The following is a 113,516-nucleotide window of genomic DNA, read 5'->3' as shown; positions in this document are numbered from 1 at the left end:
CCGTGCCGAGCGGGCGCTGGTGCGCAGCCTCTTGGGCGAAGGGGAGTTTGTCGAAGTTTTTGTCGATGCACCGCTCGCCATCTGTGAAGAGCGCGACCCCAAGGGGCTCTATAAAAAGGCGCGAGCAGGGGAAATTACGAATTTTACCGGTATCGACTCCGCCTATGAGGCACCGGAACAGCCAGAAATTCATCTGCTGAATGCCGGTAAACCTGTGGATACGCTGGTGGAGGAGTTGCTGACCGCCCTGCGGCAGGGGAACTATCTGTAATTGGATCGGAAGAACGTATAACAAGCGCCCGGCAGCCTACCAGTTGGCTACCACGGGCGCTTATGGGCTGGCGACCACAACTATAAGCAAAAATTGGGTCATTATCAGAAAACCCATAAATCCAGCTTATAGTGGCACCGACGAGCCTTGAGTCACCCCAAGGCAGCCGATAGCAACCCCGCAAAGGGATCTTCCGATCCTTGCTTATATCGCGGCGGGGTTATTCGCGATTGTCTGAATATGCTGCGCTATTCGAACCTACGGGCTGGCCAAATATGTCGTCGATATGGTTGAGGATCATTTCGTGGTTGAGCATGAGGTCTGTCGCTTGGTACTAGCCGGTCAATGCTGGCGATCATACCTCAGAAGCCGCGTCACGTTTGGCTTATATGGGGCATGATTAAACGATAGCACTTAATTTAATTATTTTAAATCAAAACGTTTTGTCTACTCTTAAAGAAATCAGTCCTTTCCATTGCATATCTCGTAAAAAGTCAACTATATCATTTTTTAGTTGCATTTCGGGCGCATCATATAATGATGTAATTTCATTGAAAATATCTTTGACTTGACACTGCTTATTATTAATTAAAGTACTAAGCATGTCTTTGGCTGAATCATTGAAATAAGATAATTCAATGTTGTCACCCATAATAATAAGAAAGCCAGTGTCATTATCGTGACGAATTTTTCTAAAATGGGCGGAAATATATATTTCCGCCATCATATCATATACAGTTGTGTTAGGCACCGAGTAGTCCTTCTATAGGTTTTAGAGTGTTATTTTTCTGGCAATTATTAGGTTCAACACTCATCAATTTAGATGTCGCTACAGCCCCAACAGCAGCACCAGCTATGGCAGCTGCTGCCGTTGCTGCCGAAAAAAAAGCCAAGGGAGCAGCCATTAATGCAGGTGATGCCTTAAAGGTTGTCTGGGGTTTGATATATGATTTTTTTATTGTGTTCATTATGCAAATCCTTTTATGGTTAAGTGTGACGTACATGTTGATTTGAAATTATGATTTTTTTGTTGAGTATCAATTTTACCCACCATTCTTCCAACTGCAACTGAGGCGGCACCAACAGCTGCAGATACGGCACCAATAGCTAATACCGTAGGCAAACCAACTTTTCCAATATCAGCGAAAATAGTTGGTTTACTATAATATTTTTTCATTTTTTTACTCCTTCCTATTCATCCTAAATGATTGTGCTTTGAATTTTAAAATCTGGATCAAGATGATTGCGATGGTTAGGGTGATTACCATATTTATCGAGCTTCGATATGTAATCTTTTACCTGCTTGCTGTTCCAGCAACTAAGACCATTTTGTTTCCATATATCTTTGATACTGACCTCTTTGACATTGCCGATACAAAATGGCATTGTACAATCCATTCTGATATCACCATTTGGTCTAATAACAGCGGCAGAGTTTGGCATGGCTTGTTTTTTATAAATATCAGTTAAGTGTTCCGCGCTATTAAGAACCAGCATTCTTCCTGCATACTTTATTTGCATTTTTTCAACGATGTCGTAAATTTCATTTAAATAAGATTGATTGGTTGGGACTAAATTAGTGCTGCCGACAGCACGTCCGCTTGGCATTATCGCACCACAAACTATGGATGAAGCACCAAGTTGGTAAGAAAAGTCTATCATCATTTCTAGATCGTCAATGTTATCTGGTGTAATGGAGTGTGCGATTCGTAAAGGTAAACCAGCTCCAGAAAAAAGAAATGCAGCATCTACGGCTTTTTGCCAACTGCCAGTAACACCTCGGAATTCATCATGTTTATTTGCATGCAGATTGTCAATTGATACTTGGACCCAAAAATACTTATACTTCTTCAGTTTTTGTACAGTTGAATGACGAACTAACATGCCATTTGTTATCAAAATAAAAGCTGTGCCATCTGCATGTAAAATATCCATAAAATCAAAAAGATGGGAGCCAAGTAATAATGGCTCCCCACCAGATATAATTGCTTGGAAAATTCCACCATCAGTAACTATTTGATGGGCGAGATTATTCCAATCTTCAGGGGTCATCGAGTCTTTATAGTGATCAAGGCCAGAAGAGTTATAGCAATGTTTGCAGGTGAGATTGCATTTTGATGTGAGTTCAAATTGCAAGCCAATTGGATATTCAAAAGAGGTTGGATATGAGCCATTTGCTTGCCGAAACTTTATGTCGTTTATTTCATCAATCGCTTGCTGCTCTTGTTTTTGTTGTAGATGATGCATTTATTTTTTATCCTGAGTTTTAATTTCCATTATTTTATTGCATAGGTCTACTGATAGTCTGTGGTATTCTTGTGGTGAATATAGATCTTTAAACTCTCGATACAATTTTTTATAGTTACAGACATCAGGCCTAGCATCATATATTTCACATTTGTCATTTTTTAAATGGACGCAAATGCCATCACCTAGCTGAAGGTGTTGAAGTGATGGCACTAGATTTATATGTCGGCAACATTCGCCACATGCAACACATTTAAAATCAGGCAGAATGTTTTGTTCTAAATATTGATCCTCTTCATTATCACTCTGTGCATTCATATTTCCCTGCCTGCATCAAAAAATAAACATAATTACCAATTTAAAATTGGGGAAACCTGTCAATTTGACAGGGAAATTCGTGGAGTGTACCGCTAACAAATTATCTATTTCCTTAGACAAGGCTACCGCACCTGAATTACAGCCTCCAGTCTGCTGCTTTTTACCTGCGGTCTTGTTCTGGCCATAGCTCATGGCTGACTCCAGCGAGAGGTTGGCAAGCTGCTATGTTACCGAATGGGGCTGGGGAGAAAAGCGCAAGTGGGCGGTTTTCTGAGCAAGATCAATAAATTAATAAATAACTGGCGGCGATATAACCGCTCAACAGCGGCCCCCATCAGCGCAGGGGAAAATCGGACGGTGAAGCGAGAGTATCGCCCTCTTGCTGACGGGCATTAAAAAACCCTATGGGCCTGTGGGCCCATAGGGTTTTTCTGCGGTGATTGTTTGTGTTGTGGTTATCTGGCTTGGCGAACCGGCACGGCGCGGGTGGTGGCCACTTCGTAGCGGCTTTGGCTTGCCGGAGCCCCCTTCTGGAACTGGCGTACCAGCCGGTCGAGATCGCTCAACTGGTTTACCAGCTGGGTGATGCCGTGTACGGCGTGCTGGCTGCCGACGCTGGAGTCATCGGCCAGGGTCTTGATGCTGAGCACGTTGCGGTTGATCTCGGCGGTGACGTGGAACTGCTCCTGCACCGCCTGGGCAATCTGGCCGCTGCCGGAGGCGACCTGCTGCAGCATATCGTTGATCTGCTGGAGAATGGTGCCGGTTGCCGAGGCTTTTTGCTGGCAGCTCTCGGAGAGTTGGCAGCCCTTCTCCATCGCCTGTTCTGCATCCCCGGCGCTGGTTTGCAGCTCGGTGATCATCTTCTGGATCTCGCTGGTCGAGGATTGGGTCTTGATGGCGAGGGTGCGGATCTCGTCAGCCACTACCGAGAAGCCGCGACCCGCTTCGCCAGCCCGGGCCGCTTCGATGGCGGCGTTGAGGGCCAGCAGGTTGGTCTGGTTGGCGATGTTGTTGATCACATCGAGGATGCCATCGATATCGCGGCAGTGGCCGACCAGCGCACTGATCACGCTCTTGGAGGTGGTCAGCTCGCTGTTCATGCCCGCCACGGCGGCCACGGTTTCGGCCACGCTACTGTTGCCGCTCTTGAACAGCACGGCCGTTTCATCCAGCAGGCTGGAGGAGTCAGTCGAACTTTGTGACACCTCGCGAATGGACTCCGACATCTCGGTCACGGCGGTCGCTACCTGATTGGTCTCGGCCTGCTGCTGTTGCAGGTTGTCGGTGATGGACTCGGCGTTGCGCAGATCCCCTTCGGCGGCCTGCAGGATCTTGCTGCAAGTCTGCTGGGTGCGGGCCAGCACGGCGTTGAACTCTGCCTGATTCATCACCATCGAGAGTTCGATGGCGGCTATGTTGTCCACCTTGTTGGTGTAGAGCAGCTGCATCAGTGGGTTGTCAAAGCGGCTGCGGGCCATCTTGTTGAGCTTGCCGAGGCGGCGGGAGAGGGCATTCAGGGTGATGGCCGCTATCGCCAGCGGCAGGGCGACCAGCGCCAGTTGCCAGTTCATGTCGTGGTTGTAGCCCAGCGCAAACATGGCGAGCAGGCTCAGCAGCAGGCAGAGGTTGATGGTCAGGGTATGGGAGAAGGTGGGCAGCTTGAGCGCCAGCGGCAGCTTGTTGTTGCGAAGGTCGGCATAGACCTTCTCGGCCCGCTGTTTGATCTCCTCGCTCGGGGCGGTGCGCACCGACTGATACTCCACCACCCGGCCGTTGGCATCCTTGATGGGGGTGACAAAGGCGCTGACCCAGTAGTGATCGCCACTCTTGCAGCGATTTTTCACCGGTCCCATCCAGCTTTTGCCTTCGCGGATATGGTTCCACAGATCGGCAAAGGCCTGTTTCGGCATGTCAGGATGACGCACCAGATTGTGATGTTCCCCCACCAGTTCGTCGAGCGAGAAGCCTGCTATCTCGCAGAACTCCTCGTTGGCGTAGGTGATGCGGCTCTCCAGATCCGTGGTGGAAATCAGGCTCTGGTGGTCTGGATAGAGACGTTCTCTTTGGGTAACCGGTTGATTGATTCTCATGGCCTTGCTCCCGAGCTGTGATGGTTAAATTTTGATCTACATCAAGACATGTGCAAAGGGCGGGCCAGCTGGCAAAAGCTAATGATTGATGTGTTATTAGTGTCGTTTTGGCAGGAAAAGATCGTTGTTGTTTGCAATATGCAACGGAGCAGACGGGGTGTGCCTCTGCGGCATCTGCAATTTGCAACCTATTCTGGTTAAGCCCATGAGCTTGGAGTCAGCAGCTTGATGCGAAGGAGCCACGAACCGACGGGGCATCCACTGCCCCGCCAGAGATCAGGGGAGAGGGTCGGGAGCGGGTGAGGAGGGGGCGCTGACGAGCTGCATCACTTCAATCTGGATCCCCTGCACCAGCACGGTTTTCAGATCCTGCAGGTACTCCTCCAGCGGTGACTCTTGCAGCAGCTGGGCAAGCTCGTTGCCCACCGGGGTGAGGCGGTAGTAGAGCAGGGTGATGTTGTTCTGCTTGCACTGCAGCCGCCAGCGCTGGTTGCCAAACTCCAGCTCGACCCCATCGGCGGGCAGCGGGCCGGATTCCAGCTCCGCGCGATGCAGCAGCCCCAGCTCAAACAGTTGCAGCAGGGCGTTGTAGGGCAGTCGGTATTTGCCAAGGCCGAGCCGCGTTGCCTTGGCACGACTCAGCAGGGTGGCCCCCTTGTGCAGCCCCAGCAGCAGTCGCTGCTCGTCGCTGCCGGTGTAGTGGCAGGTCAGTGAACAGATGCGCTGAAACAGCTGGGCCTCGCGCTGGGTCATCTCTTTGAGGGTGGCGAGCGCTCGAATGGAGAAGCGGCCCGGCGTGGCGACTTCCAGCGCGAAGATCCGCCCCCACAGCTGCTGCATCGGCACCATGCTGATATCTTCCGCCAGTTGCAGAAAGCGGGTCAGCCAGTCGCTGTCCATCTCGCCGCCGGCCGCGGTCTCTTCGCAGTGGCGGGAGGCCATCACCATGATGGCTTCCAGATTGCGCTGGCGAGCGGCCTGATCCGCCAGATGGCGAAAGGTGGCGCGCTGTTCGAAGGTGCTGTCGGTATTGCGGGTGAGCATGCCGTCGATGCCGCGACTGCGGGCCAGACGCAGGGTCTGCTCCTGGCTGCTCAGGATCGAACTCTCTTTTTTCGGGGGGGGGAGGTCTGCCATGCTGACTCCATTCGCACAGGTTCTGGAGCTGAATGTTACTCCAACCGGGATGCCAAGATAACAAAGCGGCCTCCGTGGAGGCCGCTTTTTTTGCAACGGGAGGATTACTCCTCGTAAACGCTCACCTCGACCGCTTCCATCGAATAGGAGGCGGTGGCCATCTCGTGGCTGGAGCTGACCGTGCGCATCTTGCCCTTCACCCAGATGGCATCCCACAGATCATCCACCGGCGCACCCTTGGGGTAGCTCACATAGATCACCTGATTGGTGGGGGGCGGCGGCACGTGGATGCAGGCGCCGAAGTAGGGCACCAGCAGGAAGGCGGTGATCTTCTTGGCATCCCCTTCCAGCGGCACCACGAAGCCCGGAATGCGCACATCCTGGTTGTCCAGCTTCTTGTTTACCCCGCCCACCGGTTGCGGCACCGACATGGGATCTTCGTGATTGACCTGGGGTGGTGGCAGCAGTTTTTCCCCTTCCGGGATCAGCACATCCCAGTCGATGGTCTTGTAATCGGCGGCCATGGCGGGCAGTACCAGCAGGCTGGCGAGCAGCGCCACAATTTTCCACTTCATCATCTGTCCTTCTGTTTCAATTTTGGGCGTCTCGCTAGACGCGAATGCTCATGCCATCGCTCAGGCTGTAGCGGTAAGCGCGGGCGGCAGGGAGCAGGCCGATCACCATGCCTGCCAGCCAGACTACCCCCAGCAATTGCCACTCGTAGGTGCTCGGCAGCCCCAGACTCAGTTGCAGGCCATAGTGGCTGAGCAGCCAGGGCGAGGCAAGCCCCTGCCCCAGATAGAGCACGGCGACCCCGAGAGCAATGCCGACCGTGGTCAGCGCCATCGCTTCCAGCGCCAGCAGCAGGAACAGGTGGGCAGGGCCCGCGCCGAGGGAGCGCAAGATGGCGAGCTCCCGGCGCCGCTCGTTAAGCCCTGCCAGCAGGGTAGTCAGCATGCCGATCAGGCCCGCCACCACCACGAAACCGGCGATGACCGACAGCGCGGTTTCCGCCACGCTCATCAGGCTCCACAGCTCCTGCAGGGCGGCCCCCGGCAGGATCGCCATCAGCGGCTCTTTGGGATAGGTGTTGACGCTACGTTGCAGCTGGAACGCCAGGATCCGGTTGCTCAAGCCCACCATAAAGGCGGTGATGGTTTTCGGGGTGAGATCCTGCGCCAGCGCCTGCTCCGGCGTCACGTTCTTGCTGTGGCGGCCGGTATCCCAGCCCAGATGGATCGCCTCTATCCCCGCCAGCGGCACATGGATGGTGCGATCGATCGGGGTGCCGGTCGGCGCCAGAATACCCACCACCTTGAATGGCAGGTTGTCGTGCTGGCTGAACGAGGTGTTGCCAGCGCCGTGGGCGATGACGATGGATTGGTCGAGGTGATAGCCGAGCTTCTCGGCCACCTGAGCGCCGAGTACCGCTTCAAACGGCGTCTCGAAAGGCCGTCCTTCGCGCAGTTGCAGCGACTGCTGCTGACCGTACTTCAGGTGGGTGAAGTAGTCGCCATTGGTGCCGAGCACCCGAAATCCCTTGTGGGAGTCACCAAGGGAAAGCGGGATGGTCCAGGCGACGCCCGGTTTCTGCTTGATGGCCTGATAGGAGTCCCATCCCACGTTGTTGGTGGGGTTGCCGATGCGAAACACCGAGTAGAGCAGCAGGTTCACCTGGCCGGAGCGGGCGCCGACGATGAGATCGGTCCCCGAGACGGTGTTGGAGAAGCTTTCACGGGCCTGGGTGCGCACCCGCTCCACCCCGAGCAGCAGGGTGACGCTGATGGCGACGGCCAGCAGGGTGAGCCCGGCGGTGAGTCGGCGGGCCCAGAGACTTTGCAGGGCGAGTTTTAGCATGATGCCCTCCGGTTGAGCTGTTGCAGGTTTTCGACCCGCGGGAACAGGGGTTCGAGATAAGGGTCGTGACTGACGAAGATGAGGGTCGAGCCCTGCTTGTCGCACTCCTCGAACAACAGCTTGATAAAGGCGGCCCGGTTGTCGGTGTCGAGTGCCGAGGTGGGCTCGTCGGCGATCACCAGTGGCGGCGAGCCGATCAGCGCCCGCGCGGCGGCAACCCGCTGCTGCTGGCCGATGCTGAGGGCATGGACGGGGCGATGCAGTGCGTCATCCGGCAGTTGCAGCTCCGCCAGCAGACGGCGCGCCTCCTGCTCCGGACTCCCTTGCAGGCGAGCCCGTTTAGCGGGCGAAAAGGTGAGGGCAGCGGTCACGTTGTCCTGCACCGAGAGAAAGGGCAGCAGATTGAACTGCTGGAAGATATAACCCAGATTGGCCGCCCGGAAGTGGTCACGGGCACGGCCAGAGAGCCGGGCCAATGGTTGGCCCAGCACCTCCAGGGTGCCGTGGTTGGCGGTCTGGATCCCGGCCAGCAACCCGAGCAGGGTCGACTTGCCAGAGCCCGACGGGCCCTTGATAAAGACCCGCTCACCCTCGCGGATGGTGAGGGCGGGCAGATCGAGTACAGCGTCGCCACCTGGCCAGGTAAAGGCCAGATCGCGGATCTCAACCACGGCTTTTTTCATGGCGTTACCAGCTCAGCTTGTTGGCGGACGGGGTCAGCTCGCCAGCGGTCTGGCCGGTGGGCAGGATCCCCTGCACGCTCAGCTGCTCAAGGCTCGGATAGACGCTGAACAGGGTCGCCTCAAGGCCGGCCAGTTTGGCCGGGGTGGCGCAGGTGTAGGTGTACATGGCGCCCATATCGGCGTGACCCGCTTCGTCATGATTATGCTGGTCTTCATGTTTGTCGCTGGCAGCCTTGTCATGGTCATGGTCATGGTCATGGTCATGGTCGTGATCGTGCTCTTCTTTGGCTGCTTGCAGCTCCTGCTGGGTCAGTTTGCAGCCAGCCGCCGGGTCGAAGCGGAACAGGGCGTCAGGCTGCTGGAGGCGGGCGACCGCCTTGGCATACTGCGCCTTCTCTTCAGTGCTCTTGGCGGCGTGCTCGAAGCCCACCAAATCGGCAGCAGGGGCCTGCAGCTCGATCATCAGCTGATCGCCATCGACCACCAGATTGAGGTGGCCGTGGCCATGCTCGTGGGCGCCGTGGCTGTGGCTCTCGTGTTCGTCGTGATTGGCGTGTGCGCCAAAGGCCGCTGCGGCCAGCAACAGAGTAACTGCTTTCATCTTTAATCCTTTTTCAAAACAAATAGCGAAATTAAACAAAGGGATAGAGAAAAGCAGAGGCGGGCGGCGCACGGATGGCATAGCTGTGAAGCGTGGCGGTATCTGCCGAGCGTTGCATGATTGCAACTGCGGGCAGAACAGAGGTCGAACCGGGGAAACAATAGGGGGTAGCGGTGATGACTTGCTTGCCATCCAGATGGAGGGCGCAAACCAGGCAGTGATGGTCGTCGTGGCCGGGCAGGACGGATTCAAACTGGTGCCGGGCAAGGGCAGGCTGCAGCCATAACCAGCCCAGCAGCAAGATCCAGATTTTCAGCTTGATACGACCCATAGACCCTTATGGAAAGGGCGCCATCAGCGCCCTTTCTCTCTGACTTAGAGATGGGACTTGATGAGCCCCATCACGGTAGCAATGTTGTTGGCATCGAGCTGGCCATCTTTGGCAAACAGCACTTTGCCTTCTTTATCCAGCAGAATGATCGCCGAGCTTTCCGGCGTCAGATCCCAGGCGTTGCGCGCCATACCCTTGGCATCCAGCACCATGGCGGACCAGGGGAACTCTTTCTTGCTGTCCTCGGCACTGCTCTTCACGAAGCCGGAGGTGCCCCAGATGGCGTCATTGCTGTTGACTACGGTAACGGTCTGGTACTTGTCTTGCGGCAGTTTGGCGGCCTTGATTGCCTCGATCATCGGGGCGTTCAGCTCCTTGGCACTGGAGCGACCGGCAATATGCTGGATCAGGAATACCTTGCCGGTGAGCGAGGTGCTCTGCCACGGCTGGTAGCCGATATCTTTGCCATTCAGTACCAGCTCGCCTTTGTCGCTGACATTGACCAGCGGCACCGGGTTGCCATCCTTGAAGTTGTGAGCAAAGACCAGAGATGGCAGCAGCGCCAAAGTAAGTACGAGATGTTTCATCCTGATGACACTCCATTTGTTATGTTATAACGAGTTTCGGATTGAGGGAATGGGCGAGCTTCATCCTAAACTGATCGGATCTGTTTAAAAAGTGTTAAATAAGATCGCAATTCAGAAGCGTCGGCGCCCCGCCAGTCAGGGGGTTGGCTGGCAAGGGCGGCTAGGATGGCATGACATCGATAAAAATCAATGAATTGGCTGCTGGTCTGAGCTGTCTGTGTCAGTAGAGCGATTCGCTGATGAGGGGGATCTTGGCCATGGTCATCTGCTGGGCCAGCAGGGACGAGCCGGTCAGCAGCACATGGCGCTGATTGTTGATCACCACCACATCACCGGGTACGCCACTGTCTGCCGTAATGGCCAGCCAGGCAGGGGAGACGCTGCCGATGCTGATATCCGGATAGATGATGCTGAGCACATATTGCGGCGCCAGCTCCGCCAGCAGGCTGGCCATCAACAGCGCCTTCTCGTCGCTGTCGGCCTTGTTATCCTGCAACGCCTGCAGCGGCGGCGCGAAGTGATCCAGCTGCTCCGGCTGGGTGGGGATGGCGTTCAGCCACTCCTGCAGCAGGCTGACGCTGGTGGCGAGATCCTTGGCCGCAAATTGCTGAGCCAGCGGCTTGAGGTGCCCTTTGAAGTGGTAGAAGAGCTGGGAGTAATCGGGTCGCACGCAAGGCAGTTTGCGATTGGCCGGATGGACGCAGGGGATCACCCTCATCTGGTAGAAGGCATCCTCCTGATACTGCTGGTAGGCTTGCCAAAACAGCATCGACTCCATGCTGTCGTCCCGCAGGGTGAAGGCCTGCTCCAGATTACGAAATTTGGTAGCGGTCTCGGGGCTGCTCTGATTGATCAGGTTGATGCTGTTGTAGAGCCGCGGGCTGATGTAGGCGTAAAGGGTCTCCAGCGGATTGGTGAGAGAGGCCTTCAGCAGGCTCATCTCGTGGCGACTGGCGGCCATCACCTGATCGTCGGTGGTCAGCTGGAAGTGCTTGCGCTGGCCATCGGTGGATTGCCACTGCCAGCTCATGTTGATCTCGCTAGCGTTGCTTGTAGCACCAAGAGTGGTGCAGAGAGTGAGGCTGAGCAACAGCGCGGGGGTCAGCTTCATGGTGGTGCTTCCTGCCGTGGACGATAATTAACAACTAGGTGAGCCGGCACCACTTTGGTGATGTTTCGTTTTGTGATCTGGATAACAGATTGATGTGACTTTTAATTTAATTGTGAAATTAAGTCACTCTGGAGGGGTTATGAAGCCTTGGATCATAGTGTTGTTTGGGCTGCTCAGCCTGCCAGCCATGGCGGGTCAGGTGATCGTCAACAAGGGGATGTCCATTGCGGATACCTTTGCTCTGCGTGACCAGCTGGCGCGCGAACACGAATGGCAGGAGTGGCTGCGCTACCAGCAGGCCATCAAGTGGCTGGAGGTGTTGCCGGTCAACTGCGAGCTGATGAGCCAGCCGGGCGGTGGCTATCGCTGTGGCGGTGATTACTATCGTCCCTACCAGAAAGATGGTCGTGAAATATACATTCAGGGCAATCCTGCCGAAGATGCGACCGGTCAGCTGCCGCAAACACCGACAAAAAAGGCGCCATAAGGCGCCTTTTTTTACAAACCGAGTGACGCTTACTTGGCAGCGTAACGCTCGGCAGAGGTCTTGATCTCGGCTTCGGCAGCGGCCTTGTCACCCCAACCTTCCACCTTGACCCATTTGCCCGCTTCCAGCTCTTTGTAGCGCTCGAAGAAGTGCTGGATCTGGGCTTTCAGCAGTTCCGGCAGATCGTTCACATCCTGGATGTGGTCGTACTGCTTGGTCAGCTTGGAGTGCGGTACAGCAACGATCTTGGCATCTTCGCCAGATTCGTCGGTCATCTTCAGCACGCCAACCGGGCGGCAGCGAATGACGGAACCGGCCAGCAGCGGGTAGGGGGTCGGAACCAGTACGTCGACGGGGTCACCATCCAGAGAAAGGGTCGCGTTCACGTAGCCGTAGTTGCACGGATAGAACATCGGGGTAGACATGAAGCGATCGACGAAAATAGCACCGCTGTCCTTGTCGACTTCGTATTTGATCGGGTCGGCATTCTGCGGGATTTCGATGATGACATAGATATCGTCGGGCAGGCTCTTGCCGGCCGGTACCAGGTTCAGGCTCATGATAATTCCTTCGTTGTTAGTATCAGGTTTGCAGGCCGATATTATAGCGATGTGATGTTAAATGACCATATTTCAGCGGCTATCGCTAACAAAGAAGGGGGATGTTTCCTGTTTGCGGCGCTTTGATGTGTGCGGGATGCAACAAAACGGCTGTTTTGATGCCCTGCCGGTGAGCAAGGTCACCGGCAGGGCATGTGGAGTTGCGAGCAAAGAGGGTCAGAGCGAGTAGGGTAGTCTCGATTCGTTGACCAGTCGCGACAGGGCTGTCACTACATGGGGGTCAAACTGGGTGCCGGAGCGGGACTGGATATACTCCATGGTCTGCGTCAGCGTCCAGGGCTCCTTGTAGGGGCGCTTGCTGAGCAGGGCATCGAATACATCGACTACCGCCACAATCCTCGCCGACAGGGGGATCTGCTGACCAGCCAGCTGCTGCGGGTATCCTTTGCCATCGAAGTGCTCGTGGTGGCCCCGGGCGATTTCGGCGCCGAGAGAGAGGTAGCTGGTTCCCTCCACCATTTCGCCCGCCTTGTGCAGGATATTGGCGCCGATGCCGGCGTGCTGCTCCATGATGGCCCTCTCTTCCGGGTCGAAACGTCCGGGCTTGTGCAGGATATGATCCGGGGTGCCCACCTTGCCCACATCGTGCAGGATGGAGGCCATGCCGATCATCTCGACAAACTCTGGGGTCAGCTGCTCGGGATAGGCCGCCATCTGCTTCAATTCGGCCACGATGGCATCCGAGAGCTTCTGCACCCGCAAGACATGCTCGCCGGTATCGGAGTCGCGGAACTCCGCCAGCGCCGCCAGCGCCACCACGGTGGCCTCTTGGGCGCGCAGCAACTGGTTGTAGAGATAGAGGTTGTCGTAGGCTGCCGAGATGCGCTGGCAGAAGACATCCAGCAGGTCGCACTCGAGGGGATCGAGGGGCTGGGTCGGGGTAAAACTCAACACGAACTCGCGACCATTCTGGGCGGCGATATAGAGGGAGTCCTGCGGGTGTTCAAAGCGGTTGCAGCGCGCCGCCAGTGCCTTCAGGACCGAGTCATTGAGGGTGGGAAAGTCGGTGATCTTGCCATCATCCAGCAGAGTCTCGTAGTCGCCGGTGGCGGCGAGGATCTCCAGCCCCTGTTCGCCGGGACGGCGCTCGGCGCAGATAGCCCCTTCGGTGCCCACATCGAGAATGGCGCTGATCTGTTTCAGCACGCCGGAGGCAAACTCCTTGAGTGAATGAAGATGGTAGAGATCGCCCGCACCTTCCAGAATTTTGCCGAGCCCCTGCCGGCTCTTGTCGATGGCACTGAGGGTTTCGTATGAACGCAGGGATGCGATGACGGTGGTGTAAAGCTTTTGTACCGTCAGTTCGGTCTTGGTCTTGTAGTCATTGATGTCGTAATCGAGGATCACCCGCTGCTCGGGGGCCTGACCGGGCTGGCCGGTACGCAGCACGATCCGCACCAGCGAGTTGTGCATTTCGTTGCGGATCCGGTGCACCAGCCGCAGACCTGCGTCTTCTGTCTCCATCACCACATCGAGCAGGATCAGCGCAATCTTGGGATTGGCCTCCAGCATGCGGCCAGCTTCGGCGCCGCTGTAGGCATTGAGCAGTTCCAGCGGACGGGATTTGTAGTGAATGTTGGAGAGGGCCAGGCGGGTGGCATGATGGATATCCGGTTCATCATCCACGATCAGCACTTGCCATGGGTTGAGTGCCTTGGGGACCACGACCTCCTCATCATCGAGTTCGATGATGTCGTCGTCCAGCAAGATATTGTCCTTGTCTTGGGCACTGCTCATATCGGTTACGCCTCCGGCGCTCAATGAGTATGTGAACAGTATGCACGATCACATCCGCTCGGATCATCAGGATAAGCAGATATCGTGAGCTGGCTCCGCCTCTTTATCGCTACTCGAAAGGTTCCAGATACCCCTGGATCGACTTCTTCAACCAGGCCAACACCTTGCCGTGATAGGCGTTTTCCGCCAGATAGACCCCGTAATCCCGCCACTGCAGGCTGAACTTGTGTTTCAGGGTCAGCAGGGAGCCTTGTCGCAGCTGACTCTGGATCAGCGGCGAGGGGAGCACTGCCCAACCCAGCCCGTCCAGCACCGCATTGCGCATCAACTCAAAGCTGGAGAGGCCGATATGCTGGCCTCCCACAGGTAGCAGGCTTTTTACTGAAAATTCATCTACATACGAGAGGGTGACCTGGGTGTGATCGGTCAGATCCTGCTGTTTGACCCGCTTCAGTCCGGCCAGCGGATGGCTGGGTGCCACCACCATCAGGGTGCGGATCGGGTTGAGCACGTCGATATTGAGGCCGCTGCGCTCCTGATCTTCGGTAATGAGGCCAAAAGCGGCATCGACGAATCCCTCTTCCACCAGCGCCGGCAGTTCGGGTGGGGAGGCGAGCACCAGCGAGATACTGGTACCGGGAAACTGATTGTGCAGGCTGGCCAGCATCTCGCGCCACACCGGCTCGGGAATGGCGTCATCGCGGGCAACCCGCAGCGCCACTTCGGCCCCCGAGGCGTAATGTTTGCACTTCTGCTGCAGGCTATTGGCTGCCTGCAGCAGGCGAGTGCAATCATCAAGCACCAGCTCGCCGATCTCGGTCAGCCGACTCTGATTGGCGCCTCGTTCAAAAAGTTCGACGCCAAGCTCAACTTCCAGCGCCGCGATGGCGGTGCTGACGGCGCTGCGGCTTTTGCCGAGGCGACGGGCGGTGTTGGCAATAGAGCCGCTATTGGCTGACTCTACAAAGAGTTCTATTTGATATAGCTTCATGTGTTACAGGCTGTGGCGGAGTTTTTCACCATCACCTTAGCGTGCCGAACCAAGGCAAGGCAAACCTGTGGCGTCGGAATAATCGACGCTGAGCGATTGTCGCGAGTTGCTTCTCCCCATTTACCATCTCTCCCGTCGAAGCAACAAAGGCATCTTATATGTTATTAAGTCGTATGTTTCTGGCCCGGCTGTTTTTGACCGGCGCCATCGTGACCGAGGTCGCCGGTACCTCCAGCATGGCCATGATCCCCGAGCAGGGAGCTGGCTGGATGAACTACATCCCGATGTGGCTGTTGATCGGTTTCTCGTACTGGTTGCTGGCGAAAGCCGCCAAAACAATCTCCATTGGTATTGCGTTTGCGCTCTGGGAGGGGCTAGGGATCACCTTGATCACCATAGTGTCGGTCATGTTCCTTGGTTACGATGTGACCGTTCAGGAGCTGATTGGCCTGGCTCTCGCGATAGTGGGGATTGTTATGGTGACCATGGGGGAGACCCATGATGAGCCCGCAGACAAGTCAGTAGAAGCGGAGGCCACAGCATGAGTCCGTTTGTGATTGTACTGGGTGCCGCACTGATCGATATCGGCGCCAACATGGCCATCAACCGCTCCAAGGGTTTTCGTTACAAGGGGTGGGGCTTCCTGGGGATCATGCTGGTACTCGGCGCCTTTACCCTGCTCTCGGAAGCGGTAAGTGGAGGCCAGATTGACCTGGCTGTTGCCTACGCCACCTGGGGGGCTATCGGCATCGTCGGTACGGCGCTGGGCGGTTTGCTCTTCTTCGGTGAGCGGCTCAAGCCCATCGGCTGGGCTGGCATGATGGTGATGGCGCTGGCTGTCGTTATGCTGACAACCGCCTGATAACCTGAAGCAATAAGAAAAGCCGCCCGGTTTCGCCGGGCGGCTTTTTGTTTGGCCGACTGTTTGACCGACTCAGGCTCAGCGCGGCGCTTCGTAGAGCTCCAGCGGCAGGCCGTCGGGGTCGGCGAAGAAGGTAAAGCGCTTGCCGGTCAGCTCGTCCACCCGCACCGGCTCTGCCTCGACCCGATGGGCCAGCAGGTGGGCGATGACCCGATCAAGGTCGCTGACCCGAAAGGCGAGATGGCGCAGGCCGCACGCCTCGGGGCGGGAGGGGCGCTCGGGAGGCGAGGGGAAGCTGAACAGCTCCAGCTGGCTGCCGTCCGGCAGGGCCAGATCCAGTTTCCACGACTGGCGCGCCTCGCGCAGGGTCTCGGCGATGATGGGTAGCCCCAGCACCTCGTGGTAGAAGTGGCGCGAGCGTGGGTAATCGCTGGCGATGATGGCCACATGGTGGATGGCGTCAAACAGCGGAAAGGTCATGGTGTTTCCTTGTCAGCAGCATAGTGAACGGGCAGCCTGCGCTGCCCGTGTTGTTGATCTAGTTGAAGAAACCGCCGAACCAGTCATCCAGCGCACTGCGTGGCGATGGACTGCTGGCGCAACCGGCCGGGGAGCCCATGGTGGAGGCTTTGGCCGGTACCTGCAGGCTGCCAGGGCAGTCGCTGGTGACGCGGGTGCCGCTGGCGCGGGAGAAGTTGGCCCAGGTGACCCCTTCCGGCATCCTCAGCCCCAGACTGTTGACGCCGCGCTGGCTCATGTAGCCGCTAAAGAGCTGCAGAGCACCACTGGCACCGGTCAAGCCCGCCGGGGTGTTGTCGTCGCGACCGACCCAGATACTGACCAGCTCGTTGTTGTCCATCCCGGCAAACCAGGAGTCGCGCAGCTCGTTGGTGGTGCCTGTCTTGGCCGCCATGGTGGCGCCCGGGAACTTGGCACTGAGGGCGCGGGCCGTGCCCTGACTCACCGTCTTGGTCATGGCGAACAGGGTCAACCAGCTTGCTTGCTGGTCGGTGACCCGCTTGGCGGTCTGATCATGCTGATAGAGCAGGCTACCATCCCCGTTGACTACGGCGCGAATGGCCGACAGCGGCTGGGTTAGCCCCTGATTGGCGATGGGCAGATACATCTGGTTCACCTCCAGCGGGGAGAGGGCCACCGCCCCCAGCACCAGCGACGGATAGGGCTGGATCTCCTGCTGGACTCCCAGCTTGTGCAGGGTGTCGACTACCTTCTCCAGCCCCACCTGCAGACCCAGATTGACGGTCGGCACGTTGAGGGAGCTGGCCAATGCATCCATCAGCGGCACGCTCTGGCGGAACTTGCGATCATAGTTCTGCGGCGTCCAGACCTGACCATCCTGACCGCGAATACGGATCGGCTGATCTTTGAGCGGGGTCGCCAGGGTCAGGCCGTTGGAGAGACCGGTGAGGTAGACCGCCGGTTTCACCAGCGAGCCGATCTGGCGGCGGGCATCCAGCGCCCGGTTGAACCCGGCGTAGCGGGGATCGCGGCCACCCACCAGCGCGACCACTTCGCCCTTGTGCCAGTCGGAGACCACCATGGCCGCCTCCAGCTTCTTCTTGCCGCGCAGCTTTTCGATATCGGCGAGGCCCGATTCGACCGCTCGCTCGGCCGCGTGCTGGGCGATGGGGTCGAGGCTGGTGAAGATCTTCAGGCCAGACTGCTTGAGCAGATCGGCGCCGAAGCGGCTCTGGATCTCTCGCTTGAGCAGTCCCATAAAGGCCGGGGTACGGCCATAACTCATCTGGCCGCGGGCGATGATGCCCAGGGGCTGGCGGCTGGCCAGCTCATATTCGGCCTGGGTCAGGCTGCCGTGATCCATCAGCAGCTTCAGCACCAGATCACGGCGGGTCTTGGCCCGCTCCGGGAAGCGCCATGGGTCGTAATAGGAGGGGCCTTTCACCAGACCGACCAGCAGGGCGACCTGATCGATATCCAGCTCGTTGACCGGAATGCCGAAGTAGAAGTAGGAGGCGAGGCCGAAACCGTAGACCCCTTGCGAGAAGTTCTGCCCCAGATAGACCTCGTTGAGGTAGGACTCGAGGATCTCGTCCTTGCTGTAGCGATAGTCGATCAGCACCGCCATATAGGCTTCCTGCAGTTTTCGCCACAGGCTGCGCTCACGGGTCAGGAAGAAGTTCTTGGCCAGCTGCTGGGTGAGGGTACTGCCCCCCTGCACGGTACGACCCGCGATCAGGTTGGCGAACATGGCCCGCATGATGGCGACCGGCGAGACGCCGCCATGCTGGTAGAAGTCGCGATCTTCGGTGGTGAGCAGGGTCACCAGCAGGCTGTCGGGCACTTCGGCGATACGCACCAGCAGGCGATCTTCCCGATCCTCGGTATTGAGGCGATCGAGCAGCACCGGGTCCATCTGGGCGTAACCGAGCTGGCGCTGGTTCTCCAGCGACTGGATCCCCTCAAGGCGCGGGCCGTTGAAGGTGAGGCGCAGGCCACGGGCTCCATCGGCGCCATCATAGAACTCGAACGGACGGCGAATAAGCTCGATGCGGTTGCCATTGATGGTGTATTCACCCGGCGTGTGAGGCTGGCGCACCTGCTTGTAGCTCAGCATGTTGAGCTCGCGCAGCATCTGGTCCCGTGACAGGCGCTGGCTGGGGTAGAGCTCCAGCGGGCGGCTGTAGACCATCACCGGCAGCTGCCACTTCTCGCCATCGAAGCGCTCGCGCACCTTGGTATCGAGGTAGATGCCAAACACCACCATAAAGGCCGCCACCACCAGGGAGAGCTTGAAGCCAAGCCAGAACAGCTTGCGCCAGATGGTGCGTTTGGGCGCTGCCTTCTTGGGGGCACGCTTGCGTCGTTGGGTTGCCATAAATCCTCTTTGCTTTCCTTTCTACTTGTTATGTCGCATTCGCGAACGTTCGAGCGGGATTAACCCGCCGAACCTAGATGCCCATCTTCTTTTTGGTGACTTTGGTCGGCATCGCTTCCAGCGGATTATCCGGCCAGTAGTGGCGGGGATAGCGCCCCTTCATCTCTTTCTTCACCTGTTCGTAGGATCCTGCCCAGAAAGCGGCCAGATCGGCAGTGATCTGCAGCGGTCGCTGGGCGGGGGAGAGCAGCTCCACCACCAGCGGTACCCGGCCATCGGCCATGCAGGGGGTCGAACCTTGCCCGAACATCTCCTGAATGCGTACCGGGATCACCGGTGCCTGCCCCGGTTGATAGCGGATCCGCACCCGGCTGCCAGTGGGCGCCGCAAAGTGGCTCGGCAGTGCCTCGTCCAGCCGTTTGGGCAACGGCCAGGGCAGGGATTGGCGCAGGATGTCGCTCATATTGAGCCTCTTCAGCTGCTCCAGCCGGGTCATACCGCTCACCGCTGGCAGCAGCCACTGTTCCAGTGTGGCCAGCAGGCTGTCGTCATCCATAGCGGGCCACCCCTCATCGGGCAGCCAGTCGCGGGCGCAGCGCAGGCGGGCCAGCAGCCCTTCGCTGCTCTCGTCCCACGGCAGCACATGCAGCCCCTTGCGGCGAATGCCTTGCAGCAGGCAGCGCCCTTTCTGCTCGTCAGAGAGTTCGGTCAGCGGTCGCTGGCTCAGCACCAGCTCGCCGATCACCTGCTGGCGCTCGGCGCGCACCCGCTCTTCCCGCTCATCCCAGTCGAACCACTGCCGTTCGCTCACCAGTTCCGGCAGCAGGAGTACCAGCTCGTCCAGATCGACCGGTTCGGCGATAAAGATGCGGCTGCCGCGATCGTTCTGCCCCATCTCGATGGCGATAAGGGCGGCTTGCCCCTGACAGGGATGACCTTCTACCAGATCGCAGCTCACCCCACCACTGAGTTGATAGCGACTGCCACTACGCAGTTTGCCGATGCGATCCGGCCAGGCGAGGGCACAGAGTAGCCCCAGCCACTGACCCTGCGCATTGGCAGGGCGCACGCCAAGCCGCTCAAACCAGCGGGCCGCCCCCTGACGCAAGGCACTTTGACGGCGGTGGAACAGCACAGAGAGGCGATCCGATCCTCGCAGATCTTCTTCCTGCAACGCCACCAGATATGCGGCATCGGCGACAATCCCTGTCAGACCCTCGGACTCCAGCTCGCGGGCGCGCAGCAGCATGCGGGCGAGGCGAGGGTGGGTACCGAAGGCGGCCATGGCGCGGCCAGCGGCAGTGAGTTGTTGCTCACCCTCCGGCTTCATGGCGCCAAGGGCCACCAGCAACCGCTGGGCGCTGGCCACCGCGGCGGCGGGGGGCATATCGAGAAGCGGCAGATCTTCCACCTTTGCCCCCCACTGGGCGGCGTCCAGCAGCAGGCCGGTCAGCTCCTGAGTGAGGATGTCTGGCGGGCTCTGCTCGGCGAGCCGCTCCTGCACCTCGCTGCTCCAGAGCCGGTAGCAGACGCCGGGGCCGAGACGGCCAGCACGGCCTGCCCGCTGGGTGGCGGAGGATTTGGCTATCTGGCGGGTTTCCAGTCGGGTGACACCGCTTTTCAGATCATAGGAGGCCCGTCGTTCCAGCCCGCTGTCGATAACGACAGAGACCCCTTCGATGGTGAGGGAGGTCTCCGCCACATTGGTGGTGAGCACCAGCTTACGGCGGCCGGCAGGCGCCGGTTCGATGGCCGCTTGCTGCGCCGCCATGTCGAGGCGACCGTAGAGGGGGGCGAGGGTCACGTCGTCCGGCAGTTTGTCTGCCAACCATTGTGCCAGCCGCTCGATCTCACCCTGTCCGGGCAGAAAGACCAGCAGGCTGCCATCTTGCTCGGCCAGCGCTTCGAGCACCACTGCGCCGACCTGCGGCTCCAGCCACTGCTGGCGATTGGCGGGGTGGTAGTGATAGTCGATGGGAAAACCGCGCCCCTCGGAGCGAACCACAGGGGCATCCGGCAACAAGGTCTCGAGTGCCATGCCATCCAGGGTTGCGGACATCACCAGGAGCTTGAGATCATCGCGCAATCCCTGCTGGCTCTCGATGGTGAAGGCCAATGCGGTATCGGCGTGCAGGCTGCGTTCATGGAACTCATCGAAGATCACCAGCGAAACGCCATTCAGCTCAGGGTCTTGCTGCAACATCCGGGTCAGCACCCCTTCGGTGACGATCTCGAGCCGGGTCGCTGAGCTGGTGCGGCTCTCGCCACGCACCCGCAGGCCGATGCGCTCGCCCACCTTCTCCCCCAGCTGGCGCGCCAGAAAAGTGGCGATATTGCGCGCAGCCAGGCGCCTTGGTTCCAGCATGATGATGCGGCCGGGCAGCCGGTTCTGACGCACCAGCTCCAGCGGCAGCAGGGTCGATTTGCCCGCGCCTGGGGGCGCCTGCAGGATCACGCTGGTGTGGCTGTCGAGGGCGGCAAAGAGTTCGGGCAATACCGAAACGATGGGGAGCTGGGACAAAGCGATGAGCACCTTCTGTGGCAACCGGTAAAACGGCGCCTATTCTGCCACAGCCACCCGTGCCACCGTGAGTGGATGTGCGCAGATGGTCACTCGGGCGGGAGGCTGGCGAGACATGGCCGGATAGCTGCCATAGAATGGGCCCATCCAATGAGCGTGAAAAAGGCATTATCACCACATGGCCAAACTCTTCTTTGCCCTGCCCGTCAAGGAGCTCGCTCCCGAGCTCATCGCCTGGCGCGATCAGCTGCCCTGGCCCGGTCAGCCGGTGCCGCAAGCCAACCTTCATCTGACCCTCGCCTTTCTGGGGGAAGCGGACGAGTTGACCACCCGCCGCCTGATCGCCGCCGTGGAGCGTCAGCACTGTCCGCCGCTCTCCATCAGACTGGATGAGACCGGCTGGTTCAGCCGGGCCAAGGCAGCCTGGATTGGCCCGAAAGAGTGGCCCAACGAGCTGACCGTGCTGGCAAAGGCGCTGCGCCGCCACGGCGAGAAGTTGCGTCTTGGCAATGGCGAGCAGGGTTATCGCCCCCACGTCACTCTGTCGCGCAAGGCGGGTGAGGCGCCTGCCATCCTGCCTGCCCCAAATTTTCTGCTGCAAGCCGATGAGTTCTGCCTCTATCAATCCATCTCGACTCCGGACGGGGTGCGCTACGAGCCGCTTGCCTGCTGGCCGCTGCGCGCCCGGGTAAAAGAAGACGCGCGGAGGGCTAACCCGTGATTTTTGATCCCCCCCTGCAATCGGGCCAGCTGGTGGCCCGCTACAAGCGCTTTCTGACCGATGTGCAACTCGATAACGGTGAGGTCATCACTATCCACTGCGCCAATACCGGTGCCATGACCGGTTGTGCCGATCCGGGCACCCGGGTCTGGTACTCCACCTCCGATAGCCCCAAGCGCAAGCTGCCCAACAGCTGGGAGATCGCCGAGAGCCCGGCGGGCCACTTTATCTGCGTCAACACCGCGCGCGCCAACCAGATTGCCCGGGAGTTGATCGAGCAGGAGGCCATCGCTCCGCTGGCGGGTTACAGCCGGTTGCGCACCGAGGTGAAGTATGGCGAAGAGAACAGTCGCATCGATCTGTTGCTGGAAGATGACGAGAAGGGCAATTGTTACATCGAGGTAAAATCGGTCACCCTGCTCGACGAACGTGAAGATCCGGGTATGGGCTACTTCCCCGATGCGGTCACCGCCCGTGGTGCCAAGCATTTGCGCGAGTTGATGGCGATGAAAGCGGCGGGCCACAGGGCAGTGCTGCTCTTTATGGTGTTGCACTCCGGAATAAGCCGGATGCGCCCTGCAACCCATATAGATCCGCACTATAGTCTGCTAATTGAGCAGGCAATCGCGGCGGGGGTTGAAATTTTATGCTATCGGCCCCATGTTGGGGTGCAAGGCATGGTGGCTCAAGGGTTTATCCCGTTTGAATCTGGTCACCTGTTACCCGAGGGGAGTGCATAAATATTGGAGTGGGTAACATTATTGGTACGGCTCGTTTGCTTACCCGTTACCCTTCTGCTATAGATGTCGCCCTCAATTTATGGATGGCACGGGTAGCGTGCTGAATTAGGAGACAGGGCATGCCAACAGGCGAAAACAGGAAATCTCTGGGCCCCCTGGCCATTGCGGGTGTCGCGCCTTACCAGGAAAAGCCGGGTGAGGAGTACATGAATGACCAACAAAAGGCGCATTTTCGCAAGATCCTGGGTGCCTGGCGCAACCAACTGATGCAGGAAGTTGATCGTACCGTCGACCATATGAAAGACGAGGCTGCCAACTTCCCGGATCCCGTGGATCGTGCCGCGCAAGAAGAAGAGTTCGCTCTTGAACTGCGTACCCGCGACCGTGAACGCAAGCTGATCAAGAAGATCGAGAAGACCTTGCAGCTGCTTGAAGACGATGATTTCGGTTACTGCGAACACTGCGGTATCGAGATCGGTATCCGCCGTCTGGAAGCCCGTCCGACTGCCGACCTCTGTGTCGATTGCAAGACGCTGGCCGAGATCAAGGAAAAACAGATGGCCGGTTGATCCCGACCCTCTGGTATATGAAAAAGGGAGCTCGCGGGCTCCCTTTTTTATTGAGCTTTTGGCGGTCGCGCCCCAGAATGCAGCCTCAATGAATCGCTTACCCGAATAGTCATGCCAGTGAATTTCCCGTCCTCACCCCTTGTGCGCCCCTATGTCGGCCGCTTTGCCCCCTCACCCTCAGGCCCGCTTCATTTCGGTTCGCTGATCGCCGCCCTCGGCAGCTTTTTGCAGGCCAGAGCGCAGCAGGGACGCTGGTTGGTTCGCATCGAAGATATCGATCCGCCGCGGGAGATGGCGGGGGCAGCGCACCTGATCCTCAAAACCCTTGAAGCATATGGCCTCGAGTGGGATGGGGAGGTGATGTTCCAGAGCGCGCGCCACCGCCGTTATGACGAGATCATCGACCAGCTCTATCGGGCGGGGGATCTCTACTGGTGCCGTTGCACCCGGCGCGAAATCATGGCCGCAGGCGGTCTCTACAGCGGCCACTGCCGCACCCTCGGGCTTGCGGCCGAAGGTTGCGCGGCCCGGCTGCGCCAGCACCATCCGGTCTACCACTTCGACGATCGGTTGCAGGGCCATATCGCGGTCCCTGCAGCGCTCGCCGAGGAGGATTTCATTATCCGTCGCCGCGACGGGCTCTACGCCTACAACCTGGCAGTAGTGGTGGATGATATGGACAGCGGCATCACCGAGATAGTGCGCGGTGCCGATCTGCTGGAGCCCACGGTGCGCCAGATTGCCCTCTACCAGACCCTGGGTGCACCGGCGCCCGACTGGGTGCACCTGCCGCTGGCGGTGCTGGCAGATGGCAACAAGCTCTCCAAGCAGAACCATGCGCCGGCCCTGGCGCTCGATGAGGTGCGACCGGCCCTGTGGCAGGCGCTGCACTTCCTCGGCCAGTGCCCGCCCCTCGAGCTGATGGCAAGCCGGATCGACGAGATCATCGAATGGGGCATCGCCAACTGGCAGCTCGAACGGGTGCCAGCCAGCGAGAAAATCCCACTGGACCTTGAGTAAAAAGAGCCGGTTTTCGTGTAATAAGGCGTGAGCTGGGCGCTGATAGACCGCTATTTTCGCTGGCAGACGGTTTCATGCGGGATCAATTGTCAGCACGGTTTTTCATTTGGTCAGGCGTGAGCTATGTGCAGATAGACCGCTATTTTCGCTGGCAGACGGTTTCATGCGGGATCAATTGTCAGCACGGTTTTTCATTTGGTTAGGCGTGAGCTATGATAGGCCGCTATTTTTTGGCCTCCCGTCAATTTAGAAGTCATGAAGAGGTGTACCATTTTTTCCCAGATCGCAAACTTTTGCCGCAAGGTGCTCGGCAAGGAAGACGGCGAGCAGTCGGTGGAATCCCCCATTCCAGCCCGTGTCGCCGGTCAACGTCGTACCTTAAGCCGTGATCAGCACCCTATTTCGCGCAAAGAGATCAGCGAGAATGCACTCAAGGTGCTCTATCGCCTGAACAAAGGGGGCTATGAGGCCTACCTGGTCGGCGGCGGAGTCCGGGATCTGCTGCTCGGGAAGACGCCCAAGGATTTCGACATCGCAACCGATGCGACGCCGGAGCAGATCAAGGCACTGTTCAGCAACTGCCGCCTGATTGGCCGTCGTTTCCGCCTGGCCCACATTGTCTTTGGTCGTGACGTGATCGAAGTGGCCACCTTCCGGGGTCACCACCATCAGGTCAATACCAGCAAACATGTGTCGGCCCAGTCTGATGAAGGCATGCTGCTGCGCGACAACGTCTACGGCACCATCGAAGAGGATGCCGAGCGCCGCGACTTTACCGTCAACGCCCTCTACTACAGCGCCAAAGATTTCACCCTGCACGATTTCGAAGGGGGTCTGGAAGATCTGGCCGAGCGCAAGCTTGAGCTGATCGGTGATCCCGAGACCCGTTATCGTGAAGATCCGGTGCGGATGCTGCGCGCCGTGCGCTTCGCCGCCAAGCTGGATATGACCATCAGTCCGCGTACCGCTGCCCCCATCAAGGAGCTGGCGCCACTGCTGCAAGACATCCCGGCTGCCCGCCTGTTTGAGGAGACCCTCAAGCTGTTCCTGGCTGGCGACGGTCTGGCGACCTACAAACTGCTGCGCGAGTATGGCCTGTTCCAGCAGCTCTTCCCGCAAGTGGCTGCGCTGTTTACCCCGCACGGCAACTCGCCCTACGAGCAGTTTATCGAGCAGGCACTGATCGATACCGATACCCGGGTTCGTGAAGATAAACGCGTCACTCCCGCCTTCCTCTACGCCACCCTGCTGTGGGGCTGCGTCGAGGCCCGTGGTCGGGTGCTGGAGAACGAGAGCGGCCTGCCCTGGTATGACGCCTTCATGCTGGCGATCAACGAGGTGCTGGACAATCAGGTGCGGATCATCGCCGTTCCCCGCCGTTTCACCACAGATGTCCGCGACATCTGGGCACTGCAACAGCGGCTGACCCGTCGTCAGGGCAAACACCCCGAGCGCGCCATGGAGCATCCCAAGTTCCGCGCGGCGTTCGACTTCCTGTTGCTGCGCAACCGGGTCGAGCGCGGTCTCGGCGAGCTGGCCAGCTGGTGGGAGCGCTATGTCGCCTCCAATCCGGATGTGCGTCCGCAACTGCAGCGTGAAGCGACCCGTCGCCCGGCTAGCGGTGAGCGCGGTGAGGTCCGTAGCCACGATGGCGAGAAGCGCAGCAGCAACAGCCGCAACCGTCGTCGTCCCCGTCGCCGCAAACCGAAAGTGGCCGAGTGACAACAGACGTGATGACCGAGGTCTTCATCGCCATTGGTTCCAACCTGTCTGATCCGCTGGGTCAGGCTCGTCGCGCCGTTGCCGCGTTGGCAAGGTTGCCGGAATCTGTGCTGGTGGCGGCCTCGTCGTTTTACAGCAGCCGCCCCATGGGGCCTGCTGACCAACCGGACTACGTCAATGCCGTGGCCCGGCTCAATACCCGGCTCGCGCCCCTTGCGCTGCTGGATCAATTACAAAAAATCGAGCTGGAACAGGGACGTGTGCGCAAAGAGGAGCGGTGGGGACCCAGAACCCTGGATCTCGATCTGCTGCTCTATGGGGATCAGGTGATCAACCATGAGCGCCTGATCGTACCCCACTACGGCATGAAGGAGCGGGAGTTCGTGCTGCTGCCCCTTGCCGAAATTGCGCCTGCTCTGGTGCTGCCCTGCGGCACCCCGCTCGCCCGACTGGTTGCCCGCTGCCCGCACAATGATTTGGCCATCATTGCCCCGCGTGCAGACGTACAGGAGCCTCTATGAGCAAGATCACCACCGCCAGCCTGCTGAAGATGAAGCAGGAAGGTCAAAAGTTCACCGCCATCACCGCCTATGATGCCACCTTTGCCAAGCTGTTCGACGATGAGGGCGCCCACGTGCTGCTTATTGGCGATTCACTGGGCATGGTGCTGCAAGGGGGTCAGGATACCCTGGCGGTCAACATGGATGAGATGGTCTATCACACCCGCTGTGTGGCGCGCGGTGCCAGCAAGGCACTGGTGGTCGCCGACATGCCGTTCATGAGCTACGCCACCCCCGAGCAGACTTACCAGAACGCTGCCCGCCTGATGGCGGCCGGTGCCCGCATGGTGAAGATGGAAGGGGGCGACTGGCTGTGTGACTCCATCCGCCACCTCACCCGCAACGGGGTGCCGGTGTGCGGTCACCTCGGCCTCACTCCGCAATCCGTTCATGTCTTTGGCGGCTTCAAGGTGCAGGGGCGCGATGAGTTTCAAGCCCAGGAGATCTACCGTCAGGCCCTCGAACTGCAAGCGGCCGGTATCCAGCTGCTGGTGCTCGAGTGTGTGCCCACTGCGCTGGCCGAGCGCATCACCAAGGCGCTTCGCATCCCGGTGATCGGCATTGGTGCCGGCCCCGCGACCGACGGTCAGATTTTGGTGATGCACGATGCCTTTGGCGTCACCTCCGGCTATGTGCCCAAGTTCACCAAGAACTTTCTGGCCGAGACCGGCGATGTGCGTGCCGCCATCCGCCTCTATGTGCAGCAGGTGAGCGAGGGGAGCTTCCCCGGCCCGGAGCACTGCTTCAACTGATCCTGGCGGTTGCATGATGGGGGCTTCGGCCCCCGTCTCTGCTTGTCAGCCTCGCACAGTTAATCTGTATAGCTAATCCGTATCTTATTGATTCATCTAAAGGTGAACTGCTGATAGCCATGTTCGTGCCCCATCCCGCCCGAGCGCTATCTGTGGATGCAACCCGTCTCTCTTTTTGATTTATCGGAAGGTGAACTGCTGATGTTGGTCGTAAATAATCCCGTCGTTCTGCGTGAGCAGATCAGCCAATGGCGCCGTGAAGGGCGTGCCATCGCATTCGTGCCCACCATGGGCAACCTGCATCAGGGTCACCTGACGCTGGTGAAAGAGGCGCACAGCCACGCCGAGAAGGTGGTGGTCAGCATCTTCGTCAACCCGATGCAGTTCGACAAGGCCGAGGATCTCGCCAACTACCCGCGCACTCTGGAGCAGGATTGCGCTGCGCTGGAAGCGGCCGGGGTCGATATGGTATTCACCCCGACCCCGGAGATCATGTATCCGCAGGGGCTGGCGAGCCAGACCTTCGTCGAGGTGCCGGGTCTCTCCAATCTGCTGGAAGGGGCGCTGCGTCCGGGTCACTTCCGCGGGGTCAGTACCGTCGTCACCAAGCTGTTCAATCTGGTGCAGCCTGATGTGGCCTGCTTTGGCCAGAAGGATTACCAGCAGCTGGCGCTTATTCGCAAGATGGTGGCCGACATGGCGATGCCCATCGAGATCGTCGGCGTACCCACTGTGCGGGCCGAAGACGGGCTGGCACTCTCTTCCCGCAACGGCTACCTGACAGCTGCCGAGCGGGCCATCGCCCCCGAGCTGGCGCGCACCATGAACTGGATCGCCGAGCAGATCGAAGCGGGTGACCACCACCTGCCCTCCTTGGTGGCGCAGGCCAGCCAGCGTCTCGACAACGCCGGTTTTCGTACCGATGCCATCGACATCGTCGATGCCGCCACCCTCGAATCCGCCACTGACGAGAGCGCGCAGCTGGTGATCCTGATGGCCGCTTATCTTGGCAAGGCCCGCCTTATCGACAATCAAGTGGTCACGCTGCAGCAAGCCTGAGCCGGCCACAACCAGGAGGACTCCATGTCCAAGAAGGTTTACTGCATTGCCCAATTCCTGCCGAAACCCGGTCAGGAGCAAGCCCTGTTTCAGGTGCTGCAGGCGCTCGAGCCCAATACCCTGCGTGAGGATGGTTGCTTGCAATATCGGGTGACCCGCCACATCGCGAGCCCATTTGCCGAGGGGGAGAGCTTCCCCATCGTGTTCAACGAGATTTGGCAAGATATGGCGGCTTTCGAGGCGCACTGCCAGCGCGCGGAGATCAAGGCTTTCTTCGAGCGTTACTGCCTGGCGGAAGATGGTTTGGCCGCGAAGTGGAATGTCTGCGTCTATAGCGACGAACCCGAACAATACGACGCCCCCGTAAAGAAGTAATTCCCCCGATTGCCAGCGGACGCCCCCTCGGGCGTCCGCTGCTTTTTCACGCCTGCACACTCCTGTATTCCGGCGTTTTGTTCTGCGGCCCAGCCCGCATCTCCCTTCGTTTCTATCCACTTTTGGCCTGATGGCCGCTACAGGTATTCATGATGTTTGTCCTGATTGCATCGCTTGTTTTCTGTCTGCTCTGTTTTGCTCTCACCCGGTTGCCTACCGGTTTGCCGCTCTCGCGCAAGGTGCTTGCAGGTCTGCTGCTTGGCGCCCTGTTCGGGCTGGCGCTGCAACTGGGCTGGGGCGCCGATGATGCCGGCGTTCAGCAGACCCTGGAGTGGGTCAATATCGTCGGCGGCGGCTATGTCAGCCTGCTCAAGGTGGTGATGATGCCGCTGGTGTTCACCTCCATCCTCTCCGCCATCAACAAGCTGGAGCAGGCCCAGTCCCTCGGCAAGATCAGCGTCGTGCTGATCGGCTCCATGCTGACCCTGGTGATGATCGCCGGTCTGGTGGGAATGACAGTGACCCATCTGAGCGGTCTCACCGCAGCCGGGTTGCTGAGTCACGGCAGCGACACGGCCACCCTGCAACAGAGCATGAGCACCATCGATAGTGCCCAGACCCTGCCTGCCCTGCTGCTCTCGCTGGTGCCCAGCAACTTTGCCGCCGATATGGCGGGTAGCCGCGGTCTCTCGGTGATCGGCGTGGTGATCTTTACCGTGCTGGCGGGGGTTGCTCTGCTCCAGATGAAGGCGGAGCACCCGGAGGCCGGTGCTCGCGCCGCCGTGGCCATCGACACTCTGCAACTGTGGGTGATGAAGATGGTGCGGGTGGTGATTGCCCTCACCCCCTATGGCGTGATGGCGCTGATCGCCCGGGTGGTGGCCCACTATCCCCTGAGCGAGATCCTCAGCCTGCTCGGCTTTATTCTGGTCTGCTACGTCGCCATTCTGGCGATGTTTGCGGTGCACATGGTGATCCTGCTGCTGATCGGCCAGAACCCGCTGCACTATCTTCGGGAAGTGTGGGGCGTGCTCACCTTTGCCTTTATCTCCCGCAGCAGCGCCGCCTCCATTCCGCTCAGCATCGAGACCCAGCAGCGCCTTGGTGTGCCCTCCAATATCGCCAACTTCGCCGCCTCGTTCGGTGCCAACCTCGGCCAGAACGGCTGCGCCGGTATCTATCCGGCCATGATGGTGGCGATGATCGCCCCCATGCTCGGCATCAACCCCTTTGATCCCCTGTTCCTGCTCACCCTGCTGCCAGTGATTGCACTGGGCTCCATCGGGGTGGCTGGCGTCGGTGGTGGCGGCTCCTTCGCCGCGCTGATCGTGCTCTCCACCCTCAACTTCCCCATCGCGCTGGTGGGGGTGATGATCGCCATCGAGCCGCTGGTGGATATGGGCCGCACTGCTCTCAACGTCAACGGCTCCATCATGGCGGCGATGATCACCAAGCGGTTGCTGGGCAAGCAGCCGCTGGCCCAAGCGGAGCAACCGCAGGAGCAGGCCGCCAGCTAACCCTGAGTGCCACGTAATATGAAAGAAGCCCGCAGTTGCGGGCTTCTTTCATATCGGCTGTGTTGCCTTGTGGGCAGACGCGGTTACTCGGCAGAGACGGGGTAACCGGCCCCTTTCCAGGCGAAGATGCCGCCCGGCACCCGATAGACCTGCTGATAGCCCTGAGTCACCGCCCAGGCGGCGGCATTGTGGCTGCGGCCGCACTTGACGAAGCCGCAGTAGATCACCACAGGACGGGACTTGTCTTCACCCAACAGCGCCTGGAACTGCTCCGCCGTGCCGCTCCCCTCGACGATTTCGCTCCAGTTGTCGCCGGCCTTGGCCTCTTTCACGAAGACAAAGTTCTTGGCGCCCGGAATGTGCTCCTTCTTGTAGGAGTCCTCATAGGGCATGGTGTCGATGATCACCAACTCCTCGCCCTTGTCCATGCGGGTCTTCAGCTCGGCTACGGTCAGCAGCTGATAGCCCCCCTGCTGCGCCTCCTGTGCCAGTTGCACTGCCGACTGCTCCAGCTTCACCTCCTGCTCGAACTGGTTGTCGCCACAGCCACCGAGGGCAAAGCTGGCGGCGATCAGCGAGGCCAGCAGGGTGCGGGATCGCAATGTCATCATGTCACTACTCCTTTAGAACGGGAAAAACGGGGCGGGAAGTTCGCAGCAGGGCGCCCGCAAGCGTCAGTAGCAGCAGATCCCGCACAATGGCCTCCGGCAACGAGCCGAGATCAGCCCTGCCCAGACAGCCGCAAGAGATGTCGAGCCCGATGGCAACGCCATAGCCCAACACCGGAATAAACAGGGCGAGCAGCCCGATCACCAGCCACAGTCCCCAGCGCCGGTTGGCGATGACTGCCAGCCCTGCGCAGAGCTCAAGGGCAATCAGCCCCCAGGCCACCGGCGGGATCAGCGGCGGCCAGATCAGGCCAAAGGCGCCGATCTGCTCGATGAACAGGGCGGGGGATGTCAGCTTGAACCCGGCGGAGGCTAGGAAGAAGCCACCCAGCGCCAGATTGGCCAGCATGCGCAACAACGCAGGCATATTATACCTCTTTATAGATAGGGATGAATTCTAACAATTCCCGATTGAGCCGCAATGACTAAACCCATGCCGAACAAGATAAATCTCGATTTTGCGGGGCAGTGACCAGAATGGGGGCGCTAGACCCTGATGGTTGCGGTTGTGGAGGCGGGATGCTGTGGCTGTGTCGATTGCTCCCGGTCGTGCTGGTGGGTCAACAGTTCGGCAGCCAGCTCGATGGCCCGCTCGAGCAGTAGCAGCAGGCTGTCGACCGTCAGATGATCGAGCCACTCGCGGGTCCAGATCAGGGTCTCTCCCTGCTCGGTCTGATCCAGCAGAAACACTGGCTCGTCGCCAAGGTGGTTGAGCAGGGGCGTGTTGGGCATGGCGTGGCCCGGTAGCAGCAGATAGATCACCAGATGGCCCTCATCCTCTGCCAGCGTTAGCACCAGTTCGTCGTTGATGGCGAGGGTGGTGGCTGTCTGTCCGGCCACCGGAAGCGGAAGTCCAAGTTGTGTGTACAGGGCGGTGATGAGAGCGTGATACATGGCCAAACCTCGGGCAGGGGGAGAGTGACACCCTATGCGGCTGATCGGTGGCTGCTTATCACTTGTCGTCATTTTTTTAGCGTTTTTGGTCGGAGGGGCGAGTGGTTATGCCGAAATTGTGAGCTGACAGACATCTTTTACGGGTCAGTCCGAATCCTAAAAAAGCGGGACCATCGCTGACAGGGTGACAAGGGGGGTCGGCGTACGCTGAGGATCTTCTCTCTCATCAACGCAGGTTTCTTGCCATGAAAATTGCCTCCCCGGATATCGATGTAAGCCGTCATCAGCAGACAACCCCTGATGCTACACCTCCTGCTACTGCTCGCCTTGGCAACGCCAGACTACAGCTGCTGGATGCCGGTAACCGGGAGTTCGATAGGGGGATCCGCCGTGGTATTGGCCATCGGCAGAGCCCTGAACTCAAGGCAGTCAAGCAGGCGGTGCGGCACTACCAGGCCCAGCCAACGCCTTCACTGGCCGGGCTGGCGAAGATCGAACAGGCGCTGCAGTTCTGGATCGACTCGGGCAAGAACCGCTCCCGTCAGCAGGATCCCGTGTTGCAAAAACTGGTCGATGACATCGCTGTTCGCCGTCAGGCGTTGGCACAGGGTGGCAAGCCTCCCTCATTTCAGCTGGCGTGGGTCTGCAACGAACAGGGGAGGGTCAATCAGCCTATCGAGAGTAACCAGCAGATCCGCCAGTGGTGCAGCGAGTTGGCTCGCCTGCAACAGGAGGGGGCCAACGACCTGTTCAAGCAGGAGCTGCAAGGGGGACTAGACCTGATGTTCGGGGTGAGTGAGGGGATGATGGCGCGGCGGCTGGAGCGGGCGCCGACCCGTGAAGAGGTCGCAGCAAGCCACGAGTGGCAGCTGTTTTGCGGGACCTTGCGTCAGGCTCTGCCCGCACTGGGTGAGCTCAAGCCGCAAGCCACTGCCGAGGAGAATGGTCGCGATATCCTGTTGACCCACAGTCAGTTGCTGGAGCTCGGCCACCTCAAGGAGGTTCTGGATCTCAGCATTCAGCAGCAGGTGAGCAAGCAGGGGGAGATTGGCCTGCTCAGGACCGAGCTGCTGACCGCGCTGGTGGATGGACTGGATGAGCCCTGGCTTGAGCGCGAGGCGCAGGAGAAGGCGCTCTGGCAGGGAGAGGCCGCATCAGGAAAGTACTATCAGAGTGGTGTCCGGGCCGAGATCAAGAGCCCTCTCTCTGCTGCCAGCAAGGAGCTGAAACCGGGTGAGCCCGTGAGCCACAAGGCCTTTGGCGGGCTCGGGCTGGTCAGTGCCAGTGCGCTGGTGGAGGCTTTCGCCAAGATCGAGATTGGCAAGTGGGAGGGGCGTCGCGATACGCCGGTAGGAGAGTTTGCCGGCAAGGTGGCTCTGACCCAGGAGAACAAGGCGAGTGCCAAGGCCGAGCTGGTGATTGGCAAGGCGGAGGGCTCATTGGTGTTCAATCCGGTGAACAAGATCGTCAATGATACCGACGGATCGCGCTACACCCCGGGGCCCCATGACCTTAGTCTGCTGCGCATCGGGGCCAGTGCCGAGCTGGTGAGCCGGCTGGGGCTGTCGGTGGAGGGGAGCTGGACTATCGGCAACCTGCTTAACGCCAAGCTGGCAGGCTCTGCCGAGGTGGTCGCCAATGCCAAGCTGGAGGCCGGTGCTGCGGCTATCATGACCCCAAATGGGCCAGTGGTCAGCGTGACTGCCAACGCCTCGGCTTTTGCTGGTATGAAAGCTGAGGGGAGTGCCCAGCTCAATCTGCTCAAGAGCCAGTATGCGGATGCCTATAGCCTTTCGGCCAAGGTACGCGCCTCCGCCAATCTGGGTGTAGGTGCATCGGCCGGTGCCACTGCGGCTTTCGGGCCACAGGGAGCCAAGTTTCATACTACCCTTGGCGTGACACTGGGGGTGGGGTCAGATGTCGGTTGGGAGGGCGGAGTCAACGCCATGGCCACCAAGGCTTATGCACTGGAGCTGGCCGCTCGTGCGGTAAGCAACTTTGATCAGCGCAAAGGGGAGCAGCTAGATGGACTGGCGATGGTGGCAGGGAATGAAAACCGTCTCTTCGAACTGGCCCAGCGGGTCGATAACCGGATTGTCACTCTCGCCACCCAGTTGGAGGAACTGCAGCTGGCGGCCAGCGAGAACCGGATCCGGATGCAGGAGAGCCTGATCGATCCCGAGCTCGCTGCTGGTCGAACCGCCATGGCGCAGGCTATCGACGATGCCTTCGGTCAGGTGCGGGTCGATGAGCTGGGGGGCGTCACGGTTCCCGAACGGGCCGCCGAGCGCAACGAGAAGCTTGAGCTCACCGCCCGGCTGCTAAAGGATCACGCCATCCGGGTCTAGGTCATCCCGAGGTGGGCCGGACAATGAAAACGGGCACCGCGAGGTGCCCGTTTTGGCAATCAGTGGCGCAGGCCGGTGCCGCGGGAGATGAGCCACCAGGCGATACCGTAGAGGGCCACGATAAAGCCGATGATGATGAGGTAGGCGGTGCCGAGCGGCACATCGGAGATACCGAGGAAACCGTAACGGAACGCGTTCACCATGTAGATGATGGGGTTCACCTGGGAGACGCCCTGCCAGAAGGGGGGCAGCAGGCTGATGGAGTAGAACACCCCGCCCAGATAGGTGAGCGGCGTCAGCACGAAGGTGGGGATGATGCTGATGTCGTCGAAGGTCTTGGCAAACACCGCGTTGATAAGGCCACCCAGCGAGAAGAGGATGGCGGTCAGCAGCACGGTGAAGCAGACGCTGAACAGATGGTGGATCTGCAGCGGCACGAAGAACAGCGACACCAGGGTGACGATGAGGCCGACACAGAGGCCGCGGGCCACGCCACCGCCCACGTAACCGGCGATGATGACGTAGTTGGGCACCGGCGCGACCAGCATCTCTTCGATATTGCGCTGGAACTTGGCGCTGAAGAAGGAGGAGGCAACGTTGGAGTAGGAGTTGGTGATCACCGACATCATGATGAGGCCGGGCACGATGAACTCCATGTAGGTGAAGCCGCCCATGTCACCGATGCGTGAACCGATCAGGTTGCCGAAGATGACGAAGTAGAGGCTCATGGTGATGGCCGGTGGCACCAGGGTCTGGATCCAGATCCGGGTAAAGCGGCTCACCTCCTTGGCCAGAATGCTCTTGAAGGCGATGTAGTAGATGGCCAGATTCATGCTTTTCTCCCCTCTTCGACCAGATTGACGAACAGCTCTTCCAGCCGGTTGGCCTTGTTTCGCATGCTCACGACCTGCACCTGCTGGTTCGACAGCTGCTCGAACAGGCTGTTGAGTGACTGGCTCTTGTCGAGATCCACCTCAAGGGTGCGCTCATCCGGCATGCGGCCGTTGAACTCCGGCACCTCAGGTACGGCAGAACCTGACGCAAGGTCGAGCAGGAAGGTCTCGCGACCCAGCTTGCCCAGCAGATTCTTCATGCTGGTGTTCTCGATCAGACGACCTTTGTCGATGATGCCGATGTTGCGGCAGAGCATCTCGGCCTCTTCCAGATAGTGGGTGGTGAGAATAATGGTGACGCCCTGCTCGTTGAGATTCTTGAGGAAGGTCCACATGGAGCGGCGGATCTCGATATCGACCCCGGCGGTCGGTTCATCGAGGATCAGCAGCTTGGGCTCGTGCATCAGGGCGCGAGCGATCATCAGGCGACGCTTCATGCCGCCGGAGAGGGTGCGGGCAGGCATGTCGCGCTTCTCCCACAGATCGAGCTGGCGCAGGTACTTCTCGGCGCGGATCTTGGCTTCCGCCTTGGGCACGCCGTAGAAACCGGCCTGATGGGTGACAATCTGGATCACCTTCTCGAACTGGCTGAAGTTGAACTCCTGCGGCACCAGTCCGAGCTGGGCCTTGGCCTGTTCGAGATCGCTGTCGATGTCGTAGCCAAACACCTTCACCTTGCCGGCGCTCTTGTTCACCAGTGAGCTGATGACGCCGATGGTGGTGGACTTGCCCGCGCCGTTCGGGCCGAGCAGGGCGAAGAAATCCCCCTGCCTGACGGTAAGATCGATGCCTTTAAGGGCTTCGACGCCCCCCTGATAGGTCTTTTTCAGGCCGCTGATTTCCAGTGCGTTCATTGCAACCTCTGTGATGGTTGAATCCGGCTCGATACAGAAAAGGCGGCCAAGGCCGCCTGCACAGAGTAAAGGGCGCAAGGCCGCTTCACCCGTGATATTCCTGAACCTGGCTTACTCCTGGGGTACCACTTTGCCGATAAACGGCAGGTTGCGGTACTTCTGGGCGTAGTCGATGCCACAGCCGACCACGAATTCGTCCGGAATGGCGAAGCCAATCCAGTCGACCGGCACCTGCACTTCGCGGCGGGAGGGTTTGTCCAGCAGGGTGCAGATGGCCAGGGATTTCGGCTCGCGCAGGGAGAGGATCTCGCGCACCTTGTTGAGGGTGTAACCGGTGTCGATGATGTCTTCCACGATCACCACATCCTTGCCCTTGATATCGTCGTCCAGGTCTTTGAGGATGCGGACGTCACGGGTGCTGTGCATGCCGGAGCCGTAGCTGGAGGCGGTCATGAAGTCCAGGGTGATGGGCAGCTGGCACTGGCGGCAGAGGTCGGCCAGGAAGATGCAGGAACCGCGCAGCAGCGCAATCATCACGACTTCGTCAGAACCCTGATAGCGGGCGGTGATCTCTTCACCCAATTTGGCGATCCGGGCGGCTACTTCAGCCTCGGAGATCATCACCTCGACGGTGTGTTTCATCACTTACTCCCATAAGGCCAAAGGGGATTTGGCCGTTCATGAATATCAAAACCGATGATTCTACCACTCATGTTGAAGGGTGCTAGAGATACGTGGTGCTTTTATCGGCTTATTTTAATTGATAGAGTTAGCAGGCACTCAGGCATGATTAGTTAAAATACTATAAACACCATAATCAATAACTATTAGATGATAAAAACTATGGAACCACGCGCAGAAATAAGACGTCGTACCCGGCTGTCGCCGGAAGCTCGTCGCTCCCAATTGATGGAATGTGCCATCGAGGTGTTCTCCCGTCGCGGCATTGGCCGTGCAGGTCACGCCGAGATAGCCGAACAGGCCAAGGTCTCTGTGGCTACCGTCTTCAACTATTTCAACACCCGCGAGGAGTTGGTAGATGAGGTGCTGGCCGAGATCGAACGCTTTGTGAACCAAATGCTGTCGCAGGCATACGGTGACCAGGGCCCCATTTTCGACAAGATCCAGCGTCATGTACGCCTCTCTGTCGATGCCGCCTACGATCAACCGGATTATGCCGGTATCTGGCTGGAGTGGAGCTCATCGGTTCGGGAAGAGGTATGGCCCCGCTATACCCGGCTGCTCGATCAGTGCCTTGAGCTGATCGCCAGCGAGCTGCAAACCGCCATGGATGCAGGGGAGATCACCAGTGTGCTGTCGGCACAGGATCTGGCCCGCTCTCTGACCGGTTTTGGCTATGTGATGATGCAGATGATCAATCAACCTCAGCGCCCGGTGCGCCAAGAGGTGACTGATTTCCTGTTCAAGTACGTGACGGCGCCAATTCAGGCTCGCTAACACGGCTTAACGAAAATACGGCGTCACTCATTGAGTGGCGCCGTTTTTTTTATGGCCGGATGTGGCGGTCACCTCACTGGTGGCCATAGCCCCAGCGGTGGGTTAGCTCATGCTCGACACCCAGATGATCGAGGATGCGGGCGACCATAAAGTCCACCAGATCGGCGATGCTTTTCGGCTCATGATAGAAACCGGGGGCTGCGGGCATGATGGTCACCCCGAGCCGTGCCAGTTTCAGCATGTTCTCCAGATGGATCGCCGAGAAGGGGGTTTCGCGGGGCACCAGGATCAGTTGGCCGCGCTCCTTGATCACCACATCCGCTGCCCGCTCCAGCAGGTTGTCCGAGGTGCCGTTGGCAATGGCCGAGACGGTGCCCATTGAGCAGGGGCAGACCACCATCTGTTTGGGCGCGGCCGAACCGGAGGCCACCGGCGAGAACCACTCCTCCTTGCCGCAGGCGACAATCTGCCCCTCCTTGGCGCCATATTGGCGACAAAGATAGGCAGAGAGCTCTTTCGGCGAGCCGGGCCAATCCTGTTGCTGCTCGGTCTTGAGTACCACACGAGCCGCCGATGAGGCGAGCAGGTAGACCCGATAGTCCGCCTGCACCAGACACTGGAGCAGGCGCAGGGCGTAGGGGGCGCCGGAGGCGCCGGTCAGCGCCAGGGTGATCGCTTTGTTCATAGTTCGCCGTGGTAATCCTTGAGGCGGGCGATCAGCTTGTCATGAATGCCACCGAAGCCGCCGTTGCTCATGATCAGAATATGGTCGCCATCGCGGCTCTCGGCCACCAGCCGGTTGATCAGGGTCTCCAGATCGTTGAATACCTTGGCCGGACGGGTCATATGGGCCGTCACCTCGCCGAGATCCCAGCCGATGTTGGGCGGCTGGAAGAAGAACACCTCGTCGGCGCCATCGAAGCAGCCAGCCAGCTCCTCCTTGTGAACCCCCAGCTTCATGGTGTTGGAGCGTGGCTCCAGCACCGCCAGAATGCGGGCCTCGCCCACTTTGGCGCGCAGGCCGCCGAGGGTGGTCTCGATGGCGGTGGGGTGGTGGGCGAAGTCGTCATAGACGCTGATGCCCGCTACCTCACCCTTGAGCTCCATCCGCCGCTTGGGGGATTTGAATTGGCAGAGGGCGGCGATGCCATGCTCCACCATGACACCGGCGTGGCGGGCGGCAGCGATGGCCATCAGACCATTGTTGACGTTGTGTTCGCCGATGCACTCCCAGTGCACTTCGCCCTGTTTCTCGCCATCCAGCCACACCTCGAAGGCGGAGCCGTCATCGGCCAGCTTGACCGCTTTCCACTTGGCGTCGTCCTGACCCACCAGCTCCACTTCGCTCCAGCAGCCCATTTTGCGCACGGCGGTGAGGTTGTCATCGGCTTGCGGGAACAGCACCCGGCCGTTGCTCGGCACGGTGCGCATCAGGTGGTGGAACTGGCGCTGGATCGCGGCGAGATCCGGGAAGATGTCCGCGTGATCGAACTCCAGATTGTTCATCACCAGGGTGCGCGGATGGTAGTGGACGAACTTGGAGCGTTTGTCGAAGAAGGCGCAGTCATACTCGTCCGCTTCGATGACAAAGAAGGGGGCGGAGCCGAGACGGGCGGAGACCGGGAAGTTGCCCGGCACGCCGCCAATGAGGAAACCGGGCTCCAGCTTGGCGTACTCCAGCACCCAGGCCAACATGCTGGCGGTGGTGGTCTTGCCATGGGTGCCGGCGACGGCAAGCACCCAGCGATCTTGCAGCACGTGCTCCAGCAGCCACTGGGGGCCGGAGATGTAGGGCAGATTGCGGTCCAGCACATATTCAACACAGGGGTTGCCGCGGCTCATGGCGTTGCCAATCACCACCAGATCCGGCGCCGGATCGAGTTGGGAGGGATCATAGCCTTCGGTCAGTTCGATGCCCTGTTGCTCGAGCTGGGTACTCATGGGGGGATAGACATTGGCATCCGAACCGGTCACCCGGTAACCAAGCTGTTTTGCCAACACCGCCAGACCACCCATAAAGGTGCCGCAGATCCCGAGAATGTGAATATGCATACCGCTTCCTTTCGCAGTAAAGGGAAGTGCGCATTCTAGGGGGTGTTGCGGTGGTGGCACAAGCCGCACTCATGGTGAGAGGCCCACAGATGCAGCACTGGAGGCAGAAATCTTGGCGCTGTTGGGATATGCGAGATTGGAATGGGCTGGAAGGCTTTATTTGAGACTTGATATTGTGTCGCACTTTCTTACAATTCTTCGGTTTTGTGACGCACGCTACAGTTTTACGATATCGCCCTTTTCCAAAGGAGAGTCCCCATGGGCAAGTTCCTGCTTTGCTATCTGGTCGGTGGTCTGGTGGCCATCAGTTGGGCTGCGTTGCCCGCTCATGGTCCCTGGGATCAGTGGGACCTCGCGATTTTTCATACCGTTAACGGCTGGCTCGGGCAGTCGGCTCTGTGGGCCGATCTGGTGGCTATCACCAATAACCGGCTGTTCGATCTGGCGGTGCTGGCCTGTATGGGGCTGATCCTGGCCCGCTGTTTCTTTGCACGGGATCTGGCGGGCCGTCGCCAACTGGTAGCGATGGGCATACTGATGCTGCTAAGTGCACTGGTGATCAACCAGCTTGGTCACCGATTGCCGGTGGAGCGACCCAGCCCGACCCTGATGGTAGCTGATGCGCTGCGGGTGACCCAGATCAGCGCTATTCCGACCAAGGACTCTTCCGGTGACAGCTTCCCCGGCGATCACGCCCTGTTCCTGATGATCTTCGCCGGTTTTGCCCTGCGCTATCTGCCGCGCTGGGCGGGAGTCACCGCATTGCTGATGGTGCCGATCTTTTCCGCGCCGCGCATTCTGGCTGGTGCTCACTGGTTTACCGATGTCTACGTCGGCGCGCTGGGGCTGGCGACCCTCTGTCTGCCCTGGTTGCTGCTGACCCCGCTGGCGGATCGGCTGATAGACCGCATCGCCCCCCGATTGGCCCGTGTGCCGCTGCTGCGCAGTCAGACCCACTGATTGAACGTCGCAAAATAAAACGCCCCGACATGAAAATGTCGGGGCGTTTTGTTATCAACCCGCGAGAGATCAGCCTTGATAGCCGTTCGGGTTGTTGCTTTGCCAGCGCCAGGTATCGACCATCATCTGCTCCAGACCGCGCTCTGCCTGCCAGCCCAGCTCGGCACGGGCCAGTGTCGGCTCTGCCCAGCACTCGGCGATGTCGCCCGGGCGACGGGGTTTGATTTGGTAGGGAATGGGTCGGCCGCTGGCCGCTTCAAACGCCTTGACCATCTCCAGTACCGAGTAGCCCTGACCTGTGCCCAGGTTGTAGGTGAAGACGCCGGTGTCGCTCTTGATGCGCGCCAGTGCTTTCAGGTGGCCGATGGCGAGATCCACCACATGGATGTAGTCACGTACGCCGGTGCCATCCGGAGTCGGGTAGTCGTTGCCAAATACCCCCAGCTCCTTGAGCTTGCCGACACCCACCTGGCTGATATAGGGCAGCAGGTTGTTGGGGATGCCGTTGGGATCTTCACCAATCAGGCCGCTCTCATGGGCGCCGACCGGGTTGAAGTAGCGCAGCAACACGATAGCCCAGCGGGGATCGGATTTGGCGAGATCGCGCAGGATCTCCTCCACCATCAGCTTGGAGCGGCCGTAGGGGTTGGTGGCGCTGGTGGGGAAATCTTCCCGCAGCGGCACCGAGGCGGGATCGCCATAGACGGTGGCCGAGGAGCTGAATACCAACCGGAAAACGCCGGCCTTGGCCATCTCTTCGCACAGCACCAGAGTGCCGCTGATGTTGTTCTGGTAGTAGGTGAGCGGGATCTGGCTCGACTCTCCGACCGCCTTGAGGCCGGCGAAGTGAATGACCGATTCGATCTGGTGGTTGGCAAACAGCTGCTGCAGGCAAGCTCTGTCCAGCACATCCCCTTCGACGAAGGTGACCGGCTTGCCGGTGATCTGCTCGACCCGCTTGAGTGACTCCGGTGAGGAGTTGGATAGGTTGTCGAGGACCACGACCTGCTGCCCCGCGCCGAGCAGCTCAACCAGGGTGTGGGAGCCGATATAGCCAGCGCCCCCTGTGACCAGTATTGTCATTTTTTATCCCGTGTTCTGGTGAAACTGGGGCAGAGTCTAGCGCCCCAGTCTACTTGGGAAAAGCTTGGGATACTGATGACGCCTTCACCGCACCTGACAAAAGCCTGCACCACGCCTCAATAATCGAGACTGATATCCCCTTTCGCGGTGCAGGAGCAGGCCAGAGCAACGCCGCTCTCCAGATCCTGCGCACTCAGGGTCATCACGCTCTGGCGCTCGATGTCACCTGTGGTGGTGCAACGACAGCTGCCACATACCCCGGCGCGGCAAGCGGCCATTATGGTTTCGCCCGCCGCTTCCAGCGCCGCCAGCAGGGTCTGACCCGGCAGGATCTTCACCTTTTTGCCGCTCTTTTTCAGGGTCAGCCAGAAGTGGTCGCTGGTGGTGGCGGGCTCTGCGGAGGGAAGACCAAAGGACTCCTGATGCAGCTGCTCCGGCGGCAATCCCAGCTCCGTCAGCATGGTCCTGACCGCCGCCATATAGGGGGCCGGGCCACAGAGATACACATGGCGTTCGCGCAGATCTGTGGCCAGTTCGGCTAGCATGGCGGGGGTGAGTCGGCCCACCCAGGGATGAGCCGTTGGCGCCTCTTCCAGTATCAGGGCATGGCGTACACCGGGATGAGCTTCGGCCAATGCAGCCAAGTCATCTGCGAAGATCACATCTGCTGGCGAGCGGGCGCTATGGATAAAGCGGATGTCTGCGTCCGGCCGTTTGGCCAGTTCGTCCCGCAGCATGGCCCACATGGGGGTGATGCCGGAACCGGCGCTTAGCAGCAGTGGCCGTTCGCAAGGAAAGGCGGTCAGGTTGAAATCGCCGAACGGACCATCCACCCGGATCTTGTCTCCCACTTGCAAGGTCTGATGCAGATGGTGGGAGACCCGTCCCACATCCTTGATAGTCACTTGCCAGCAGGCATCCTGTGGGCTGGAGGAGAGGGTATAGGCGCGGCACTCCGGCTGGCCGTCAATCTCGGTATGCAGGGTGATGCACTGGCCAGCCAGTACGGGAGGGAGGCTGCCGGAAAGCGGCGCCAGCTGCCAGCTCACGACGTCGTGGGTGTTCTGTTGGCGGCCAATGCAGGTGAGCGTGAGAGAGGTCATCACAAGGCTCCTTAGGTTTTAAACGGTTCGAAAAACGTCTGGTGAAAAAGCCGGATCCAGAAAAAAGGCGAGCCGGGCGGCTCGCCAAACGCTTACAACATGAGGTGCCGATCAGGCCGCCAGGATCTCGGCCAAGTCAGCCTCGGCCGTGGTGGTCCCTTTCAGACCGAACTGCTCTTCCAGCACCTTGAGCAGAGCCGGGGTGAGGAAGGCGGGGGCGGTCGGGCCGGTACGAATGTCCTTCACCCCGAGGGAGAGCAGGGTGAGCAGAATAACGATGGCTTTTTGCTCGAACCAGGAGAGCACCAGCGTCAGCGGCAGATCGTTGACCCCGCACTCGAACGCCTCGGAGAGTGCCAGCGCCAACTGAATTGCGGAGTAGGCATCGTTGCACTGACCCACGTCCAGCAGACGCGGAATGCCGCCGATGTCGCCAAAGTCGAGCTTGTTGAACTTGTACTTGCCGCAGCCCAGGGTGAGCAGCAGGCTGTCGCGCGGCGCCGCATTGGCAAACTCGGTGAAGTAGGCGCGCTCGGCCTTATCGCCGTCACAGCCACCCACCAGGAAGAAGTGGCTGATCTCCCCGGCTTTGACCTTCTCAATCACTGCGGGCGCAGCCTGCATCAGGGCGTTGCGGGCAAAGCCGATGGTGATGAAGTGCTCGAGCTCGGTGTGCTTGAAGCCTTCCAGCGCTTGGGCCTTGGCGATCACGGCGGAGAAATCATCCCCCTCCAGATGGGTTACGCCCGGCCAGCCGACGATGGAGCGGGTAAAGATGCGATCCGAGTAGTTGCCCACATTCGGGTCGATGATGCAGTTGGAGGTCATCACTACGGCGCCCGGGAAGTTGGCAAACTCCTTCTGCTGGTTCTGCCAGGCGGAGCCGTAGTTACCCACCAGATGGGGGTACTGCTTGAAGAAGGGGTAGGCCAGCGCGGGCAGCATCTCGCCGTGGGTGTAGACATGAATGCCGGTTCCCTTGGTCTGCTCCAGAATGAGTTTGAGATCCATCATGTCGTGGCCGGAGACCAGAATGCACTTGCCGGGGATGGGGGTTACGCGTACCTGGGTCGGCTCCGGATGACCGAAGGCGAGGGTTTCACCCAGATCCAGCATCTCCATGATTTTGAAGTTGAGTTGACCGATCTCCATGGCGCAGTTGAACAGCCGACCCATTTCGCTCGGATCTGTGCTGAGCCAGCTCATGATGCGGTGGAATTCGGCGGTCACCTCGTCACTCTGCTGATCCAGCACCCGAGCGTGCTCCATGTAGGCGGCGGCGCCCTTGAGGCCGTAGAGGCAGAGCAGACGTAGCCCCATGATGTCTTCGTTTACCTCGTTCTTGCCCCGATTGGGGGCGGCTGGCGCGGCATGGGCAAGTTGTTCCAGCAGTTCGGCACCGGGTTCGAAGTAAGCGGACTGTGGCAAGTCGTTGACCTGCACTGCCATCCCGGCCAGCTGCTGGCGATAGGCGAGGGCCTGATTGACGTAGGCCACGATGCGATGAGTCGAAGTTGACGTTGGTGAGGGTGGCGAAGAAGGCCTTGGGCACGAAGGCATCGATCTCGCGGTCGATGATGCCCTGCTCGCGGGCGGCCAGCGCCCAGGCGCTGAGCCCCTGCAGGGTGTAGATCAGCACATCCTGCAGATCCGAGGTTTCCGCCGTCTTGCCGCACATACCTTGTGCGTAGGCACAGCCGTTGCCAGCCGGGGTACGAATTGTCTGTTCACATTGCACACAAAACATCATGTCTCTCCTAATTGGACATTTCAGTTGTCTGTTTTGTGGCGATTCTATTCCTCTCGCGAAAAACTTAATAGGCATTCAATTTGCCAATTAAGATTCCCTTGATGCAGATCAAAAACAAAAAAAGCCGCCCAAACAGGGCGGCAAGCGGGTGGATAAAAGGAGAGACAACTCAGGTTTGCAACAGAACATAACAATCAGACGGATTGGGCCGTGGTCTGGTCAGGAGCTTTCGGCCCGGTACTTACTCAAGCCGGCATACGTACGCTGTAGTCGGCTTGGTTCACTATCAGGCCAGATAAGCGCGCAGCATCCAGACCAGTTTTTCCTGCTGCTGCACATAGTCGGAGAGTATGGAGGCAGTGCCTTCATCACCGGCTTCGGCGGCCTGACCCAGAATACGGCGCTGGGCGACCAGCAGTTCGCGGAAGCTATCCAGCAGGGATTCGACACAGGCGCGGCCATCGTGCAGCCCTTTTTGCTCGGGGATGGCAGAGACTTTCAGGTAGTCACTGAAGCTGTGCATGGGCACCCCGTCCAGGGTCAGGATCCGCTCGGCCAGTGCATCGACTTTCAGCAGCAGGTCGTTGTAAATCTCTTCAAATTTCAGGTGCAGTTCGAAGAACTGGTTGCCACGGATATTCCAGTGGAAGCCGCGCACGTTCATGTAGAGGATCTGGTAGCTGGCAAGCAATTTGTTCAACTCGGCTGCCAGGGCTTGTGATTGAGCAGTATCAAGACCAATCGGGCTTTTCATCATTCACCTCCAGATTTGGAAATCGGTTTTAAATTCTCTTTCGGAACGCAGTCAGAATAACGCCTTGCAAAATGCAGGGACAATTGCTTGTGCCTAAATGTTTGATAGCTAACGGCTATCAAACAGTACGCAGCAACGGGGGCAATGGATGAGGATTAGGGGAAGTATTTTTCGAGTAGCGCCATCAGGATGGCCTGGCACTCGCGGTCCGGTTTGCTATCGACCTTGCTGGCGCGAAAGTGGAGCTGAAAGGCGCCCATGACGGCCCGGCTCTGCTCATCCCACTGGCCGGTTTGGGGCAGGCCGTAGCCATAGCGGGCCAGCTGTTGTTGCCACATGGCCGCATCCCAATCGGGCAAGGGACTGGCCAGTAACTCGGCCACCCGACCTTCATCGGGCCAGGCGCCGACCCCGTACGTCAGATAGAGCTGGCGCCAGGGGAAGTGGGGGCCGGGATCCTGCTTGCGCTCGGGGGCGACATCGCTGTGGCCCAGCACCTGGGTCGGCGGGATCCGGTAACGGGCGACCAGCTTCCGGCTGAGGGCACCGACGGCGGCAATCTGCTGCGGGGTATAGGGTTGCCAGCGGCGGGCATCGGGGGCCAGCGGCTCATCTTCTGCTGGATAGCCGAGGTTGACGATCTCGATGCCAAGGGAGCTGGCATTGAGCCCGGCATATTGGTGCCAACGGCTGCGTCCGGCATGCCAGGCGCGCGCGCTGTCCGGCACCAGCTGATAGACGGTGAGCGGTGTCTCGTGGCTGTCGCGGGGGATCAGGTAGTGTGCGCTCACCTTGTGCTCCGGCTCGGTCAGCAGGCGCAAGGAATTGGCATCATCTTCATCGGTGTAGTGGAGGATCAGAAAGGCGATCCGCTCGTTCTGGTTGGCGCTCTGATAACGGGTTGAGAGCTGATATTCGGACGGAGTACAACCACCCAGCAGCAGAACCAGTGGCAGAAAGAAGAGGGGAAGAAAACAGCGCCAGCGCCATCCCCCTGCTGCAGCCAGGCTGCTGAGCGTGGGAGGAGTGAGTCGCTGGCACATGTCGAAGGCCCTGTCTGGTCAGTCGCGCGGCTGGTTAGCCGCGGTATTTGGCCGTGAGACCGATCAGGAAGTTGCGCAGGATCTGATCCCCGCAATCCTGATAGTGCTTGTGATCCTTGGAGCGGAACAGGGCACTGAGCTCGGACTTGGAGAGGTTGAAGTCGGCGAGCTTGAGGGTGCCGAGCATATCCTCTTCCTTGAAGTTGAGACCGATGCGCAGCTTGCGCAGGATCATGTTGTTGTTGATCCGGTTCGGGATCACCTGGGGCGGTGCATCTTCCCGCACGCCGCGGCGGGCGATGATGAAACCGTCGAGGAACTGGCTCAGAGCCGAGTCGGGACAGGCGACATAGCCTGCCTCTTGCTCTTCACCTTCCGCCGCCTCTTTCATCAACCAGCTGTGCAGCTGGGCGTGAGTGACCGTCAGGTTGCCCTTGGCAAACATCTCGACCATCTGGTCGTTGCTGATGGTGAGGGCGTAGCGCAGACGGCGCAGAATATCGTTGTTGGTCATGCTGACTCCTGTGTAAACGGCGCAACTTTACCATCTGGCGGCCCTCGCGTCAGAAAAAGCGGGGGCCGATACAGTTCAGGTCAAGCTCATCAAGCCTTGCCGAGATAGCGGGGCGCCTCCTGGCGCACCAGTTCCAGCGCATCTTGCAGCTCCAGCAGCTCGGGTTCCAGCTCGCTGACCGGCACGCCGTCACGCAGCTGTTGCTCCAGCTGGGAGAGCAGCCGTTGCAGTCCCGGTACCCCGGAATAGGCACAGCCGCCGTTGAGGCGATGGAGCTGGGCCAGCACCTCGCTATCTTCAATTTCGCCAGCCAGCGCGCTATCCAGCACAGGTTCCACTTCGTCGAAACTGGCCAGCAGCATGGTCAGCATCTCTCTGGCGAGATGCTCTTTCCCTGCCGCCTGCCGCACCGCCAGTGCCCAGTCGATCTGTTGGGCACCATTATTCTGGTGGCGGCGATGGGCAAAGTCGGTGATGAGCTGGGCCAGCATGCTCTCGTCGATGGGCTTGGCCAGATAGTCGTCCATCCCCTGCCGGATCAGCCGTTCCCGTTCGCCGGGGATGGCGTGGGCGGTCACCGCCACGATCGGGGTGGTGGTGTTGAGGGACTGGTTGCGGATCGCCTGGGTGGCACTGATGCCATCCATGATCGGCATCTGGATATCCATGAAGATGATGTCGAACGGCTGGCTCTGGGCCTGCTTGACCGCCTCCTTGCCGTTTTTGCAGACCACCACCTGACTCACCATCTCCTTGAGCATGGCGGCGATCAGCTTGAGGTTGGCGGCGTTGTCATCCACCGCCAGCACCTTGATTGGCTGCAACTGGCGCGGCGCAGGCTGGGCGGGCAGCTTCTGGCGGCTCGATTCCGGCGAGAGCAGGGCGTGCAGCAGCTTGCGGTGGTTGACCGGTTTGGAGAGACAGTGCTGGGCGCCATGGGCCAGCATCGCTTCATAGAGCGCCGGCTCGTGACTGCTGAGTAGCACTATGGTGTTCTGCTGCTGGCCGTTCAGTCTGTCGAGACGGCCGATCACCTGCTGCGGCGTATGCAGGGTGCTGCTGCCGATGATCACCATCTCCTGCTCGCTCATCTCGGGCCAGGGATCATCGCTGGTCAGTGGGTGCACGTCGAGGTGCCACTCCGCCAACAGGGCGAGCAGGGAGGCTTGCGCGAAGGGATCCGGTTCCAGCAGCCAGAGCCGTTTGCCACGGATCCGATCCAGCGGCAGTTGATCGGTCTGGGGCAGGGGGGAGACCTCCACATCCAGACTGAAGGAGAAGATGGATCCCTTGCCGAGCTCCGATTCGAAGCGGATCTGGCCGCCCATCTGCTGCACCAGCTTCTGGGTAATGACGAGGCCCAGGCCCGTGCCGCCATAACGACGGGAGATGGAGGAGTCGGCCTGATTGAAGGCCTGGAACAGCTGATGTTGCTGCTCGAGATGCCGATGCCGGTATCGCGGATCTGGACGTTGAGCCTCACCTTGTGGTTGCCACTGCCGGTCTGCTCGATATGGACATCCACGTTACCCTGCTCGGTGAACTTGATGGCGTTGCCGGTGAGGTTGGTCAGCACCTGTTGCAGACGCATGGGGTCGCCGGTGAGGTAGTCCGGCACATCGGCATCCACCCGCAGGGAGAGCTCCAGCTGCTTGTCGTGGGCGCTGGGGCCGAGCAGGTGCATGGTCTCGTTGAGAGTGTCGCGCAGGCTGAACGGGATATGCTCCAGCTGCAGCTTGCCCGCTTCCAGCTTCGAGAAGTCGAGGATGTCGTTGATGATGCCAAGCAGGTTGCGGGCCGATTTCTCGATGGTCTGCATGTAGTCGGTCTGGCTCGGGGTCAGGCTGGTTTTCAGCAACTGGCGGGTAAAACCGATGACCCCGTTGAGCGGGGTACGCAATTCGTGGGACATGTTGGCCAGAAACTCCGACTTGACCCGCGCCGCCTCCTGCGCCCGTTTCTTGGCCATGTCGAGTTCGACGTTCTGGATCTCTATCTGCTCCAGGGTTTCGCGCAGGTCAGAGGTGGCCTGATCGATATTCTGCTGCATCTCTTCGTGATATTCGGAGAGCGCCTTGGCCATGGCGTTGATGCCGTTTTTCAGCATATCCAGCTCGCCGGTGAGCTGGCCGCTGACCCGGGTATCGAGCCGCCCCTCCCTGATCTTGTGCACCGCCTGCACCATGTTGGTGATGGGCTGGGTCACGCTCTTGACCAGACGGAAGCCAAACAGGGTACTGAAGGCGACCCCGATGAGCACCATGATCACCGCAAAGAAGGTGTCGCGGTACTGCAGCAGCATGGCCCTGTCGGTCGCCATCTGCATCGAGATGTAGCCGATCATCGGCGGCTCTACATCGCTGGGCAGCGGGAAGCCATCCAGACTGGTTTCAGCCTGGATCGGGGTGCGCAAAATGATGTCGTCCCCCTGAAACGTCACGCTGGTCAGATCCGGAATGGGCTCGCCATCGGGCAGCCTGAGCCGGGTGAAATCCCGGTGATAGTTCGAGGTGACGAACAGCTGGTTGTCTTGGGTGAAAACCGCGATGGACTTGATAAAGGGGGAGTTCTTGCGATGGGTCAGGCCAATCAGCCGCTTGAGGGATTCGCGACTGTGCTGTGTCATGCCATATTCACTGGCGATCGCCAGCGGTTCGATAATGTTGATCCCCTGATCAATGAGGTTGTTTTCCAGCTGCTGGTAGCGGTGGAAGGTGAAGTAACCGGCCATCAGGCCACCGATGATCAGGGTCGGCAGGATGGTGAAGGCGAGAACGCGTGCTCTCAGGCCATATTTGGTCATACGAACAGGCCACCAGTGAACAGGGTTGGCGATAGGGTTGATGGCAATACACGGGCTCTGTGGCCGTATTTGGTCATACTATTATTCTTGTGGGACAATACCCGGCAGCAGATTCCACAATCATGACATAGCCACCTATAGGCACCAAGTTTTATGGCCCAGTTTTTCAAGCCCCAAAAGAAGTCCACCCAGCTCCAACGCATTGAATTTACGATAGACACCCTCGATCACCACTGCGTCGGTATCGGTCGCCATCAGGGCAAGGCGATCTTCGTCGAAGGGGCGCTGCCCGGCGAGACCGTCAAGGCACGCATCACCGAAGAGAAAAAGCAGTATGGTCACGCCGCCTTGCAGCAGGTGGTGACCCCGGCGGCCAATCGTATCGCCCCCTTTTGCAGCCACTATCGCGAGTGCGGCGGTTGCAGTGCCCAGCACATGTCGGTTACCGATCAGCAAGCCGCCAAGGCGGCCGGACTGGTCAGCCTGTTCGAGCGGTTGGGCAACATCAAGGCGCCGGCGCTGGAGCCGGTACTGACCGGTGAAGATCGTGCCTACCGCCGGGTCTGTCGTCTGGCCATCAAATTTGACAAGAACGGTCGCTGCACCCGGGTCGGTTTCCGCCGCCGCAACAGCAACGATCTGGTGGAGATCGACAGTTGCCCTGTGCTGGCCGAACCGCTCTCTGCGCTGATTGCCCCGCTGCGTGAATGCCTCAATCGCCTCAAGAGCCAGCGCGAGCTGGGCCATGCGGAGCTTATCCAGGCCGAGCAGGGGATCATGATGCTGCTGCGCCACACCGGCCGCCCCAATGAGGCGGATCGCGCCCTTCTGGTGGAGTTTGCCAAAGCGCAGGGGATCGACCTCTATCTGCAGGCGGCCGATGATCGCATCGAAGCGCTGCAGCAACAATTTTCCCCATCCTACTCGCTGGATGGCCTGTCTCTTGCATTTGCTCCGGGTGACTTCATTCAGGTCAATGGCCCCATCAACCAGAGCATGGTTGAGCAGGCGCTGACATGGCTCGGGGCGAGCAAGGATGACAAGGTGCTCGATCTCTTCTGCGGTATCGGCAACTTCACCCTGCCGCTGGCCCGTCAGGCTCGCGAAGTGGTGGGTGTCGAAGGTGAACTGGCCATGGTGCAGCGGGCCGAAGAGAACGCTCGTCGCAACGGCATCACCAATGCCCGTTTCTACAAGGCCGACTTGAGCGATGACATCGTCGGCATGTCCTGGGCGCGGGAAGGGTTTGATCTGGTGCTGCTGGATCCGGCTCGTCCCGGCGCGCTGGAAGTGATGGGACACGTCGTGAAACTTTCACCCAAGCGGGTGGTCTACGTCTCCTGTAACCCGGTCACCCTGGCGCGGGACAGTCATGTACTGGTGAAAGGGGGTTACCGTCTGGTGCGCCTCGGCATGCTCGACATGTTCCCTCACACCGGTCATCTGGAGTCCATGGCGCTGTTTGAACGGGAGTAAATGACTCATCAGTTCGGCGATGCCGGATAGGTCATCCGGCATGTTCGTTACTCTTTGAGCAGGTGTGTATATGAAGTAATCCTGCTCATCAGTACGGCGATGCGGATATGTAATCTGGCATGTCTGCGGCTGTTTGAGCAGGTGTGTATATGAAGTAATCCTGCTCATCAGTACGGCGATGCGGATGTGTAATCTGGCATGTCTGCGGCTGTTTGAGCTGATGTGATTGGGGTAATCTAGACCCTCGTCGTTCGGCAGGGCCTGTTGGCGCGCTCTATTGTCTTTCTGGACAATATGTCTTGAAAAGTGCGCTGGATATCCCCATTTGAGGCAATCTCATGAGGGGAGAAAGTGACAGTTTTCGGCCCGATAATTTAAAGGATTGATACCATGGTTGCGGTTCGCGATATTCATTTGAAAGACAACTTCACCCTGGAAGAGTGGGTCAGCTCGCTCTCCTTGAGTGACAGTGAAAAGGATCAGCTGCGAACCGTCTACCAGTATTGTCTGACGCTCGGTGACGAGGCGCTGACCAGCAAGCTGCTGGTACGCGGCATCGAAATGGTGGGCATCCTGCAGATGCTCAGCATGGATATTGGCACCCTCAAAGCGGCCATTATCTACCCCTTCGTCGAAGCCGGTCTCATCAGCCAGGAGCGGATGGACGAGGACTTTGGCTCCAAGATCGCCAAGCTGGTGGAAGGGGTGCTGGAGATGGAGGCCATCCGCTCCCTGCAAACCCTCCATCGCAGCGAAACCTCGCCGGAGCAGGTCGACAACGTGCGTCGCATGTTACTTGCCATGGTCGAGGATGTGCGCGCCGTGGTGATCAAGCTGGCGGAGCGGATCGCCTGCCTGCGGGAAGCGAAGACGGCAGATGAAGAGACCCGGGTGCTGATGGCCCAGGAGATCACCAACATCTATGCGCCGCTCGCCAACCGTCTGGGCATCGGCCAGCTCAAGTGGGAGCTGGAAGATCTCGCCTTCCGTTACCTGCACCCGGATACCTACAAGCAGATCGCCAAGCAGCTCGACGAGAAGCGGCTCGACCGCGAGCGCTATATCCGCGAGTTTGTGCAATCCCTGCGTAATGGCCTGAAAGAGGCGGGAGTTGACGCCGAGGTGTACGGCCGCCCGAAACATATCTACAGCATCTGGCGCAAGATGCAGAAGAAGCACCTCGAGTTCAACGAGTTGTTCGACGTGCGCGCGGTGCGGGTAGTGACCAAGCGGCTGCAGGATTGCTATGCGGCGCTCGGTATCGTCCATACCCAGTTCCACCACATTCCCCGCGAGTTTGACGACTATGTCGCCAACCCCAAACCCAACGGCTACCAGTCAATTCACACCGTAGTGGTGGGGCCTGAGGGCAAGACGGTCGAGATCCAGATCCGTACCGACCAGATGCATCAGGATGCCGAGCTCGGCGTCGCGGCGCACTGGCGCTACAAGGAAGGGGCGCAGGCTGGCGGCAAGGCCAACACCTTCGAAGACAAGATCGAGTGGCTGCGCAAGCTGCTCGCCTGGCAGGAAGATCTCTCCGAGAGCGGCTCCCTGCTGGAAGATCTGCGCAGTCAGGTGTTCGAGGACCGGGTCTACGTCTTCACCCCGAAAGGGGATGTCATCGACCTGCCGGCAGGCGCCACCCCGCTCGATTTTGCCTATCACGTCCACAGCATGATCGGTCACCGCTGCATCGGCGCGAAGATTGACGGCCGCATCGTGCCGTTTACCTATGCGCTGCAGACCGGCGATCAGGTGGAGGTGATCACCCAGAAAGAGCCGAACCCGAGCCGCGACTGGATGAACCCCAACGCCGGCTTCCTGCGCTCCAGCCGGGCGCGGGCCAAGGTGGCGACCTGGTTCAGAAAACTGGATCGGGACAAGAATATCGTGGCCGGTCGCGAGCTGTTCGAGAAGGAGCTGGATCGCCATAACCTCAGCATGTCCAAGATCGACAAGGGCAACATGCTGCGCCGCTTCAATCTGGAGAGCACCGACGATCTGCTGGCTGGTATCGGCAGCGGCGATATCCGCATCAACCAGGTGCTCAACTATCTCGACACCTGTTACAACAAGCCGACGGCGGAAGAGGAAGATCGCCGCCTGCTGGAGAAGCTGGAGCAGAAGGCCAATGCGCCGATGCGCTACAAGCCCAAGGATCACATCGTGGTGGAAGGGGTCGGCAACCTGATGACCCATATTGCCCGCTGCTGCCAGCCCATTCCGGGGGACTCCATTCAGGGCTTTATCACCATGGGGCGCGGTGTATCTATTCACCGGGAAGATTGTGAGCAGCTCAAGGAGCTGTCACGGCGCAACCCGGAGCGGCTGATCGATGCGGTGTGGGGGGAGAACTACTCCGGCGGCTACGGCCTCACCATCCGGATCATCTCCAACGATCGCTCCGGCTTGCTGCGTGATATCACGACCGTGCTGGCCAACGAGAAGATCAATGTGATGGGGGTGCGCTCACGCTCCAACGTGCGCGAGCAGACCGCCGAGATCGACATGGAGCTGGAGATTTACAACATCAACGCCTTCAACCGGGCGTTGGCCAAGCTCAGTCAGCTTAACGACGTGATCAGCGCCAAGCGGCTTTGATATCGAACCGACCGGCCCCAGTGGCCGGTCTGCATTTCCGACCCTTTTTGAACGAATCGAAAGCGAATATCTCATGTCTCAACGTTACGATCTGCCTCAACTGCTCGACATCATGGCTCGTCTGCGTGATCCGCAAAACGGCTGCCCCTGGGATCTGAAACAGGACTTCCAGACCATAGTGCCGCATACCCTGGAAGAGGCCTACGAGGTGGCCGATGCCATCGAGACCGAAGATTGGCAGGGGCTGAAAGGGGAGTTGGGGGATCTGCTGTTTCAGGTGGTGTTCTACGCCCAGCTGGGTAAAGAGCGGGGCTTGTTCGACTTCGCCGATATCGTCGACACGGTGAGTGAAAAGCTCATTCGCCGTCATCCCCACGTTTTTTCCGATGCAGACCTTGCCAACGAGCAGGCGGTAAAAGCGAACTGGGAGGCGGAAAAAGCCAAAGAACGAGCGGCCCTCGACAAAGAGAGCGTGCTGGACGACATCCCGCTCTCGCTGCCTGCCCTGACCCGCGCCGCCAAGATCCAGAAACGCTGCGCCACCGTCGGTTTTGACTGGAAAACCTTGGGGCCTGTGGTGGACAAGATCCACGAAGAGATCGACGAGGTGATGGAAGAGGCATTGATGGCCGATGTGGACGAGGCGCGGGTGAGCGACGAGCTCGGCGACCTGCTGTTTGCCACCGTCAATCTGGTGCGTCATCTGGGCAAGGATCCGGAGCAGGTACTGCGAGGCGCCAACGCCAAGTTCGAACGTCGCTTTCGTCAGGTTGAGCAGATAATCGCCGCAGAAGGCTTGAAAATGACCGATTGCACCCTCGAAAAGCTCGATGCCGCCTGGGATAAGGCGAAGGAAACCGAGCAAAGTTGATTTGGCGCAAGATGGGGGGGCGGTGAGCCTGATAGATTTTTGCTCATTGTTTGGGAGAGGGGTTTTTGGTATACTGTTTCCCCGTCCTGCTTCATCCCCGAAGCACCCCTTAAAATTCCCTAAACTTCTTTCAGGTTCAGCATGACGACCAAATATATTTTTGTTACTGGTGGCGTTGTTTCATCCCCTCGGCAAAGGCATTGCCGCAGCTTCTCTGGCAGCCATTCTGGAAGCCCGTGGTCTGGATGTGACCATCATGAAACTGGACCCGTACATCAACGTGGATCCGGGCACCATGAGCCCGACCCAGCATGGTGAAGTGTTCGTAACCGAGGACGGGGCCGAAACCGATCTGGATTTGGGCCACTACGAGCGTTTCATCCGCACCAAGATGACCCGTCGCAACAACTTTACCACCGGCCGTATCTACGCCGACGTACTGCGTAAAGAGCGTCGTGGTGACTATCTGGGCGCCACCATTCAGGTTATTCCGCACATCACCAACGCCATCAAAGAGCGGGTGATTGCCGGTGCCGAAGGCCATCAGGTTGCCATCGTCGAAGTAGGCGGTACCGTAGGTGACATCGAGTCCCTGCCGTTCCTCGAAGCCATTCGTCAGCTGGCTGCCGAAGTGGGCCGCAACAACGCCATGTTCATGCACCTGACGCTGGTTCCTTACCTGGCTGCTGCCGGTGAAGTGAAGACCAAGCCGACCCAGCACTCCGTTAAAGAGCTGCTCTCCATCGGTATCCAGCCGGATGTGCTGATCTGCCGCTCCGACCGTGCCATTCCGGCCAATGAGCGCGCCAAAATTGCCCTGTTCTGCAACGTGCCCGAGCGCGCCGTCATCTCCATGAAAGACGTCGACTCCATCTACAAGATCCCGGCACTGCTGAAATCCCAGAACCTGGACTCCTACTTCACCGAGCGTTTCGGTCTGGAGTGCAAAGAGGCTGACTTGTCCGAGTGGGAACAGGTTATTTACGAAGAGGCCAACCCGACTGGTGAAGTGACCATCGGTATGGTCGGCAAATACGTCTCCCTGCCGGACGCTTACAAGTCCGTCAACGAGGCGCTCAAGCACGGTGGTCTCAAGACCCGTCACTCCGTCAATATCAAGTACATCGACTCTCAGGATATCGAGACCCGTGGCGCCGAGCTGCTGGAAGGTCTGGACGCGATCCTGGTGCCGGGTGGCTTCGGTGAGCGCGGTGTGGAAGGCAAAATCCTGGCTGCCCAGTATGCCCGCGAGAACAAGATCCCCTACCTGGGTATCTGCCTCGGCATGCAGGTTGCCATGATCGAATTCGCTCGCAACGTCGCGGGCATGGAAGGGGCTCACTCCTCCGAATTCAAGAAAGATTGCGCGTACCCGGTCGTCGGCCTCATCACCGAGTGGGTTGATGAAGAGGGCAATATCGAGACCCGTACCGAGAAGTCCGATCTGGGCGGTACCATGCGTCTGGGTTCCCAGCTCTGCCACCTGGTCGAAGATTCCAAGGTGCGTCAGATGTACGGCAGCCCGACCATTTACGAGCGTCACCGTCACCGTTACGAAGTCAACAACAAGCTGCTGCCGCAGATTGAAGCGGCAGGTCTGAAAGTGACCGGTCTCTCCGCCGACAAGAAGTTGGTGGAAATCATCGAGATCCCGGATCACCCCTGGTTCGTGGCTGCGCAGTTCCACCCGGAGTTCACCTCTACTCCCCGTGATGGCCACGCTCTGTTCGCCGGTTTTGTGAAGGCGGCAGGCGAGTATCAGAAGCGTAATTTGAAGTAATTGAAAATAAATGCGGTTGGGGCACTGTGCCACAGCCGCTTTTTTTGGCATATTTTTGTTGTTTTTTTACGAAACCTGAGGAAATACACATGTCCAAGATCGTTAAAGTGATCGGTCGTGAAATCATCGACTCCCGTGGTAACCCGACCGTTGAGGCCGAAGTTCACCTGGAAGGTGGTTTTGTTGGTATGGCAGCCGCTCCGTCTGGCGCGTCCACCGGTTCCCGCGAAGCGCTGGAACTGCGTGACGGCGACAAGAGCCGTTTCCTGGGTAAAGGCGTGTTGAAAGCCATCGAAGCTGTAAACGGCCCGATCGCTCAAGCTCTGCTGGGTAAAGATGCCAAGGACCAGGCCACTGTCGACCAGATCATGATCGACCTCGACGGTACCGAGAACAAATCCAAGTTCGGCGCCAACGCCATCCTGGCTGTTTCCCTGGCTAACGCCAAAGCTGCCGCTGCTGCCAAAGGCATGCCGCTGTACGCCCACATCGCCGAGCTGAACGGCACCCCGGGTGTTTACTCCATGCCGCTGCCGATGATGAACATCATCAACGGTGGTGAGCACGCCGACAACAACGTCGACATCCAGGAGTTCATGATCCAGCCGGTTGGCGCCAAGACCCTGAAAGAAGCCGTTCGCATGGGCGCAGAAGTGTTCCACAACCTGGCCAAAGTGCTGAAGTCCAAGGGCTACAACACTGCAGTTGGTGACGAAGGTGGTTTCGCTCCGAACCTGAAATCCAACGCCGAAGCGCTTGAAGTTATCGCTGAAGCCGTTGCCGCTGCCGGTTACAAACTGGGTACCGACATCACCCTGGCTATGGACTGCGCTGCTTCCGAGTTCTACGACGCAGAGAAGAAAGAGTACAACCTGAAAGGCGAAGGTCGTGTCTTCACCTCCAACGGTTTCTCCGACTTCCTGGCTGACCTGACCACCAAGTTCCCGATCGTCTCCATCGAAGATGGCCTGGACGAATCTGACTGGGAAGGTTTCGCCTACCAGACTGCTGAGCTGGGCAAGAAAATCCAGATCGTGGGTGACGACCTGTTCGTAACCAACACCAAGATCCTGAAGCGCGGTATCGACAACGGCATCGCCAACTCCATCCTGATCAAGTTCAACCAGATCGGTTCCCTGACCGAAACTCTGGCTGCCATCAAGATGGCCAAAGACGCTGGCTACACTGCCGTCATCTCCCACCGCTCCGGTGAGACCGAAGACGCGACCATCGCCGACCTGGCTGTTGGTACCGCTGCTGGCCAGATCAAGACCGGTTCCATGAGCCGTTCTGACCGTGTTGCCAAGTACAACCAGCTGATCCGTATCGAAGAAGCTCTGGGTGCCAAAGCTCCTTTCCGCGGTCTGAAAGAAGTTAAAAACCAGGCTTAATTTGCTGGTTTGCCAGCTTCGGCTGGAATAAAAAAAACCGGAACCCTTGGGTTCCGGTTTTTTTATGCCTGAGCCTTGCCACAACGCTCTGAGAGGCGAGGGTGTTGTGCCTCTGGTTTCGGGTCAGATAAAGGGGAGCATGCGCTGATAGCGCCCTGCATGCACCTTGAAGCCCAGCTTTTCAAACAGGGCGATAGAGCGGACGTTATCTGCATCGATATCTGCGGTGAAGCTGGTGACTCCCAGTGTGCTGGCGTGGGCGAACAGCAATCCCAGCGCTTCTGACATAAACCCTCTGCGCCAATAGGCCGCATTGAGCAGGCAACCTACCTCGCAGCTGTGGCCCGCCTCACTGAAACTGTGCAGGCCACAGGTGCCGATCACCTTGTTGCCCTCCCGCTCGACAATCGCCCACTCCAGCGACTCACCGGTTTGCTCCAGCCGCACTACGCTCGCCATCAACTGCGCCACCATGGCGGGAGAGGTAAAGCAGGGATCAGAGGCAAACTCCATGGTCAGTGGATTGCCATAAATCTCGAACAGATCGGCAGTATCGTGCGGGCCAATGGTACGCAGCACAATACGTCTGCCGGTTAAGTCAGGCTTCATTTATCTCCTTGGCGCGGGTGTTAGCCAGCAAAGATACAGGTGAAAAACGAGACTGCGTGAAAGTCGGTCTCTAAAGGCAATTGGTGCTATCACAAAATATTTGTATCGCGAGCGTCCGATTACGCTTCGCTAATCGAACCTACGGGCTTGAAGTCAGTCATTGTTAATACCTATGAAATATAGAAGGATGTGATGGAGTAATAAATTGACGTGTTTTCACAGTTTAATTTTTGTCGGTGTATAGAATCATTGTGAACCTATAAGTTAAGATCGAAATACTCCAATTTAAATGGATCGTCTTTAGATATCATGGCCTTTCGCATTTTTATTTTGGGTTCATGTGCGCCCTTTCTGTTGTTAATGGTGGATATTATGTTTTTGATAAGATTTAACTTTGCTTCAGGGAATTTACATCCTAAAGTAATGCTTAGTATTTCTGCATGTATTTTATTTCTATCTCGTTGAATGTGATTGCATTTCTCAAAATAAACTTTATCTCTTTTATAAGATATAAGTCTAATTTCTTTTTCATATGACCAATCTCTATTTTTAGTTAATAAATATTGGTTGAATAAATATTTACTCTGCTCTTTGTTTCTTTTATGCTCGTTTGTATATTCAACTTTACTAACACCAACTCCCTCCGGTAATTCATGTCCAAATTTATATTCAATCATAATGCCTTCATGGTTTTGAGTATAATGAGACCACATTAGCATAGAATTGTTGTTATCGGTGAATGAGCAGATTCTGTAATCACTGTCTATTAACTGATCTCCCCCTATGCCATCTAGGGTTGGAAGCTCAATAGGATCATTAAGATGATCTTTTGACGGAAAATAAAAATATTGATTAACTAGAGCATCGATTGTGTTTATATTGAACGGGTAGTATTTGTAAATAATGCGATGTCTACCACCTATAGACATATTCCATATAAACTCACTCACCAAACCTAAATTTAGTTTTTCTCTTAGTGAGCTGTATTCACCTTCAGGTATGGTTTGTTTTATTTTGTTCGCACATTTTAAATAATTGCCAATAATAACATAACTATATTCAGAGTGTTTTTTCATTAATTCTAATGCAGCTTTATAGTAATGATAAGCATCAGAATACTGATTTTGCCTTTCTAGGCAAACGCCAAGTAAATTATAAGTAGTTATCGTTGGCTCATATCTATCATGAAATTCATTTATCCTTTTAAAGGCGCTTTCATAATTTTCATTTTGTATCTCTAAACGGAAGATATTTATTCTTTCGTTTTTTGATAAACTATCGCTTTCTTTTTCTAATAGTTGTTTTAAATTGCTAGTGCTTTGCGTGTAATTCCAGTCCTCTTCTAGCTTATTATATTTTTGATACAGGTCATCATATAAAAAGTGAGCTGTCAACTCGGGGTCATCTAACAACTCCTGAGCACTTTGATATTCATGATTGAAATGAATGGGGGTCTCTAAGACTCTATGTTCAGCGAAGTATCCTTCTAGCGTATTTAAATGCATGGCTAGTAAAAACACCTTATAGAGGCCAGTGCTTTCAATATCAATAATATGTGAGCGATTTTTTATCTCTTGCAATATACCATTGTCAATATTCTCACCCAATAAAAATTTTGAAATAGCGAAGAGCGTCTTAGATTTAAGTTTATATGTGAAAGGTTCATCACTCTCTTGGTTAGTACAGTAAATTTTTATGACATCTGAATGGAGTTTTGCCTTAAATGCTATCTCCATTAATGATGACTTTAATATTGATTGTTCACTTTCTTTTACATCATCCAAATATTCTTTATATAGTTTTTCAGGCTCTTCGAGCAAAAATCTTGCTTTTTCATGTATTGAAATTTTTGATATTACGGTTTCTTTATCTATTTTATGTGCAGTGTAATATTTGCTGGCAATATTTAAGTGTACCTTGCTGAGGGAGTTTATTATATCTATGCCATTTTCAAAATCACCTAGATGAAAATATGCCAGTGCCAAGATTTGTTTACCATTATCATTTAGAGATACCCTATCATCTTGGGTTATTTGAAGAAGAAAAGACCAGTCATCTTTGCGTTGACGATCGGAGGGCATATAAGAAAGAGACAGATATGTATCATTCAGTTTTTTTGACACTAAGCCAAAATTATTGGCGTCATAATCTAGTTTCAGTGATTTAAAAAACGCATCGCTGTCATTGTTTAAATGATATAGACTCCACCAAGCATTAGTATTGTTTATATCATAATAAACTGCTCGTTGAAAATATGATTCGGATATATACTCATCTCCAATATTAGGATAGATATCTCTAGCTATCGTCCCTAGATACTCATATGCTTTACTTAGACTTCCATGTTTTTTAAGTATGTCATCCAGTGCTGTAGATGTATCAATGCCTTTTGCATCTAGTAAAAAATAGCGAAATCCATAATAATATTTGTTTTGCTCTAACAAAATAGGGCAATCTAATAAGGTAAGCTCTGAGAATTTTTTGTTTCTAATTGCATCGGCAATTTCTTTATGGTTCATGTTATGGTTCTATGGCGAGTGATAGAATAGTGTTAATTCAATCAGGGGAGTGATTTAAATGACTCTGACTTAATTAGCTGCCTAAATACAGACAATTTGTCGATTGCCAATTATTTAAGTCCTGAACAATCTGCAAAGTTTGTGTTTCCATACACCACCTTGATTTGCATGTTGTGGATGAGTCAGCGGCTTGCCGGTCAGTTTGTTTGGATCAAAAAGGGACCGGGCGAGATATGGCATGGCTACCGCCCCTGAATTTCAGCCTCCAGTCTGCTGCGTTTCACCAACGGGATGGGGTTGGCATGGCTCATGGGAGACTCTGACGAGGCAAGTGTTGCCAAATGGCAATATTAACCATGGCGCTGTGGAGAGAAAGCTCAATATTGAGATTTTCTGTGCAAGATCAATAAATTAATCAAATGTCGCCTACGATTGATGACGTGCCGAGATAGCGTGAACAACCATTCTTGAGCTAACCCCATAGAATATTCATGGTCATATCCGGCTTGAACCAGCATAAAACTCTTTGTTATTGTCCGCATTCCCCGCTGAAATAGCTTATTTATCTATAAATCAACAAGATAGCATTTTGCGGTGGCGTCGAGGGGGCATCTGCTATCGGGAAGGAGAGTTATGAAGTCGCAGTTCAAAGTGGCGCTGGCCATGTTGGCCCTGTTCGTCGTCCAAGGCTGCACAGCCCCGGATTCATCCACCAAGCGCAATGCACCCGGCCCGGTGCTGACAGTGCATTACGAAAATGCCCCCCTGATCCCCGTCACCATCGCCGGTGAGCAGTACCAGTTTTTGCTGGATACCGGGGCCAGTATCACCTTTATCGATCGTCGTCTGGCCAGCCGTTTCAAGGCGCTGACCTTAAGCGAATTGCCCAGGGCCTATCAGGCTGATTTTGCCACTGTGAGCAGCGTGTCGAGCCAACTGGGCAGCGAGCAGCTTGGCTTTGTTGAGCCGCAACCCTTCTCGCTGGGGTCGGTCACCATTGATGACAGCGAGCTGTGGGCAACTATTGATTTCGATCTTTTCTCCCAGTCTCTCGGCAGCCGTATCGATGGCATCCTCGGGATCGACACCATCCGCCGTTTCAACTGGGTGTTTGATCGCGACAGGCATCTGCTCACGGCTTCGCTGACGGCTCCGTCGGCAGCCACCTTCGAGCGTTGCATCGGCTATGAAGACAGCTACAACCGCTCCCCGGCAGTGTATCTGACCTACGGCGAGAGCAGCGTGCGCATGTATCTCGATACCGGGGCCGATCAGAGCTATGCCGATCATGCCTTTATCGACTTTATGGCCAGCCAGAAGGCGATCTCTGGCGAAGATGCGATGCCACGCAAAGGGGTGGACGCCAGCGGTATGGTGGAGGGGCGTGAACACATCCTCACCGGCCTGCACTTTGATGAGCGCCAGCTCGGTGAGCTGCGCGTGTCGGAAAACAGCAATGAGCAGTATGGTCTGGGGCTGGATTTTGTTAACCGCTTCAATCGCTTTGCGATCATGCCCGGGCGGATGATGCTCTGCTACGACGCCGACAGCCTGGCGCGCAAAGTGCCGCCAGTCCTGCGCAATATCGGGGTGCGTTTTGATGGCGAGCATCTGCAGGTCTACTACAGCGACGAACGGGATCTTGCCCCCTATGGTCTGGCCAACGGCGACATTCTGGAGCAGATCAACGGGGTGGCTTATCGTCCCCTCGAGATCGACAAGGTGCGTGAACTGCTCAGCACTAGCAAGCCGGAGTCGCTCAAGTTGCGGATTGTGCGGGAAGGAAAACCGCTGGATATCGCTATCTAGTCAAGGTGGGGGCGGCATGACGAGCCGCCCCTATTAGCCTCAGCCCTTGGTTGGATTTTCCATGCAGGTGAGGGTTGGCTGGCCGTAACGCTCCAACGTGGCGTCGTCCCCCTTGGTGAAGAAGGTGAGGTTTTGCCCTTCATAACGGGCGCCGCTGGCGCTGGGGGCTTCATAGGCGAGCACTTGTTGCTGCTTGTCGCCCTCGCTCAGGTTGATCACCGCGGCGGGCAGCTTGGCATCGTTATAGAAGTAGGTGGAGAGAGTGACGCTCTTGCCACACTGGTAGTTGACCGGAGCCGGCACCATCAGCTGGCCGCCGCTGATCTGCAGTTCGGTGATCCGCAGTAGGTAGTTATCCTCCACACACTGGCGCAGATCCTGCCCCTTCCAGCAGTCGTTGCGACCCTTGATCCAGCCGCGCTGCATGGCGCGCTCTGTCTTGAGCTGTTCGGGAGAGAGTGCAGCAATCGCCTTGGGGTAGAGGGCCGCCAGTTCGCTATCAAGGGCGGCCAGTCCGGCATCCTTGCAGATCAGGGTTTCGACCGACCCGGAGGCTTTGGTGCAGTCAAAGGAGGGGGTTGCGGCGCTGGCCAGCAGAGGGGCAAACAGCAGGGCGGCAAGCAAGGTCTTGTTCATCGATAGATTCCAGCAATGAGGGGGTATATCTGCCTACTACAGCACACTCTACAGGGCAATGCAGCAGGGGAGCCGAACGCACTTGCACTGCTGAATGGCTGCCAAACGGACAAACCCGACACTCTTGGCCGGAATGTCGGGTTTTTTGTGGCCGCGATAAAGGGGGAGGCGGGTTGCCCGGTCGATCAGGCCAGCGCCAGTTGCTGACTGCGGGCGCGCCACAGCCGCTCGTGGAAGAAGAACACCAGGGTATTGATGGCCGGTTCAATCATCGCCATCACGCCGCCGGTGAGCAGCTCGCCGCTCAGCAGGAAGGCCACCCCGAAGGCCACCGAAAAGTGGACCACCGCGAAGCTGCTGGTCTTGGCCTGCAGGCTGTGATTTGGCTTGAGCTTGTGCCAGCCAAGGTCATGAAAGTAGAAGGCGACCGTGTTGACGGCGGGCTCGATCAGGGCGATCAGGCTGGCGGTCAGCAGCTCACCGGTCAGCAGGTAGGCCACGGTAAAGGCAACACCGAAGTGCAGGATGGCAAAGCTGATGGTCTTTTTCATGATGGCGGCTCCCTCTGTTGATGATGAGAGTATCCACCGAAACGAGATTAAATGAAAACTATTCTCATCTATTGCCAAAATAGAGAGAACCTATCAACGGGCGAGTGGCCGGTGCGGTTCAGCGGTTGCCAATCGCAACCAAGGCGATAAAGTACAGGTTCTTCACACTTGCCCATGAAAAAGGATCTTTCATGAATATCAATGCCACCCTGCTTGGCCAGTTCATTGCGTTGCTGATGGTCATTGTCGGCCTCATCGCCTGGCGACTGGCGCGCCGCAAGAGCGAGCATCCGGCGCTGATCACTTTTATCTGCTCCCTACTCTGTCTGTTTCCGCCCTTTGGCCTGCTGGCCCTGTTGTTGGTTGCGCTGAAACAGGATCTGCCCGCCCGCTCATAGGGCGCGCTGGTTCAGGCTGCCGCACACACCAGCTGCACCAATAGAAAAAGCCCCGTGATGGGGCTTTTGCGTTTGAACTCGGTGAGCAGAAGACCTTGGACACCCATCTTTTGGGTTCGGGCTCTGCTACGCCTTGCTCAAAAAGGTGGGTGTCCCAGATTTGTTGTAAACACAAAACCCCACGATGGAATGAAAAATGCCAAGCGTTGGGAATCACTCTTAAATGCTTTGTTATATTTTTGTCTCTGCGGGCGATTTAAGTGCATCTAATTCTGCTTGAAGTTTTACAACCTCATCAGACAAGGTTGAGATTTCTTGCTGCTTATCCTTAATCGTTTCTGTGATTTTTTCTACGTTCATATAGAGTACTGGTTCTTGAGTCTTAGTAGAAAAATCCAACACCCCAGATGAAAGAACATATGAAAAAACAACAGCGCCAATGACTAAGTAATAAAACATTGCAACAAACTGAGCTAACCACTCCTTAAAATAGAAATCTCGAATTTTTTTGTATGTGGAAAGTTTTACTTTCTTACGCGCTTTATAGATTCTCTTAATAATACTTAAGCGTTCTTTAAGGCCTACCTGACGCCCCAAAATAGATGTGGAAATAGTTCTTGTTGCATGATTCATGTTCAACAAGAACAAGAAAGAACCGGTAGATAGCAATATTGAAACTAGAACATAAAATCCTGTTAAATCCTGCTCTCCGAAGGTCCCTTTTTTGGAGTAGAGGATACTGGCACCTAAGATAATTGCCGTTGAAATACCAACATTTCTAATATGGTCAAAGACTGGTTTGGGATCTTGACCTAAAAATTGACGTACAGTTGTAATAAAACTCAATTAAACCTCCTAACCTTACCCAAAATATAACGTTAGGTTAAGGGGCCGGCTTTAGCCGGTCCCAGTGAGCGCAGCGAACGAATTGAACCGCTTGTTAAATTTCAGTCCAGCACCGTAGGGTCGAAATTCCAGATATGATCACTGTTTCTGTTGCAGCGGACATAAGTTTTGTATCGATCTTTCGCTATTTGAATATCTGCCAACTTTAGTGTGCCATCACATTTAGGGCAGTTACCTCCGATTTTTGTTAAAAACACTTCCCCCTCTTTATTTGACTCAAAATTAAACCACTTGAGCCTTGAGAAGCGAGTTTTCCATAGCATAACTCCATTCATGAGAAGGAACATGCTGATGGCGGCGATAATTATAAACAGGAACTGCCAAGAGCTACCTAGTACGCTAAAGATAGAAGCAAAGCTTCCAATGAAGCCGATTAGGCCAGACACAATAAGCCAGGATGTTTTAACAGGGCTGCCTAAAATAGTGGCTGGCTTTACATATATTCGGTCAATATAGGCTTTATCTTCCGGCTTCTCTCCTTCGTATACGTCACCTACATGGAGCGTACTGTTTGAGAAATTATTACTTCCTGCAATATTAACGCTGCCATCTCCTGATGCTGAGCTTTTAGAAGCCAAAGATTTGCCGCATTTCCCACAAAAGTTATCTTCATGAGATGCTTCCTTACCACAGTTTGTACAATGCACAGCCTCTCCTTTGAAATTTAACGCCGCCACCAGCGGCAAAAAGTTGATGGCGCTTTTGTTGCGCCGTTTGCAAAAAAAGTGACAGCGAGTTTTTGTCCGGCCTGTGTGGCCTTGTTAGGCGAGTTACTTGGTGAACTGCACATCAGCTAACTCACCTGTTAATGTGTTTACTTGGCACAGATACCCAGCAAAGTTGTTTGCTGCGATACAGTCTTTTATCGAGCTAACCGTGCGATTGAAGTTGGTATAGCCGTCGTTGTTTTGATTGGTTGGATTGCCAGCAACCCAAAGTTCTTTACCATCTTCATCGATACACACCAAATTTCTTGCTGGCGCATCCATCGGAAATTCCATGTAGTCATAGATTACAAAGATTCTTCCGCCTGACGCTTCAGCATCAAGTATCGTGTAAGGCAATGATATCTTTGCCTTCTCGATACTTATTTCTTTACCGTTAAACTCGATCATCTTGTGCGCCTAACGCTTGAGTTAAGCCGCGCCGCGAAACGGCGTCGGCTTGAACGAATTGTTAGACCGCAACTCGCATAGTTTATCTCTCTTCATAATTCGACCATGATTTGCCGAAATCTGCGAGATCACTGGCGCTTGAAACGACCGTTAGATAGCTCCCCTTTTCGTGCCGCTTGAGTCGTGTGAGCCCCGTGTAAATCAATGCAAGAGCCTGATTGTCAATCTTTCCCCCTATGAATAGAACGATTGCGCGGGACTCCCAACCCTTGAAGCTATGCAACGTTGTTGCTTTAACTCTAGCGTCCCCCATGTAGAACCCCATCTTCTTCCGGCGCGATTCCTTTTTGTCGGGACTGTATGTATGAACTGCGTTAACGCCATTTGATTCGAGAGCACTTACCACAGCGGCACCCATACTTTGAGTGCCTGTTAAGAATGTGATATCTGTAATGGCCAAAATGTCTTCTTTGGCTCTGGGAGCCATTTTAAGAATCTCTTCTGTGCAGACCTGTACGTCATTTCCAGAAGAAATTTGCACCCATCGTAGTTGGCACGGATATAGATCAAGCTCGCCTTGAATGCCGTTTGGTAGGTCAACAGTGTCCCTGGGCAAATAATTGCTAGCAAAGGTTCTTGCGGTTTCCATTGCTGTAGGTGGGAGTCTGTAGCACGTCTGAAGCTCTGCCCATCTACCACCAGGAAATCCCGCGCCAGTCATAGCTTCGTCCGTCCAGGATCGAGCAGTCCCATAGATGTCCTGCGTCGCGTCAGCGACAAGCAGCATTTCTCCGCCTGCTCTACACACTTTTCTTAATACATTCCACCAAGTGGGAAGAAAATCCTGCCCCTCGTCTACAAGCACGGCATCATATCGTTGTATAACGTTTTCATCGTCGCTATCTATGCAACTGGCGACGAGCGCAGGAAGTTGCGTGCTTAGAACATGCCCTTGTTGCCCTTCGCCGCCCTTCCAAAGATCGCGATATTCGTCCTCGTGGTCGGACTCTTCACAGACCCGCTTACACCAAGCGTGGAAGTTCAACCAGGTTATTCCTTGTCTTGTCCTCCCATGAGCATTGGGCCACCTCACCGCTACATCCATCAGGTAGTGAAGCAAAGTAATATTGAAGGTTACAACGAGAACTTCCTTGCCTTCGCCAAGCAATTGTGCCGCTCTGGCGGCAAGAATTAGAGATTTCCCAGAACCTGCCGGGCCTTTGATTCGTCTGTAGCCGGATTGGGTGCGCGAGGTTACATAACCTCTTTGTGCTGCGTCCAACTCGATTGGCTTTCGTTGAGTGGAAGAGTAATCCGGCTCAATAAGCCAATTTCTCATGTCGTTAGCTTGATCTTCTGTCATGAACTTTGAAGAAGATCGTCGACTTTCTGGAAATACCAGATCAAGTCTTGCTCCTGAAATCGCTTCAGCGCCAGAGACCGGGTTGTATTGAGGCCAATCGAGCATGCCTCTATAAGCAAGGCAGGGTTGCAGCAATATATCTATTTGCCCCTGCCTTGCAAATGGGAATATCACGCCCGCAGTGATGGTGGCGAAACCCGCTTGTCCATTCAACCTTGGGCAGTAAAGATTGTGGATTTCTTGTTTGTATCTAAATATTTTCTCGATGGGGTTTTGGCTTTGAATTGAGAATGACTTATTTCCGTCGCTTGCACATAGTTTGGGAGCCTTTCCTTCTCTCTTTTCAGTCCAGTACCGCATTGCATCAAGGTCCCAGTCTTTAACTTCAAATACAGCAATTCCAACATCTGGATTTAGAAGAACGAAGTCTGGCCTCAGGCCATTCAGGTGTGGCTGGATGTATATTTCCCATTCGGGCGCCAATCTCTCGTTGAATAGATCGAACACGAGCCGTTCGCCCGCGGTCAGTGGCTGACGAAGCTTCTCCAATTGGTCAATCGGTGGTGATACGAATCGCTCCACGTTCTCGTGAACTCCTGCCTTGCGGTCTAATAGTGATTAGATGGAAGGCGGTATTAATCCGTTAGCGGAGCATTCCATATAACTCCGTAACATTTCCACTGCCGCCAAGTAAAAACAACCATTAAATCATAATGTTACCCGTTTGCTTCTTATGCTGAGCGTATTCGCTTGACTTCCTCTTTTTGCGCCACCGTTACTACTGTGTGAAAAATCAGTGCTCAGCGCACTCTTGGCAAGCACCGCCAAAGCACGCCTGCGTGAGCGGGTCATAAATCAGCATAAGACTGTCACCATGTTGACTGGGCAGTCGTGGGCAACGTTCGCTTATCCATTCCATCCGGCATGGCTACCGCCCCTGAATTACAGCCTCCAGTCTGCTGCGTTTAACCAACGGGATGGGGTTGGCATGGCTCATGGGGTGACTCCTACGAGGCTTTGTTGCCAATTGGCTATAGTACTGGCCTATTGGCCAAGGGAAAGAGGTATGCGGGGAATTCCTGAGTCAGATCAATTAATTAATCAATAACTGCTGGTCTGGTGTGCAGAGGGGATGCGTGGCCGCCGTGGCCACCATTGGTGAGGAAAACAGTTAGTGGATAAAAGCGCTGGCAGGTAAAAAACAAGAAGCCCCTGAACGGGGCTTCTCTTTGCTGGCCATGTCGCCACTGTGAACGGCTTGGGTGAGCTACTTGCTGGCGCGTTGGCCGGGCGCCGGAGCGAGCTGGTGCGGGTCTACTCTGCGGCCTTGTTGAGCCACTCCACCTTGTACTGGGCACCGGTGCCCTGTGCCAGCTTGGCACAGAGTGGTTTGAGGAAGGCTTCAATCTGCTCGTCCAGCATCCAGGGCGGGCTGATGATCAGCATACCTGAGCCGTTCATGCCCCAGTCGGCAGTCTGACCGGCCACTTCCAGCTCGGCCACCAGGACGTTGCCGAAGTTCTCGCGCTTGATGGCGCGCAGCATGTCGCGGGATTTGTCCGCCTCTTGCCCGAGGATCGGATACCAGAGGGCGTAGATGCCGGTCGCCCAGCGTTTCTGCGCCTTTTTCAGGGTGTCTACCACGGCGAAGTAATCTTCCTTGAGCTCATAGGGCGGGTCGATCAGCACCAGCCCGCGGCGCGGGGTCGGTGGCAGCAGGGCGATCAGCCCCTCGAAGCCGTCACGGTGGTGCACGGCGACGCGGGGGTCATATCCCATGTTGGCGCGCAGGTCTTCGACCTCGTTGTTGTGCAGCTCCATCAGCGCCAGCTTGTCCTGCTCGCGGGTGAGGCGGCGGGAGAGCTCCGGCGAGCCGGGGTAGTAGTACAGCTCACCGTTCTGATTCATCTCCTCGATAACACAGAGATAGGGGGCCATGGCAGACCACTGGGCCCGCTCGTCCCACAGGCGGCCGATGCCGTCGGCATACTCGGCCTTCTTCTGGGACCAGTCGCCGCGCAGGTCGTAGAGACCGCCACCGGCATGGGTGTCCAGCACGATGAAGGGTTTCTCCTTCTTCTTGAGGGACTCGATGATCAGGGCCTGAACGGCGTGTTTCAGCACGTCGGCATGGTTGCCGGCGTGAAAGGCGTGGCGGTAGCTCAGCATATTAGATCTCTGAGGGGGCCCTGCTGGGCACCCAGTAACGATAGATAGTTCAACAAATTGCGGCTGTTGCCGCGAAACAGGGAGAGGCTGCGCAGGGTCTGCAACAGGACGCCCTGTTGCAGCCGCTCCAGCTCCAGTTCGTGGGCCAGCATCGACTGATACTGCTGCTCGTCGAGTCGCGTCTTGGCGCTCTGGCGCAGGGCGCGCCACGGGGTCAGCACCGCTTCGGTTTGTACCAGCGCCGGTTGCAGGTCGGTGAGATCGACCACGATGCCGAGCTGATCGAGCCGGTGCAGCAGCAGCGCCAGATTGACGTTGCCCCCCTGCTCCTGCACGGTGAGCCAATCCTGGCTGCGTTCACCATAGACTTTGCCGCTCCAGTGCCAGAAGCCGATCGGCGTCGGCAATTCGTGGACCGCGACCCGCTCGCTGGCTATCAGCTGTTCGTCACGCAAAGAAGGCTTGCTCCATGGTTTCCAGCTCTTCGGAGAGGCTCATCCACTCCAGCTCCACCTCTTCCAGCTGCTCCTTGAGGGGGCCCTGGGATTTGAGCAGCTCGGAGAGCTTGGTTTTAGCGCTCTCTTCGTAGATAGCTGGGTCGGCCAGTTGGCTCTCGATGTCGCCAAGCTTGCCTTGCAGTTTCTCCATGCTCGCTTCGAGCTTTTCCAGCTTCTGGCGCAGGGGACGGGTTTGCTGGCGGAACTCCGCCTCGCGCCGCTTCTGATCCTTGCGCGCTACCGCCGAGTTGGCAGAGATGGGGCCATCGGCCGGTTTGGCGTTGGCCTCTTTCTCCTGCTCGCCGAGCCACTTGTGGTAGTCGTCCAGATCGCCGTCGAACGGCTCGACCCGGCCACCGTGCACCAGATAGAAGTCATCTGTGGTGGTACGCAGCAGGTGACGGTCGTGGGAGACCACTACCATGGCCCCTTCGAAGCCTTGCAGCGCCATGGTGAGGGCGTGGCGCATCTCCAGGTCCAGGTGGTTGGTCGGTTCATCCAGCAGCAGGAGGTTCGGCTTTTGCCAGGTGATCAGCGCCAGTACCAGCCGTGCTTTTTCGCCACCGGAGAAGGGGGCTACCTTGTCGAGCGCCTTGTCACCATGAAAACCGAAGCTGCCCAGATAGTTGCGCAGCTCCTGCTCGGTCTTGTCCGGCGCGAGGCGGGCCAGATGATCGAGCGGGGAATCATCGAGACGCAGGGTCTCCAGCTGATGCTGGGCGAAGTAACCGATGCTCACCCCGGCGCTCACTTCGAGCTTGCCGGAGAGCGGCGGGTTGGAGCCGGACAGCATCTTGATAAAGGTGGACTTGCCGGCGCCGTTACGACCGAGCAGACCGATGCGCGAACCCGGTACCAGATTGAGTTTGATCTTCTCCAGGATCACCTTGTCGCCGTAACCGGCACTGAGGTTCTCCATGGCGATCAGCGGGGTCGGCAGGGCAGACGGCTCGCGAAACTCGAAGCTGAATTCGGAGTCTGCGTGGGCGGGCAGGATCTTCTCCATCCGCTCCATCGCTTTCAGGCGGCTCTGGGCCTGACGGGCTTTGGAGGCCTTGTAGCGGAAGCGGTCCACATACGCCTGCATGTGGGACATCTCCCGCTGTTGCTTCTCGTACATCGACTGCTGCTGGGCCAGATGTTCGGCGCGCTGCAGTTCGAAGTCGGAGTAGCCGCCGGTGTATTCGTTGAGCTTGCCGTTCTCGATATGGATGATGCGGCTGATGACCGAATCGAGGAAATCACGGTCGTGAGAGATGAGCACCAACGTGCCCTGATAGCCCTTGAGCCACTTCTCCAGCCAGATGACGGCGTCGAGATCCAGGTGGTTGGTCGGTTCATCGAGCAGCAGCAGATCGGAGCGGCAGAGCAGCGCCTGAGCGAGGTTGAGGCGCATGCGCCAGCCACCGGAGAAGCTGCGCACCGGCGAGCTCAGCTGCTCGTCGCTGAAACCGAGGCCGTGCAGCAGCTCGGCGGCGCGGGCGCGAATGCTGTAGGCGCCGATGGTATCGAGGCGACCGTGCAGCTCGGCTACCAGCAACCCATTGTCATCCTGTTCGGCCTGCACCAGCTGGGCTTCCAGCGAGCGGAACTCCTTGTCGCCGTCGATCACGTACTCGAGCGCGGAGCAGTCGAGCGCCGGGGTCTCCTGCGCGACGCCTGCAATCTGCCAGCCAGCGGGCAGGCTGAAGGTGCCGCTGTCGATGGCCAGCTCGCCCCGTACCAGTGCAAAAAAGGTGGACTTGCCACAGCCGTTTTTGCCCACCAGACCCACTTTGTGGCCGGGGTGAATGGTGGCGGAGGCGTTGTCCAGCAGCTTGCGGCCGCCGCGGATCAGTTCGATTTGACTGGCAACTATCATGGGTGGGATCTGCTTGCTCAAAATGGAGGAGAAAAACTGGCGCGGATCTTACGTGAAATGACGCTGATTTGCACTGTAGCGGAGGGCTGGCCACTGGCTGGCGCTGCAAAAACATGCCATAACAGAGAAACCAGTTTGGTTACGGGAGGTTAGCATGCATATCAGGGATATTATGACGACCCGGGTCGCCACCGTTTCAATGGATGATCGACTCAGTGTCATCAAGGATATCTTCGAGCAGGCACACTTTCGCCACCTGCTGGTGCTGGAAGAGGAGGAGCTGGTGGGGGTCATCTCGGATCGGGATCTGTTCCGCGCCATCAGCCCCTATCTCGACTCCGAAGCCGAGATGAGCCGCGATACCGAAACCCTCAACAAGCGGGCCCACCAGATCATGAGCCGCCACCCCGTTACCATCGCTCCCCATCTCACCGTGCGCGACGGCGTCAAGCTGATGCTGGAGGAGGGGGTCTCCTGCCTGCCGGTGCTGGAGAATGGCGCCCTGGTCGGCATCATCAGCTGGAAAGATTTTCTCAAGGCTGCGCTGGAGAGTGACGCGCTGGTTTGAGCCAACGCTTATCGCCACTAGCTGATAGAGAACAAATAGAGAGAGGGGAGCCAAGGCTCCCCTCTCTCTATATTGGCTTTGCCGACAATGCCGGTTTGCAAGCCGCCAGCATCATCATGGCTCGGGCTGCCCTGCGACAAGGCAGGAGGGGCCGCTGCCGGAGAGGTGCGGCTGAAGATGGGTGCGGATCTCCTGCAGGGTGCGCTGGTACTGCTGGGCATGTTGATCGAGAAACGCGGGGCTGTGCTTGAGGCGCCGCTCCAGGGTATCGACCAGCAGCGCCACCCTGGGGGCGGCCATACCCGCTGGCCAACTGTGTTGCAGCAGCTCCAGCAGTTGCCAGGCATCGCCCGGCAGAGCGGGGAACTCCTCCAGCAGTTGCAAGCCCGCTTGCAGGGCTGTCTGATACTGGCTGGCCTGCATCGCCTTGTGGCGTAGCTGGCGCAGTTCGTTCAGCCGTTGTTCTCTCGCCGTCAGACGCAGGCCCAGCTCGGCCACCAGATGGTGGAACAGCTGGCGGGTGAGCGGGTGGGGCGCAACCCTGACGCGGTATTGGGTCAGCTGGGTCAGGTAGCGCTGGGCGTGGTGCGGCAAACCGCAGAACTGGCTGACAGCAAAGCCGAGCAGCAGGGTGAGGTGGTTGTCGCTCCCCTCATCCGGCTGGTGGTGGGCAATCAGGATCAGCGCCTCGTCGAAGCGGTAATCCAGCCCCAGCATCAGCGCCTGCAGCAGCTCATATTCGTGGGGGTGCAGGTGGACGGTGCGTTTGAGGTGCTCCCACTCCTGTTGCAGGGAGCGGATCCGGTTGCTGGACGGGGCGTGCCACAGCACCGCCAGACTGGCATTGAGCATGAAGCTGTCGATGGCGAGCCGGACGCGCTGCTCGCCGAAGTGGCGCAGGGTCAGGCTGTTGGCCTGCTCCAACACCTTCTCCTCATCCTGCAGCACCAGCCCGAGCAACATCGCCAGCTGATGCCAGCGCGGCTGATGGGGGCGGATCTGCAGCAGCTCTCCCATGGTCTCCCATGCCGCCAGCCAGTGATGCTGATGCAGCTGGCTGGCGAGTTGCAGCTCCAGCCGGGTGGCCATCGAGACGCTGGCCTGATGGCGCTGCAAGTCGGTCCGGGCGCTCTGCAATTTGCCGAGCCCCAGCATGGCGTAGAAGAGCCCGGCCCTTGGCCAGCTCGCCTGATATTCGTTGGCACAGAGGGCATAATGCTGGGCGGCAGTGATCCGCTCGGCTGATTGCAGCAGCAGATAGCCCTTGAGTCGATCCAGCCAGGGGGTCAGCGAGCGATTCTCCCGTTGAAACAGCAAGTCTTCACAGAGGGCGGTAGCCAGTTGCCATTCCCGCAGCAAAATGGGGGCGGCCAGCGTGCGGGTCAGGTTGCTTAACTTCACCAGCTGGCCGAGCACCGCGGTGAGCTGTTGGCTCATGAAGGGGAGGGGCAGATAGAGGGAGAAGTAGAGATCCGAGGGGAGAAACTCCTGCTCGCTCTGATCGGCATCGAGCAGCAGCAATACGCAACCGGGTTGCAGCAGGCCGAGATAGTGCGCTTCGTGCAGCAGCCGGGCTCCGTCAAGATCCTGCTGCTTGTCCTGCTGACAGATGATGGCGTCGAAGGCGTGCTGTTGCAGCAGGGCCAGCAGGCCGCTGCGCTCGTGGTTTGGATGGCTGTGGTAGTGGATCCGGTCGGCGGGCACCCCCTGTTCGGTCAGTTCCCGGGTGATGGCGCTACGGAGCAGGGGATCCTCTTCGAGCAGCAGTATCGTCATGCACGTACTTCCTGTGAACAAACCATTAGGTTGATTATGGTAGACCCAAGAGGAACATAGGCACAGCACTCGCTGAGTGAAAAGCTGACAGTAGCCAGCAGGGTGCTGGAGGGCGCACTATGGGCTGTTATTTCAATCGGTTATGCCACCTCTCAGGGCGGCAACCTGTTATTGCCGAGGGCGGGTCTGCGTCCCGAAGGGGCAGTCGCTCTGGCGGATCAGCCGCGACCCCTTGCCCTGTTCCCCCAGCCAGTTTAATTCCAGCTTGCCGAGGCGGCCCAGATGACGCAGCTCGAACTCGTAGCGCTGGCAGAGGTTGTCCTGGGGCAGGCTCGCCATCCCCGCTGGCAGTCGGTATTGATAGCGAAGGAGTGGCCCATCTTCCAGCTTGCTGGCCACCGGCACCAGCCCCTCTGGGGTGGGCTGCGGCGCCCCGAGTGCGCGGCGCAAACTGAGCGGTGCATCGATCGCCTTTTGATAGTGCAGGCCGTTCATCGCCGCCAGCTCCTCTTCCAGTCGTTGCAACTCCCCTTCTAGTCCACTGAGCGCGGCCCCCAGCTGTTGGTGGGTCGTTGACGATGCGCAGCCACCCAGCAACAGGGTGGCAAGCAGCAGGGCGGCTCTGATGGGGGGCACGGCATCTCCTTGGCTATGACGATGAAGCGTGAAGGTCAGGTCGGCTGGCCCTGACTATAGCAGGGGATTGCTGGGGGGCGTCCCCTGCAGCAGTTGGGCCAGACGGGCCAGCCCTTCGCCGACCCGGGCGTCGGTGGCGGGTTGGCTCAGGCTCAGGCGCACCCCCTGCGGAGCGGCAAACTGACCGGCGGCGAAGTGTTCCCCGCTCGCCACGCCAACGTCAAGGGCGTCGGCGGCGGCAGCAAACTGCTGGCTGCGCCAGGGCTCAGGCAGCGGCAGCCAGGCGTGCATGCTGCCCGGCTGCCAGCGGGCGGCAGGCAGCAGGTGGCGCAGCAGTTCGCCACGGCGTTTGAGGATCTCCCGCTGCTGCTCGACCAGCGGCATGATCTGGCGCTGACTGACCATTTTGCAGGCGAGCTCGATCAGCAGCGGGCTCACCATCCAGCTCGACAGCCGCATGGTCTGGGCGAAGGCGCTGCGCAGGGCGCGGGGCGTAAGCACGAAGCCGACCCGCAGGCCGCCGCAGGCGATCTTGGCCAGACTGCCCAGATAGATGACCCGCTCCGGCGCCAGATTGACCAGAGGGATCACAGGTTGCTGGGGCAGCAGGCCGTTGACGTCATCCTCGATGATCAGCAGATCGTGGCGACGGGCGATGGCGACGATGGCCTCCCGCCGCGCCAGACTCATGATGGCGGTGGTGGGGTTTTGCAGGGTCGGGGTGAGGTAGAGCAGCTTGGCCCGGCGGGTGCGGCAGGCGGCGTCCAGCGCCTCGGGCAGCAGCCCCTCCTCGTCCATCGCCAGTCCCACCACCTGATTCTTCAGCTGACGGGCATTGCCCAGCATACCGGGGTAGCTCAGCCCCTCGCACAGGATGGTCTCCCCCACGCAGCCGGTCGCCAGCAGCGCCAGCATGATGCCGTGCTGGGCGCCGTGGCTGAACAGCAGGCGATCCTCACTGCAGGCCACCCCTTGCTCCGCCAGCCAGTTGACGAACTGCTGGCGCTGATCCGGTCGTCCCGCCTCCTTGTCGTAGCCGAGCAGGGCGTTGAGATCCCCGTCCGCCACTTCCCCCAGCATGGGGCGAATGATGGCCGCCCGATCCAGCTGCACCGGCAGGTTCTGCCACAGCTCGATGCGGTGCCCCTCCTCCTGGCGGATCACCCACTCATTGGCGGGATCCGTGTTCGCTCCCTTGACCCAGGTGCCGTGGCCCACCCGGGCGGCCAGCAGGCCGCGCCGCTCCGCCTCGCTGTAGGCGCGGGTGACGGTGCCGACGGTGACACCCAGACGATCCGCCAGGGATCGGTGGGTAGGCAATCGGGTCTGCAGTGGCAGCTCGCCATTCGCGATCCCCTGTTCGATCGCTTTGACCAGCTTGAGGTAGAGGGGGCCATCGAAGGCCGTAAGGTCGGGCGTCCAGATTGTCATGGTGACAATAAATCCATTGATCAAAATTTGTTGTCAATATAGCGTGAATTTCAACCTGATAACAACTAAATAGCACACATTGTATCGATACAATGTGGCGAGCAAGGAGTCACAATATGACGATGGAGTGGTATGTCACCCTGTTCGGTTTTGCCGTACTCACCTGCGGTACGCCGGGGCCCAACAACCTGATGCTGACGGCTTCCGGTGCCAACTTCGGGGTGCGTCGCACCCTGCCACATCTGCTCGGGGTAGGGTTGGGGCAGCCGGTGTTGCAACTGGTGCTGGCGCTGGGGCTCTATCCCCTGTTCGAGCGCTGGCCCTTATTACGCCTCGGTTTGCAGATCTTCGGCAGCCTCTATCTGTTGTGGCTGGCGTGGCGTATCGCGGTGGCCGGGGCGCCGGGGGATCCGGCCCGGAGGGCCCGTCCGCTGACCATGCTGGAGGGGCTGGGCTTTCAGTTCCTCAATCCCAAGGCGTGGATGATGGGGATCTCTGCCATCAGTCTGTTCAGCCTGCCCGGCGCCAGTTACTGGCCGAGTCAGCTGGCGGTGATGGTCATGTTTGTGCTGGTGGCCCTGCCGGTCTGCTTTGTCTGGGTACTGTTCGGCCATCAGCTGAGCAACTGGATCAGCTCGGATCGGGGCTGGCGGCGACTCAACGGTTCTCTCGGTCTGCTGACGGCGCTCTGCGTGGTGATGCTCTGGTATTGAGCCGTGCTGCGCTGATGGGGGAGGTGGCCGAGAAAGAGGCATTTCTGACTTGTCGCCACGGGGTTGGCTCTGCATATTAGAAGGCTTTCCCCATAACGGGGGCGTTGTATCGACAAGAGGTTGAGATGGATCTGAACTGGTTACTGCCCCTGGCGGGGTTTGCCCTGGTTACCTGCGGCACGCCGGGGCCCAACAATATGTTGCTCACCAGCGCCGGGGCGGCGCAGGGGTTTCGCCGCACGATTCCTCTGCTGGTGGGGGTGGTGGGGGGGATCAATCTGATGATCCTCGCTACCGCGCTGGGGCTTGGCGTGGTGTTCGAGAAGGTGCCGCTGCTGCACGACGGCCTCAAGCTTATCGGTTCGGCCTATCTGCTCTGGCTGGCGTGGAAGGTGGCGACCGCCAGCGGCCCGGCCGAGGGCAACCGTCCGCTCATTCCCGCTCATCAGGGGGCCATGCTGCAACTGCTCAATCCCAAGGCGTGGATGATGGCGCTCTCCGCCATCAGCGGTTTCACTCTGGGGGGGGAGGCTTACTGGCCCTCTGCGCTCTGGGTGTTGGTGATCTTCTTTATTACCGGCCTCTACACCGGGGCGTTCTGGGTGTTGTTTGGTGCCCAGGTGCGGCAAATCATTCGCACCGCCCGGGGGTGGCGGCGTTTCAATCTCGGCATGGGGCTGGCGACGGCCGCCTGTGTCGGGATGATCTGGATTTAGCCCGGGGTTGACTCGGGCCTTTACCGGCTGTCTTGTTGGCCCTGCGGGGCCTTTTTTATCTCGTCCGCGTGGCCTTGCCTGCAAGGTGGCGTGGTTCTGCCCTCCCTTGGGATGAAAGGAGTTCCTATGAAATGTATCGGTCTGCTGGGTGGCATGAGCTGGGAGTCCACCGTCAGTTACTATCAGGCGCTCAATCGCGGGGTGCGGGCACAGCTCGGTGGCTTGCACTCGGCGCGGGTGCTGCTCAATAGCGTCGACTTTGCCGGTATCGAGCGGCTGCAGCATGCCGGTGACTGGCCCGCTACCGCCCGCCTGCTGGCGGCGGAGGCGCGCAAGTTGCAGAATGGCGGCGCCGATTTCTTGCTGATCGGCACCAATACCATGCACAAGGTGGCCCCCGAGATTGAGGCGGCCATCGATATTCCGCTGCTCCATATCGCCGATGCCACCGCGGCCAAATTGCGGGCGGACGGGATAACCCAGGTCGGCCTGCTCGGCACCCGCTTCACCATGGAGCAGGAGTTCTACAAAGGGCGCTTGCAGGAGCGCTTCGGGTTGGCGGTGCTGGTACCCGATGAGGCCGGGCGGGAGCGGGTACACAGGATCATCTATGACGAGCTCTGTCTGGGGGAGATCCGCGAATCATCGCGGGCCGAGTATCTGGCCATTATCGAGGGGCTGGCGGCCGCGGGTGCCGAGGCGGTGATCCTTGGCTGCACCGAGATTGCCCTGCTGGTGGGGGATGCCCGGGCGGCGGTGCCGCTCTACGACACCACCGCCATCCATGCCGAAGCGGCGGTCGCGCTGGCACTGGCATCCGATTAATAAACTGGTCAGATCTCACTATTCATGCTTGTCTCATACCCCTTGCCATAAAAGCGTGTAAAATTGCGCCCTGAATTTTCCCCGGCCAACGCGGGTTGGCTGCGGTTTCCTAGCATGCAAGGCTGACATTGTGACTGAAGTAGATAGATTCGCGGATATTCGCCCCTACCGCGATGAAGAAGTGCCGGCAGCCATCGAACGGCTGATCCAGGATGATGAATTTATCGGCGCCATCGCCAAGTATCGTTTCGGTTCTCTGATGAGCTGGCTGGGTTGGGCCATCCGCCCGATGATCCGCCTGTTCCTGCGCCGCAAATGGTCAAAAGTGACCACTGTGCATCAGGTCCAGATGGGGGTCACACGGTACATGTCCCGCATGATCGCCACCTCCACCAAGGGGGTGACCTTCTCCGGGATCGAGCATCTGAAGAAAGAGCAGGGCTATCTGTTTGTCTCCAACCACAGAGACATCGCTATGGATCCGGCGTTCGTCAACTGGGGGCTGCACACCCACGGTTTCGATACCGTGCGCATCGCCATCGGTGACAACCTGCTGCGCAAACCCTGTGCCACCGAGCTGATGAAACTCAACAAGAGCTTTATCGTCAAACGCTCCGCCAAGGGGCCGCGAGAGATGATGAAGGCGCTCGGCGAGCTGTCTGCCTATATCGGCAACTCGGTTCACGAAGGTCACTCCATCTGGATCGCCCAGAAGGAAGGACGCGCCAAGAATGGCGATGACAAGACAGATCCCGCCATCCTCAAGATGTTCTACGTCGACGGCAAGAAGCAGAAGATCGACTTCGTCGAGTACATGCGCAGCCTCAATATCGTGCCGGTCAGCATCAGCTACGAGCTGGATCCGACCGACAAGGCGAAGGCGCGCGAGCTCTACGAGAAGTCGGTCAACGGCAGCTATGAGAAGGGCGAGTTCGAGGATATCGAGAGTATCGTCGCCGGTATCGTCGGCATGAAGGGGCGGGTACACGTCTCCTTCGGCGCGCCGATCACCGAGGGCTTCAGCGATCCGGACGAACTGGCCGCGCTGATCGACAAGGCGATCTGGAGCAGCTACCACCTGTTCCCCAGCAACTATCTGGCGGCCGATGTCTCCGGCAAGGCCAACACCATCGAGCAGGCGGCCTTCCTGACCCGTCAGTCAGAGGTGCCGGAAGAGCACAAGGCGATCTGGCGAGCCATGTACGCCAAACCGGTGGAAAACGCCAAAAAGGCTTGAATGAAACCGGTATCTAAACGGTTTTGCGAAAAAAACGGGCGCTGATGCGCCCGTTTTTGCGTCTGGTCAAAGTCGAGGGGAAAAGGGTGGTGAATAATATGGTTTCAGCTGGTACGATCACTATGAAAATGGGATTATGTCTCTTGGCAAGGTGCTGACGAGTGTGTAACAGTGCCCATATAGCTGAACATGAGCAAAAGCTCTAAACCGGTTTGCACGGATTGCAGACGGCATTATTGAAGGACCTGTCACAGGTCCTTTTTCATTGGCTGGCAAAGATGCCGCCCAGATATACCTAACAGGAAACAGACGCCATGATCACCGGTAGCCTGAACACCCTGCAGCGGACGCCGCTGCCCGCCCCGCTGGCCCGCATCATGGCCGAGGTGGTGAAGAGCGTGGCTCACTGGGGTGACGCTCCGCTCGGCAAGAGCGAGATCGATGGCCTCAATCTGTTCTGTCTGGTGAGCGAAGATCTGACCGAGCCAGCCGCGGATCGCCGTGGCGAATTCCATCAGCAGTATCTCGATATCCAGTTGCTGCTGCGCGGTGAAGAGTGGATAGGTGTGGGCCCCCACGACTACGTGAGCGACGGCGCCGACCATCCCCATCCCGACCTCTGGTTTGTCGATGACGAGCAGACCAGCTATCTGGCGCTGCAACCGGGCGATTTCGCCATCTTCTGGCCGGGCGAACTGCACCGCCCGCTCTGTACCTTCAACCAGCCCGCCAAGGTGAAGAAGCTGGTGGTCAAGGTACACAAGGATCTGCTGGCTATCGCCTGAGCACTCCCATTGAGGCGAGCCCTGTGCTGCTGATGCATTGAGGCTTGCAAGCATTGAAACCAGTGATACGCACCACAAGTTGCGATCGCTCTTTCAAGAGCAAGAATTGAAAAATTGGACGCACCCTCCTGCGACCATAAGCCCCCGGCAGGGGAATCCCATCCTCTTTTGGATGACACGACACTGTCGGCATAAAGCCGAAGCACAGGAAGATGTAGAAAATGAGCAAGTTGGTATTGATCCTTAACTGCGGTAGCTCTTCCCTGAAATTTGCCGTAATGGACGCCGAAACAGGTGAGGACATGCTGTCCGGCCTGGCCGAATGCTTCAATCTGGATGATGCACGTATCAAATGGAAACTCCACGGGGTCAAGGGCGAAGCCATGCTGGGAGCGGGTGCCGCTCACCAGGAGGCCCTCGACCATATCGTGGGTCACATCCTGCCGCAGGATCCGACTCTTGCCGAGCAACTGGTGGCCATCGGTCACCGAATCGTACACGGTGGCGAGCAGTTCTCTCGCTCCGTGCGTATCGATGACGGCGTGATCGCCGGTATCGAAGCCGCCATTCCGTTCGCCCCGCTGCACAACCCGGCCCACCTCATCGGTATTCGCGCCGCGCTGAAAGTGTTCCCGCAGCTGTCCGAGAAGAACGTGGCCGTCTTCGACACCGCGTTCCACCAGACCCTGCCGCAAGAGGCCTACCTCTATGCGCTGCCGCACAAGCTCTACCGCGAACACGGCATCCGTCGTTACGGTGCCCACGGTACTTCTCACCGCTACATCGCGGAAGAAGCGGCGAAAGAGCTGGGCAAGCCGTTGAATGAGCTGAACATCATTAACTGCCACCTGGGTAACGGTGCCTCTGTCTGCGCCATCAAGAACGGCGAATCCGTTGACACCTCCATGGGTCTGACTCCGCTGGAAGGTCTGGCGATGGGTACCCGCTCCGGTGATATCGATCCGGCCGTGGTCTTCTTCATGCACGACCAGCTTGGTTACAGCGTGGAGCAGATCAACCACACCCTGACCCGTGAGTCCGGTCTGCTGGGGATGACCGAAGCGAGCAGCGACTGCCGCTACGTCACCACCAACTACGCCACCGACGCCGGTGCCAAGCGTGCGCTGGATGTCTTCACCTACCGTGTGGCCAAGTATGTCGGCGCCTATGCCGCTGCGATGGACGGTCGTCTGGACGCCGTGGTCTTCACCGGCGGTATCGGTGAGAACGCCGCCATGGTGCGCGAGATGGTGCTGAACCGTCTGGCCCTGTTCGGCTTCAAGGTGGACAAAGAGGCCAACAACGCCGCGGTACTGGGTGGTGAAGGTCGCATCACCACCGCCGGCAGCCGTTGTGCCATGGTGATCCCGACCAACGAAGAGCTGGTCATCGCTCGCGATGCCCTGAGCCTGGTCTGCTAAGCCAGCCTCGCTTTGCAACAACGCCCGGCCTGTGCCGGGCGTTGTCATTTCTGGCGTTCACCGATTTGACATGGGGGAGGGGAGCGGTACCCTGACCACCACTGTTTTTGCAGCCAGCGGGCTGCCCGGTTCGGGAGAGAGCAATGAAAGAGGCGTTTTTTAACTGGTTGTCGGGCCTTGGGGTGGAAGTGACCAGCCTGATGGCGCTGGTGATCGCGCTGGGCTTTATCGTCATCACCTCGTTGCTGCTGCACATGGCGCTGCACCGGGTGCTGCTGGTCCGGCTGGTGGGGATCCTCGGCAAGGCCAAGCAGGTGTGGCTGCCGCCCCAGTTGCAACAGCGTCTCTTCAACCGGCTCGCCTTCGTTTTGCAGGGGGCCGTGCTACTCGGTCAGGCGGAGATCTGGCTGCCTCGTCAATCGGACAGCCTCAAGCTTATCGAGATGGTTGCCCAGCTCTGGATTTTGCTGTTCCTGCTGCTGGCCTTCTTTGCCCTGCTCGACTGCCTGTTGTCGGTGAGCCGTTACACCCGCCTTGGTCGGGATTTGCCCCTGCGCGGCATCTTCCAGGGGGCCAAGCTGGTAGGCAGCATTCTGGTGGGCATCCTGATGATCGCCCTGCTGCTCGGCAAGTCGCCGTTGTTCCTGTTCAGCGGTCTGGGTGCCATGACCGCAGTGCTGATGCTGGTATTCAAGGACCCCATCCTCGGGCTGGTGGCGGGGATCCAGCTCTCCGCCAACCGGATGCTGAGCGTTGGTGACTGGTTGCAGATGGACAAGTACGGCGCCGATGGCGAGGTGACCGATATTGGCCTCACCACGGTCAAGGTGTCGAACTGGGACAAGACCATCACCACCATTCCCACCTATGCCCTGATCTCCGACTCTTTCAAGAACTGGCAGGGGATGACCGAGTCCGGTGGCCGCCGCATCAAGCGCAGCGTCAATATCGACATGACCAGTGTGCGCTTTCTGACGGCCGATGAGCAGTTGCAGCTCAAGCAGGCGCAACTGTTGGCTCCCTATCTGAGCCGCAAGGAGCAGGAGCTGAGTGCCTACAACCAGCAGCTGAGCTATGCCCTGAGCTGCCCCATCAACGGTCGTCACCTCACCAACCTCGGTACCCTGCGCGCCTATCTGGATGCCTACCTGCGCGCCCACCCCGGCATTCGCAAGGACATGACCCTGATGGTGCGCCAGCTGGCACCCACGTCAGACGGTCTGCCGCTGGAAATTTACTGCTTTACCGCGACTACCGCATGGGCTGATTACGAAGGGATCCAGGCCGATATTTTCGACCATATCTTCGCCATCATTGAGCAATTTCATCTGCGGTTGCATCAATCTCCCACAGGTTACGATATGCGTGCCTGGCAACGGGGATAAACAGGGAAATGGGGCGGGTCGAGGACGTGGAAAAAACAGCATATTAATCATCGACCCGTCGCCACTTGTCAGTTGAAATTTGCCGTGCAGAGGAGAAAAATGGCGGCCTTCTCTTCGCGCCCCTGATCCCCTCTTGATCAGCTGCCAGCCCAGAGACGTCACTTCAAGTCATCATCATGGGAAAGTTATGAAGCTCCTTCGCAATAGTGTGGCAACACTCTGCTACAGCCTGCTGCTGACCGCTGCGCCGGTTTTCGCTGTTGAATATGCTCTGCCTGCGGCCAACAGCCGTCTGGTAGGGGAAAATCTGGAATATGTGGTTCCGGCCGAAGAGAACGGCCAGCCGCTGGAGGCCATTGCGGCCAAATTCCAGCTGGGGCTCACCAACATGACCGAAGCCAACCCCGATGCGGATCCCCTGCTGGTACAGACCGGCGAGAAGCTGGTGATCCCCCAGCAACTGATCCTGCCGGATGCACCCCGTGAAGGGATCGTGCTGAACGTGGCCGAGATGCGCCTCTACTACTACCCCAAGGGTAAAAAAGTGGTGGAAGTGCTGCCCATCGGCATCGGCCAGCTAGGTACCGACACCCCGGAAAACTGGGTGACCAGCGTGCAGCGCAAGAAAGCGGGCCCGACCTGGACCCCGACCGCCAAGATGCATGCCGAGTATGCCGCCCGTGGCGAGAGCCTGCCTGCGGTATGGCCGGCCGGTCCGGACAACCCCATGGGTCTGTTTGCCCTCTACATCGGCAAGATGTACGCCATCCACGGTACCAACGCCAACTTCGGCATCGGCCTGCGGGTGAGCCACGGTTGCGTGCGTCTGCGCAACGACGACATCGCCTACCTGTTCAAGCAGGTACCGGTCGGTACTCGCGTCCAGTTCGTCAACCAGCCGATCAAGGCCTCTCTCGAGCCCAACGGTGTCCGCTATCTGGAAGTGCATCAGCCGCTGTCGCGCAGCGAAGAGGAGTTCAACTCCAAGCTGCCGGCACCGCTGCCGATGACTCCGGCGGTGACCCGCTTCATTGCCCACGCCGACAGCGACTCCCAACTGGTGAAGCAGGCGCTGGAGCAGCGCAACGGCATGCCGATGGCGATCAACCGCTAACGGCAAATCCCCGTCATGACAAAGGGCGAACAGCATGCTGTTCGCCCTTTGTGTTTCTGCTGTGCTGACTCAGCTTCGTAGCAGATTTGCCTGCAGCTCGCTACCGAGCTGGTCGAGCAGCTGATAGCGCGCCTTGTAGCTGGCCCGTTTGCGGGAGGGGATCTCCTCCAGCGTCTTGCGGGGCACTTCCAGCGGCAGGCTCATCCAGAGTTCATCCTGCACGCAGCCCTGATGCTCCTGCCACAAACCGTCGAGATCGAACTTGACCCGATCGGCAGTGCGCTTGCTGCTCTGATAGACGTGGCTTTGGGTGCGGATCCCGAGCAGGCTCTTGCACGCCAGCCCCCGGGCCAGCTCGGCGGCCATATAGACCAGCAGGGACATGGGGCGCAGCCCGCCGCACGCCTTGGTGACCAGCTTGATCTCCTCGCTCTGCCCCTTGCCGCCCTGCAGCGAGCAGATCTCGAGGGTCGGGCTGGGCGCGGGGCGCAGATTGAGGGCCATGTAATAGAGCGCCGCGTCACCCAGCTTGAGGGTCAGGCTCATCTCCCCCTCTTTGCCCATGTGGGTTTGGTAATCCAGTTGCAGGGTCAGGGGGGTCGTCAGCTTGTCGCTCTGCCACTGGGCCAGCAGCAGGCCGCGCCCGCTGTAGATTGCCAGTTGTTGCGCCTTGGGCAGCTGACGTGCCAGCTGCTGGTAGTGGCCGCTGATAAGCCCGGCTCGCAGGCGCTTGCGGAGCCCCTTGTGGCGATAGGGGTGGATCGGCTTTTCCAGAATATCGGGAAAGCGGCTGATCGCCTGCGCCAGCAGCGGTTGCTCCTGCTGCTGGCGATAGAGGGCGCGGGCGCCGGGATTGAGCCAGAGACGCCCCACATACTTGGCCCGTCGGATGAGATGACCCGACTCCTCCACCGGGTGAAGGCGGCGGGCGAGGGTTCGCAGGTGTGACAGATGAGATGACATGGTGCCGACCTCTGACTGGTGTGATGAGACAGGGCGGGGAGTGTAGGAGCGGGGCGCTGGCTTGTAAAAAAATGGATAGTAACAAAATGTGAAAACATAACGCTCAGTAGCGGCTGGCGCTGCGAGATGACCATCACGGCAACGGCAGGAAATCTGGCGCCATCCTCTTGATGCGGCAGATGATTTGATGCGCAAAGGTTTTTATTGTGTTTTGTGTTTGTTAAAAGTGGTTGAGCTGGCGCGAACGGCTGATTAAGCTAGGCCGGTTTTTTAGGGATGAGCCCGTCACCAGAGCGGGCAGAAAATGACACAAAACGGAGTTTTGCATGACAGCTAGCACACCCATGTTAATCACCTTCCTGGTGTATATCCTCGGAATGGTGTTGATCGGCTTCGTCGCCTATCGCGCCACCCGCAACTTTGATGACTACATTCTGGGCGGTCGCCGAATGGGAAGCTGGGTTACCGCTCTCTCTGCCGGCGCCTCCGACATGAGCGGCTGGCTGCTGATGGGCCTGCCCGGCGCCGTCTTCGTCAGCGGCATCTCCGAGAGCTGGATCGCCATCGGTCTGGTCATCGGCGCCTACCTCAACTGGCGCTGGGTAGCGGGTCGCCTGCGGGTACATACCGAGAAGAACCGCAATGCCCTAACCCTGCCGGACTACTTCACCTACCGCTTTGAAGATCACAGCAAGGTGCTGCGCATCCTCTCGGCGCTGGTGATCCTGCTGTTCTTCACCATCTATTGCGCCTCCGGCGTGGTGGCCGGTGCCCGTCTCTTTGAGAGCACCTTCGGCATGGATTACAACACCGCCCTCTGGGTCGGTGCCGCCGCCACCATCACCTACACCTTCTTTGGCGGCTTCCTGGCGGTGAGCTGGACCGACACGGTGCAGGCAACCCTGATGATCTTCGCCCTGATCCTGACCCCGGTCTTCGTCATCATCGCCGTTGGCGGGGTGGACAGCGCCATGATCGAGGTGGCCGCCAAGAGCGCTACCAACCTCGACATGTTCAAGAATCTGGATGTGATCGCTATTGTCTCGCTGATGGCCTGGGGCCTTGGTTACTTCGGTCAGCCACACATTCTGGCCCGCTTCATGGCAGCCGACTCCCACCACTCCATGGCCAATGCTCGCCGCATCAGCATGACATGGATGGTGTTCTGCCTCGCAGGCGCGGTGGCCATCGGTTTCTTCGGGCTGGCCTACTTCGCCCGCTTCCCGGAAGTGGCGGCTGGAGTGACCGGCAACCCGGAACGGGTCTTTATCGAGCTCTCCAAGATCCTGTTCAACCCCTGGATCGCCGGTGTGCTGCTCTCCGCTATTCTGGCGGCGGTAATGAGCACTCTAAGTTGTCAATTACTGGTCTGCTCCAGCGCCATTACCGAGGATCTCTACAAGCCCTTCCTGCGCAAGAACGCCTCCCAGCGTGAGCTGGTGTGGGTGGGGCGCCTGATGGTGCTGCTGATCGCGGTGATTGCCATCGCCGTTGCCATGAATCCGGAAAACCGGGTGCTGGGGCTGGTGAGCTACGCTTGGGCCGGTTTCGGTGCCGCCTTTGGTCCCGTGGTGCTGCTCTCCGTGCTGTGGCCGCGGATGACCCGCAACGGCGCGCTGGCGGGCATGCTGGTCGGTGCCATCACCGTCATCGTCTGGAAGCAGTTCGGCTGGCTGGGGCTGTATGAGATCATCCCGGGCTTCCTGTTTGCGCTGCTGGCCATCGTGGTGGGCAGTCTGCTGGGCGAAGCGCCCTCAAAAGCGATGCTGGAGCGTTTCCGCGATGCCGAGGAGGAGTACAACACTCCGGCCGAGAGCGCGGGAGAACCGGTCGTGGTGAACTGATCCCCCTTACCGCTTTCTGATTGAGAGCCCCGTCACCGGACAAGGAGCGCCCTGGTTGGCCATCCTTGCACCGGTTTGGCGGGGCTTTGTGCTATCTGATTCACTCTTGGGTACTTTTTTATGTTCGGCCGGTGGCTCCCGGGTGCTCGCTTTCTTTTGTCTTGGCACCGAATATGGGACACTAGGCCGCCTGAAGGAGACCTAGTGCATGCGGCTATTCACCCTGATCCTGATCCTCCTGCTGGGGGGACTGCAATATGACCTCTGGCTGGGGAAGAACGGGCTATCCGATTATCAGAACCTGTCGGAGGCCATCTCGCAGCAACAGCGGGACAACCAGACTCTCAAGGATCGTAACGACCTCATTTACCGCGAGATAGATGATCTCACCTCTGGCCTCGAGGCCATCGAGGAGTTGTCGCGCAACGATCTGGGTTACATCAAGCAGGGGGAGACCTTCTACCGGATCATCCCCAAAGAGAAAGACAAAGAGACAGCGCCGGACGATGAGCCCTACGATGACTGATGCCAGCCGGGTATCCGGCCTGACGGCGATCGTCCCTGCCGCCGGTATCGGCAGCCGGATGGGGGCCGATTGCCCCAAGCAGTACCTGCAACTGGCGGGTAAAACCATTCTCGAACATACCCTGGAGCGGCTGCTCTCCCACCCGGCCATCGCCCAGGTGATCGTGGCGCTGGCGCCCCATGACCGCTGGTTCGAGGCCCTGCCCGTGGCGGCCGACCCGCGCATTGTGCGGGTAGAGGGAGGCGCCGAGCGCGCCTTTTCCGTCCTCAATGGCCTCCATGTGGCGCAAGGGGAGTGGGTGCTGGTGCACGATGCGGCCCGCCCTTGCCTGACTCACGGCGATCTCGATGCGCTGATTGCCGCGGCCATGAACTGCGGCGGCGCCATTCTCGGCAGTCGGGTGCGCGATACCATGAAACGCTCCGATGGGGAGGGCAATATCATCGCCACCGTCGAGCGCGAGCAGCTCTGGCATGCCCTGACGCCGCAGATGTTCCCGACCCGAGTCCTGAAGCGGGCGCTGGAAGAGGGGCTATTGCTGGGCGCCACCATCACCGACGAGGCCTCCGCCATGGAGCGGGCCGGATTCGCGGTGCGCATGGTGGAGGGGCGCGCCGACAATATCAAAGTGACCCGGCCGGAAGATTTGTCGCTGGCGGGGCTGTTTTTAAGCCAGCAGTCATAAGCCCCTCAGTCAGAACAGACCGTTCAGAGCAGAGTGTCTCGAACAAACAGGCCCGAACAAGGAGTTAGCATGATCCGGATTGGACATGGTGTGGACGTACACAAAATTGATGGGGTTGGTTTCAGCATGTTGGGAGGTTGCCGCTGATGATGCGCATTGGTCATGGTTTTGATGTTCATAAATTTGGTGGTGTTGGTCCCTGCATGCTGGGTGGCGTGCCGGTTCCCTACGAGCAGGGGCTGGTTGCCCACTCCGACGGCGATGTGGTGCTGCACGCGGTAAGCGATGCCCTGCTGGGGGCCATCGGTGCCGGTGACATCGGTCGCCACTTCCCCGATACCGCTGCCGAGTTCAAGGGGATCGACAGTCGCATTCTGCTGCGTGATGTCTTGGCCCGGGTACAGAAGGCGGGGTATGCCATCGGCAACCTGGATGTGACCATCATAGCCCAGGCCCCCAAATGGCCCCCCATATCGACGCCATGTGCGCCGTGCTGGCCGCCGATCTGCAATGTGATTTGAACCGGGTGAACGTCAAGGCGACCACCACCGAACAGCTTGGGTTTACGGGGCGCAAGGAAGGGATCGCCACCGAAGCCGTCGTCCTACTGGTGAAACAATAATGCTGGAACAACTTGCCTATCTGCACGGGGCGCCCACCGCCCGCGGTATCCTCAAGGCCGAGGCCGCCGACTTCGTGGTCAATGAAGATCTCGGCTTCGAGCCCTGCGGGGAAGGGGAGCATATCTTCGTCCGGGTGCGCAAAACCGGCGAAAACACCGCCTGGGTAGCGGGTCTGCTGGCCGACGCGGCCGGGGTCAACCGCAATGCGGTGACCTGGGCGGGCCTGAAGGATCGTCACGCGGTGACCGAGCAGTGGTTTGGCATTCACCTGCCAGGCAAGGCCGAGCCGGATTTGTCGGTCATCGAGAGCGACAGCATCCAGATCCTGCAAGCCAGGCGTCACAACCGCAAATTGCGGGTTGGCTACCTCAAGGGCAACCACTTCACCCTGCGTCTCACCGGTCTGGAACAGGCCGACGGGCTGGAAGCGCGCCTGCAGGCCATCGCCACTCAGGGCGTGCCCAATTACTATGGTGAGCAGCGTTTTGGCCGCGATGGCAACAACCTGGAAGCGGCCAAGGCGATGTTTGCCGGCAAGCGGATCAAGGATCGCAACAAGCGTTCCCTCTACCTCTCTGCCGCCCGCAGCATGCTGTTCAACGCCATTGTCAGCGCCCGTATCGAGCAGGGGCTGGCTCATCAGCTGCTGGCCGGTGATTGCGTGATGCTCAAGGGCAGCCACTCCATCTTCAGCGAAGAGAGCGTGACCCCCGAGCTGGAAGCGCGTCTCGCCTCCGGCGATGTGCAGCTCACCGCCCCCCAGTGGGGCCGTGGCCGCCTGGCCAGTCAGGGCGCCGCTGCCGAGTTCGAACAGGCTGTGTTGGCTCCTTACAGCGATTGGTGTGACGGGCTGGAGAAGGCCGGGCTGGATCAGGACCGCCGCCCGCTGCTGCTCAAGCCGGAGCAGATGAGCTGGCAGCTGGACGGCGAGGCGCTGACCCTCTCCTTCTTCCTGCCGGCGGGCGCGTTTGCCACCAGCGTGGTGCGCGAGTTAATGCAGGCCGAAGAGGCCGATCACGGTTTCAGGAATCAGACCGATGCGAATTCTGGTCAGTAATGATGATGGTGTGCATGCCGAGGGTATTCGTGCCCTCAGCGAGGCGCTGTGCGCCTGTGGTGAGGTCATTGTGGTGGCGCCGGACCGCAACCGCAGCGGCGCGAGTCACTCCCTGACGCTGGAAGTACCGCTGCGGGTTACCCGCATCGCAGAAAACGGCTTTAATGGGTGCGAGAGCTATGCGGTGAAGGGGACGCCGACCGACTGCGTGCATCTGGCGGTCAACGAGCTGGTGCGCCCTGAACCCGACATGGTGGTGGCCGGCATCAACCACGGCGCCAACCTGGGGGATGATGTCATCTACTCGGGGACGGTCGCCGCGGCCACCGAGGGGCGCCATCTTGGCTACCCCTCCATCGCCATCTCGCTGGTAGGCAAGACCCACTTCGCCACGGCGGCCCACTATGCGGCCCTGCTGGTGAAGGGGCTGATGAAACACCCCCTGCCTGCCGATCAGATCCTCAACGTCAACGTGCCGGACTTGCCCCTCGAGCAGATCAAGGGGATCAAGACCACCCGCCTTGGCAATCGCCACCGGGCGGAGTCGGTGATCTGCACCGAGGATCCCCGTGGCCAGCCCATCTACTGGATCGGCCCCCCCGGCAGCCAGCAGGATGCCGGTGAAGGCACCGATTTTGCTGCCATCGAGCAGGGCTATGTCTCGATTACCCCCCTGACCATCGATATGACTGCCTATGACAGTCTCGCCGGTCTGGGGGCCTGGTTAGATCTGCAGGGATGAGGGTGGTGTGATAGTACAGCGCCTGTTAAATCAGCTCATTGCGCAGGATATTCGCGATTTTCGCGTGCTGGCGACCATCGCGAAAGTGCCGCGCCAGCTGTTCGTGGACGAGGCCATGGCGCACAAGGCGTGGGACAACACCGCCCTGCCCATTGGCCACGGCCAGACCATTTCGCAGCCCTATATGGTGGCGCGAATGACCGAGCTGCTGATGCAAAATGATCCGGCCCACGTGCTGGAGATTGGCACTGGCTCCGGTTACCAGACGGCGATCCTCGCCCATCTGGTGGAGCATGTTTATACCGTGGAGCGGATCAAGTCGCTGCAGTTCCAGGCCCGACGCCGACTGCGCCAGCTCGATCTGCACAATGTCTCGGCCAAGCACGGCAACGGCTGGCTGGGGTGGCCCAACAAGGGGCCTTATGACGCCATTCTGGTGACGGCCGCGGCGAGCGAGATCCCGACGGCGCTCACCGATCAGCTGGCCGAAGGGGGCCGACTGGTGTTGCCCGTGGGTGACAGCCAGCAAACCCTGCAACTGATCGAACGATCCGGATCCCAGCTGACCAGCCGTATTCTGGAGCCGGTACGTTTTGTTCCCCTGATTGACGGAGATGTTGAGTGAAGTTGTTTTCCCGTTTGTACGTACTGGTGATGCAGTGGGCTCGCCACAAGCATGCCCCCTGGTATCTCTCCATCACCGCTTTCATCGAGTCGGTATTCTGGCCGATCCCGGTGGATGTGATGCTGGCGCCGATGGCGCTCGCCAAGCCCCACAAGGCGTGGCACTACGCCACGCTGGCTACCCTCTTCTCTGTGTTGGGCGCCCTGTTTGGCTATGCCCTTGGCTATGCGCTGTGGGATCCGGTCGTGCTGCCACTGGTGGAGTCTGTGGGCTATCAGGACAAGATCGAGATTGCTCGCAACTGGTTTGAGCAGTGGGGGATCTGGGTCATTTTCATTGCCAGCTTCACCCCTATCCCCTACAAGGTGTTTACCGTGACGGCAGGGTTGTTGCAAATGGCTCTGCTGCCCTTCATCATCACCTCCCTCATCGGTCGTGGCATGCGCTTTTTCCTGGTTGCGGGCCTGATGCGCTGGGGTGGCGAGAAGATGGAACGCAAACTGATGCACTACGTAGATGTGCTCGGTTGGCTCTGTATTGGTCTGGCCGTGGTGGCCTATTTCTGGTTTAGTCGTTAAGGATCCATTATGCGTTCGCGTATTTGGCAAGGAAGCAGTGTCGTGGTGTTGTCATGGCTGCTGCTTGCCTGCTCCTCCAGTAAAAATGCAGCTCCGGTAGATGGTGTTGATGAGGGGCAGTTTGTCTCGACCATTCCGGCTCGCCAAAGCGGTGCCCAGGTCAGCGCCCCCATTCAGGGCGGCAGCTATGTGGTGAAGCGGGGCGATACCCTCTACTCTATCGCCTTCAACTCCGGCAACGACGTGCCGTCGCTGGCCAGCCTCAACAACATCAGCCCGCCCTACAACATCTATCCGGGGCAGCGTCTGCGACTCGATGGCTCCAGCGCCAGTGTTGGCAGCAGCCGCAGTGCCGGTACCTATGAGGTGCGCCGCGGCGATACCCTGAGCAGCATCGGCCGTCAGTTCGGCATGACGCCGCAGGCGCTGGCCCAGAGCAACAACCTGAGCGCCCCCTATGCGCTGCAACCGGGTCAGGTGCTCAATGTCCAGACCGCAGGCGGCGGTTCGACCCAGATGGTGGCTGCGACTCGTCCGGCAACCGTAACGCCGGTGGCCGTGAGCCGTCCCAGCAGCGGTCCGCGTCCGTTGGCCGAGCCGAGTGGATCTGGTCAGACCACGCCATTCATCTCTCAGAAATCCGTTGCTCCGGCAGCACCGAAGGAATACGCTCAGTCCAAAGAACAAAAAATAAACAACTCCCAGTCGAGACTTGCTTGGCACTGGCCCGCAAAAGGCCGGATTGTCGAGGGGTTCTCTGTTGCAGAACAGGGTAACAAGGGGATCGACATAGCCGGCCAGAAGGGGCAACCCGTCTACGCCGCCAGCAGCGGTAAAGTGGTATACGCTGGCAGTGCTTTAAGGGGGTACGGCAAGCTGATTATCCTCAAGCATGATGATGACTATCTCTCCGCTTACGCACACAACGACGAGTTGCGGGTGAAGGAAGGGGACAGCGTCAAGGGGGGCTCGGTCATTGCCAACATGGGTAGCACGGACGCGCCGGATGTGCGATTGCATTTCGAGATCCGGTACAGAGGCAAGTCGATCAATCCGATGAGCTATTTGCCAAAGCGTTAACCCCAGAGAGACCGTCTTACTCTGGTAACGTCAGGGAGACACACCATGAGCCAAGAACAACTGGTAATGCAGGATGCAGAGTTAGAGTTTGACGCTGAACCCGAATCTCACGAAGTAGAAGAGTTGCAGGAGGTAGCTGCCGAGGCGGACGAGACTATCTCCGATGAGTTGCTGGCACCGGAACTGAACAAGGTGATGGATGCCACGCAACTCTATCTGGGGGAGATAGGTTTCTCCCCGCTGCTCACTGCCGAAGAGGAAGTCTACTACGCCCGTCGTGCCTTGCGCGGTGACAAAGCCGCCCGCAAGCGCATGATCGAGTCCAACCTGCGACTGGTGGTGAAAATCGCCCGTCGTTACAACAACCGCGGCCTTGTGCTGCTGGATCTTATCGAAGAGGGCAACCTCGGTCTTATCCGCGCGGTCGAGAAGTTCGACCCCGAGCGGGGCTTCCGTTTCTCTACCTATGCTACCTGGTGGATCCGCCAGACCATAGAGCGGGCCATCATGAACCAGACCCGCACTATCCGTCTGCCCATTCATGTGGTCAAAGAGTTAAACGTTTACCTGCGCACCGCGCGCGAACTCTCTCACCGTCTCGATCATGAACCGACCGCCGAGGATATCGCCTTCGCGCTGGATCGTTCGGTGGATGATGTGAACCGCATGCTCAAGCTCAACGAGAAGATCACCTCGGTGGACACCCCGATTGGTGGCGATCGCGACAAGGCGCTGCTGGATGTGCTCTCCGACGAGCGCGGCATGGGGCCGGAGCTGGAGTCACAGGAAGATGATATGCGCAGCAGCATTGTCCACTGGCTTGAGGAGCTCAATCCCAAGCAGCGGGAAGTGCTGGCCCGTCGTTTCGGTCTGCTGGGCTATGAGCCTGCCACCCTCGAGGATGTGGGGGCCGAGATTGGCCTGACCCGCGAGCGGGTACGCCAGATCCAGGTGGAGGGGCTGCGCCGTCTGCGGGAGATCCTGCTGAGCCAGGGGCTCTCCATCGAGGCGCTATTTCGTACCAATTAAGCATCCGCACCAATTAAGCCCGCACCAACGGAATGCGGCATCAGCCAGATAGCACGAGGGGAGCAACTGCTCCCCTCGTTTTTTATTGCCTGTCGTCTGGCGATGGCTTCGTGGTTATACCAGCTCGGCCAGCATGGTGTCGGCGTAGGGAACCAGCGCTTCGCCCTTCTTCACCTTGGTGAGGTAGTCCGGGTTGGCGATAAGCGGACGGCCGATGGCCACCAGATCGAAGCGGTTGGCCTCGATGGCCGCAGCGGCGCGCTCGGCGTCGTAGTTGCCCACGCCGACCAGATTGCCCTTGTAGTGGGCGCGCAGATAGTCGGAGGCGCGGCCACCCAGATAATCGAAGGTGAGGTTGTCATCGAAGATGCCGAGGTGGATATAGGCCAGCGGGCGATCGTTCAGCTTGCCCAGCAGATAGTCGAACACGGCGCGATCTTCCGGGCTGCCCGCCAGATGGACATAGGCACCCGGGGAGAGACGAATACCAACCCGATCACCGCCGATGCGGGCGCTGATGGCATCGACCACTTCCAGCGCGAAGCGGCTCATCTTTTCCGGGCTGCCACCGTAGTTGTCGGTGCGCAGGTTGGTGGAGTGGTGCAGGAACTGGTCGATCAGGTAGCCGTTGGCACCGTGGATCTCCACCCCGTCAAAGCCTGCCTCGATGGCGTTGGCTGCGGCTTGGGCGTAATCCAGCACCAGCTGGGCGATTTCCGCCTCGGTCAGGGCGCGCGGCACCTGATAGGTGAGCTCGCGCATGCGGGGTACTGTGCCCTCGTGCGCCACGGCAGAGGGGGCCAACACTTCAGCCTGATGGAAGAAGGGGTGGGAGAGGCGACCGACGTGCCACAGCTGGGCGAAGATCTTGCCACCCTTGGCGTGCACGGCGCTGGTCACTTTCTTCCAGCCATCGATCTGAGCCTGGGTGAAGAGGCCCGGGGTATTGGGGTAGCCCTGCGCGTCGGGGCGGATGATGACGGCCTCTGAAACAATCAGGCCGATATCGGCGCGGCGGCCGTAATAGGCTGCCATCTGCTCGGTCGGCACCAGACCTGGGCCTGCCATGCAGCGGGTGAGCGGGGCCATCATGAAACGGTTGGCCAGGGTCAGAGTGTCATTGAGTCGATACGGCTGAAACAGGGTATTCATGATAGGTTGTCCTGAACTGGTTATTCTTGAACGTGCATTCAAGACGTTTTTTGCGTCGGGCGCAAGCTTTTTTTGAATGCACGTTCAAGAAGGTTGGCCCGAGCGGGCGGCTGGGGTAAACTTGCCGCCCTTTCCAGCCACTCTTTATCGGCGGGCCCTGTTGCCCCTTGCCGGTGAACCATTTCCCACGGGAGGAACCATGCGCATAGCCGAGTTTGATCGGGACGAGGTACTGCGAAATGCCATGGAAGCGTTTCGCGCCAAGGGATATGCCAAAACCACCATGCAGGAGCTGGTGGCAGCCACCGGCCTGCACCCGGGCAGCATTTACGGCGCCTTTGGCAACAAGCGCGGCCTGCTGCTGGCGGCGGTGGATCACTATGTCGAGGGTAAACGCACCCTGCGCCGCTCCCTGCTCGACAACCCGAGCCCGCTGGCGGGCCTTGCGGCCTATCTCGATCGGATTGTGGGGGAGGCGCTTTGCGGCTCCTGTCTGGTGACTCGCACCATGATGGAGCTGAGCGAGCAGGATGAGGAGCTGACCCAGCGGGTCAAGGGGATCTACGGCGAGCTGGAGCAGGAGCTGGCGGATCTGCTGGCACAGGCGCAACAGCGTGGTGAACTGGCGCCGGATCGGGATATTCGCACCCTGACAGCTCTGCTGCTGATCAACCTGCAGGGGCTTATCACCTTCGCCCAGTGCCGCCCCGATCGCCCCCTGCTCGACGACGTGGTCGCCCAGCTGATGCGGGCCCTGCGGGCATAACGCGATACCGCAGAAACAACAGTGGCTCCCTCGGGAGCCACTGTTGTTTTCGGGAAGTGCATTCCGCCTTACCTCGGCCCCACCAGCTCTTTCATCAAATCTTTCAGCCATACCAGTGCAGGCTGCTGCGCGTGAACAGGGTGCCAGACGCAGTTGAGGTGATAATCCGGCACGTCTTCGGGCAGCGGCAGGCTTTTCAGCGGCCAGTGGGTAGCGAGCAGCTCGGCCACCATGCTGGGCAGCACCAGCAGGTGATCGCTCTGGCTGACAATGGCGGCGGCGGACATATAACTCTGGCTGTTGACCGAGATGGTGCGGCTAAAGCCCTGACTCTTCAGATAGCGGTCGAGGCTCGCCTCCGAGGTGCCCAGCGGCGAGTGGAACACATGGGGCATGGCGATAAGCTGCTGCAGGGTGATGCGCTCCTGCCACTGGGAGGGATCATCCTCGGCACCGGCGGGGGCCGATTTGGCAATCGGCAGATCGGCGCGCACCAGCCCGGCCAGCGGTTCGGTGAGCCAGGTCTCCTTGCCGAGATACCCCGGCACCTGCATGTACTCGTCAAACCCCAGCACCAGATCGATCTCGCCGCTCGCCAGCTCGGCTTCGGGCAGGGTGTCGCGCAGGATGCGGATCTCGATGGTGACCCCCGGCGCCAGCCGTCTGAGGCGCTGGATCAGCGGCGGGATCAGCACGCACTCCACGTAATCTGTGGTGCAGAGTACGAAGCGCCGCTTCGACTGGCTCGGCTCGAACTCTTCTTCCTCGGTGAGCTGCTGCTCCAGCAGCCGCAGCGCCTGCTGCACCCCGAGGTGCAGCCGCTGGGCGCGCGGGGTCGGCAGCATCCCCTGCGGGGTGCGTACCAAAAGCGGGTCGCCGAGAAAGGTGCGCAGCCGGTTAAGGGAATGGCTCATGGCGGGCTGGCTGATAAAGAGCGCCTCGGCGGCGCGGGTAACGCTGCCCTGCGTCATCAGGGCGTCAAAAGCGAGCAGCAGATTGAGGTCGAGCTGGTGCAGTTTCATGGGGGGGATTATTCGCCGTGTTTATGGGACAATCCATCCTATTCATTTGATGGATGGGGGCGCAACTTCTTACACTGCGACCCACTCTTATTTTTCTGGGTTCCCGCGCCGCATCGGGCGTAAACGGGGGCCTCAATCCATGCAAGGAGCCTTGCGATGAGCATCAAGACCATTAACTCCACGCCGGCCGCCGACGGCTTCACCATGCCCGCCGAGTGGGCGCACCAGCAGGCCGTCTGGATGATCTGGCCGTTTCGCCCGGATAACTGGCGCGTAGCCGGTCGCTTCGCGCAAGAGACCTTCGCCAAGGTGGCCGATGCCATCGGTGGCGCCACCCCGGTCTTTATGGGTGTGCCAGCCCAGTTTATGGAGCAGGCCCGCGCCATCATGCCCGCCCACGTCACTCTGGTTGAAATGAACAGCGATGACTGCTGGGCCCGCGATACCGGCCCCACCATCGTTACCAACGCTGCCGGCGAGTGCCGTGGGGTGGATTGGGGCTTCAACGCCTGGGGCGGTCACAAGGGCGGTCTCTACTACCCGTGGAATCAGGATGAAGAGGTCGCTGCCCAGATGCTGGCCCAGCACGGCATGGCTCGTTACGATGCGCCGCTGATTCTGGAAGGGGGCTCTATCCACGTCGATGGCGAAGGCTCCTGCCTGACCACCGCCGAGTGCCTGCTCAACGAAAACCGCAACCCGCACCTGACCAAAGAGCAGATCGAAGCTCACCTGCGCGACTATCTGGGCGTCACCAGCTTTATCTGGCTGGACGAAGGCGTCTACATGGACGAAACCGACGGCCACATCGACAACATGTGCTGCTTCGTGCGTCCGGGTGAAGTGGCCCTGCACTGGACTGATGACCAGAACGATCCTCAGTACGCCCGCTCCGTGGCCGCCCTCAAGGTGCTGGAAGCGGCGGTCGATGCCAAGGGTCGCAAGCTGAAAGTGTGGAAGCTGCCCCAGCCGGGCCCGCTGTTCTGCACTGAAGAGGAGTCTGCCGGTGTCGAGAGCGGCAGCGGTGTGCCGCGCGAGGCAGAAGGTCGTCTGGCCGGTTCCTATGTGAACTTCCTTATCACCAACGATCGCATCGTCTACCCGCTGCTGGATGCTGCCACCGATGGCGAAGCCCAGCGCATTCTGGAAGAGATCTTCCCCGACCACACCGTGATCGGCGTACCGGCCCGCGAGATCCTGCTGGGCGGTGGCAATATCCACTGCATTACCCAGCAGATCCCCTCCGGCAAATAAGAACCGGATGACGATCCTGCTGCGAAGCCGTGATCAAGGCTCATGTGCTGCTCGGAATCCTCATGTATTCACATACACTCCGGTTCCTGCGCTGCTCTTCACCTTGCTGACGACCTCTCGCGACGGGTCGTAAACCGGCTTACGCCAGCTGAGGTTGGTATTCAAAACCCCACTCAGTGGGGTTTTATCTCTTGATGGTGTGATGGTCGCAGGCGCTGATGCGGCGATCATCATGACAAACAGTCACCCTTTTACAGGAGATCAAAATGATCGAAGTGACCGAGGTTTCCATTGCCGAGCTGCGTGCCGCGCTCGAATCAGGCCGCACTACTGCGGTCGAACTGGTCAAGGCCTATCTGGCCCGTATCGAGGCCTACAACGGCCCCGAGACTGCCACCAAACTCAACGCCGTGGTGGTCGCCAATCCCGATGCGCTGAAAGAGGCGCAAGATTCTGATGCCCGCCGCGCTCGTGGCGAGACTCTGGGGCCGCTCGACGGCATCCCCTACACCGCCAAAGACAGCTATCTGGTCAAGGGGCTGACCGCTGCCTCCGGCAGCCCGGCCTTCAAGGGTCTGGTGGCCCAGCGCGATGCCTTTACCGTTGAGCGGCTGCGCGCCGCCGGTGCCATCTGCCTTGGCAAAACCAATATGCCGCCGATGGCCAATGGCGGTATGCAGCGCGGCGTCTATGGCCGTGCCGAGAGCCCCTACAACGCCGACTACCTGACCGCGCCGTTTGCTTCCGGCTCCTCCAACGGTGCCGGTACCGCCACCGCCGCCAGCTTCTCCGCCTTCGGTCTGGCCGAAGAGACCTGGTCGAGCGGCCGTGGCCCGGCCTCCAACAACGGCCTGTGCGCCTACACCCCGTCCCGTGGCGTCATCTCGGTGCGCGGCAACTGGCCGCTGACTCCGACCATGGATGTGGTGGTGCCCTATGCCCGCACCATGGCCGATCTGCTGGAAGTGCTAGACGTAGTGGTGGCTGACGATGCCGACACCCGTGGCGATCTGTGGCGCATGCAGCCCTGGGTGCAACTGCCCAAGGCCTCCGAAGTGCGTCCGGCTTCCTATCTGGAGCTGGCTGCCAAGGCCGATGCCCTCAAGGGTAAGCGCCTCGGCGTGCCGCGCATGTTTATCAACAAGGATGAACTGGCCGGCACCAGCGAAAACCCCGGTATCGGCGGCCCGACCGGTCAGCGCATCCATACCCGCGAGACCGTGATCGCCCTCTGGGAAGAGGCGCGCAAGGCGCTGGAAGCCGCTGGCGCCGAAGTCATCGAAGTGGACTTCCCGCTGGTCTCCAACTGCGAAGGGGACCGACCCGGCGCGCCGACCGTGTTCAATCGCGGTATCGTGAGCCCGGAGTTTCTCAACGACGAGCTGTGGGAGCTCTCCGGCTGGGCGTTCGACGACTTCCTGCGCGCCAACGGCGATCCCAAGTTGAATAAATTGGCCGATGTCGATGGCCCGAAGATCTTCCCCCACGATCCGGGCACCTTGCCGAACCGCGAGGGCGATCTGGCGGCGGGCATGGACGAGTACGTCAATATGGCCAAGCGCGGACTGAAATCCTGGGACGAGATCGCCACAGTGCCGGATGGCCTGCGTGGTCTGGAGAAGACCCGCAAGCTGGATCTGGAAGACTGGATGGACGGGCTCAAGCTCGACGCCGTGCTGTTCCCCACCGTCGCGGACGTCGCCCCGGCTGATGCGGATGTGAATCCGGCCTCTGCCGATATCGCCTGGAGCAACGGCATCTGGGTTGCCAACGGCAACCTCGCTATTCGCCACCTCGGCGTACCGACCGTCACCGTCCCTATGGGGGTGATGGCCGATATCGGTATGCCGGTGGGCCTGACCTTCGCCGGTCGTGCCTATGACGACAACAACCTGCTGCGCTTTGCCTCGGCCTTCGAGTCCACCGGCAGCAAGCGTATGGTGCCGCCACGCACGCCGCCGTTGGCTTGAGCGTCGCCGCTGGCCTGATAGTTGTTAGATCAGGCACAAAGAGAGAGGGAGGCATCATGCCTCCCTCTTTTTCGTCCATGTTCTGGCTTTGGCCATCACACCCGGATGTTCTGGCCCGCACCCATTTCGCTTTTTGTCACAGGCGGGGTCAGCCCCTCTTGGGACAAGCTGGCCTCCCACTCGTGGGCCTTCTCCAGTAGATCGGCGAGGCTCTCCCTGATCTGCTGCGGACGATAGTTCCCCAACGCGAGCTGGGAGAAAAACGATACCCGCTCGGTGCCCGGATAGATGCCGACCCCGTAGCCATGGCGCAAGGGGGCGAGGGCATGCTCGCCAAAGCGCAGGAACAATTCGCGCGACAGGCGCTCGGGAAGATCGCTCGCCGTGGTCACCGAGAGCACCAGTGCCATCTCGTCGGGTTGAGCCACGATATTGACCACAAAGGGGGTGCTCGCTTCCCCTGCTGCTCGCTGGATCTCGAACGTGCAGACGCCGTTTTCATCGAAGGCCAGCGGTTCGACCGACAGCTCGGCCACGATTTTCTGATAGATATCCAACACAACACTCCAGTCCGGTTGCCCGGTCGTCTTCGAAGGGGTATGGCAAGATCACAAAGAGACGGCCCGCCACCGAGCGGGCCGGGCCGTCATCCATATTCATGGCAAGGGTTACACCTTGATATTGAGTGCTCGGCCCTCTTCCAGCTCGAACATCCGGACATCGCTCACCGGATTGTCGTTAAAGCGCACGCTTTTCTTCATCTTGGCGGCGACGTACTCCCCGTCCGATGAGCCAGTGTGCTCTTCGACCAGCGGTGAGGTTTCGTTGGCGCGGGTGTTTGCCTCGGTCAGGGCGTTCAGCTCGGCGTTGGCTCTTTGCTCAAACAGCTGGACGAAGCTGCGATTGAACTCGGCATTGACCTTGGCGTTGAACGCCTCCGATTCATGGCCCAGCGTATTCAACGCCGAACTGAGTGCCTCACCCGAGAGTGATTCGTGCAGGGCGATCGTCCGCTCGATCACCCGACTGCTCAGCATGCTGAAGATGGCATCTTTACCGTTGATAAAGCTGGAGAAGTGCTGCTGGACAAAGCTCAGGGAGTCCTTATCCAGCGTCTCCAGACCGAGGCGCTTCTTGTTGGCATCTGTGATATCGGCCATGGTCGCTGTCTTGGGGTCGCTACCCGGCTTCAGATATTGGGCCTCGTTCTTAAACTCGCTGATGGGCTGGTTAAAGGCTTGCTGTACAAGCTTCTTGATCTGGCCCAATTCGGTCAGTTGCCGCTGCACCTCGGACTGAATTTGAGTGGCCCGGGTGGTGAGCGCACTCTCCCCCTTGGTGGCGGCTCGGCTAAAGAAATCGACCACCGCATTTTTGATGCGGCCCAGCGTGCTTAAATGGGCCAGGTCCCGTTGTACGGAGACATCCCCACTCTTGCCGATATGAATGGTGTACTCCTTGCCTTCACCCAGATGAAGGGCAAGCTTCTGATTGCTGCCGGGATTGACGTTGGCGAGCTGCAGGCTGTCGATAGCCTTCAACATCACCGGGGTAGCTCCATGAATAGCCATGACCTTGGTTCCTTATCTCACTAACAAGCGATACATCTGGCCTGCATCATACCCGTCAGTGAAAACGCCGTTTATTAGCCATGGTTGCACTATTTTAGTTTGGGGCGTGTCTGTACTGGTCGTGGGTGAGAGGGGAACAGTTTGCTGTGTTGCCTCGGCGTTGAGTTCACCGGCAGCACGCGAAGGGTGCCACCGCGGACGCCGCCGTTGGGGTGAATGCTGTTATGAGTTAAATATCTCGGGTTCATTCTCAGATAATGAATAACCACCAGCACGATGCGGGTGGTTTTCTTATTGCTATCTAGTGAACGGCTTAGCTGATTATTTATTTTTCAAACTAATACTTACATCTACGTTACAAAGTGGGTGTGACAGGTCTGGTTGAAATTTATACTTATTGATAATTTTAATTGGTATCTGTATGAGAACGATATGGGTTGTGTTAGCCTTAGAAAATTAAAGTTTTTATATAGAGGTAATCATGGAGCAAGGATTAATCACATTTTTCGATGTGTCTCAATGTGGCTTTTATCGACAGAGGAAAGAGAAAGCTCAAGAATTAATAGAAGGATCTCTTGCTGATACGTTGTCACTGGTGACAAAGTGGTTAGAAGGACGGGAGGTAGAGCAAACAATCCCGTGGGATGTAGAAACTCATCCATATCGTACCAAAGTATATTGTAAATCTATGGAATATGATCCTGTAACGGGGGATTATCTATTTATTTTTTGGAAAAAGTTTGGCAAAGATGATGGGAACATTAATGGGGTTATTGGAGATTCAAAGGTCGGCGATGGAGTCACTGATTCACACATTGTAAAAGCTAGTGTTGGCGGTAAAAAATTAATATTGGGTCAGCCAATGTATTATTGGTTCATGCCTTCGCTTAATTTGCTCGCATCAATTAAGTTCCCTCATTCATTATCTGATACGGATGATGTTGTTAAATTTATAAAAAACTGCATTGATTTACGAGTTAGTCACCCTAGGAAAAAGACTACAGAAAGCGCAATTCCAAATATTAAGGCAGGCCGTGAAATAATTACTAAACATGTATCGTATACATCACATGATGGTTCTTTTTCTTTGGTCTTTAAATTAAAGGCTGATATGAAGGAATTATCAATTGGAGATGCAACATTGGCTGAGCTTGCTAAAAATATATCACACCTTGTTGTTAGGGAAACCATTTCAACTACTAAGAAAGTAGAAAGAAATGTGGTGTTTGAAATGTGGGATAAAGTAACTGGAAATAATGAAAGGGTATCCAGAAGTAAGCAGGTTGAGATTATATCAGAAGAGTCTCTTACTGTTTCTGAATTAAAGGGCATTCTGGAAACCTATGCTGAGGAACATGATCCTCGGAGTAAGTGGGACAATGTTGGGTTTAAAACGGATGGTAGAGATGCGCCGACAAAGTGGTTTGATCGATATGTTGAAAGGAAAAAAGTTCTGATCAAGAAAAATGAAAAAATTAATGAAAGTTACTTTCCAGCTAAAGTAATTCTTGGTTCACTATTAAAAGAACGTAAGTCATTAATTAGTTTTACTGAAAAAAATAATGAAAATGTAGTAGATGAATACAAGGTAACAGTGGTGGCTTGATATGCTGAGAGTTTTCAGGACACAAATTATCTATTTAATTGCGGGTATACTAGTCGCATACAGCTGTTTTGAGTATGTGTCATATTCAGGTATATCATCAGTTATGTCGGTTCTTCAGAATATATCCGCTGCAATATTTACTATTGCAGGTATATGGATCGCTTATATTTACCCAGAGGCAATCACATCATTTACTAATCCTTCAAAGGTTTCCTTGTTAAAAGGGACGGAAAGTACCAGAAGAATTGAGTCATTAGTTATTATAATTTTTACTTCGGCATCAGTTCTTGTTTGTTCTTTATTTTACAGTCTTTTATATGCGCTCTATTCAAATCATCCGTTTTTTGTTGGCTATATACCTGAGATTAAATTTTTAAATGTTTGGTTGTTAGTATTTCTGTGTATGAATCAAATAAAAGCGATGTTGTCCGTGATGGTAAATAACATTAAGTTTGTTGAGCGATTACATCGGCTAAAAACAGAAAAAGAAGTTGATGATGATTTATAAGCGCTGTAGGTTAGAATAGCGAAGCATATTTTGACGATCGCGAAAGGAAGGGGGCGAGGAGCCGCTGATGTTCAGGGTTTTCTGCTTCTCTTGCTAACAGGATATTCGCGGTAAACGGACGATTACGCTGCGCTAATCGACCCTACATTATGTGGCTTATTGTTACCTCCCCCCTCATCCCCAGCCCTTCTCCCGCAAGGGGAGAAGGGGGCAAATATGCTCCGCTGATTGTGCGTTGGCTCTGTGGTGCGGGTGAATATGAGTGGCTTGGAATTGGCACGGGCCATCCCCTCTCCCTCGGGAGAGGGCTAGGGTGAGGGGCTGCTATCTGTGTTGTCGTTTCGTTTTGAGCCTTTACCTCTCTCCACTTCCCGTACCGTCGATCGCCATATTGGTCGTGGCTCGTCGCCGATTCCCCCCTGATTTTTCTGCATTCCCCCTGACTTCACCCAGACTTCACACAACCTCATTTTCCCCTCACAAATCCCCCGTATCTTCTGCCCACTGCTTAAAAGGCCCGGCTTGCCACAGGGGTGGCGAGGGGGCGGTTGGTTCGAGGGAACAAGATGATGAAAGGTTGGATAAAGTGCGGATTGGCCGGGGCCGTGGTGCTGATGGCGAGTTTCTGGGGCGGCAGCGTGCGGGCGGCGGGGATCTCCCTTAAGCAGGTGAGCGGCCCTGTTTACGTGGTTGAAGATAACTACTACGTAAAGGAAAACTCCATGGTCTATTTCGGGGCCAAAGGGGTGACGGTGGTGGGGGCGACCTGGACGCCGGATACCGCACGCGAGTTGCACAAGCTGATCAAACGGGTCAGCAGCAAGCCGGTGCTGGAGGTGATCAACACCAACTACCACACCGATCGGGCGGGCGGTAACGCCTACTGGAAGTCCATCGGGGCCAAGGTGGTGGCGACCCGCCAGACCCGGGATCTGATGAAGAGCGACTGGGCCGAGATTGTCGCCTTTACCCGCAAGGGGCTGCCGGAGTACCCGGATCTGCCGCTGGTGCTGCCAAACGTGGTGCACGATGGCGACTTCACTCTGCAAGAGGGCAAGGTGCGCGCCTTCTACGCGGGCCCGGCCCACACGCCGGACGGCATCTTTGTCTACTTCCCCGACGAGCAGGTGCTCTATGGCAACTGCATCCTCAAGGAGAAGCTGGGCAACCTGAGCTTTGCCAATGTGAAGGAGTATCCGCAGACCATCGAGCGGCTGAAAGCGATGAAGCTGCCGATCAAGACGGTGATCGGCGGTCACGACTCGCCGCTGCACGGCCCCGAGCTGATTGATCACTACGAGGAGCTGATCAAGGCAGCACCGCAGTCATAACGGCTGCGTGGCAGAGAGCCTGCAAGCCGAGCCATCGCTGCAATCAGCAGCCATAACGGCACTCCACAAAAGGCCCGCTTTCAGGAAATAAGCGGGGGTTTTGCTGTTGCGGCTTTTTTGGTGGCTGTGAGTGCGCCGAGATTAAGGCTGTTCAAGGGGGGTGGGCTTTCATAAGATGGCCCTCTCTCTTTTCCCTGAAAGTTATCCATTTTCGTTATGCAATACGCCTCTCTCGCGCGCCTCAAGCAGGCCTTTATCACCGGGATGTGGGCCTCGCTGGTCAGCATCGTTATCGGCTTCGCCTTCAAGGTGTGGCTGGCGCAGTGGGTCGCCAAGGGAGAGCTGGCGCTGTTCAACAGCGTGGTGGATTTGATCTCCCTCTCTTTTATCCTGATGACAGGTTTTCGCTCCTCCATGGTGGTGAGCTACTCCCAGACCAAAAACGATCGGGACATCATCAATATCTTTCGCTACTTCCTCATCGGCATCGTGCTGCTCACCTGGGGGACGGTGATCCCCTATATCAAGCACGGGCTCCATATCCGGGTGGAGTATCTGCAACTGGTGGGGGTTATCTTCGGGCTGGGGCTCAAGGTCTATTTCACCAATTTGGTGGCCATGTACCGGATGTATCAGCTCTCCAACCGGGTCACCTGGCTGGAGCCGCTGGCCAACGGCCTGCTGTTTATGGCCTGCTACTTCGGGCTCGGGATGGATGCGCTCCCTTCGCTCTTCTACGGGCTGACCTTCTCGTCACTCGCCATCGCCGGTTATATGTATGTTTCGCGCCGCCGGGCCATCGCCACCAAGCCGCTGGCCAAGGTAGCGCTCGGCCCCGAGATGGTGAGCTATGTGAAGAAGAGCTTTACCGCCTCGCTGGAGGCGGGGGCCAGCATTCTGATGATTTACATCACTGTGCTGCTCACCATCCGTCACTTCAGTATCGACGAGCTGGGGGATTTTCAGGTGGTGGTGCGCCCCATCTTTACCTATATGACCACCTTGTTTGTCTTCCCCATCTACCGCTTTGTGCTGCCAGAGCTGGCGGTCAATCTGCGCAACGGCGATCACCGCCAGATAAGGTTGATCCGCCGCTGGATCTTCCGCCTCTCCGCCATCGTCAGTCTGGCCTTCTTTGGCTTGATGTTGCTGGCGGGCAAGCCGCTGGTGCTGTTGTTCTTCCCCGCCGACTACGTGGGGGCGGTGCCGGTGCTGTTCCACTTCTCCATCTTCTTTATCTTTATGATGCTCAACGGCTATCAGCTCGCCTATATCAAGGCTCACGGCCACTTTACCCAGAGCCTGCTGATCCGGCTGGCGGGCATAGTGGCGCTGGTTGCCGCCTACTATCTGGTGGCCGAATTCTCTGCCAATGTGGTGGCGATTATCGTGGCGCTGGGGCTTGGCTATATGGTGATGTTTATTCTCTCGACCCTGGCGGAGCGGCAGATCTTGCGATCCCTGCCACTGGTACTGGCGACCCGTTAGGGTGTCGCCAAGCGCAGGCTTCTGTCAGATAACAAAAAACGCCCGTGCGGGCGTTTTTTTATTGGCGGCGCAGGGCAGGCTTAACGCTTGCCCTTGCCACCCTTGTTGCCTGCGAGCGCCTGCTTTCTGGCGCGCTGCTTCTGGGCCGCCTTGCTGTTGCGGCGCGGCTCGGGCTCGAAGCGGGTGAGATCCGGCTCAAAACCGGGAAACCACTGCTGGGGCAAGCGGGTGTCGAGCACCGCTTCCACCTTCTCCAACAGCGGTGCATCTTCCGGGCTGAACAGGGTAATGGCGAGCCCCTTGTTGCCGGCGCGGCCGGTGCGCCCGATACGGTGGACGTAATCCTCCGCCACAAACGGGAACTCGAGGTTAATCACATAGTTGAGATCCGTAATATCGAGGCCGCGGGCCGCCACGTCGGTGGCGACCAGCGCCTGCAGGGTGCCGGCGCGAAACTCCAGCAGCACTTTTTCACGTGCGCTTTGCGACAGATCGCCGTGGAAGGCCAGCGCATTGATGCCCGATTTGCCGAGCTGCTGGGCCAGCTTGTCCGCCCCCTGACGGGTGCGGCTGAAGATAAGCGCCGGTGCCCACCCTTTCACTTTCAGCATATGTTCGACCAGCGCCAGCTTGCGATCGCTGTCCACCGTGTAGACCCGCTGCTCCACCTCGGCCGCCGTGGTGTTACGCGGTGCCACTTCAATCAGCTCGGGGTCGCGCAGCAACACCTTGCAGAGGGCAAACAGGTTGTCGTCGCAGGTGGCGGAGAAGAGCAGGGTCTGGCGATCCACCGGGATCTGTTTGAGCAGCGCCTTGATCTCGTCCATAAAGCCCATGTCGAGCATGCGATCCGCCTCGTCAAACACCAGATGGCGCAGGCTATCTAGGCTCAAGGCCCCTTGACGCAAATGGTCGAGCAGACGGCCCGGGGTGGCGATCAGGATATCCACCCCGGCTTGAAGCGCCTCTACCTGCGCCGCGATACTCACTCCGCCGTAGACTTGCGTGCTGGTGAGACCTGTCCCCTGGCCGTAGCGCGCCACGCTCTCGGCGACCTGCACCGCCAGCTCGCGGGTCGGCACCAGCACCAGCGCGCGGAGCGGGCGTTGGGACGCCATTTGCGGCTGCGCCAGCAACTGCTCCAGCAGCGGCAGCACAAAGGCGGCGGTCTTGCCGGTGCCGGTCTGGGCCCCCGCCATCAGATCCCGCCCTGCCAGAATGACGGGGATGGCGCGAGCCTGAATGGGGGTCGGTGCGGCATAGCCGAGCTCGGTCAGGGTCTGCTGCAAGCGGGGGGAGAGGGCCAGTTCGGCAAAGGAGGCTGTGGACATAGAGGGCACCAGTCGGGGTTATCGCGGCCTGCGGCCACGATGCAGTGAGTGATCGTGGCCGCGATGGTAGCAGAAGCAGGGGGCGCGGCAGAAGGCGGCTATGCCTCTGCGTCGTCCGGTAATGGGCGGATCAGCCGGATCTTTTTGCCCTCGTAGCAGGCGATGTTGTGCTTGCCGTGCTGTTTGACGTGGTAGAGCAGCTCATCGGCCAGATGCACCGCCTCGGTGACTGTGAGGTAGTCGCGAATGCGGATCACCCCGGCGGAGAAGGTGATGGGGGTGGGCAGCTCGGGGATCCCCAATGGGCGATCCAGCAGGCGACCAGCGGAGTGGATCATCATCTCGTCATCCTCCATCCCCTTGAACAGCACGATAAACTCCTCGCCGCCCCAACGGATGGCGCTGTCTACCTTGCGGATATTGCTTCTGAGGTGGCGGGCAAAGGCGACCAGTGCCAGATCACCGACGCTATGGCCATAGGTGTCGTTGATCGACTTGAAGTTGTCGATATCGAGGATCATCAGATAGTCGTGCTCATGGAGCAGACTCTGGCAGAGCACATCTCTGCGTGGCAGCCGGGTCAGGTGGTCGGTGTGCGCCAGGGTGCGCAGCCGCAGGTAGATCTGCTTCCAGGCCACCATGCCCAGCAACAGAACGATGAGATAGACCTTGAAGGCCGCACTTTGCAGGGCCAGCTTGACGAAATCGAACCAGCTGTAGGACCACTTCAGATAGAGATCATCCCCCGCCTTGGTGCGCATAAAGGGTTTGCTCAGGCAGAGATGCCTCGGGCGGCAGGGCTCGGCGGCTTCAAACGATATGTTGGTGCGGGTCGGGTTGATGGTGTCGAAGGGTCGCAGCACATCGTTAAATGCTTCATCGACGGCGATATCGATACCGAGCAGCCCGTATTTGTAACCGCCGCGCCCTGACTGATGAATGAAGGGGAAGTACATCACTATGGTGTTGCGCATGCTGAAGCTGTCGATCTCGATATCGGAGACAAAGGCCTCATCGGCGCTGCACAAAGGGCGGCCGGGTGCAAAGCTGGCGCAACCGAAGTAGTGATACCAGGCGGGCAGTGTCATCAGATCCACCTTGATCGGCGCCAGTCTGGTGGGCAGCACATTGTTGTCGGCCACCATGCCGATCAGCCGGTAGTCATTCCAGATGGTGTAGATATTGATCACCTCCGGATAGGAGAGGGCATAGCGGAAGGTGTTGAGGATATTGGCTGCCGGGTATTGCAGCGGAATATCGGCAAAGCGGTATTTGCTTTTGAGGTCATACCCGTAGAGATAGTCGCTGCCGATGCTATTCGGGGGCGGTGGCTGATCGAGCAGATGGTGTTGTGCCAGATAGCTGGTGATGTTCTCCACCTTGAGGATCTTGGCTCGCTGGTAGAAGACCTCGAACACGTTCTTCTGTCTGGCGGTGATGAGATCCATGTCGTGCTGGATAGTGAGATAGGTGTAGTAGAAGACAATGCCCAGCCCGGTCAGGGCGAGCAGGGCTAATCCGGCCACTTTGACGATGAACTGGCGAGCACACGCCGATGGCCAGCGCAAGGCTGGGAGGTTACCTGAAAATAAGGTCATAGGTGTCTGGTTAGAGTACCGATAGGGGCGCGGGCGCCATACGGGCAAAGTATACGCGAAGGAAATCCCGACAGGATCCACCGACAAACCTTGCCAGAAGCTGAAGCCCTTACCACTTATTTATCCCTACTCCACGATCAGCACGCTCTCGCTGGCCAGATGGTGCAGCCACTCCCTGACGATCAGCAGCACGGCGGCAAAGTGCTCGTCACGGGGTAGCTGGTTGGCGGCGAGAGGATCCCCTTCCGCCATCGCGGCCAACTGGCCAAAGGCTTGCTCCACCAGATCCCGGTCGAGCTGGTTGTCCCCCAGCGCTTCGGCCAGCGACGGCTGGCTGCGCAGGGTCAGCTGCAAGCCGGGCGGGATCTGCGGGGCTATGCGCATCAGCTCATCTTCCACCACCATGATGGCCCGCTCCAGTTCGAGCGGGGTGGGTGGCGCATTGCGAAACGGTCCGGGCTGGATGGCGTGGGTGCCAAAGGCCAGCAGGTAGTGTGACGGGGCCGCATCTGGCTGGCTCAGCCAGAGCTGGCTGCTCTGTTCACCAATCTCCAGCAGCAGGGTCATCATCTCCGGTACGGGTTGTGTCATGGTGCTGAGCTCCTGTATTGTAAACGTTTTCCAATTCTGCCTTTGATACCCCCGCTGTCGCCGTTTGGCGAGCACATTTTCTGCGAGTCGTCCCTCACTTTGTTGCAAACCCCTTGCAAAAAAATCCATTGGTGGCAGTCTGGATGTCTAAATGGCCGTCGCCGTTTCGTTATCCTCAGATGATTCAGGAGTTCAGATATGGATATTCGCACCGCTCCCCGCGCCATCGCGCTCGCCCTCATGCTGGCAAGCGGCATCGCCGCCGCCAACGAAGCGCTGGTGATCCAGACCGATTTCGGCCTCAAAGATGGCGCCGTGTCGGCCATGAAGGGGGTTGCCTTCGGGGTGGATCGCACCCTGCCGCTCTATGACCTGACCCACGAGATCCCGGCTTACAACATCTGGGAAGCTTCCTACCGCCTCTACCAGACCCTGCAGTATTGGCCCAAGGGCACTGTGTTCGTCAGCGTGGTGGATCCCGGTGTCGGCACCGAGCGCAAGTCAGTAGTGCTCAAGACCAAGAGCGGCCACTACATCGTGACCCCAGACAACGGCACCCTTACTCTGGTGGCCGAGCACTTCGGTATCGAGGCTGTGCGCCAGATTGACGAGAAGCTCAACCGCCTCAAGGGCTCCGAGAAGTCCTACACCTTCCACGGCCGCGATGTGTATGCCTATACCGGCGCACGGCTCGCCTCCGGCGCCATCAGCTACGAGCAGGTCGGCCCGCTGCTGCCCGCCGAGGTGGTGAAGATCCCCTATCAGCCTGCGGTCGCCGAGAAGGATGGCACCCTCAAGGGCACCATCCCGATCCTCGATGTGCAGTACGGCAACGTCTGGACCAATATCGACGATACCCTGCTGACCAAGGCCGGGATCAACAAGGGGGATACCGCCTGCATCAAGATCCGCGAAGGGGATGTGGTCAAATATGACGGCAAGGCCCCTTACGTCAGCAGCTTCGGCGATGTGCCGGAAGGTCAGCCGCTGGTCTACCTCAACAGCCTGTTGCAGGTGTCAGTGGCGCTGAACATGGACAGCTTCGCCACCAAGCATCAGGTGCAATCCGGCGCCAACTGGCATATCAGCCTGAAGAAGTGCTCCTGACCCGCACATATATAAGTAGAAATAGAAACAGCAACGGGCGCCTCGGCGCCCGTTTTATTCTCTGGTAATGAAGGGATCAGAACTCGTTGGAGAGCGCCTTGTATCCTTTGACCAGATCGATATTGGTGTGGGCCACGTCCTCGGAGAACTCTGCGGCATCCACCGAGACCCGCGGGATATGGGTCAGATCGCTCTGCTGGTTGATGCGGGTGGTGGAGGGGACGTAGAACTCTGGCGGCAGATCGCAGCCATCGATCACCGAGTTGTGCCGCACCACGGCACCATCGCCGATATGGCAGTTGAACAGCACGCTGTTGAAGCCGATAAATACCCTGTTTCCCACTTCACACGGCCCGTGGACGATGGATCGGTGGGCGATGGAGCTGTATTCGCCGATGGTGACGGCGGCGCCGGATTTGGAGTGGATCACCACCCCATCCTGGATGTTGGAGTTGGCTCCGATGATGATGGGTTCCATCTCGCCGTTGGCATCCACCTCGTCGGCGCGGATCACCGCATAGGGGCCGACGAAGACATTCTCTTTGATGATCACCTTGCCGCAGATGATAGCGGTCTTGTCGATATAGGCTGATTCGTCGATGACAGGCAGATGGCCGGAGGGATTCTTGCGGATCATGTTACATCCTGTGGTTGCCAAGAGGGATTATCTGGTGGTGGACGAGGAGCCTACCGGTCGGTCAGCTTACCCCTGCTCGCCCTTTGGTGAAACCCCTGACTGGTCTGACCCTTGTCGCGCGCCGTCTCGGCATGGCTGTTTCCCGCTGCCAGAATATGGGAGCATGGCTGTCATCCCGAGTCGTGTTAGGTGGACATATATAGATGAAGAAGATGATTGCCATGTTGGCGGGTGCTTTGTTGCTCTCCTCGGCCGTGCAGGCCAAAGGGGAGGCGGGGGAGTTTGACTATTACGCCATGGCGCTTTCCTGGTCGCCCGAGCATTGCGCCGTCAAACCGGCGGATCGGGACCAGTGTTCCCGCAAGCTGGGCTTTGTGCTGCATGGTCTTTGGCCCCAGTACAATCGCGGTTACCCCGGCAACTGTACCCGCGAACGGCTCAATCCCGATATGGAGAGCGAGTTTGCCGACCTCTACCCCAGCCGTTTCCTCTATCGCCATGAGTGGGAGAAGCATGGTACCTGCTCCGGCTTGAGCCAGCAGGACTTCCATCAGTTGGCAAGCGATCTGCGCCAGAAGGTGAAGATCCCGGCGGCTTATCAATCCCCGGAAGAGCCGCTGCGCAAGAGCACCTTCCAGCTTAAAGCCGATCTGGCTAGCGCCAACCAGTGGCTGGCCCCCGACAACATCACGGTGGCTTGCGCCGATGGTGGCCGCTTCCTGCGGGAGATCTACATCTGCGTCAATAAAGAGGGGACGGATGCGGTCACCTGCTCCGCCGAGATGCAAAAGCGCGAGCGCCGCTCCTGCGGTCAGCCGGATTTCCTGCTGCGCAGCGTGCGTTAAGTCTTCACTCATCATCGGGCCCCTTGCGGGCCTGATGTGTAACCACGGTTATCAGAAAGGAGTCTGACAGATGGATGGCAACAACCGGTTTGGCCCGCAAGAGCGGGCAATGCTGCTCGGCGTGAAAGGGGTTGGACCGACCGTTATCAGGCGGCTCGAACAGCTGGGCTACCATACCTTGGCCGGATTGGCAGAGGCCGACACCACCCATATCGTCCAGCTGGTGGCCAGCATGCTGGGCTCGACCTGTTGGCAGAACAGCCCGCAGGCGCGCAGTGCCATCGACGGCGCCATTGCGCTGG

Annotated in this window: 108 protein-coding genes and 4 pseudogenes (2 of these 112 cut by a window edge); 53 read left to right on the top strand and 59 right to left on the bottom strand. The window is 58.3% G+C overall.

Going from position 1 to position 113,516, the window contains the following annotated elements; genetic code table 11:
* Positions 1–271, top strand: the 3' portion of a protein-coding gene (gene cysC, locus ACTG2B_RS18535) for an adenylyl-sulfate kinase (RefSeq protein WP_100645126.1). Its footprint begins 320 nt before the window's first position; the window shows 271 of its 591 coding nt (coding positions 321–591); its start codon lies off the left edge, out of view; its stop codon occupies positions 269–271.
* Between the two features lie 433 nt (positions 272–704).
* Here cysC and ACTG2B_RS18530 read toward each other — a convergent pair whose 3' ends face one another.
* From ACTG2B_RS18530 to ACTG2B_RS18460, 15 genes are all read right to left on the bottom strand, one after another.
* Entirely contained in the window at positions 705–1,022 is a 318-nt protein-coding gene (locus ACTG2B_RS18530) for a PqqD family protein (protein WP_439996600.1), read from the bottom strand.
* Complete coding sequence (locus ACTG2B_RS18525) at positions 1,015–1,239, bottom strand: hypothetical protein (protein ID WP_146037045.1); 225 nt, start codon at positions 1,237–1,239, stop codon at positions 1,015–1,017. Before ACTG2B_RS18525 ends, ACTG2B_RS18530 begins: the two co-directional genes overlap by 8 nt.
* Positions 1,239–1,448 carry a hypothetical protein gene (locus tag ACTG2B_RS18520; protein WP_439996599.1) on the bottom strand — a complete coding sequence of 70 codons (210 nt, stop codon included), beginning with the start codon at positions 1,446–1,448 and terminating at the stop codon, positions 1,239–1,241. Before ACTG2B_RS18520 ends, ACTG2B_RS18525 begins: the two co-directional genes overlap by 1 nt.
* Positions 1,449–1,471: 23 nt before the next feature.
* The gene (locus tag ACTG2B_RS18515; RefSeq protein ID WP_257696579.1) at positions 1,472–2,518 is read right to left on the bottom strand and encodes a radical SAM protein; all 1,047 of its coding nucleotides are present in this window, start codon (positions 2,516–2,518) and stop codon (positions 1,472–1,474) included.
* On the bottom strand, positions 2,519–2,836 hold the full coding sequence (locus ACTG2B_RS18510; RefSeq protein WP_257696580.1) for a YkgJ family cysteine cluster protein: 318 nt from the start codon (positions 2,834–2,836) through the stop codon (positions 2,519–2,521).
* A 15-nt stretch (positions 2,837–2,851) separates the two neighbouring features.
* Positions 2,852–3,028: a hypothetical protein gene (locus ACTG2B_RS18505; RefSeq protein WP_257696581.1), complete on the bottom strand. Its 177-nt coding sequence runs from the start codon at positions 3,026–3,028 to the stop codon at positions 2,852–2,854.
* Positions 3,029–3,291: 263 nt separating this feature from the next.
* The gene (locus ACTG2B_RS18500; RefSeq protein WP_439996598.1) at positions 3,292–4,929 is read right to left on the bottom strand and encodes a methyl-accepting chemotaxis protein; all 1,638 of its coding nucleotides are present in this window, start codon (positions 4,927–4,929) and stop codon (positions 3,292–3,294) included.
* 276 nt (positions 4,930–5,205) lie between these two features.
* Positions 5,206–6,066, bottom strand: coding sequence for a TIGR03899 family protein (locus tag ACTG2B_RS18495; RefSeq protein WP_047439578.1), 861 nt, complete (start codon positions 6,064–6,066; stop codon positions 5,206–5,208).
* Between the two features lie 104 nt (positions 6,067–6,170).
* Positions 6,171–6,644, bottom strand: coding sequence for a DUF3299 domain-containing protein (locus ACTG2B_RS18490; protein ID WP_201946670.1), 474 nt, complete (start codon positions 6,642–6,644; stop codon positions 6,171–6,173).
* A 31-nt stretch (positions 6,645–6,675) separates the two neighbouring features.
* A complete protein-coding gene (locus tag ACTG2B_RS18485; protein WP_005354695.1) occupies positions 6,676–7,923 on the bottom strand; it encodes an ABC transporter permease in 1,248 nt (415 codons plus the stop codon).
* On the bottom strand, positions 7,917–8,606 hold the full coding sequence (locus ACTG2B_RS18480; protein WP_236322960.1) for an ABC transporter ATP-binding protein: 690 nt from the start codon (positions 8,604–8,606) through the stop codon (positions 7,917–7,919). Before ACTG2B_RS18480 ends, ACTG2B_RS18485 begins: the two co-directional genes overlap by 7 nt.
* Before the next feature lie 4 nt (positions 8,607–8,610).
* Complete coding sequence (locus ACTG2B_RS18475) at positions 8,611–9,207, bottom strand: DUF2796 domain-containing protein (protein WP_439996597.1); 597 nt, start codon at positions 9,205–9,207, stop codon at positions 8,611–8,613.
* Between the two features lie 31 nt (positions 9,208–9,238).
* Positions 9,239–9,538 (bottom strand): hypothetical protein, encoded by a 300-nt coding sequence (locus ACTG2B_RS18470; protein WP_236353941.1) that lies wholly within the window; start codon positions 9,536–9,538, stop codon positions 9,239–9,241.
* Between the two features lie 44 nt (positions 9,539–9,582).
* Positions 9,583–10,125 (bottom strand): YtfJ family protein, encoded by a 543-nt coding sequence (locus ACTG2B_RS18465; RefSeq protein WP_439996596.1) that lies wholly within the window; start codon positions 10,123–10,125, stop codon positions 9,583–9,585.
* Positions 10,126–10,345: 220 nt separating this feature from the next.
* Positions 10,346–11,236 carry a hypothetical protein gene (locus tag ACTG2B_RS18460; protein WP_043821720.1) on the bottom strand — a complete coding sequence of 297 codons (891 nt, stop codon included), beginning with the start codon at positions 11,234–11,236 and terminating at the stop codon, positions 10,346–10,348.
* A gap of 139 nt (positions 11,237–11,375) precedes the next feature.
* Here ACTG2B_RS18460 and ACTG2B_RS18455 point away from each other — a divergent pair, with 139 nt between their 5' ends.
* Complete coding sequence (locus tag ACTG2B_RS18455) at positions 11,376–11,723, top strand: hypothetical protein (protein ID WP_201933422.1); 348 nt, start codon at positions 11,376–11,378, stop codon at positions 11,721–11,723.
* A gap of 29 nt (positions 11,724–11,752) precedes the next feature.
* Here the strand turns inward: ACTG2B_RS18455 and ppa are convergent, their stop codons facing one another.
* The 3 genes from ppa to ACTG2B_RS18440 all read right to left on the bottom strand — a co-directional run bounded on the left by ppa (position 11,753) and on the right by ACTG2B_RS18440 (position 15,071).
* Positions 11,753–12,283, bottom strand: a complete 531-nt coding sequence (gene ppa / locus ACTG2B_RS18450; RefSeq protein WP_005335667.1) for an inorganic diphosphatase — start codon at positions 12,281–12,283, stop codon at positions 11,753–11,755.
* 216 nt (positions 12,284–12,499) lie between these two features.
* Positions 12,500–14,080: a DUF3369 domain-containing protein gene (locus ACTG2B_RS18445; protein ID WP_439996595.1), complete on the bottom strand. Its 1,581-nt coding sequence runs from the start codon at positions 14,078–14,080 to the stop codon at positions 12,500–12,502.
* Between the two features lie 109 nt (positions 14,081–14,189).
* Positions 14,190–15,071, bottom strand: coding sequence for a LysR family transcriptional regulator (locus tag ACTG2B_RS18440; protein WP_005354677.1), 882 nt, complete (start codon positions 15,069–15,071; stop codon positions 14,190–14,192).
* A gap of 158 nt (positions 15,072–15,229) precedes the next feature.
* Between ACTG2B_RS18440 and ACTG2B_RS18435 the strand changes: the two genes are divergently transcribed.
* Entirely contained in the window at positions 15,230–15,616 is a 387-nt protein-coding gene (locus tag ACTG2B_RS18435; RefSeq protein WP_005335660.1) for a DMT family transporter, read from the top strand.
* Positions 15,613–15,933 carry an SMR family transporter gene (locus ACTG2B_RS18430; RefSeq protein ID WP_005335659.1) on the top strand — a complete coding sequence of 107 codons (321 nt, stop codon included), beginning with the start codon at positions 15,613–15,615 and terminating at the stop codon, positions 15,931–15,933. The genes ACTG2B_RS18435 and ACTG2B_RS18430 overlap by 4 nt, the downstream gene beginning before the upstream one ends.
* 78 nt (positions 15,934–16,011) lie before the next feature.
* Here ACTG2B_RS18430 and gloA2 read toward each other — a convergent pair whose 3' ends face one another.
* The 3 genes from gloA2 to hrpB all read right to left on the bottom strand — a co-directional run bounded on the left by gloA2 (position 16,012) and on the right by hrpB (position 21,311).
* Positions 16,012–16,413, bottom strand: a complete 402-nt coding sequence (gloA2, locus tag ACTG2B_RS18425) for an SMU1112c/YaeR family gloxylase I-like metalloprotein (protein WP_439996594.1) — start codon at positions 16,411–16,413, stop codon at positions 16,012–16,014.
* A 58-nt stretch (positions 16,414–16,471) separates the two neighbouring features.
* Positions 16,472–18,790 carry a penicillin-binding protein 1B gene (mrcB, locus tag ACTG2B_RS18420; protein WP_439996593.1) on the bottom strand — a complete coding sequence of 773 codons (2,319 nt, stop codon included), beginning with the start codon at positions 18,788–18,790 and terminating at the stop codon, positions 16,472–16,474.
* A gap of 73 nt (positions 18,791–18,863) precedes the next feature.
* A complete protein-coding gene (gene hrpB / locus ACTG2B_RS18415) occupies positions 18,864–21,311 on the bottom strand; it encodes an ATP-dependent helicase HrpB (protein WP_439996592.1) in 2,448 nt (815 codons plus the stop codon).
* Between the two features lie 178 nt (positions 21,312–21,489).
* Between hrpB and thpR the strand changes: the two genes are divergently transcribed.
* The 10 genes from thpR to ACTG2B_RS18365 all read left to right on the top strand — a co-directional run bounded on the left by thpR (position 21,490) and on the right by ACTG2B_RS18365 (position 30,346).
* On the top strand, positions 21,490–22,032 hold the full coding sequence (gene thpR, locus ACTG2B_RS18410) for an RNA 2',3'-cyclic phosphodiesterase (protein WP_064335479.1): 543 nt from the start codon (positions 21,490–21,492) through the stop codon (positions 22,030–22,032).
* Positions 22,029–22,772: a DNA/RNA nuclease SfsA gene (gene sfsA, locus ACTG2B_RS18405; protein WP_279498728.1), complete on the top strand. Its 744-nt coding sequence runs from the start codon at positions 22,029–22,031 to the stop codon at positions 22,770–22,772. Before thpR ends, sfsA begins: the two co-directional genes overlap by 4 nt.
* 119 nt (positions 22,773–22,891) lie before the next feature.
* Complete coding sequence (dksA, locus tag ACTG2B_RS18400; RefSeq protein ID WP_005335644.1) at positions 22,892–23,341, top strand: RNA polymerase-binding protein DksA; 450 nt, start codon at positions 22,892–22,894, stop codon at positions 23,339–23,341.
* A 111-nt stretch (positions 23,342–23,452) separates the two neighbouring features.
* Positions 23,453–24,361 carry a tRNA glutamyl-Q(34) synthetase GluQRS gene (gluQRS, locus tag ACTG2B_RS18395; RefSeq protein ID WP_159157621.1) on the top strand — a complete coding sequence of 303 codons (909 nt, stop codon included), beginning with the start codon at positions 23,453–23,455 and terminating at the stop codon, positions 24,359–24,361.
* A 255-nt stretch (positions 24,362–24,616) separates the two neighbouring features.
* Positions 24,617–26,083 carry a polynucleotide adenylyltransferase PcnB gene (gene pcnB, locus ACTG2B_RS18390; RefSeq protein ID WP_139440709.1) on the top strand — a complete coding sequence of 489 codons (1,467 nt, stop codon included), beginning with the start codon at positions 24,617–24,619 and terminating at the stop codon, positions 26,081–26,083.
* Between the two features lie 11 nt (positions 26,084–26,094).
* Positions 26,095–26,604 carry a 2-amino-4-hydroxy-6-hydroxymethyldihydropteridine diphosphokinase gene (folK, locus tag ACTG2B_RS18385; protein WP_368215196.1) on the top strand — a complete coding sequence of 170 codons (510 nt, stop codon included), beginning with the start codon at positions 26,095–26,097 and terminating at the stop codon, positions 26,602–26,604.
* Positions 26,601–27,395 carry a 3-methyl-2-oxobutanoate hydroxymethyltransferase gene (gene panB, locus ACTG2B_RS18380; protein WP_005335640.1) on the top strand — a complete coding sequence of 265 codons (795 nt, stop codon included), beginning with the start codon at positions 26,601–26,603 and terminating at the stop codon, positions 27,393–27,395. The genes folK and panB overlap by 4 nt, the downstream gene beginning before the upstream one ends.
* A gap of 201 nt (positions 27,396–27,596) precedes the next feature.
* Positions 27,597–28,454 carry a pantoate--beta-alanine ligase gene (panC, locus tag ACTG2B_RS18375; RefSeq protein ID WP_005335639.1) on the top strand — a complete coding sequence of 286 codons (858 nt, stop codon included), beginning with the start codon at positions 27,597–27,599 and terminating at the stop codon, positions 28,452–28,454.
* A gap of 24 nt (positions 28,455–28,478) precedes the next feature.
* Positions 28,479–28,829: a putative quinol monooxygenase gene (locus ACTG2B_RS18370; protein ID WP_005354654.1), complete on the top strand. Its 351-nt coding sequence runs from the start codon at positions 28,479–28,481 to the stop codon at positions 28,827–28,829.
* A gap of 152 nt (positions 28,830–28,981) precedes the next feature.
* Positions 28,982–30,346 carry a cation:dicarboxylate symporter family transporter gene (locus ACTG2B_RS18365; RefSeq protein ID WP_439996591.1) on the top strand — a complete coding sequence of 455 codons (1,365 nt, stop codon included), beginning with the start codon at positions 28,982–28,984 and terminating at the stop codon, positions 30,344–30,346.
* An 83-nt stretch (positions 30,347–30,429) separates the two neighbouring features.
* Here ACTG2B_RS18365 and ACTG2B_RS18360 read toward each other — a convergent pair whose 3' ends face one another.
* From ACTG2B_RS18360 to ACTG2B_RS18350, 3 genes are all read right to left on the bottom strand, one after another.
* Positions 30,430–30,957: a rhodanese-like domain-containing protein gene (locus ACTG2B_RS18360; protein ID WP_043821696.1), complete on the bottom strand. Its 528-nt coding sequence runs from the start codon at positions 30,955–30,957 to the stop codon at positions 30,430–30,432.
* A gap of 4 nt (positions 30,958–30,961) precedes the next feature.
* Entirely contained in the window at positions 30,962–31,381 is a 420-nt protein-coding gene (locus tag ACTG2B_RS18355; protein ID WP_439996590.1) for a MauE/DoxX family redox-associated membrane protein, read from the bottom strand.
* A 119-nt stretch (positions 31,382–31,500) separates the two neighbouring features.
* A complete protein-coding gene (locus ACTG2B_RS18350; RefSeq protein ID WP_439996589.1) occupies positions 31,501–31,908 on the bottom strand; it encodes a hypothetical protein in 408 nt (135 codons plus the stop codon).
* Positions 31,909–32,153: 245 nt separating this feature from the next.
* Between ACTG2B_RS18350 and ACTG2B_RS18345 the strand changes: the two genes are divergently transcribed.
* Entirely contained in the window at positions 32,154–34,256 is a 2,103-nt protein-coding gene (locus ACTG2B_RS18345) for a hypothetical protein (protein ID WP_439996588.1), read from the top strand.
* Positions 34,257–34,315: 59 nt separating this feature from the next.
* Here the strand turns inward: ACTG2B_RS18345 and ACTG2B_RS18340 are convergent, their stop codons facing one another.
* From ACTG2B_RS18340 to hpt, 3 genes are all read right to left on the bottom strand, one after another.
* Positions 34,316–35,089, bottom strand: coding sequence for an ABC transporter permease (locus tag ACTG2B_RS18340; RefSeq protein WP_019445351.1), 774 nt, complete (start codon positions 35,087–35,089; stop codon positions 34,316–34,318).
* The gene (locus ACTG2B_RS18335; RefSeq protein ID WP_439996587.1) at positions 35,086–36,003 is read right to left on the bottom strand and encodes an ABC transporter ATP-binding protein; all 918 of its coding nucleotides are present in this window, start codon (positions 36,001–36,003) and stop codon (positions 35,086–35,088) included. Before ACTG2B_RS18335 ends, ACTG2B_RS18340 begins: the two co-directional genes overlap by 4 nt.
* A gap of 111 nt (positions 36,004–36,114) precedes the next feature.
* Positions 36,115–36,645: a hypoxanthine phosphoribosyltransferase gene (gene hpt / locus ACTG2B_RS18330; RefSeq protein WP_005335618.1), complete on the bottom strand. Its 531-nt coding sequence runs from the start codon at positions 36,643–36,645 to the stop codon at positions 36,115–36,117.
* A 201-nt stretch (positions 36,646–36,846) separates the two neighbouring features.
* Here hpt and ACTG2B_RS18325 point away from each other — a divergent pair, with 201 nt between their 5' ends.
* A complete protein-coding gene (locus ACTG2B_RS18325; protein ID WP_439996586.1) occupies positions 36,847–37,461 on the top strand; it encodes a TetR/AcrR family transcriptional regulator in 615 nt (204 codons plus the stop codon).
* Between the two features lie 73 nt (positions 37,462–37,534).
* On the opposite strand, the gene ACTG2B_RS18320 is transcribed toward ACTG2B_RS18325, so the two are convergent.
* Positions 37,535–38,146 (bottom strand): flavin prenyltransferase UbiX, encoded by a 612-nt coding sequence (locus ACTG2B_RS18320; RefSeq protein ID WP_042052375.1) that lies wholly within the window; start codon positions 38,144–38,146, stop codon positions 37,535–37,537.
* The gene (mpl, locus tag ACTG2B_RS18315; protein WP_042030470.1) at positions 38,143–39,513 is read right to left on the bottom strand and encodes a UDP-N-acetylmuramate:L-alanyl-gamma-D-glutamyl-meso-diaminopimelate ligase; all 1,371 of its coding nucleotides are present in this window, start codon (positions 39,511–39,513) and stop codon (positions 38,143–38,145) included. Before mpl ends, ACTG2B_RS18320 begins: the two co-directional genes overlap by 4 nt.
* A gap of 258 nt (positions 39,514–39,771) precedes the next feature.
* Between mpl and ACTG2B_RS18310 the strand changes: the two genes are divergently transcribed.
* Complete coding sequence (locus tag ACTG2B_RS18310; RefSeq protein ID WP_421277930.1) at positions 39,772–40,473, top strand: phosphatase PAP2 family protein; 702 nt, start codon at positions 39,772–39,774, stop codon at positions 40,471–40,473.
* Positions 40,474–40,542: 69 nt separating this feature from the next.
* Here the strand turns inward: ACTG2B_RS18310 and galE are convergent, their stop codons facing one another.
* From galE to barA, 7 genes and pseudogenes are all read right to left on the bottom strand, one after another.
* Positions 40,543–41,556, bottom strand: a complete 1,014-nt coding sequence (galE, locus tag ACTG2B_RS18305; protein ID WP_005335608.1) for a UDP-glucose 4-epimerase GalE — start codon at positions 41,554–41,556, stop codon at positions 40,543–40,545.
* A 116-nt stretch (positions 41,557–41,672) separates the two neighbouring features.
* Entirely contained in the window at positions 41,673–42,659 is a 987-nt protein-coding gene (locus ACTG2B_RS18300; RefSeq protein ID WP_439996585.1) for an FAD-binding oxidoreductase, read from the bottom strand.
* A 111-nt stretch (positions 42,660–42,770) separates the two neighbouring features.
* A pseudogene (hcp, locus tag ACTG2B_RS18295) lies at positions 42,771–44,406 on the bottom strand (hydroxylamine reductase).
* Positions 44,407–44,695: 289 nt separating this feature from the next.
* A complete protein-coding gene (locus ACTG2B_RS18290; RefSeq protein WP_005362843.1) occupies positions 44,696–45,163 on the bottom strand; it encodes a Dps family protein in 468 nt (155 codons plus the stop codon).
* Positions 45,164–45,318: 155 nt separating this feature from the next.
* On the bottom strand, positions 45,319–46,206 hold the full coding sequence (locus ACTG2B_RS18285) for an N-acetylmuramoyl-L-alanine amidase (RefSeq protein WP_439996584.1): 888 nt from the start codon (positions 46,204–46,206) through the stop codon (positions 45,319–45,321).
* Positions 46,207–46,240: 34 nt separating this feature from the next.
* A complete protein-coding gene (locus ACTG2B_RS18280) occupies positions 46,241–46,720 on the bottom strand; it encodes a DUF1456 family protein (RefSeq protein WP_005343323.1) in 480 nt (159 codons plus the stop codon).
* An 89-nt stretch (positions 46,721–46,809) separates the two neighbouring features.
* Positions 46,810–49,523, bottom strand: a pseudogene (gene barA / locus ACTG2B_RS18275) (two-component sensor histidine kinase BarA).
* A 153-nt stretch (positions 49,524–49,676) separates the two neighbouring features.
* Between barA and rlmD the strand changes: the two are divergent.
* The 5 genes and pseudogenes from rlmD (at position 49,677) to eno (ending at position 57,645) form a co-directional block, all read left to right on the top strand.
* Positions 49,677–50,999, top strand: a complete 1,323-nt coding sequence (rlmD, locus tag ACTG2B_RS18270; RefSeq protein ID WP_439996583.1) for a 23S rRNA (uracil(1939)-C(5))-methyltransferase RlmD — start codon at positions 49,677–49,679, stop codon at positions 50,997–50,999.
* Positions 51,000–51,389: 390 nt separating this feature from the next.
* Entirely contained in the window at positions 51,390–53,603 is a 2,214-nt protein-coding gene (gene relA / locus ACTG2B_RS18265; RefSeq protein WP_439996582.1) for a GTP diphosphokinase, read from the top strand.
* Between the two features lie 73 nt (positions 53,604–53,676).
* Positions 53,677–54,474 (top strand): nucleoside triphosphate pyrophosphohydrolase, encoded by a 798-nt coding sequence (gene mazG, locus ACTG2B_RS18260; RefSeq protein WP_005335587.1) that lies wholly within the window; start codon positions 53,677–53,679, stop codon positions 54,472–54,474.
* 141 nt (positions 54,475–54,615) lie between these two features.
* Positions 54,616–56,254, top strand: a pseudogene (pyrG, locus tag ACTG2B_RS18255) (glutamine hydrolyzing CTP synthase).
* Between the two features lie 89 nt (positions 56,255–56,343).
* Positions 56,344–57,645 carry a phosphopyruvate hydratase gene (eno, locus tag ACTG2B_RS18250; RefSeq protein ID WP_005335583.1) on the top strand — a complete coding sequence of 434 codons (1,302 nt, stop codon included), beginning with the start codon at positions 56,344–56,346 and terminating at the stop codon, positions 57,643–57,645.
* 123 nt (positions 57,646–57,768) lie between these two features.
* On the opposite strand, the gene ACTG2B_RS18245 is transcribed toward eno, so the two are convergent.
* On the bottom strand, positions 57,769–58,254 hold the full coding sequence (locus ACTG2B_RS18245; RefSeq protein ID WP_439996581.1) for a GNAT family N-acetyltransferase: 486 nt from the start codon (positions 58,252–58,254) through the stop codon (positions 57,769–57,771).
* A gap of 257 nt (positions 58,255–58,511) precedes the next feature.
* Positions 58,512–60,773: a tetratricopeptide repeat protein gene (locus ACTG2B_RS18240; protein ID WP_439996580.1), complete on the bottom strand. Its 2,262-nt coding sequence runs from the start codon at positions 60,771–60,773 to the stop codon at positions 58,512–58,514.
* Positions 60,774–61,406: 633 nt separating this feature from the next.
* Between ACTG2B_RS18240 and ACTG2B_RS18235 the strand changes: the two genes are divergently transcribed.
* The gene (locus ACTG2B_RS18235) at positions 61,407–62,582 is read left to right on the top strand and encodes an aspartyl protease family protein (RefSeq protein ID WP_439996579.1); all 1,176 of its coding nucleotides are present in this window, start codon (positions 61,407–61,409) and stop codon (positions 62,580–62,582) included.
* A gap of 39 nt (positions 62,583–62,621) precedes the next feature.
* On the opposite strand, the gene ACTG2B_RS18230 is transcribed toward ACTG2B_RS18235, so the two are convergent.
* Both ACTG2B_RS18230 and ACTG2B_RS18225 read right to left on the bottom strand, forming a co-directional pair.
* Positions 62,622–63,218, bottom strand: coding sequence for an MliC family protein (locus ACTG2B_RS18230; RefSeq protein WP_439996578.1), 597 nt, complete (start codon positions 63,216–63,218; stop codon positions 62,622–62,624).
* Between the two features lie 185 nt (positions 63,219–63,403).
* Positions 63,404–63,769 carry a DUF2061 domain-containing protein gene (locus ACTG2B_RS18225; RefSeq protein ID WP_040099042.1) on the bottom strand — a complete coding sequence of 122 codons (366 nt, stop codon included), beginning with the start codon at positions 63,767–63,769 and terminating at the stop codon, positions 63,404–63,406.
* A gap of 191 nt (positions 63,770–63,960) precedes the next feature.
* On the opposite strand from ACTG2B_RS18225, the gene ACTG2B_RS18220 reads away from it, so the two are divergent.
* Entirely contained in the window at positions 63,961–64,167 is a 207-nt protein-coding gene (locus ACTG2B_RS18220; RefSeq protein ID WP_439996577.1) for a hypothetical protein, read from the top strand.
* Between the two features lie 231 nt (positions 64,168–64,398).
* Here ACTG2B_RS18220 and ACTG2B_RS18215 read toward each other — a convergent pair whose 3' ends face one another.
* The 7 genes from ACTG2B_RS18215 to ACTG2B_RS18185 form a co-directional block, all read right to left on the bottom strand.
* Positions 64,399–65,013 carry a hypothetical protein gene (locus tag ACTG2B_RS18215; RefSeq protein WP_439996576.1) on the bottom strand — a complete coding sequence of 205 codons (615 nt, stop codon included), beginning with the start codon at positions 65,011–65,013 and terminating at the stop codon, positions 64,399–64,401.
* A gap of 101 nt (positions 65,014–65,114) precedes the next feature.
* Entirely contained in the window at positions 65,115–65,720 is a 606-nt protein-coding gene (locus tag ACTG2B_RS18210; protein WP_439996575.1) for a hypothetical protein, read from the bottom strand.
* Positions 65,721–65,843: 123 nt separating this feature from the next.
* Positions 65,844–66,188 (bottom strand): hypothetical protein, encoded by a 345-nt coding sequence (locus ACTG2B_RS18205; RefSeq protein WP_439996574.1) that lies wholly within the window; start codon positions 66,186–66,188, stop codon positions 65,844–65,846.
* A gap of 82 nt (positions 66,189–66,270) precedes the next feature.
* Positions 66,271–68,133 carry a UvrD-helicase domain-containing protein gene (locus tag ACTG2B_RS18200; RefSeq protein ID WP_439996573.1) on the bottom strand — a complete coding sequence of 621 codons (1,863 nt, stop codon included), beginning with the start codon at positions 68,131–68,133 and terminating at the stop codon, positions 66,271–66,273.
* 732 nt (positions 68,134–68,865) lie between these two features.
* Positions 68,866–69,720: a 23S rRNA (adenine(2030)-N(6))-methyltransferase RlmJ gene (locus ACTG2B_RS18195; protein WP_439996572.1), complete on the bottom strand. Its 855-nt coding sequence runs from the start codon at positions 69,718–69,720 to the stop codon at positions 68,866–68,868.
* Entirely contained in the window at positions 69,714–70,175 is a 462-nt protein-coding gene (locus tag ACTG2B_RS18190; RefSeq protein WP_439996571.1) for a DUF2390 domain-containing protein, read from the bottom strand. The genes ACTG2B_RS18195 and ACTG2B_RS18190 overlap by 7 nt, the downstream gene beginning before the upstream one ends.
* Positions 70,168–72,078: an ABC transporter ATP-binding protein gene (locus ACTG2B_RS18185; protein ID WP_439996570.1), complete on the bottom strand. Its 1,911-nt coding sequence runs from the start codon at positions 72,076–72,078 to the stop codon at positions 70,168–70,170. The genes ACTG2B_RS18190 and ACTG2B_RS18185 overlap by 8 nt, the downstream gene beginning before the upstream one ends.
* Before the next feature lie 154 nt (positions 72,079–72,232).
* Here ACTG2B_RS18185 and ACTG2B_RS18180 point away from each other — a divergent pair, with 154 nt between their 5' ends.
* The gene (locus ACTG2B_RS18180) at positions 72,233–72,646 is read left to right on the top strand and encodes a CBS domain-containing protein (protein WP_439996569.1); all 414 of its coding nucleotides are present in this window, start codon (positions 72,233–72,235) and stop codon (positions 72,644–72,646) included.
* Between the two features lie 114 nt (positions 72,647–72,760).
* On the opposite strand, the gene ACTG2B_RS18175 is transcribed toward ACTG2B_RS18180, so the two are convergent.
* From ACTG2B_RS18175 to ACTG2B_RS18165, 3 genes are all read right to left on the bottom strand, one after another.
* Positions 72,761–74,422, bottom strand: coding sequence for a hypothetical protein (locus ACTG2B_RS18175; RefSeq protein ID WP_439996568.1), 1,662 nt, complete (start codon positions 74,420–74,422; stop codon positions 72,761–72,763).
* A gap of 168 nt (positions 74,423–74,590) precedes the next feature.
* Entirely contained in the window at positions 74,591–75,058 is a 468-nt protein-coding gene (locus ACTG2B_RS18170; protein ID WP_439996567.1) for a hypothetical protein, read from the bottom strand.
* Positions 75,059–75,112: 54 nt separating this feature from the next.
* Positions 75,113–76,489, bottom strand: coding sequence for a PLP-dependent aminotransferase family protein (locus tag ACTG2B_RS18165; protein WP_439996566.1), 1,377 nt, complete (start codon positions 76,487–76,489; stop codon positions 75,113–75,115).
* A gap of 116 nt (positions 76,490–76,605) precedes the next feature.
* On the opposite strand from ACTG2B_RS18165, the gene ACTG2B_RS18160 reads away from it, so the two are divergent.
* From ACTG2B_RS18160 to ACTG2B_RS18125, 8 genes are all read left to right on the top strand, one after another.
* Positions 76,606–77,202 (top strand): LysE family translocator, encoded by a 597-nt coding sequence (locus ACTG2B_RS18160; RefSeq protein ID WP_100645168.1) that lies wholly within the window; start codon positions 76,606–76,608, stop codon positions 77,200–77,202.
* Between the two features lie 125 nt (positions 77,203–77,327).
* Entirely contained in the window at positions 77,328–77,918 is a 591-nt protein-coding gene (locus ACTG2B_RS18155) for a LysE family translocator (RefSeq protein WP_182938186.1), read from the top strand.
* A gap of 126 nt (positions 77,919–78,044) precedes the next feature.
* Positions 78,045–78,743: an aspartate/glutamate racemase family protein gene (locus tag ACTG2B_RS18150; RefSeq protein ID WP_439996565.1), complete on the top strand. Its 699-nt coding sequence runs from the start codon at positions 78,045–78,047 to the stop codon at positions 78,741–78,743.
* Positions 78,744–78,873: 130 nt separating this feature from the next.
* Complete coding sequence (locus ACTG2B_RS18145) at positions 78,874–79,980, top strand: 1-acyl-sn-glycerol-3-phosphate acyltransferase (RefSeq protein WP_159164258.1); 1,107 nt, start codon at positions 78,874–78,876, stop codon at positions 79,978–79,980.
* Positions 79,981–80,294: 314 nt separating this feature from the next.
* Positions 80,295–80,765 (top strand): YhcH/YjgK/YiaL family protein, encoded by a 471-nt coding sequence (locus tag ACTG2B_RS18140; protein ID WP_181269185.1) that lies wholly within the window; start codon positions 80,295–80,297, stop codon positions 80,763–80,765.
* 221 nt (positions 80,766–80,986) lie between these two features.
* On the top strand, positions 80,987–82,186 hold the full coding sequence (locus ACTG2B_RS18135) for an acetate kinase (RefSeq protein ID WP_439996564.1): 1,200 nt from the start codon (positions 80,987–80,989) through the stop codon (positions 82,184–82,186).
* Between the two features lie 143 nt (positions 82,187–82,329).
* Positions 82,330–83,571, top strand: a complete 1,242-nt coding sequence (locus tag ACTG2B_RS18130; RefSeq protein WP_439996563.1) for a mechanosensitive ion channel family protein — start codon at positions 82,330–82,332, stop codon at positions 83,569–83,571.
* A gap of 187 nt (positions 83,572–83,758) precedes the next feature.
* Entirely contained in the window at positions 83,759–84,685 is a 927-nt protein-coding gene (locus ACTG2B_RS18125) for a L,D-transpeptidase family protein (protein WP_005354531.1), read from the top strand.
* A gap of 69 nt (positions 84,686–84,754) precedes the next feature.
* Here ACTG2B_RS18125 and ACTG2B_RS18120 read toward each other — a convergent pair whose 3' ends face one another.
* Positions 84,755–85,648 (bottom strand): VirK/YbjX family protein, encoded by an 894-nt coding sequence (locus ACTG2B_RS18120; protein WP_058057107.1) that lies wholly within the window; start codon positions 85,646–85,648, stop codon positions 84,755–84,757.
* Positions 85,649–85,974: 326 nt separating this feature from the next.
* On the opposite strand from ACTG2B_RS18120, the gene putP reads away from it, so the two are divergent.
* The 10 genes and pseudogenes from putP (at position 85,975) to rpoS (ending at position 94,437) form a co-directional block, all read left to right on the top strand.
* Positions 85,975–87,492, top strand: a complete 1,518-nt coding sequence (gene putP, locus ACTG2B_RS18115) for a sodium/proline symporter PutP (protein WP_026035040.1) — start codon at positions 85,975–85,977, stop codon at positions 87,490–87,492.
* A 208-nt stretch (positions 87,493–87,700) separates the two neighbouring features.
* Complete coding sequence (ftsB, locus tag ACTG2B_RS18110) at positions 87,701–88,018, top strand: cell division protein FtsB (protein ID WP_005335520.1); 318 nt, start codon at positions 87,701–87,703, stop codon at positions 88,016–88,018.
* On the top strand, positions 88,011–88,703 hold the full coding sequence (ispD, locus tag ACTG2B_RS18105; RefSeq protein ID WP_064339480.1) for a 2-C-methyl-D-erythritol 4-phosphate cytidylyltransferase: 693 nt from the start codon (positions 88,011–88,013) through the stop codon (positions 88,701–88,703). Before ftsB ends, ispD begins: the two co-directional genes overlap by 8 nt.
* Before the next feature lie 146 nt (positions 88,704–88,849).
* Positions 88,850–89,325: pseudogene (gene ispF, locus ACTG2B_RS18100) on the top strand (2-C-methyl-D-erythritol 2,4-cyclodiphosphate synthase).
* A complete protein-coding gene (gene truD / locus ACTG2B_RS18095) occupies positions 89,325–90,383 on the top strand; it encodes a tRNA pseudouridine(13) synthase TruD (RefSeq protein WP_005335517.1) in 1,059 nt (352 codons plus the stop codon). Before ispF ends, truD begins: the two are co-directional and overlap by 1 nt.
* Complete coding sequence (surE, locus tag ACTG2B_RS18090) at positions 90,364–91,125, top strand: 5'/3'-nucleotidase SurE (protein WP_374880248.1); 762 nt, start codon at positions 90,364–90,366, stop codon at positions 91,123–91,125. Before truD ends, surE begins: the two co-directional genes overlap by 20 nt.
* 7 nt (positions 91,126–91,132) lie before the next feature.
* Entirely contained in the window at positions 91,133–91,750 is a 618-nt protein-coding gene (locus ACTG2B_RS18085) for a protein-L-isoaspartate(D-aspartate) O-methyltransferase (protein WP_033138377.1), read from the top strand.
* Positions 91,747–92,328 carry a YqaA family protein gene (locus ACTG2B_RS18080; RefSeq protein WP_021229508.1) on the top strand — a complete coding sequence of 194 codons (582 nt, stop codon included), beginning with the start codon at positions 91,747–91,749 and terminating at the stop codon, positions 92,326–92,328. The genes ACTG2B_RS18085 and ACTG2B_RS18080 overlap by 4 nt, the downstream gene beginning before the upstream one ends.
* A 9-nt stretch (positions 92,329–92,337) precedes the next feature.
* A complete protein-coding gene (locus tag ACTG2B_RS18075; protein ID WP_042081491.1) occupies positions 92,338–93,408 on the top strand; it encodes a LysM peptidoglycan-binding domain-containing protein in 1,071 nt (356 codons plus the stop codon).
* 45 nt (positions 93,409–93,453) lie between these two features.
* Positions 93,454–94,437, top strand: a complete 984-nt coding sequence (rpoS, locus tag ACTG2B_RS18070) for an RNA polymerase sigma factor RpoS (protein ID WP_005335504.1) — start codon at positions 93,454–93,456, stop codon at positions 94,435–94,437.
* A 114-nt stretch (positions 94,438–94,551) separates the two neighbouring features.
* Here rpoS and ACTG2B_RS18065 read toward each other — a convergent pair whose 3' ends face one another.
* Positions 94,552–95,589 carry an alkene reductase gene (locus ACTG2B_RS18065; protein WP_160881992.1) on the bottom strand — a complete coding sequence of 346 codons (1,038 nt, stop codon included), beginning with the start codon at positions 95,587–95,589 and terminating at the stop codon, positions 94,552–94,554.
* 199 nt (positions 95,590–95,788) lie between these two features.
* Here ACTG2B_RS18065 and ACTG2B_RS18060 point away from each other — a divergent pair, with 199 nt between their 5' ends.
* The gene (locus ACTG2B_RS18060; RefSeq protein WP_439996562.1) at positions 95,789–96,355 is read left to right on the top strand and encodes a TetR/AcrR family transcriptional regulator; all 567 of its coding nucleotides are present in this window, start codon (positions 95,789–95,791) and stop codon (positions 96,353–96,355) included.
* Positions 96,356–96,423: 68 nt separating this feature from the next.
* Here ACTG2B_RS18060 and ACTG2B_RS18055 read toward each other — a convergent pair whose 3' ends face one another.
* Positions 96,424–97,377, bottom strand: a complete 954-nt coding sequence (locus ACTG2B_RS18055; RefSeq protein WP_033115874.1) for a LysR family transcriptional regulator — start codon at positions 97,375–97,377, stop codon at positions 96,424–96,426.
* Positions 97,378–97,533: 156 nt separating this feature from the next.
* On the opposite strand from ACTG2B_RS18055, the gene aguA reads away from it, so the two are divergent.
* Together aguA and ACTG2B_RS18045 are read left to right on the top strand one after the other, a co-directional pair.
* Positions 97,534–98,631, top strand: coding sequence for an agmatine deiminase (gene aguA, locus ACTG2B_RS18050; RefSeq protein WP_439996561.1), 1,098 nt, complete (start codon positions 97,534–97,536; stop codon positions 98,629–98,631).
* 266 nt (positions 98,632–98,897) lie between these two features.
* The gene (locus tag ACTG2B_RS18045) at positions 98,898–100,601 is read left to right on the top strand and encodes an amidase (RefSeq protein WP_439996560.1); all 1,704 of its coding nucleotides are present in this window, start codon (positions 98,898–98,900) and stop codon (positions 100,599–100,601) included.
* Positions 100,602–100,696: 95 nt separating this feature from the next.
* Here the strand turns inward: ACTG2B_RS18045 and ACTG2B_RS18040 are convergent, their stop codons facing one another.
* Positions 100,697–101,161 (bottom strand): CesT family type III secretion system chaperone, encoded by a 465-nt coding sequence (locus ACTG2B_RS18040; protein WP_439996559.1) that lies wholly within the window; start codon positions 101,159–101,161, stop codon positions 100,697–100,699.
* A gap of 108 nt (positions 101,162–101,269) precedes the next feature.
* A complete protein-coding gene (locus ACTG2B_RS18035) occupies positions 101,270–102,172 on the bottom strand; it encodes a hypothetical protein (protein WP_439996558.1) in 903 nt (300 codons plus the stop codon).
* Positions 102,173–102,653: 481 nt separating this feature from the next.
* Between ACTG2B_RS18035 and ACTG2B_RS18030 the strand changes: the two genes are divergently transcribed.
* From ACTG2B_RS18030 to ACTG2B_RS18015, 4 genes are all read left to right on the top strand, one after another.
* On the top strand, positions 102,654–103,778 hold the full coding sequence (locus ACTG2B_RS18030; RefSeq protein WP_439996557.1) for a hypothetical protein: 1,125 nt from the start codon (positions 102,654–102,656) through the stop codon (positions 103,776–103,778).
* Position 103,779: 1 nt separating this feature from the next.
* Positions 103,780–104,286, top strand: a complete 507-nt coding sequence (locus ACTG2B_RS18025; RefSeq protein WP_439996556.1) for a hypothetical protein — start codon at positions 103,780–103,782, stop codon at positions 104,284–104,286.
* Positions 104,287–104,852: 566 nt separating this feature from the next.
* Complete coding sequence (gene cphA, locus ACTG2B_RS18020; protein ID WP_439996555.1) at positions 104,853–105,617, top strand: CphA family subclass B2 metallo-beta-lactamase; 765 nt, start codon at positions 104,853–104,855, stop codon at positions 105,615–105,617.
* 216 nt (positions 105,618–105,833) lie between these two features.
* Complete coding sequence (locus ACTG2B_RS18015) at positions 105,834–107,105, top strand: hypothetical protein (RefSeq protein WP_439996554.1); 1,272 nt, start codon at positions 105,834–105,836, stop codon at positions 107,103–107,105.
* Between the two features lie 80 nt (positions 107,106–107,185).
* On the opposite strand, the gene ACTG2B_RS18010 is transcribed toward ACTG2B_RS18015, so the two are convergent.
* The 3 genes from ACTG2B_RS18010 to ACTG2B_RS18000 form a co-directional block, all read right to left on the bottom strand.
* Complete coding sequence (locus tag ACTG2B_RS18010) at positions 107,186–108,436, bottom strand: DEAD/DEAH box helicase (RefSeq protein ID WP_439996553.1); 1,251 nt, start codon at positions 108,434–108,436, stop codon at positions 107,186–107,188.
* A gap of 98 nt (positions 108,437–108,534) precedes the next feature.
* Positions 108,535–110,004, bottom strand: a complete 1,470-nt coding sequence (locus ACTG2B_RS18005) for a GGDEF domain-containing protein (RefSeq protein ID WP_439996957.1) — start codon at positions 110,002–110,004, stop codon at positions 108,535–108,537.
* Positions 110,005–110,160: 156 nt separating this feature from the next.
* Positions 110,161–110,625 carry a hypothetical protein gene (locus ACTG2B_RS18000; RefSeq protein WP_236354002.1) on the bottom strand — a complete coding sequence of 155 codons (465 nt, stop codon included), beginning with the start codon at positions 110,623–110,625 and terminating at the stop codon, positions 110,161–110,163.
* A gap of 198 nt (positions 110,626–110,823) precedes the next feature.
* Between ACTG2B_RS18000 and ACTG2B_RS17995 the strand changes: the two genes are divergently transcribed.
* The gene (locus tag ACTG2B_RS17995; protein ID WP_439996552.1) at positions 110,824–111,732 is read left to right on the top strand and encodes an SAM hydrolase/SAM-dependent halogenase family protein; all 909 of its coding nucleotides are present in this window, start codon (positions 110,824–110,826) and stop codon (positions 111,730–111,732) included.
* A 76-nt stretch (positions 111,733–111,808) separates the two neighbouring features.
* Here ACTG2B_RS17995 and ACTG2B_RS17990 read toward each other — a convergent pair whose 3' ends face one another.
* A complete protein-coding gene (locus ACTG2B_RS17990; RefSeq protein WP_429102644.1) occupies positions 111,809–112,369 on the bottom strand; it encodes a carbonate dehydratase in 561 nt (186 codons plus the stop codon).
* A 203-nt stretch (positions 112,370–112,572) separates the two neighbouring features.
* On the opposite strand from ACTG2B_RS17990, the gene ACTG2B_RS17985 reads away from it, so the two are divergent.
* Positions 112,573–113,214 (top strand): ribonuclease T2 family protein, encoded by a 642-nt coding sequence (locus tag ACTG2B_RS17985; RefSeq protein ID WP_439996551.1) that lies wholly within the window; start codon positions 112,573–112,575, stop codon positions 113,212–113,214.
* A gap of 70 nt (positions 113,215–113,284) precedes the next feature.
* Positions 113,285–113,516, top strand: partial view of a helix-hairpin-helix domain-containing protein gene (locus ACTG2B_RS17980; RefSeq protein WP_429202501.1) — the 5' portion only. The gene runs 47 nt beyond the window's last position; 232 of the gene's 279 nt are visible here — the first part of the coding sequence; its start codon is at positions 113,285–113,287; its stop codon lies beyond the right edge, outside the window.

Origin of the sequence: Aeromonas sp. 30P, assembly GCF_051919805.1 — a bacterium.
Classification (GTDB): Bacteria; Pseudomonadota; Gammaproteobacteria; order Enterobacterales; family Aeromonadaceae; genus Aeromonas; species Aeromonas veronii.
Note: the sequence above shows the minus strand (reverse complement) of the source record. Positions and strands in the feature narration are given on the sequence as shown.

Bases quoted from the DNA above. Each gene is read 5' to 3' on its own strand.
- ACTG2B_RS18525 (WP_146037045.1), bottom strand. From the start codon at position 1,239: ATGAACACAATAAAAAAATCATATATCAAACCCCAGACAACCTTTAAG.
- ACTG2B_RS18520 (WP_439996599.1), bottom strand. From the start codon at position 1,448: ATGAAAAAATATTATAGTAAACCAACTATTTTCGCTGATATTGGAAAA.
- ACTG2B_RS18515 (WP_257696579.1), bottom strand. From the start codon at position 2,518: ATGCATCATCTACAACAAAAACAAGAGCAGCAAGCGATTGATGAAATA.
- ACTG2B_RS18510 (WP_257696580.1), bottom strand. From the start codon at position 2,836: ATGAATGCACAGAGTGATAATGAAGAGGATCAATATTTAGAACAAAAC.
- ACTG2B_RS18505 (WP_257696581.1), bottom strand. From the start codon at position 3,028: ATGAGCTATGGCCAGAACAAGACCGCAGGTAAAAAGCAGCAGACTGGA.
- ACTG2B_RS18500 (WP_439996598.1), bottom strand. From the start codon at position 4,929: ATGAGAATCAATCAACCGGTTACCCAAAGAGAACGTCTCTATCCAGAC.
- ACTG2B_RS18495 (WP_047439578.1), bottom strand. From the start codon at position 6,066: ATGGCAGACCTCCCCCCCCCGAAAAAAGAGAGTTCGATCCTGAGCAGC.
- ACTG2B_RS18490 (WP_201946670.1), bottom strand. From the start codon at position 6,644: ATGATGAAGTGGAAAATTGTGGCGCTGCTCGCCAGCCTGCTGGTACTG.
- ACTG2B_RS18485 (WP_005354695.1), bottom strand. From the start codon at position 7,923: ATGCTAAAACTCGCCCTGCAAAGTCTCTGGGCCCGCCGACTCACCGCC.
- ACTG2B_RS18480 (WP_236322960.1), bottom strand. From the start codon at position 8,606: ATGAAAAAAGCCGTGGTTGAGATCCGCGATCTGGCCTTTACCTGGCCA.
- ACTG2B_RS18475 (WP_439996597.1), bottom strand. From the start codon at position 9,207: ATGAAAGCAGTTACTCTGTTGCTGGCCGCAGCGGCCTTTGGCGCACAC.
- ACTG2B_RS18470 (WP_236353941.1), bottom strand. From the start codon at position 9,538: ATGGGTCGTATCAAGCTGAAAATCTGGATCTTGCTGCTGGGCTGGTTA.
- ACTG2B_RS18465 (WP_439996596.1), bottom strand. From the start codon at position 10,125: ATGAAACATCTCGTACTTACTTTGGCGCTGCTGCCATCTCTGGTCTTT.
- ACTG2B_RS18460 (WP_043821720.1), bottom strand. From the start codon at position 11,236: ATGAAGCTGACCCCCGCGCTGTTGCTCAGCCTCACTCTCTGCACCACT.
- ACTG2B_RS18455 (WP_201933422.1), top strand. From the start codon at position 11,376: ATGAAGCCTTGGATCATAGTGTTGTTTGGGCTGCTCAGCCTGCCAGCC.
- ppa (WP_005335667.1), bottom strand. From the start codon at position 12,283: ATGAGCCTGAACCTGGTACCGGCCGGCAAGAGCCTGCCCGACGATATC.
- ACTG2B_RS18445 (WP_439996595.1), bottom strand. From the start codon at position 14,080: ATGAGCAGTGCCCAAGACAAGGACAATATCTTGCTGGACGACGACATC.
- ACTG2B_RS18440 (WP_005354677.1), bottom strand. From the start codon at position 15,071: ATGAAGCTATATCAAATAGAACTCTTTGTAGAGTCAGCCAATAGCGGC.
- ACTG2B_RS18435 (WP_005335660.1), top strand. From the start codon at position 15,230: ATGTTATTAAGTCGTATGTTTCTGGCCCGGCTGTTTTTGACCGGCGCC.
- ACTG2B_RS18430 (WP_005335659.1), top strand. From the start codon at position 15,613: ATGAGTCCGTTTGTGATTGTACTGGGTGCCGCACTGATCGATATCGGC.
- gloA2 (WP_439996594.1), bottom strand. From the start codon at position 16,413: ATGACCTTTCCGCTGTTTGACGCCATCCACCATGTGGCCATCATCGCC.
- mrcB (WP_439996593.1), bottom strand. From the start codon at position 18,790: ATGGCAACCCAACGACGCAAGCGTGCCCCCAAGAAGGCAGCGCCCAAA.
- thpR (WP_064335479.1), top strand. From the start codon at position 21,490: ATGGCCAAACTCTTCTTTGCCCTGCCCGTCAAGGAGCTCGCTCCCGAG.
- dksA (WP_005335644.1), top strand. From the start codon at position 22,892: ATGCCAACAGGCGAAAACAGGAAATCTCTGGGCCCCCTGGCCATTGCG.
- gluQRS (WP_159157621.1), top strand. From the start codon at position 23,453: ATGCCAGTGAATTTCCCGTCCTCACCCCTTGTGCGCCCCTATGTCGGC.
- pcnB (WP_139440709.1), top strand. From the start codon at position 24,617: ATGAAGAGGTGTACCATTTTTTCCCAGATCGCAAACTTTTGCCGCAAG.
- folK (WP_368215196.1), top strand. From the start codon at position 26,095: ATGACCGAGGTCTTCATCGCCATTGGTTCCAACCTGTCTGATCCGCTG.
- panB (WP_005335640.1), top strand. From the start codon at position 26,601: ATGAGCAAGATCACCACCGCCAGCCTGCTGAAGATGAAGCAGGAAGGT.
- panC (WP_005335639.1), top strand. From the start codon at position 27,597: ATGTTGGTCGTAAATAATCCCGTCGTTCTGCGTGAGCAGATCAGCCAA.
- ACTG2B_RS18370 (WP_005354654.1), top strand. From the start codon at position 28,479: ATGTCCAAGAAGGTTTACTGCATTGCCCAATTCCTGCCGAAACCCGGT.
- ACTG2B_RS18365 (WP_439996591.1), top strand. From the start codon at position 28,982: ATGTTTGTCCTGATTGCATCGCTTGTTTTCTGTCTGCTCTGTTTTGCT.
- ACTG2B_RS18360 (WP_043821696.1), bottom strand. From the start codon at position 30,957: ATGATGACATTGCGATCCCGCACCCTGCTGGCCTCGCTGATCGCCGCC.
- ACTG2B_RS18355 (WP_439996590.1), bottom strand. From the start codon at position 31,381: ATGCCTGCGTTGTTGCGCATGCTGGCCAATCTGGCGCTGGGTGGCTTC.
- ACTG2B_RS18350 (WP_439996589.1), bottom strand. From the start codon at position 31,908: ATGTATCACGCTCTCATCACCGCCCTGTACACACAACTTGGACTTCCG.
- ACTG2B_RS18345 (WP_439996588.1), top strand. From the start codon at position 32,154: ATGAAAATTGCCTCCCCGGATATCGATGTAAGCCGTCATCAGCAGACA.
- ACTG2B_RS18340 (WP_019445351.1), bottom strand. From the start codon at position 35,089: ATGAATCTGGCCATCTACTACATCGCCTTCAAGAGCATTCTGGCCAAG.
- ACTG2B_RS18335 (WP_439996587.1), bottom strand. From the start codon at position 36,003: ATGAACGCACTGGAAATCAGCGGCCTGAAAAAGACCTATCAGGGGGGC.
- hpt (WP_005335618.1), bottom strand. From the start codon at position 36,645: ATGAAACACACCGTCGAGGTGATGATCTCCGAGGCTGAAGTAGCCGCC.
- ACTG2B_RS18325 (WP_439996586.1), top strand. From the start codon at position 36,847: ATGGAACCACGCGCAGAAATAAGACGTCGTACCCGGCTGTCGCCGGAA.
- ACTG2B_RS18320 (WP_042052375.1), bottom strand. From the start codon at position 38,146: ATGAACAAAGCGATCACCCTGGCGCTGACCGGCGCCTCCGGCGCCCCC.
- mpl (WP_042030470.1), bottom strand. From the start codon at position 39,513: ATGCATATTCACATTCTCGGGATCTGCGGCACCTTTATGGGTGGTCTG.
- ACTG2B_RS18310 (WP_421277930.1), top strand. From the start codon at position 39,772: ATGGGCAAGTTCCTGCTTTGCTATCTGGTCGGTGGTCTGGTGGCCATC.
- galE (WP_005335608.1), bottom strand. From the start codon at position 41,556: ATGACAATACTGGTCACAGGGGGCGCTGGCTATATCGGCTCCCACACC.
- ACTG2B_RS18300 (WP_439996585.1), bottom strand. From the start codon at position 42,659: ATGACCTCTCTCACGCTCACCTGCATTGGCCGCCAACAGAACACCCAC.
- ACTG2B_RS18290 (WP_005362843.1), bottom strand. From the start codon at position 45,163: ATGAAAAGCCCGATTGGTCTTGATACTGCTCAATCACAAGCCCTGGCA.
- ACTG2B_RS18285 (WP_439996584.1), bottom strand. From the start codon at position 46,206: ATGTGCCAGCGACTCACTCCTCCCACGCTCAGCAGCCTGGCTGCAGCA.
- ACTG2B_RS18280 (WP_005343323.1), bottom strand. From the start codon at position 46,720: ATGACCAACAACGATATTCTGCGCCGTCTGCGCTACGCCCTCACCATC.
- rlmD (WP_439996583.1), top strand. From the start codon at position 49,677: ATGGCCCAGTTTTTCAAGCCCCAAAAGAAGTCCACCCAGCTCCAACGC.
- relA (WP_439996582.1), top strand. From the start codon at position 51,390: ATGGTTGCGGTTCGCGATATTCATTTGAAAGACAACTTCACCCTGGAA.
- mazG (WP_005335587.1), top strand. From the start codon at position 53,677: ATGTCTCAACGTTACGATCTGCCTCAACTGCTCGACATCATGGCTCGT.
- eno (WP_005335583.1), top strand. From the start codon at position 56,344: ATGTCCAAGATCGTTAAAGTGATCGGTCGTGAAATCATCGACTCCCGT.
- ACTG2B_RS18245 (WP_439996581.1), bottom strand. From the start codon at position 58,254: ATGAAGCCTGACTTAACCGGCAGACGTATTGTGCTGCGTACCATTGGC.
- ACTG2B_RS18240 (WP_439996580.1), bottom strand. From the start codon at position 60,773: ATGAACCATAAAGAAATTGCCGATGCAATTAGAAACAAAAAATTCTCA.
- ACTG2B_RS18235 (WP_439996579.1), top strand. From the start codon at position 61,407: ATGAAGTCGCAGTTCAAAGTGGCGCTGGCCATGTTGGCCCTGTTCGTC.
- ACTG2B_RS18230 (WP_439996578.1), bottom strand. From the start codon at position 63,218: ATGAACAAGACCTTGCTTGCCGCCCTGCTGTTTGCCCCTCTGCTGGCC.
- ACTG2B_RS18225 (WP_040099042.1), bottom strand. From the start codon at position 63,769: ATGAAAAAGACCATCAGCTTTGCCATCCTGCACTTCGGTGTTGCCTTT.
- ACTG2B_RS18220 (WP_439996577.1), top strand. From the start codon at position 63,961: ATGAATATCAATGCCACCCTGCTTGGCCAGTTCATTGCGTTGCTGATG.
- ACTG2B_RS18205 (WP_439996574.1), bottom strand. From the start codon at position 66,188: ATGATCGAGTTTAACGGTAAAGAAATAAGTATCGAGAAGGCAAAGATA.
- ACTG2B_RS18195 (WP_439996572.1), bottom strand. From the start codon at position 69,720: ATGCTGAGCTACCGCCACGCCTTTCACGCCGGCAACCATGCCGACGTG.
- ACTG2B_RS18185 (WP_439996570.1), bottom strand. From the start codon at position 72,078: ATGATAGTTGCCAGTCAAATCGAACTGATCCGCGGCGGCCGCAAGCTG.
- ACTG2B_RS18180 (WP_439996569.1), top strand. From the start codon at position 72,233: ATGCATATCAGGGATATTATGACGACCCGGGTCGCCACCGTTTCAATG.
- ACTG2B_RS18175 (WP_439996568.1), bottom strand. From the start codon at position 74,422: ATGACGATACTGCTGCTCGAAGAGGATCCCCTGCTCCGTAGCGCCATC.
- ACTG2B_RS18165 (WP_439996566.1), bottom strand. From the start codon at position 76,489: ATGACAATCTGGACGCCCGACCTTACGGCCTTCGATGGCCCCCTCTAC.
- ACTG2B_RS18160 (WP_100645168.1), top strand. From the start codon at position 76,606: ATGACGATGGAGTGGTATGTCACCCTGTTCGGTTTTGCCGTACTCACC.
- ACTG2B_RS18155 (WP_182938186.1), top strand. From the start codon at position 77,328: ATGGATCTGAACTGGTTACTGCCCCTGGCGGGGTTTGCCCTGGTTACC.
- ACTG2B_RS18150 (WP_439996565.1), top strand. From the start codon at position 78,045: ATGAAATGTATCGGTCTGCTGGGTGGCATGAGCTGGGAGTCCACCGTC.
- ACTG2B_RS18140 (WP_181269185.1), top strand. From the start codon at position 80,295: ATGATCACCGGTAGCCTGAACACCCTGCAGCGGACGCCGCTGCCCGCC.
- ACTG2B_RS18135 (WP_439996564.1), top strand. From the start codon at position 80,987: ATGAGCAAGTTGGTATTGATCCTTAACTGCGGTAGCTCTTCCCTGAAA.
- ACTG2B_RS18130 (WP_439996563.1), top strand. From the start codon at position 82,330: ATGAAAGAGGCGTTTTTTAACTGGTTGTCGGGCCTTGGGGTGGAAGTG.
- ACTG2B_RS18125 (WP_005354531.1), top strand. From the start codon at position 83,759: ATGAAGCTCCTTCGCAATAGTGTGGCAACACTCTGCTACAGCCTGCTG.
- ACTG2B_RS18120 (WP_058057107.1), bottom strand. From the start codon at position 85,648: ATGTCATCTCATCTGTCACACCTGCGAACCCTCGCCCGCCGCCTTCAC.
- putP (WP_026035040.1), top strand. From the start codon at position 85,975: ATGACAGCTAGCACACCCATGTTAATCACCTTCCTGGTGTATATCCTC.
- ftsB (WP_005335520.1), top strand. From the start codon at position 87,701: ATGCGGCTATTCACCCTGATCCTGATCCTCCTGCTGGGGGGACTGCAA.
- ispD (WP_064339480.1), top strand. From the start codon at position 88,011: ATGACTGATGCCAGCCGGGTATCCGGCCTGACGGCGATCGTCCCTGCC.
- truD (WP_005335517.1), top strand. From the start codon at position 89,325: ATGCTGGAACAACTTGCCTATCTGCACGGGGCGCCCACCGCCCGCGGT.
- surE (WP_374880248.1), top strand. From the start codon at position 90,364: ATGCGAATTCTGGTCAGTAATGATGATGGTGTGCATGCCGAGGGTATT.
- ACTG2B_RS18075 (WP_042081491.1), top strand. From the start codon at position 92,338: ATGCGTTCGCGTATTTGGCAAGGAAGCAGTGTCGTGGTGTTGTCATGG.
- rpoS (WP_005335504.1), top strand. From the start codon at position 93,454: ATGAGCCAAGAACAACTGGTAATGCAGGATGCAGAGTTAGAGTTTGAC.
- ACTG2B_RS18065 (WP_160881992.1), bottom strand. From the start codon at position 95,589: ATGAATACCCTGTTTCAGCCGTATCGACTCAATGACACTCTGACCCTG.
- ACTG2B_RS18060 (WP_439996562.1), top strand. From the start codon at position 95,789: ATGCGCATAGCCGAGTTTGATCGGGACGAGGTACTGCGAAATGCCATG.
- ACTG2B_RS18055 (WP_033115874.1), bottom strand. From the start codon at position 97,377: ATGAAACTGCACCAGCTCGACCTCAATCTGCTGCTCGCTTTTGACGCC.
- aguA (WP_439996561.1), top strand. From the start codon at position 97,534: ATGAGCATCAAGACCATTAACTCCACGCCGGCCGCCGACGGCTTCACC.
- ACTG2B_RS18045 (WP_439996560.1), top strand. From the start codon at position 98,898: ATGATCGAAGTGACCGAGGTTTCCATTGCCGAGCTGCGTGCCGCGCTC.
- ACTG2B_RS18035 (WP_439996558.1), bottom strand. From the start codon at position 102,172: ATGGCTATTCATGGAGCTACCCCGGTGATGTTGAAGGCTATCGACAGC.
- ACTG2B_RS18030 (WP_439996557.1), top strand. From the start codon at position 102,654: ATGGAGCAAGGATTAATCACATTTTTCGATGTGTCTCAATGTGGCTTT.
- ACTG2B_RS18025 (WP_439996556.1), top strand. From the start codon at position 103,780: ATGCTGAGAGTTTTCAGGACACAAATTATCTATTTAATTGCGGGTATA.
- cphA (WP_439996555.1), top strand. From the start codon at position 104,853: ATGATGAAAGGTTGGATAAAGTGCGGATTGGCCGGGGCCGTGGTGCTG.
- ACTG2B_RS18015 (WP_439996554.1), top strand. From the start codon at position 105,834: ATGCAATACGCCTCTCTCGCGCGCCTCAAGCAGGCCTTTATCACCGGG.
- ACTG2B_RS18010 (WP_439996553.1), bottom strand. From the start codon at position 108,436: ATGTCCACAGCCTCCTTTGCCGAACTGGCCCTCTCCCCCCGCTTGCAG.
- ACTG2B_RS18000 (WP_236354002.1), bottom strand. From the start codon at position 110,625: ATGACACAACCCGTACCGGAGATGATGACCCTGCTGCTGGAGATTGGT.
- ACTG2B_RS17995 (WP_439996552.1), top strand. From the start codon at position 110,824: ATGGATATTCGCACCGCTCCCCGCGCCATCGCGCTCGCCCTCATGCTG.
- ACTG2B_RS17990 (WP_429102644.1), bottom strand. From the start codon at position 112,369: ATGATCCGCAAGAATCCCTCCGGCCATCTGCCTGTCATCGACGAATCA.
- ACTG2B_RS17985 (WP_439996551.1), top strand. From the start codon at position 112,573: ATGAAGAAGATGATTGCCATGTTGGCGGGTGCTTTGTTGCTCTCCTCG.